We start from the raw sequence: 111580 nt of genomic DNA on the forward strand, positions 1-111580 counted from the left end.
GTATGAAAAAGGTCGTATTGGCAGCGTTTTTGGCATCTGCTGGTTTGATCCAGGCTGCCCATGGCGATGAAATGGCGGGCGCAGTCGTTGCCAAAGGGCATTCGCCGTTCAGTCGCGACGACGCTGGCGAACAGCGGCTGCAGCTTGCCGCAGGGTTCATTGGCGATATCGGGTCTGGATCATGCCCGTCCGGGACAGAGCGCACGCCGGCCGGAACCTGTCAGCCTCCCTTCGATTTTGATTGACCGCAGTTGCCGAACCTAGTGTCCTGTCTCGGAAATAAGCTGTTCACTTTTGGCGGCGTCTTGGGCGCCCGGCCGGCGTTGCCACTCCTCGCCATAGCCCTGCTATGACTCGTCGCGGCGCCTTGGCCGGACACCCAAGCCACTCGCCAAAAGAGAACGTATTCCCGAGACAGGACACTAGCGAGCCAGCGCCTGGTTCGGCTTGTAGAACAGAAAGTGCGTGGTCTCGGCGGTCTTGCGATAGGCCTTGGCCCAGTCCGGGTTCACATTGCGGTCGTGGAAGTACAGCGCGCCGCCGGTAGGGTCCTGCAACTGCTGGTTGAGGGCCTTGCGGGCGATTTCCTTGGCCACCGTGTAGCGTTCCTCTTCTTCCACCTGGTCGGGGCGTCCGTCGCACCACCAGGAAAACTGGCAGCTCTTGCTCTCCACCCCTTGCTTGACCACCCCGCAGATGCTGTCGGGGAAGCCCTCGTGGCCGAGGCGGTTGAGCACCACGCTGGCCACCGCGCTCATGTCCTTGGCGTCGGCACCCTTGGCTTCCCAGTAGATGGTGCGCGCCAGGCAGGTGATGCTGTCGTCCATCGGCGCCTGGCCCGCTGGGTCGACGGCCTGGACTTCACCGGGGGTAAGGGTTTCCTGCTTTTTCGGCGGTGGCGCATCCTCGAGCACTTTTTCTTCCAGCACCTGTGCCTTGTCTTCGGCAACCGCGGCCTTCTGGCTGTCGGCGGCGGGGAGGGGGCCTGCAAGCAGGCTCAGGGACAGGCCGAGCAGCATCCACGGTAGGCGCATGATCGAGTTTCCGCGAGGTTGGCTGTCCACAGTCTAGCCGTATCGCTTCAACTCAGCGTCAAGGTCAGCACCAGTGGCAGGGTCGCCGCGGCAACGACGGTCTGCAGGGCGATGATGGTGGCCATCAGCGGCGCGTTGCCGCCCATCTGCCGGGCCATCACATAGGATGACGAGGCGGTGGGCAGGGCCTGGAACAGCACTGCCACCACCGCTGCCTGGCCGCCCAGCCCGAGCAGGCGGCACAGCCCCCAGGTGGTCAGTGGCATGACCAGGAACTTGAACAGCGACGCGGCCACCAGCGGTTTGACCTGCTGGCCCAGGCGCGCGCCACCAAGCGCCGCGCCAACGCACAGCAGGCCCAAGGGCAACGCTGCCTGGCCCAGGGCCTTGACCGTGGGCTCCAGGCCGGCCGGCAGGCCCAGGCCGGATACCCGCAGCAGCAGTCCTGCGGCGCAGCCGATGATCAGCGGATTGGCGAAGATCGCCCTGAGCACGGTGGCCGGTGAACTGTGGCGAGCGCTGAAACGGGCGAAGACCAGCACGCAGAGCAGGTTGACCAGAGGTACGATGGCGGCGTTGGCCACCGCCGCCAGGGCGATGCCGGCCGTGCCGTAGATACCGGCGGCCAGAGTCGCGCCAATATAGTTGTTGAAGCGTACGCCACCCTGGAACACCGAGGTGAAGTCGGCGCCATCATGACTGGCCGCGCCCTGGTAGAGCACCAGCAGCAGGGCGCCGAGCAGCGTCGAGAGCATCAGCACGCCAACCATGCCCAGCACCGGCACGCCGTCGAGGTTGGCGGTGGCCAGGCCGTGGAGGAACAGCGACGGCAGCAGCACGTAGTAGCTCAGGCGCTCGGCGCCAGGCCAGAAGGTTTCGGCGAGAAAGCCACGCAACCGCAGCCAGGTGCCCAGGGCGATAAGCAGGATGATCGGAACGAGGGTGGTGAGCAGCAGATGGAGCATGGGCGTGGGTCCGTGGTCGGGTACGGCCACAGACTAGCGGAGTGCAGTGAGCAGAAAAAACGGTGTTTTCTTTAGTGACCGTTGAGAAAAACTGCATGATTAAAGAGTCCGCTCCCGCAGGGCTGAGTGATCTCAGGCCTCCAGCGCGGTCCTCAACACCGCGCTTAAATGCCGGCGCTGACTCTTCTCGTGCTCCAGCAGCACCATGCGCCGGGTCAGCTGTGGTTCACCGAAGGGCAGCACGGTAGCGGCAGGCAGCCGTTCAAGGTCATCGTCGCTCATGGGAATGACCGCCACACCCAAGCCCATGGCCGCCATCCGCGCCAGGGCCTCCTGGCTGTCCAGTTCCATCTGCTCGTTGACCTGCAAGCGCTGGCGGCGCAGTTCCTGCTCGATCTGCCGGCCGGCCCAGGCGCGCTTGTCGAAGCGCAGGAACGGCTGGCTGGCGAGCAGCGCCGGCAGGCTCTGGCCGGCCAGGTCCGGGCTGGCGATGGCCCAGAAGCGGTCTTCGAACAGCGGCGTGTACTGCAGGCTCTGCGGGTAGGGGCTGACCGGCTCGGTGGTGATCGCCGCGTCCAGCTCGCCATCCTCGACCCGCCGTGCGAGCTCTGCCGACATGCCCGAGACCACGCTGACATGCAGCTCGGGATGGTGGGCCTTGATCCACACCAGCGCCCTGGGCAGGCGCCGGGCGAGCACGGTGTGGATCGCGCCGATGCGCAAGCGCCCGCGCAGGCTCGGGCCACTGGCCAGGGTGTCGGCCAGTTCGTCGTAGGCGGCCAGGATGCTTTCGGCACGGGCCACAGCCAGCTGGCCGGCCTCGGTCAGCACGACCTGACGGCGGCTGCGGTCGAACAGGGCGACCTGCAGCTCGTCCTCCAGGGTCCTGATGTGCAGGCTCACCGCCGACGGGGTCAGGCTCAGCAGGTCGGCGGCGCGGGCGAAGGTGCCGTGGCGGGCGATGGTGACCAGGGTGCGCAGGGCTTTGAGGGACACGCGTGGCAGGCTCCGAATGCTGGCAGGGCGCGGGTACGATACGCGAATGTGGGCCTCAGCGCCCGGTGCGACCATAGGCCTGGCTGATGCGGTCGATGACCATCGCCAGGGCGACGATCGCCAGCCCCGCCTCGACGCCCTGGCCGACGTTCAGGGTCTGGATCCCGGCCAGCACGTCCTCGCCCAGCCCGCGGGCACCGATCATCGAGGCCACCACCACCATCGACAGGGCCATCATCACCGACTGGTTGAGCCCGGCCATGATGCTTGGCAGGGCCAGCGGCAGGGCGATGCGCCGCAGGCGCTGCCAGCGACTGGCGCCCAGTCCGTGGGCGGCCTGCAGCAGCGACGGGTCGATCTGCGCCAGGCCCAGGTCGGTCAGGCGCACCAGCGGCGGCAAGGCATAGATCAGGGTGGCGAACACCGCTGGCACCTTGCCCAGGCCGAACAGCATCAGTACCGGGATCAGGTAGACGAAGGCCGGCAGCGTCTGCATCACGTCGAGCACCGGCAACACCAGGCGCCGGGCCAGTGGCCGGGTGGCCAGCAGGATGCCCAGCGGCACGCCGACCAGTACGCACAGGCCGGTGCTCACCAGCACCAGGGCGAGGGTCTGCAGCAGCTTGTCCCACAGCCCGAGCATGCCGATCAGCGCCAGCAGCAGCGGTAACACCAATGCCCGCGCCAGGCTGCGGCTGGCGTGCCAGGCCAAAAGCCCGACCAGCAGCAACAGCAGCCACCAGGGCAGCAGCCGGAGCAGGTTTTCCAGGCCTACCAGCAGTTGCAGCAGCTGGTCGGAGATGCTGCGCAGGTGATCGCCATAATGCAGCACCAGCCAGTCGACCAGGCGGTTGACCCAAGCGGCGAAGGAGAATTGCAGGGCTTCGGGGAAACCACCACTCACAGGCCGGCCTCGACCTTGGCGGCGTTTTCGGCGGGTAGCCAGGCCTTCCACACAGTGGGGTTGTCGCGCAGGAAGGCAAGGGCGGCCTCGCGTGGTGGCTGGCGGGTCTCGCTCATGCGTGCCAGGGCCTTGTTCAGGGTGGCGATGGGCAGGTCGACCTTTTCGAACACCGCGACCAGCTCGGGGTGGGCGTCACGGAATGCCTTCGACACGCCGATCGAGAGCTTGGCCGGCAATGAGCGGCTGCCTTTCGGGGTGGGGTTGGCGGCATCGGTCAGGGTGGCCCAGGCGCTGGCATCAAACGGGGGTTCCTCCAGGCGCACCAGGTCGTAGCGGCCCATCAACGGCGTCGGGCTCCAGTAGTAGAACAGCACCGGCTGGCCACGGCGGATCGCCGAGCCGATCTCGGCGTCGAGGGCTGCGCCGGAGCCGCTGCGGAAGTTGTTGTATAGCCCATCCAGGCCGTAGGCCTTGAGCTTCTGGCTGTTGACGGTCTCGGAGGTCCAGCCGCTGGGGCTGTTGAGGAAGCGGCCCTTGCCGGGTACCTCGGGGTCCTTGAACACCTGGGGGTAGCGCTTGAGGTCGTCGACACTGCGCAGGTCCGGGGCCAGGGGTTTCAGGTTACGCGTGGGATCACCCTTGATCACGTAGGCCGGCACCCACCAGCCTTCCTCGGCGTTCTTCACCGTGTCGCCCAGGGCGAACACCTGGCCGGCCTGTTCGGCCTTGACCCAGGCGGGGCTGCGTCCGGCCCATTCCTCGGCGATTACTTGCAGGTCGTTGCGCGCCAGGGCCACTTCCATGCTGACGGTGCTGCCGGGGAGGGTGTCGGTGGGGTAGCCGTACCCGTGTTCGACGATCAGGCGCAGGATTTCGGTGGTCAGGGCACCGCTTTCCCAGCCGATGGCGCCGAAGTGGATGGGGGCGGGTTGGTCCGCAGCAGCGGCAGAATCGGTGCTGGCCAGGCCGAAGGCGAGGAGCAGGCTGGCCAGAAGGGTGGGGAGTTTCTTCATCGGGGCCTCGTCGGTTGCCGGTCCTTGGGTTCGGGCAGAAGTGTAGACGACGAGGTTGCCGGGGCCGCAAAGCGGCCCCGACGAGGAGGACTCAAACGCGGAACTGATCCATCAGCCCCTGCTGCTGGTTGGCCAGGCTGTTGAGCGACTGGCTGACCCGCGCCGATTCGTTGGCCTGGCCGCTCAGCGACTCGGTCACGTCACGGATGGTGGCGACGTTGCTGTTGATTTCCTCGGCCACCGCGCTTTGCTCCTCGGCGGCGCTGGCGATCTGCAGGTTCATGTCGGTGATCACGGTCACCGCCTGGCCGATGCGCTGCAGCGCGGTGACGGCCTGGCCGACCTGCTCGACGCCGCCCTGGGCCTGGCGGTGGCTGCTGTCCATGGCGCCGACCACTTCCTGGGTGCCGGCCTGCAGGGCCTCGATCACCTGGCGGGTTTCCTCCACCGACTCCTGGGTACGACGGGCCAGGTTGCGCACCTCGTCGGCGACCACGGCGAAGCCACGGCCGGCTTCACCGGCGCGGGCGGCTTCAATGGCGGCGTTGAGCGCCAGCAGGTTGGTCTGCTCGGCGATCGAGCGGATCACCTCGAGCACCGAGCCGATCTTCTCGCTGTTGCGCGCCAGCCCCTCGACCTGGGCCATGGCGCCGCTCATGTCGGCGGCCAGGGTGTCGATGCTGGTGGTGGTGCGGTCGATCACCGCCAGGCCTTCGCGGGTCGCCTGGTCGGCTTCGCGCGCGGCCTGGGCAGCCTGGGCCGCACTGCGGGCGACGTCCTGGGCGGTGGCGCTCATCTCGTGGGAGGCGGTGGCCACCTGGTCGACCTGGCGGTACTGCTGCTCCATGCCGGCGCTGGTCTCGGCGGCAATCGCCGCGGACTGGTCGGCGGTGCCGCGGGCGGCCTGCACCGAGCGTTTCACCTCGGCGATGGTCGGCTGCAGCTTGTCGAGGAAGCGGTTGAACCAGCCGGCCAGCTCGCCCAGCTCGTCCTGTTTGTCGTACTGCAGGCGGCGGGTCAGGTCACCTTCGCCGCTGGCGATGTCCTTGAGCATGGCGGCCACGCCGAGGATCGGTTTGGTCACGCCGCGGGCCATCAGCCACACCAGCAGCAGGCCGGCGATGGCGGCGGCCAGGCCCAGGCCCAGCTCGAGCAGGGTGCCGCTGGTGTTGAGGGCGTCGAGTTCAACCTTGAGGGCCTCGGCCGGGCCGGTCAGGGCGCTTTCCGGCACATCCAGCAGCACGCCCCAGGGCTTGCCGCCGGGGATCGGCTCGAAGGCGGCCAGCACCTTCAGGCGCTGCTGGTCGTGGAGGATCTGCAGCTTGCCGTCGGCGAGCTTGCGCACCAGCTCCGCGCCCTGGGTCCGGTCGACCTGGTCGAAGCGCTGGGCCAGCTTGCCGGCGTCGGCGCTGTAGCCGGCCAGCAGGCCCACGGGGCTGAGGATGCCCACGGTGGTCTGGCCTTCGTAGAGGCTGCGGCTGGCGGTCTGGCTCAGGGCCTGGAGGCTGTTGAGGTTGATGTCGATGGACAGGGTGGCGATGACCTTGTCACCGGCCTTGAGCGGGAACACGATGCTGGTCATCAGCACGCGCTGGCCGTCGATGTCATAGAAGTACGGCTCGACCACGCACACCGTGCCGGTGCTGCGCGGGCACACCCACCAGGTGTTGGCCGGCTGGCCGCTGGGGCCGATCTCGGTGTTGGCCATGTCGTGCTCGGGCAGGGCCATCGAGGTCAGCTGGCCGACCCGTGGCTGCGACCAGTACAGGGCAAAACGCCCAGTCTCGTTGCTGCCCAGCTCGCTCTGGCCGGCGAACAGCTTGTCCTTGCCGTCCAGCGCGCCCGGCTCGAACACCAGCGACAGGCCGAGCAGGTCGGGATTGGCCTGCAGCGCGGCGCGCACCTGGGCGGTCATGTCCTGGCGCAGGTCGTAGGCATCGAGGAAGCGTTTCTCGGCCTGTTCGCGCAGGAACAGCACCTGGCGGGCGAAACCGGCGCCGTACTGGTAGGCGTCCATGAACTGGCGGCGGATATTCAGGGCCTGGACCTCGCCCTGGGACTCGATGCGCGACTGGGCCGAGTCGGAGAGCATGCGCATGCTGCTGGCTTTCACCAGGTCCGAACTGTGGTCCATGCGGTACAGCGAAAGGCCGACGAGCAGGGTGACGATGGCCGCCAGGCACAGGCCCGCCAGCAGGGTGATCTTCCATTGGATGGAGAGTTGTCGCAGCAAAGGCATGGGGAAAATCCCTTGTAATAGGTTTGATGCTGCCGACTGTGTCGGCCTGCTCGGATTTTTCTTTATTCAAACGTTCAATTAAACCCTGCGACTTTCGTCTATTCCCTACGCGATGTTGCGGCGCAGACGCTTTTGACTTCTGCCGGCCTGTGCTTCAGAGTGTGCGCCCTTCATAACAACATCCCCTGGTCCGGCCACTGCCTGCGCGCAGTCTGTCGCCGGAATGCCCGCTTTTTGTCTGTCGTAACGAGGTTCGCACACCATGAATGCAGTGATTGCCGCGGTCGGGCTCATGCTGATCCTGAGCCTGTCCCGCGTGCATGTGGTCATCGCCCTGATCATCGGCGCCCTGGCCGGAGGCCTGGTCGGTGGCTTGGGTATCGAGGGTACGCTCAAGGCCTTCAATGGCGGCCTGGGTGGCGGGGCCACGGTGGCCCTGTCCTATGCCTTGCTCGGCGCCTTCGCGGTGGCCATCGCCAAGTCCGGGCTGGCCCATGCCCTGGCCGACCGGGCGCTGGCGATGATCGATCGCCAGGGCCATGCCGACGGTGGCAAGGTCAAGTGGCTGCTGGTCGGCCTGATGCTGGTGGTGGCGGTGTCGTCGCAGAACATCCTGCCGATCCACATCGCCTTCATTCCCTTGCTGGTGCCGCCGCTGCTGTACGTGCTGACCCGCCTGCGCATCGACCGCCGGCTGATCGCCTGCGTGATCACCTTCGGCCTGATCACCCCGTACATGTTCCTGCCGGTAGGTTTCGGCAACATCTTCCTCAACGAGATCCTGCTGGCCAACGTCAGTCGCGCCGGGGTGGACGTCAGTGGTGTCAACGTGACCCACGCCATGGCCATCCCGGCGGCGGGTATGCTCGCCGGCCTGCTGCTGGCGGTGTTCTTCAGCTACCGCAAGAAGCGTGACTACGACCTGGAACGCATCGAGCAGGTCGAGCAGGTCAGCGTGCAGTACAACCCGGTGACCCTGCTGGTGGCCGGGGTGGCGATCGGCGCCGCGTTCATCATCCAGCTGTGGCTGGATTCGATGATCATCGGTGCGATGGTCGGCTTCCTGATCTTCTCGCTGTCGGGCATCGTGCGCTGGAAGGACACCGACAGCCTGTTCACCGAAGGCATGAAGATGATGGCGATGATCGGCTTCATCATGATCGCCGCCTCCGGCTTTGCCGAAGTGATGAAGGCCACCGGCGAGGTGAAGAGCCTGGTGGAAGCCTCGGCCCAGTGGATCGACCACAGCAAGGGCATTGGCGCGCTGCTGATGCTGCTGGTGGGGCTGCTGGTGACCATGGGCATCGGCTCGTCGTTCTCCACCGTGCCGATTCTGGCGGCGATCTTCGTGCCGTTGTGCGTGCAGCTGGGCTTCGACCCGCTGGCCACCGTGTGCATCGTCGGTACCGCGGGCGCCTTGGGCGATGCCGGTTCGCCGGCGTCGGACTCGACCCTGGGGCCGACCTCGGGGCTGAACGTGGACGGGCAGCACCATCACATCTGGGATACCGTGGTGCCGACGTTCATCCACTACAACCTGCCGCTGCTGGCGTTTGGCTGGTTGGCGGCGATGACGCTCTGACCCGTTGTCACGCCGCACGCTGTCTTTGTAGGAGCGGCCTTGCGTCGCGAAAGGGTCGCAAGGCCGCTCCCACAGGGTGAGTAGTGGTGCGTGCAGTCAGCCGCGGGTCGGCGCGGGGACGATGCGGTTGAGGACGGTGCTGCCGTCCTTGCTGCGGGTCAGGTACACCGGCAGCACCTTGGGCAGGGTGTCGACCAGGCGTGCGACCTCGCTTGTGCTGTAGACGCCGCTGATGCGGATGCTGGCGGTGCTGTCGTCGGCCACCATGAGCGGTTTGTCCAGATAGCGGTTGATCACCGGCAGGGCCTGGCCGAGGCTGAGGTTGTCCAGCACCAGCTTGCCGCTGCGCCAGGCCAGGCTGTTGGCGTAATCGTCGCTCTGGTTCAACTCCGGTTCGAAATCACCCTTGTGGTAACTGGCCTGCATGCCCGGGCCAAGGCGGTAGCCGCCAGCGTTGCCGCCGGCGCTGACCAGCACCGAGCCTTCCACCAGCGTCACCTTTACCTGGTCCTGGTACTTCCACACGTTGAACTGGGTGCCGGTAACCCGGGTCTGGCCGTTGGCGGCGTGGACGATGAACGGGTGGTTGCTGTCGTGGGTGACCTTGAAGAACGCCTCGCCCTTGACCAGGGTGACCTTGCGCTCGTCCTTGTAGTTGAGGAAGCGCAGTTCGCTATGCAGGTTCAGCTCGACACTGCTGCCGTCGCTCAGGCGCACCTGACGCAGGTGGTCGGTGGCTTCGAAGTGCTGGTAGCCGTTGGGCAGCCAACCTTGCTCCCAGCCGACCCAGCCGGCCAGGGGCAGGGCGAGCAGGGCGATGGCCGCAGCCGAAGCGAACGGGCGCCAGTGACGGGTCGACGGCGCTTGCCGGGTGGGCAGCGGGATTACCTGGGCGCTGCGCGGCAACAGGTCGGCGGTGTCCCAGATTTCCAGCATCGCCTGGTACTCCTCGGCGTGCCGTGGGTCGCTCGCCAACCATTGGCCGAACGCCTCGCGCTCACCCGCCGTGCAATCGTCGGCGTGCAGGCGCATGCACCAATGCGCGGCGGCATCGGTAATGGCATCTTCTTCGCTTGGAATGTGGCGGTCCTGGTTCATTGCGGCTCCCGGTTTTGCGGCATTCTACCCCCGGGCGGGTGCTTCCGAGAACGAGTTAATGGCGAATGACTATCAATTGTGCAGTTTTTCGTCGTATCTGAGGTTGGGTTTCATCTGCGACAGGGTGATTTGCCGGTTTGCGTGGGACATCGCCCGGCGCATGGCACCGGCTGGGCCGGTGTTCGCGGGGCAAGCCCGCTCCTACAGGGGGGCTGCGTGGGAGCGGGCTTGCCCCGCGATGAGGCCCTTCAGACGGTACGCAGGCGCGCCTTTTCCACCTGCTGCATTTCCACGCCATCGAGCAACGCCTCGACCACCGCCTTGGCCGCGTCCAGTCCGTGATCGTTGCCCAGCAGCAGGTCGTGGCAGGTGCCGGTTGCCAGTTCCATGGCCTTGAGGTTGGTGGCGAATGCGCCTTTGAGCAAAGTGGACAGGTGCACCAGCGCATCCTCGAAGTCCACGCCTTCGCGCACGGCGAACAGGGAAGGGTGGCTGCATTCGCAGTTGCCAAAGCTGGAGTGCGCCGTGGTGGCGCGGGACGGAGGATCAGGTAAGCCTTTTGTCATTGTGTCGCTCCTTGATTCAATGGAGCCGCCACTCGACGTGACCAAACGAATGGGTGGCGACTGTACGCGGGTTGGTCAACCGGGAATCAAGGAAACCGGCGCGCACGGAGGCGCCCCACGCACAGCCGCCATAGAACGAGACAGCCGGGCACAAAAAAAGCGCCAACTGAATCGCAGAGCGGGCGCTTGTGCGCCTTGATGTTCGCGGGTGACCAAACCCGGCTGCTGGACTTACAGCAACGCGCCAAGGTTACCGGGCTCGGATAACCGTTTCAAGGCGCGTTCATGTACGGATACACTTCGCGCACTTCAACCCACACAAGGATGTGCATGATGCCCGAACCCTCCAACCTGCTCGCCTTCGCCCTGATCAGCCTGGGCATGGTGCTGACCCCCGGGCCCAACATGATCTACCTGATCTCCCGCTCCATCTGCCAGGGGCGCGGCGCCGGCTTGATCTCGTTGGGTGGCGTGGCGCTGGGCTTCGTCTTCTACATGCTCTGCGCCGCGCTGGGCATCACCGCGCTGGTCATGGCCGTGCCGTTCGCCTATGACGCCCTGCGCATCGGTGGCGCGTTGTACCTGCTGTACCTGGCCTGGCAGGCGCTGCGCCCGGGTGGGCGTTCGCCGTTCCAGGTCCGCGACCTGCCGGCCGACAGCCCGCGGCGGCTGTTCATGATGGGGTTTCTGACCAATCTGCTGAACCCGAAGATCGCGGTCATGTACCTGTCGCTGATGCCGCAGTTCATCGAGCCCGGCCACGGCAGCGTGCTGGCGCAGTCGCTGGTGCTGGGCAGCACGCAGATCGCGATCAGCGTCACGGTCAACGCGCTCATCGCGGTGATGGCCGGTTCCATCGCCGTGTTCCTGGCCGGCAGGCCGGTGTGGCAGCAGGTCCAGCGCTGGCTGATGGGCACGGTGTTGGCGGCGCTGGCGCTGCGCATGCTGGCCGAAGGGCGCCGCTGATCGTCGGCGCAAAACCGATGGAACGTTTTGCCACTGGGCGATTTCTTACCCTCAGAGGAAAGAAAACGTGCCCGGGAATACCGAGACATGAAAGCGCGCCAGGAGAGCAAGACGGTCAACCTGAAAACACTGCCGAGTTTCCTGGGCGGCGGTGGCGAAGTCAGCTGCCTGCTGCAGGCGATGGACTGGCGACAATCCCCGCTCGGCTCACCGGACGGCTGGTCGCCGGTGCTGCAGTCGGTGGTGGCCATGCTGCTGCCGGCACAGGCGCAGATCGTGTTGTTCTGGGGGCCGCAGTACATCGCGTTGTACAACGATGCCTACTGGCCGACCATCGGTAGCAAGCACCCCGGGGCGCTGGGCCGGCCTGGCCAGGAGCACTGGAGCGAACTGTGGGACGACCTCGAGCCGCTGCTGCGTGGGGTGCGTGAGACCGGGGTGACCTTCTCGGCCCGCGACCGGCCGTTCTACATCGAGCGGCATGGCCCGGGCGAAACCGCCTATTTCGATGTCTCCTATTCCGCCGTGCGCGAGGCCGACGGTGGCGTGGGCGGCGTGCTGTGCATCGTCACTGACACCACCGAGCGGGTGCGTTTCCAGCAACGCCAGGCGTTTCTCCAGGAGTTGCGCCAGGCCTTGCCGGGCCTGGGCGAGGCCGAGCGCATCGAGGCCCATGCGGTGCGCCGCCTGGGGGAGGAACTGGGCGCGGCGCGGGTCTGCTTCGGCGAGGATCTGGGCGATGGCCGGCGTTATCGGGTCGCTCAGGAGTGGGCCGCCGAAGTACCGTCAATGGTCGGCTTCAACCAGTACTCGGCCCTGGACCCGGCGCTGCGCGAGGCGCTGCTGGCCGGCCAGGCGGTACAGCGCAACTATGAGGCGAGCAAGGGCGCGCCGGCCCGGTTCAAGGGCCTGTGCGCCACGCTGCACGTTCCGGTGCTGCGCGCCGAACGCCTGGAGGCGATGCTCGCGGTGCATTTCCATACCCCCCATTCCTGGGCCGACAGCGAGTGCCTGCTGGTGGAGGAGGCTGCCCGGCAGGTCTGGGCGGCGGTTACCCACGCCCGTGCCGAGCGCGCCCTGCATGTGCTCAACGAAAACCTGGAAGAGCGGGTAGCCAACATGCTCGCCCAGCGCGAGGCTTCACTGGTGCAACTGCACGAAGCGCGCAAGATGGAGATGATCGGCCAGCTTACCGGCGGCATCGCCCATGACCTCAACAACATGCTGACGCCGATCATCGCTTCCCTGGAGCTGCTGCGCCGCCATCCCCAGCCGGAACGCGCCGAGCGCCTGATCGACGGCGGCCTGCAGGCGGCCGAGCGGGCGCGCAACCTGGTCGGCCGCCTGCTCAGCTTCGCCCGGCGCCAGACCCTCAAGCCCACCACGGTGTCGCTGGCGGTACTGGTGGGGGAGATGCGCGAACTGATCGTCCGCTCGCTGGGGCCAACCATTGCCATCGAGGTCAGTGTCGAGGCGGCGTTGCCTGGGGTGCTGGTGGATCCGCATCAGTTGGAACTGGCGTTGCTCAACCTGGTGGTCAATGCCCGCGATGCCATGGGCGAGGGCGGGAAACTGACCATTCGCGCAGGTCTCGACGGCGATGGCGCGCCCCGACCGCCTGGTTTGCAGGCAGTGCCGCAAGTGTGGCTGCGGGTTGCCGACAACGGCTGTGGCATGAACGAAGACGTGCTGGCGCATTGTATCGAGCCGTTCTACTCGACCAAGGGCGTGGGCCGCGGTACCGGGTTGGGCCTGCCGATGGTGCAGGGCCTGGCGTTGCAGTCCGGTGGCGGTTTCGGTATTCGCTCGCGGGTGGGCGAAGGCACCGAAGCGACCTTATGGCTGCCGGCCAGCGAACATGAGGTGGTTGCAGAAACGGTCGAACCGCTCGAGGTTCCTCGGGCGCAGCGCCAGACCCGCGTGCTCCTGGTGGACGATGAGCCACTGGTGCGCCAGGCCACGCTCCTGCAACTGCGCGCCCTGGGGTACGAGGTGACCGAGGCCGAAGGGCCGGCCCAGGCACTGGCGTTGCTGGACAAGGGCCTGCTGCCCGATGTGCTGATGACCGACCATGTCATGGCCGAGACCACCGGGGTGCGCTTCGCCCAGCAGGTGCGCGAGCGGCTGGCGCAACTGCCGGTACTGATCATCACCGGCTACGCCAACCTCACGCCCCGTGAGCTGCATGGCTTCGAAGTGCTGCGCAAGCCGTTTCGCCAGGACGAGCTGGGGCAGAGCCTGGCGCGGCTGCTCAAGTCCTAGCCAATACCACAGCGAGCATCTGGCACACCTGCTCGGCGGAATAGGGCTTGGCCAGGAAGGCGAAACCCTGGTGGCCCCCTTCGGCGATCGCTTCGCTGTAGCCGGAGGTGAGGATCACCGGCAGCTGCGGCTGGCTGCGACGCAGCTCCCTGGCCAGGGCCAGGCCGCCCATGCCTGGCATCACCACGTCGGAAAACACGGCGTCGAACCCGCCCCGTGCCGACGCTATCTGGACCAGGGCGTCCTCGGCCGAGGTCGCCCAACTGATCTGGTAACCATGGTCGCGCAGGATCTGCGCGGTGAAGCTGCCGACATCCGGATTGTCCTCCACCACCAGGATGTGCTTGCGCTGGCCATGGGGAACCAGCGGTACGGGGACCTCGGGCGTTTCACCGTCGGCCTGGGCCACCTGGGGCAGGTACAGGGTAAAGGTGGTGCCCTGGCCTTCGACGCTGACCACCTGCACATCGCCACCGGACTGCTTGACGAAGCCGAACACCTGCGACAGGCCAAGCCCGGTGCCCTGGCCGGAGGCCTTGGTGGTGAAGAACGGGTCGAAGATGCGTTCCAGCAAATGCGCGGCGATACCCACGCCGCTGTCGATGACCGAGATCGCCGCGAACGGCCCGTCCTGCGCTGCCTGGCCACGCAACGCCGGCAAATGCTGGTCGGCCTCCAGGCGCAGGCGCAGGGTGCCCGCGCCGGCCATGGCGTCGCGGCCATTGATCATCAGGTTGATCACCGCGGTTTCCAGCTGGCCGAGGTCGGCGTGCACATGGCAGGGCCTGTCGGGCAGCTCCAGGCTGACCTGGATGCGTGCGCCGGTGGCGGTGTCGAGCATGTCGGCCATGGCTTCGAGCCTGGGGCCGGCCTCGAACACCTGCGGGCTCAGGGCCTGGCGACGGGCGAAGGCGAGCAGTTGCCCGGTGAGCTTGGCGCCGCGGTCGACGGTATCGGACACGGTCTTGAAGTAGCGACTGCGGCGGCTATCGTCGAGGTCAGGGCGCTGCAGAAAGTGAATGGAGGAGCGGATGATGGTCAGCAGGTTGTTGAAGTCGTGGGCCACGCCGCCGGTCAGCTGGCCGATGGCCTCGAGCTTCTGGGTCTGGCGCAGCACGGCCTCGGTATGCAGGAGCTGGCCGGTGCGCTCCTCCACGCGCTGCTCGAGGGTGGCGTTGAGCGCTTCGAGGGCGGTCAGCGCCTCGCGCACCTCGGCGTTGGCCTGGACCCGCTGGATATGCGCCCAGCAGCGCCCGGTCACCTCGTTGAGCAGGGTCTGTTCATAGCGGGTCCAGGTCCTGGGCAGCTTGTCGTGGATGGCCATCAGCGCGGTCAGGCGGCCTTCCTTGATCAGCGGCATGCAGACGGTCGCGGTAATGCCGATGGCCTGGAAGGTCGCGGCTTCGCGGGCCGGTAACTGTGCAAGGTTGTCGTCGATCACCAACGCCAGCCCGGCGCGCAGGCGGCTGACGGCCAGCTCGCCGAAGTCGGCCAGGCGGTACTGGCCGAGCAGGCGCGGCGAGCCTGGCGCAACCCAGTCGCCGCAGATGGTGAAACCGTCCTCGTCGGGGTCCATCACGGCATAGGCGCAGCTCGACAGGTGCAGGTGTTCGCCCAGCAGGCGCGTGGTGGTGGCCATGATCCGCTCCGGGTCGGTGGCGTTGGCCGCCGCCCGGCTGAGGGTGTCGAGAAAGTTCAGGCGCTGGTTGGCCACCACGCTGGCGGTGGTCTCGGTAACCGTATCGATCATCCCCACCACCTGGCCGTCGTGGTCGCGGATGGGGCTGTAGCAGAAGGTGAAGTAGGCGCGTTCCGGGCTGCCGTGACGCTCGATCATCAGCGGAAAATCCTCGATGTACACGGCTTCGCCGTCGAGCGCGCGCTGGGCCAGGTGGCGGATATCGCTCCAGGCTTCCTGCCAGACCGCGCTGAAAGGGCGGCCCAGGGCCGAGGGTTTGTTGCCGAGGATTTCGCTGAAGGCGTCGTTGTGCAGGGTGATCAGTTCGTCGCCCCAGAGCACGGCCTGGGGAAAGCGCGAGGCCAGGCACAGGGCAACCGTGGTCTTGAGCACATCGGGCCAGTTGGCAAGGGGGCCCAGGGTGGTCGACGACCAGTCGTGGTTGCGGATGCGTTCGGCCATGTGGCCGCCGCCGTCGAGCCATTTCGCCATGAGCTGTGCGGATCCTTGTGCGTGAGAGCATCAGGGTGCACCGAGACGCGGCGCTTGGCGAGGGGTTTTGTGTCGTCTGTGGGGGACCCGTGATGGGCGCGCTGCGGTCAGCGGATGAAATGCACCTTGCCGGTATCGTCGTTGCCCATGTAGATCCCGTATACGCCGGCCTGGCGTTCGAGGATGTAGCGTTCGAGGATCTGCCGGATCGCCGGATAGTAGATTTCGTCCCAGGGAATCTCGTCCGGCGCGAAGAAGCGATAGGCCAGGGTTTCCGGCCCGAACTGCCCCGTCTCCTCGGTGGCGATGGCGCGAAAGACGATGTACACCTCGCTGATCCTGGGCACGCTGAAGATCGAGTAGGGCGAGACGATCTCGGCGCGCACGCCGCTCTCTTCCCAGACCTCGCGCAGGGCCGCCTGCTCGGTGGTCTCGCCGGCCTCCATGAACCCTGCCGGCAGGGTCCAGGTACCGGGGCGCGGCGGGATGGCGCGCTGGCACAGCAAGTATTTGCCGTCGCGCTCGATGATGCAGCCGGCGATGATCTTCGGGTTGACGTAGTGCACGTAGCCGCAGGCGCCGCAGTACAGGCGTTCGTGGCTGTCGCCGTTGGGGACGCCCCGGGCCAGTTCCGTGGTGCAGTGCGGGCAGTAGCGCGGGGCGGTGGGCATGGTCAGCGGCCTATGCGAGGATCCTTGAGGGGCAGGGGGGCGACGATATCGCGGACCTTGGCGTTGTCGTCCTGCTTCTGGCGCAGGTAGTCCAGGGCCACCTTGGCGGCGGCGCGCACGTGGTCGACCGAGGCCTGGTGGGCGGCCTGTGGGTCGCCGCTCTTGATCGCCTCGACGATCTTTTCCATTTCGCGGTTGCTGGCGCCCCGGCGATTCTCCTGGGACACCGAGGTGGCGCGCAGGTAGCTGATGCGTGCCTGCAACTGGCGCAGCTGCTGGGCGGCGACCTGGTTGCCAGAGCCTTCGAGCAGCACGTCGTAGAAGCCCTGCACCGAATCGAGCACCTGTTGCAGCTCGCCGTCTTCCAGCGCATCGCGGTTGACGTCCAGCGCGCGTTCCAGGGCGCGGATGTCCTTGGCCTTGGCGTTGAGGGTGAACAGCTGCACGATCAGCCCTTCGAGCACGCAGCGCAGCTCGTAGATGTCGCGGGCGTCCTCCAGGGTGATGATGGCCACCCGCGGACCCTTGGCATCGGCGAACTCGACCAGCCCTTCGGACTCCAGGTGGCGCAGCGCCTCGCGCACCGAGGTGCGGCTGACGCCCAGGCGTTCGCAGAGGTCGCGCTCGACCAGGCGGTCGCCGGGCAGCAGGTGGAAGTTCATGATTGCGCCGCGCAGCTTGTCGAGCACGATTTCACGAAGGGTGACGGGGTTGCGGTTGACCTTGAAGCTGTCGTCGAGGGGCTGGCGTTTCATCAGGGGCGCTCTTCTATGCGGCTGTTGCGCCAATATCGCGGAATGCCACGAACCCGGGCATTCCTTGCAGTGGTTCACACAGCCCGCTGTTAACGGGGGGGCTGCCCATCGGCTTCGGCGAACGCCTCGCGGGCCAGGCGGAAGCTGTCCACCGCCGCGGGCACGCCGCAGTAAATGCCGACTTGCAGCAGGATCTCGCGAATCTGTTCGCGGCTCAGGCCATTACGCAAGGCGCCGCGGATGTGCAGCTTGAGTTCGTGGGGCCGGTTGAGCGCGGAAATCATCGCCAAGTTTATCATGCTGCGCTCTTTGAGCGACAAGCCCTCGCGGCCCCAGACATGGCCCCAGCAGTACTCGGTGACCAGCGCCTGGAGGGGCTGGGTGAAATCGTCGGCCTGCTCGATCGAGCGCTTGACGTAGTCCTCGCCGAGCACCTGGGTGCGGATCTGCAGGCCTTTTTCGTACTTTTCGTTATTCATGGGCCAGGGTCCTGTGTGACTGAATGGAAAACGGGGCGGGGCTGCGGCGCAGCCCTTTCGCCGGCAAGCCGGCTCCCACAGGTACAGCGCAGGCTCGCGAGCGGCGCGATCCCTGTGGGAGCCGGCTTGCCGGCGAAAGGGTCGCAAGGCGGCCCCAGCGAATCTCAGCCCAGCGACGGCAGAGCGCCGAGCTTGCCCTTGTGGTACACCATCGGTGTCACCGCCTGTTCGGGTAGCACCAGGTTCTTCACCTGGCCGACGATGATCGCGTGATCGCCGCCGTCGTATTCGCGCCACAGTTCGCACTCGATGATCGCCGTGGCCTTGGTGAGCAACGGGTTGCCCAGTTCGCTCAGGTGCCAGTCGATGCCTTTGGCCTTGTCCTTGCCCTTGCCGGCAAAGGCGTAGGCCTCGGCGGTCTGCTCGGCGGACAGCAGGTGAATGGCGAACTGCCTGCTGTCGCGCAGCACCGGGTAGGTGTCGGAGGCGTAGTTGGGGCAGAACAGCACCAGCGCCGGCTCGATCGACAGCGCGCTGAACGCGCTGGCGGTGATGCCGACGATGCCGCCGTCGGCGTCCAGGGTGGTGACCACGGTGACGCCGGATGGGAACGAGCCCATCACGTCTTTGTAGATGCCGGGTTCGATCATGGCGCGGGTCTCCTAGCGCATCACAAAGGGGTCGGGCATGGGCGCGGTGGACAGGTTGATCCACACCGTCTTCAGCTCGGTATAGGCCAGCACCGAGTCGATGCCGCTCTCACGGCCGTAGCCGCTGTTCTTGAACCCGCCGATCGGGGCCATGGCCGACACCGCGCGGTAGGTATTGACCCAGATGATTCCCGAGCGCACGTCGCGGGCCAGGCGATGGGCGCGGCCCAGGTCGCGGGTCCAGATGCCGGCGGCCAGGCCGAACTGCGAGTCGTTGGCCATGGCCAGGGCCTGTTCCTCGGTCTTGAAACGGATCACCGCGGCGACCGGGCCGAACACCTCTTCCTGCATGATGGTCATCGAGTGGCTGTCGCATTCGAACAGGGTCGGCTCGTAGAACCAACCGTCGCCCGCGACTTCTGCGCGCTTGCCGCCCATGCGCAGGGTGGCGCCTTCGGCCTTGGCGGCGGCCACCAGGCCTTTGATCACGGCCAGTTGCTGGGCGGTGGCGATCGGGCCCATCTCGCTGTCTTCATCCTGCGGGTTGCCGATGCGGATGCTTCTGGCACGCGTGATCAGGCGCTCGACGAACTCATCGAAGATCTCGTCCTGCACCAGCAGGCGCGAGCCGGCCACGCAGCTCTGCCCGGAGGCGGCATAGATGCCGGCTACCGCGCCGTTGACGGCGCTGTCCAGGTCGGCGTCGGCGAAGATGATGTTAGGCGACTTGCCACCCAGCTCCAGCGACAGCTTGGCGAAGTTCTCGGCGCTGCTGCGCACCACATGGCGAGCAGTGGCGGCACCGCCGGTGAAGGCGATCTTGCGCACCAGCGGATGGCGGGTCAGCGCCGCGCCAGTGCTCGGGCCGAAGCCGGTGACGACATTGACCACGCCGGCCGGGAAGCCAGCTTCGAGTGCCAGGCGGGCCAGCTCGAGAATGGTCGCCGAGGCATGTTCGGACGGCTTGAGCACGAGGGTGTTGCCGGCGGCCAAGGCCGGGGCGAGCTTGATCGCGGTGAGGTACAGCGGGCTGTTCCAGGGGATGATCCCGGCCACCACGCCGATCGGCTCGTGCACGGTGTAGGCAAACAGGTCGGGCTTGTCCAGCGGCAGGGTGCCGCCTTCGAGCTTGTCGGCCAGGCCCGCGGTGTAATGGAAGAACTCCGGCAGGTAGCCGACCTGGCCGCGGGTCTCGCGGATCAGCTTGCCGTTGTCACGGCTTTCCAGCTGCGCCAGCTGCTCCTTGTTGTCGGCGATCAGGTCACCGAGGCGGCGCAGCAGCTTGCCCCGGGCGGTGGCGGTCAGACCGCGCCAGGCCTTGCTGTCGAAGGCGCGCTGGGCGGCCTGCACGGCCAGCTCGACGTCGGCTTCATCGGCGTCGGGCAACTGCGCCCAGGCCTTGGCGGTGGCCGGGTCGAGGCTGTCGAAGGTCTTGCCGCTCTGGGCATCGCGCCATTGGCCATCGATGCACATCTGGAAACGAACGAGGGTCATGCAACTATCCCCTTGGCGGATTCGGTGAGGGTGCGGGCCTGCCTGAGGAAGTCCAGCAGCATCCTGTTGACTTCGCGCGGTGCTTCCACCGGCATCATATGCCGTTGCTCGGCCAGCACCACGCAGTGGGCGCCGGGTATGCGCGCCGCGAGCTGGCGGGCCATGCTCGGGGTGGAGCCAGCATCGAGCTCGCCGGTGGCGATCAGCGTCGGCACCTGGAGGCTGCCCAGGTCTTCGGCGCGGTACATGTCCTGGGTGGCGAAAAGCGCGTAGGTGGTGTGGTAGCCCTGCGGATCGTTGCTCGCCAGCACCTGGCGAATGGCTGCGACCTGGGCCGGGTTGGCGGCCTTGTACTCGCGGCTGAACCAGCGCTCCAGCGCCGCGTCGACATTGGCATCCGGGCCCTGGGCCAAGGCCTGGGCGGCGCGGGCGATGACCCCGGCGCTCTGCTCGGGGCTGCGATTGAACACACTGTTGAGCACCACCAGCGCCGCCAGGCGTTGCGGGTGGTTGAGGGCGAACGCACGCGCCACCAGGCCGCCCATGCTGAAACCGATCACGCAGGCTTGCTGGACCTGCAGGTGGTCGAGCAGTTCGGCGAGCTGGTCGGCGTAACCTTCCAGCGCGGTGTCGGCGGCGGGCACGCGGCTGTGGCCGTGGCCGAGCATGTCGTAGGCGATGACGCGGTAGTCGTTGGCCAGGCCGACGAATTGCCCGCCCCACATTTCCTTGTTCAGGCCCACGCCGTGGATCAGTACCACGGGTTGGCCCTGGCCCTGGACCATGTAGCTGGTCCCGGCCGGTGTACGTTCAGCGACAGGCTGAATCATGGAGGGCGCTCCTTGAAGGACGGGCGCGGCGGGGAGTCGCCACGCCCAGGCCCGTCTTGGTCATTGTTGTTATCGAGCGTTGGCCTTTTCGGCGGCCAGTTCTTCCAGGTCGATGTAGCGGTTGCCGATGCGCGGATGCAGGCGGCCGCCGTCGGCGGCGCCAAGCACCACGACAATTTCGTCGGTGCGCGGGGCGTCCTCGATCTGCATCTCCAGGGTGATGTAGTGCGAGCGCAGGCCCTCGTCGTCCTTCTGCATCATCGGGATCTGGATCGAGGTGCCCGGGCCGCCGCGCTTGTTGGTGAAGCTCAGGTAGCTCTTGGCCTGCACGGCTTCACGGTAATGGTTGCCGAAGCGCAGGGTGTGGATCACCGCCGAGGCGTGCTCGATCTCACCGTCGGCGCCGACCACGGCGGCCTTGCCGTAGGCTTCGATCTTTTCAGCGCCGCCGATGGCGGCGGTCAGGCGCTCGACCATCAGTGCGCCGAGGTCGGAGCAGTTGGCGCGGATTTCAGGCTTGAGGTCCTCGACGAAACCGCGACCGGCCCACGGATTCTTGATCACCACGGCCAGGCCGACCATGGTCACCGGTTTGTCGGTGGCCTTGCCGCCTTCGATGCGGGTCTCTTCGGAGTAGGTGACGATCTTGCGGATTTCGAAACTCATGACGGGCTCCTGGGTAGGGTGATCAGTTCTTGTTGTCTGATGGTATACCATAATATTTGATGTGCAAGAGGGGGCTGGAAAAATCTCTGGGGAGGGGATGAAAGGTGGCGGATGGCCCGGGTTTTATGGTGTTTGGGAAATCGAGCGCCGCTGTGCGGCGCATCGCGGATGAATCCGCTCCTACAAAGGCAGGTGGGGGCAGCTGAGCTCTCGCGTCGTGCAAACAGGGCGAAAACAACCATGGCCTGTCAGGCATGGCCACGTTGCAATAAATGTAGGAGCGGATTTATCCGCGATGCGCCGCGCGGGCGGCGCTCGATCTCACAGGTGCCATAAGGGACCCGGCGAGCCCCTATGCAAAGGGAACTCAGGCAAACGCCGGCAGCACGTCCTTGATGAACAGCTCCAGCGATTTCTTCTTCTCGCTGTGGGGCAGACTGTTGTCGCACCAGAAGCTGAACTCGTCGACGCCCAGCTCTTGGTAGTAGCGAATGCGCGCGATGATCTCCTCAGGGGTACCGATCATGGTGTTCCTGCGGATGTTCTCCAGCTCGAATGCCGGCACCTCGGCGAACTTCGACGCCGGGCTCGGTTCAAGGAAGCCATTGACCGGGACGGTCTTGTTGCCGAACCAGGCATCGAAGGTGCGGTAGAAGCGCGAGATGGCCTGGGCGCCGACCTTCCAGCCGTCCGGCTCGGCCGGGCTGTGCACATGGGTGTGGCGCAGCACCATCAGTTGCGGGCGGGGCACGCCGGGGTTGTTGTCCAGGGCGGCCTGGAACTTGTTCCTCAAGTCCAGCACTTCTTCGTCGCCCTTCATCAGCGGGGTGACCATGACGTTGCAGCCGTTGGCCACGGCGAAGTTGTGCGAGTCCGGGTCGCGGGCGGCGATCCACATCGGCGGTGCGGCGTTGAACGGCTTCGGCACGCTGGTGGAGGTGGGGAACTTGTAGACCTCGCCGTCGTGGGCGTAGTCGCCCTCCCATAACTTGCGCACCACCGGGACCATCTCGCGCAGGGCCTTGCCGCCGTCGGTGGCCGGCATGCCATTGGCCATGCGATCGAACTCGAACTGGTAGGCGCCGCGGGCCAGGCCCACCTCCATGCGACCGTTGCTGATCACGTCGAGCAGGGCGCATTCGCCGGCCACGCGGATCGGGTTCCAGAACGGCGCGATAAGGGTGCCGGCGCCCAGGCGGATCTTCTCGGTGCGGGCGGCCAGGTAGGCCAGCAGCGGCATCGGGCTGGGCGAGATGGTGTATTCCATGGCGTGGTGTTCGCCGATCCACACGGTGCTGAAACCGCCGTCTTCGGCCATCAGGGTCAGTTCGGTGAGGTCTTCGAACAGCTGGCGGTGGCTGACCTGCTCATCCCAACGTTCCATGTGCACGAACAGCGAAAATTTCATGGGGCTTTCCTCGGAGCTTGTTGTTGTCTTGTTATCGCCTGCCGGGGCAGGTTTCAGTGTGGAAGTGGCCAATCGATCGACAGGCGTTCTATTAGGCGAAAGCGGGCAGGCTGGCCATCTTGCCGCGGCAGTAGACCATCGGGCGGGGCGCCTCCTCGGGCACGATCAGGTTGTGTACCTTGCCGACCATGATCGCGTGGTCGCCGCCTTCGTATTCGCGCCACAGTTCGCACTCGATCACGGCGGTGGCCCCGGCCAGGATCGGGTTGCCCAGGGCGCTCAAGGTCCAGTCGATGCCAGTGGCCTTGTCCTTGCCTTTTTTCGCGAAGGCGTAGGCCTCGGCCTGCTGCTCGCCGGAGAGCAGGTGAATGGCGAAACGCTTGTTCTTCATCAGTACAGGGTAGGAGTCGGAGCTGTAGTTGGGGCAGAACAGCACCAGCGGCGGGTCCATCGACAAGGACGAAAAGGCGCTGGCGGTGAGGCCGACGATCGAACCGTCGTCGTCCAGTGTGGTGATGACGGTGACGCCGGACGGGAAGGAGCCCAGGACGTGCTTGTAGACGGTTGCGTCGATCATGGTGTGATCCTCGAGGGGCTGCGGTGGTCCGCGGTTTTTATCGTTGATGTGTCTGATGGTATACCGTAATACCTTCTTTGCAAGCGGAATTTTCCAGGCCGCGCAGAACGCGATGAACGGCACAGTCCCCGGATTCATTGGCGTGGCCGCTGAAACCAGTGTGCGAAGAGGGGATAGAGAGCGGATCAGCTGTGCCGAAAAACCTCGGTGCAGTGTTGTCAAAAGCTTGGAATACCATAATATGGTGCGCAGCTGAGAGGCCGCCCCGAGCGGTTTCCTTACAACGATAAAAAACGACCTTTCGAGCTGAAATCCTATGTCCCAACCGTCGTCGCAACACCAGTTTGTCGAAAATCACACGGTCGATTACGTTCCACCTGCCGAGCGCCACGGGAAGGCGCGCGACCTGTTCACCCTCTGGTTCAGCACCAACATCGCGCCCCTGCCCATCGTCACCGGCGCCATGGTGATCCAGGTGTTCCACCTGAACCTGCTGTGGGGTCTGGTCGCCATCGTGCTGGGGCACCTGGCCGGCGGCGTGGTGATCGCCCTGGCCTCGGCGCAGGGGCCGCAGCTGGGCATTCCGCAGATGGTGCAGAGCCGGGGCCAGTTCGGCCGCTACGGTGCGCTGCTGATCGTGTTCTTTACCGCCCTGATTTATGTCGGCTTCTTCATTTCCAACATCGTCCTGGCGGGCAAGACCATCCACGGCATCACCCCGAGCGTGCCGATGCCGGGCGCGATCGTGATCGGTGCGTTGGGCGCGACGGCGATCGGTGTGATCGGTTACCGCTTCATCCATATCCTCAACCGCATCGGCACCTGGGTGATGGGTTCGGCACTGCTGGCCGGTTTCATCATGATGTTCGTCCAGGACCTGCCGGCTGATTTCTTCGGCCGTGGCGCCTTCAACCTGTCGGGCTTCATCGCCACCGTGTCGCTGGGCACCATCTGGCAGATCAGCTTCTCGCCGTACACCTCCGATTATTCGCGCTACCTGCCGCGTGAAGTGGGCATCGCCAGGCCGTTCTGGGCCACCTACTTCGGCGCTACCCTGGGCACCATCCTGTGCTTCAGTTTCGGGGCGGTGGCGGTGCTGTGCGTGCCCGAAGGCACCGATGCGATGGATGCGGTCAGGCAGGCCACCGGTTGGCTGGGGCCGATCCTGATGGTGCTGTTCCTGCTCAACATCATCAGCCACAACGCCCTCAACCTGTACGGCGCGGTGCTGTCGATCGTCACCGCGATCCAGACCTTCGCGGCGCAGTGGACGCCGAGCATCAAGGTGCGGGTGGTGTTGGCTGCGGTGATCCTGGCGGGTTGCGGGCTGGTGGCGCTGAATGCCTCGGCGGACTTCATCGGCCAGTTCATCGGGCTGATCCTGGCGCTGCTGCTGGTGCTGGTGCCGTGGGCGTCGATCAACCTGGTCGACTTCTATGTGATCAAGAGGGGGCAGTACGACATTGCCTCGATCTTCCGTGCCGACGGCGGGATCTATGGTCGCTTCAACCCCCACGCGATCATTGCCTACACCTGCGGCATCCTGGTGCAGTTGCCGTTTGCCAACACGTCGCTGTATGTCGGGCCTTACTCGAACATCGTCGAAGGAGCGGACCTGTCGTGGCTGTTCGGCCTGTTGGTGACGGTGCCCCTCTATTATTGCCTGGCGACGCGCAGCCAGCCGGCGAAGGCGGGGCAGGCAGTAGGCGCGAGTGACTGATCTTCGGGGTACAGGGCCGCATCGCGACCCCGCTTGTTCCAGTTCCAGACTCAGATCTTGAACTGCGCCACCAGGCCGTTGAGCTCCAACGCAAGGTGCGACAGGTCCTGGGCCGCCGCGCTGGTCTGGTTGGCGCCCGCCGAAGTCTGCAGCGACAGGTCGCGAATGTTCACCAGGTTGCGATCCACTTCCCGGGCCACCTGGGCCTGCTGCTCGGAGGCGGTGGCGATCACCAGGTTGCGCTGGTTGATCGCGGTGATCGCCTCGGCAATCCGTTCCAGGGCCTGGCCGGCCGACTGCGCCACTTCCAGGGTGCCGTTGGCCCGGCCCTGGCTGCTGTGCATGGCGCCGACCGCGCGCTCGGTGCCGTTCTGGATGCCGCCGATCATCTGCTCGATTTCCTCGGTGGACTGTTGGGTGCGATGGGCCAGGGCGCGGACCTCGTCGGCGACCACCGCGAAGCCACGGCCGGCCTCGCCGGCACGCGCAGCCTCGATGGCGGCGTTCAGGGCGAGCAGGTTGGTCTGGCCGGCGATCGAACCGATCACTTCGAGCACGCGGGTGATTTCGTTGGCGCTGCTGGCCAGTTGCTCGATTTCCTCGGCGGTGCCGGTCACGTCGTCCACCAGCAGCTGGATCGAGGCGAGTGCCTGGTTGACCTGGTCGCGCCCGTCGCGGGTGGTGCGGTCGGCGCCCTGGGAGGCGTCGGCGGTGCTGACGGCATTGCTGGCCACCTCCTCGACGGCGGCGGTCATCTGATTGACCGCCGTGGCGGCCTGGTCGATCTCGGCGCTTTGCTGGTGCAGGCCGCGACTGGTGTCATCGGTGACGCGGTGCAGCTCCTCGGAGGCCGAGGCCAGCTTTTCGGCGGAGGCGGTGATCCGGCACAAGGTGTCGCGCAGACTGCGCTGCATGTGATCCAGGGCATGCAGCAGCAACGCCGGTTCGTCACGGCCGGTGGCCGTGACCGGGCAGCTCAGGTCGCCGCTGGCGATGCGCTCGGCGACGGCGACGGCGTCGGCCAGCGGGGTGACGATGCTGCGGGTGAACAGCAGGGCGATCACGATCAGCGCCAGGACGATCAGTGCCACTGCGGCCATGATCATGGCCAGGGCCTGGTCGCCGACGGCGCTGCTGCGCTGCGAGGCCGCCTGGGCAGCCTGGTAGTTGAAGCCGACCAGGTTTGCCATGGCCTCCATCATGTGGTCGGCGCGCTGGACCAGCGGGCCGCTGATCAGGCGTCTGGCCTCGGCCATGTAGCCGGCGCCGATGGCGGCAAGCACCTGCTGTTGTTGCTCGGTGTACTGCTGGCGCGCTGTCAGCAAGGCATTGAACAGGCGACGGTCTTCACTGTCGTGGATGGTTCGCTCGTAGTCGCCGAGGTCTTCCTGCAGCGCCTTGTCGATGCTGTCGAGCAAGGCCAGGCTGGCGCTCTGGCTGGTGTCGCCCTCCAGGGCGACACGCAGTGTGGCGGCGCGCTGGCGGGCGAGCGTGCCGCTGATCTCGTTGAGGGCGATCACGGCGGGCAGCCAGTTGACGCGGATTTCATCCGTGGCCTCATCCATCTGCCTGGTAACGGACCAGGAGACGCATCCCAGGGCCAGGACCAGGGCCGCCAGCAGCGTGAACAGGCTGCTCGCCCGCTTGCCGATCTTCATGTTTCTCAACAGCATGGGTGTTCCTTGACGTATGAATGCAAACGCCAGGAGCATGGGCCGTGCAGCAGGCCGGGGATAGTCGCCAGGTCTCACGCAGTGCAGCGGTTTTTCCTATTCATCAGGGCCGCTATGCGATCGCGGAGCAAGCCTGTTCCTACAGCGATCTTGCAGTTGATCTGTAGGTGCGTACGTGCTCCGCGATGTCGGTACGGCGGGCTCAGACCTTGAACTGCGCCACCATCCCGTTCAGCTCCACCGCCAGGCGCGACAGGTCCTGGGCCGCCGCGCTGGTCTGGTTGGCGCCGGCCGAGGTCTGCATCGCTAGGTCGCGGATGTTCACCAGGTTGCGGTCCACCTCCCGGGCCACTTGGGCCTGCTGTTCGGAGGCTGTGGCGATCACCAGGTTGCGCTGGTTGATGGTGGCGATCGCCTCGGCGATCAGCTCCAGGGCCTGGCCGGCCGACTGCGCCACGGCCAGGGTGCCGTTGGCGCGGCCCTGGCTGCTGTGCATGGCGCTGACCGCACGCTCGGTGCCGGACTGGATGCCGCCGATCATCTGCTCGATTTCAGCGGTGGACTGTTGGGTGCGGTGGGCCAGGGCGCGCACCTCGTCGGCGACCACGGCGAAGCCGCGGCCAGCCTCACCGGCACGGGCGGCCTCGATGGCGGCGTTGAGCGCCAGCAGGTTGGTCTGCCCGGCGATCGAGCCGATCACGTCCAATACCTGGCTGATCTCGTTGGCGTGACTGGCCAGTTGCTCGATCTCCCCGGAGGTGCCGGTCACGTCATCGACCAGGTGCTGGATCGAGGCCAGTGCCTGGTTGACCTGGTCGCGACCGTCGCGGGTAGTGCGGTCGGCGCCCTGGGAGGCATCGGCGGTGCTCACGGCATTTGTGGCCACTTCTTCGACTGCGGCGGTCATCTGGTTGACCGCCGTGGCGGCCTGGTCGATCTCGGCGCTCTGCTGGTGCAGGCCGCGGCTGGTGTCCTCGGTGACGGTGTGCAGCTCCTCGGAGGCCGAGGCCAGTTGGTCGGAAGACGCGGCAATCCTGCGCAGGGTGTCGCGCAGGCTATGCTGCATGCGGCTCAGGGCGGCCAACAGCAAGGCCGGTTCGTCGCGGCCGAGCACGACGATCTCGCGGGTCAGGTCGCCGGTGGCGACCCGCTCGGCCACGGCAACGGCGTCGGCCAGGGGCACGACGATACTGCGAGTGAGGAGGGTGGCGATGCCGATCAGCGCCAGGGTTATCACGGCGATGGCGGCGATGATCAGGCTGAAGGCTTCGTCTGAGGCCGCGCTGCTGCGCAGCGAGGCCTGTTCGGCGCCCTTGGTGTTGTAGTCGATCAGCGTGGCCAGGGCTTTCATCATGCTGTCGGCATACTCCGCCAGCGGGCCGTTTACCAGGCGTCGGGCTTCGTCCAGCTGGTCATTGCCGGCGGCGGCGCGGATGGCTTGCTGCAATGCGTGATAGCGTTCGCTCAGGCCCATGAAGGTGTCGAACAGGGCGCGGTCATCCGCGGCGAAGATGGTGCGCTCGTAGGCCTTGAGGTCGTCTTCGAGCTGCTGGTTGACCTGGACGATCTTGTCCAGCGTGGAATGGCGGGCGCTGCTGCTGTCCTCCAGGACACTGCGCAGGGTCAGGGCGCGGGCCCGGCCCAGGTTGCTGCTGACCTCGCCCAGGGCGAGCACGGCGGGCATCCAGGTGAGACGGATTTCGTCGGTGGCGCTGTCCATCCGCCGGGTTTCGTAGAGGGCGACCAAGCCCAGGGCCAGGACCAGGGCCCCGAGCAGGGTGAACATTCCTGCTGCCCGAATACCGATCTTCATGTTCCGTAACTGCATGCGACGCTCCTTGACGGTGGCTGGCAGGCGTCAAGAGCGCGGACTGACCGGGCTCGGCTGGAAAGGCTCTCGATGCACTGCGAAGGGGGTTATATCCTCACGGTTCATGTTGTTTTTTCTGAATGATGACATAACGCCACTATTATTGACCAGTCGTTCAATGTAATGACACATACAAACAGGCCCGTCACTTCCGGGACGGGCCTGTTGTTTTCGTTCACTCGACGATCGGAATCAGCGGGTCGGCCGCTGCCAGGGCCTGGGCGCGGTCGGCGGCCGGCGGGTAGATCCAGACCGAGTTGATCTGGCGTTTGAGGTTCTTGCCTTCCTGGCCCTGCAGCTTCAGTTCGCGGGTCCAGCCTTCGCTGTACGCGGCGCCCCAGTCGCCCAGGTCCAGGCAGGTGACGTACTTGGGCTGGCGGTACGCTATTGGCGCCTGGCCCAGCAGGTCGGCCATGGCGTTGTTGCCGCTGTGGCGACCCATGGGGATGGCGTGCTGGCAGGTCATCAGGGCGTGGTTGCCCAGCTCGTCGACCGCGGCCCAGGCCACGTCGCCGGTGGCGTAGATGTGCGCCTGGCCGATCACCTTGAGGTGGTCGTCGACGCGCAGGCGACCGAAGCCGTCACGCTCGCCAGCGACCTGCGCGGTCAACGGACTGGCCTTGACGCCGGCGGTCCAGATCACGGTCTTGCTGGCGATGTACTCGCCGTTGTCCAGGGTCACGCCACCGGCATCTGCCGACACCACCGAGGTGCCGGTCAGCCATTCGACGCCAGCCTGCTCGCTGGCGGCGACGATGGCCGGGGTGATCCCGGCGCCGAGGGCGGCACCGACGCTGGCGCCACGATCGATCAGCACCACGCGGGCATGGCCTTCACCGAGGATGGCGCGCAGGCGCAGCGGCATCTCGGTGGCGGTCTCGATGCCAGTGAAGCCGCCGCCGCAGACCACCACGGTGTTGCGTGCCGGCGAGGCGGGCAGGCTGGCCAGGCCGTGCAGGTGCTGTTCCAGGCGCACGGCCGATTCCATCTGGTCGACATCGAAGCTGTGTTCGGCCAGGCCCGGCACGGCAGGGCGGGCCACTTGGCTGCCGGCGGCGAGGATCAGGCGGTCATAGGCGAGCTGTTGCGGCAGGCCATCGGCATCGCGGTAGCCGACCTGGCGGGCGGCGCTGTCGATGCTGTCGGCGGTGCCAGGGATGAATTCCACGCCCACCACGTCGAATAGGGCCTCCAGCGGTGCCTGCAGCGTGTGGACGTCGGCTTCGTAGAAGCGTGGGCGGATGCGCAGTTGCGGCTGCGGGGCCAGCACGCTGATGCGCACGTCGCCGCGCTGGGCCTGGTCGAGCAGGCGAGCGGCGCTCAGGGCGCTCCAGACACCGGCAAAGCCGGCACCGATGATCAGGATACGAGAGGTCATGTGGGTGCTCCGCAAGGATAGGAAAAAAGTCTTCGATGAGGCGTTCACTGCCTTTCGAGCAACTACGACTGTATTGGTCGTAGTTAAGTTCGGCAAGTATTTTTTTTCGGGGCGTGCGTTCGCAAACGCTGGTGAATCGGCTGTAGCCAGCGTGTTTATTGGCTTCTGTGGAGGTGTTGATGTGCCTGTGCAGCGACGGACGGCGACGACCGGCTTTGCCTGTCACCGATGAAGGGCGTACTATTTGCGACAGATCTAGTCGGAGATTGATATGTCCCTTTACAGCGCCGGTGTCGAATACGGCATCCACTGCCTGCTGTTCCTGGTGGACGAGCGCGGCGACAGCCGCGAGTCCAGCGTGCGCGACCTGGCCGAGTTGCAGGGCGTGCCCCAGGAATACCTGGCCAAGGTCTTCACCAAGCTGGCCCGCGCCGGGCTGGTGGCGGCGACCGAAGGCGTGCGCGGCGGGTTCCGCCTGGCGCGGCCTTCCGATGAGATCACCGTGCTGGATATCGTCACGGCCATCGACGGGCCGAAGAAGCTCTTCGATTGCCGCGAGATCCGCGAGCGTTGCGCGGTGTTCGAGGGCGCCGCGCCGGCCTGGGCCACCGAAGGCACCTGCGCAATCCATGCGGTGATGCTGGGGGCACAGAAGCGCATGGAGGAGGCGCTGGCCCAGCAGACCATCCTCGACCTGGCGCGGCGCTTCGGGCGCAAGGCGCCGGCCGAGTTCGGGCAGAAGGTCAATGACTGGATGAGCGAGCGCCGCGACGGCAAGGGCGCGGGAGGGGATATTCCGCTGCAGGCCGTCTGACGACCAGGGGCGGTTGGGCGGCGCAACGGAAAATTGTGCTCAACCCCAAGGTAAATCCTTGTCTGCGCGGCCAGCCCACACGTGCCAAGCCGAGGTAAGCTGACAGAAAAATTCCGTGCGCTGCCCCCGGCGCCAGAGAGGTCAGCGTGGCTTCCTACACCTTGCGCCAACTCAAGTACTTCGTCACCACCGTGGAGGCCGGCAGCGTCGCTGAGGCCTCGCGTCAGCTGTATATCGCCCAGCCGTCGATTTCCACCGCGATCAAGAGCCTGGAAGAGAGCTTCGGCGTGCAGCTGTTCATCCGCCATCACGCCCAGGGCGTGTCGCTGACGCCCAGCGGCAAGCGCTTCTACGCCAAGACCCGGGCCTTGCTGCAGATGGCCCATGAGTTCGAGCAGAACGCCCTGGCCGACAACGACACGGTGGCCGGGCAGATCGACATCGGCTGTTTCGAGACCGTGGCGCCTTTGTACCTGCCGCGGCTGATCGCCGGTTTTCGCCAGCGTTACCCGGGGGTGGACATCCGCCTGCGCGACGGCGAACAGCAGGACCTGATCCAGGGCCTGACGGCGGGCACCTTCGACCTGGCGTTCCTTTACGATCATGACCTGGACGGCACCATCGAGACCGAGCCGTTGATGCCGGCGCAGAAGCCCTATGTGCTGCTGCCGGAAAAGCACCGTTTCGCCGGCCAGACCCAGGTGTCGCTGCGCGACCTGTGCCCGGAACCGATGATCCTGCTCGATGTGGCGCCGAGCCGCACCTACTTCGTCAGCCTGTTCAACGAGCTGGGGCTGACGCCGAACATCGTCTTCAGTTCGCCGTCGATCGAGATGGTCCGGGGCATGGTGGGGCAGGGCTTCGGTTTCTCGCTGCTGGTGACCCGGCCGCACTCCGAGTTCACCTACGACGGACAGCGCCTGGTGACCCTCGACATCACCGAGCCGGTGGCGCTGTCGGGCCTGGCGGCGGCGCACCTCAAGCGTGTGCAACTGACCAAACCGGCGCAATTGTTCGTGGAGTTCTGTCGCGAGGAGCTTGCACGGTTTTAAACACCGACCACCCGTCGCCAAGATGGTCGCATCGATCGAACAATCCCATGCCGGTGGTTTCTTCCACTAAGGTGCTAGAGGCACTTCGACGTTGTCATTGCCTGGGCGAATGGACCTGCACCCGGGCATGGGCAATATCAATTGGCAGCCTGCCAGTCGAGGGCGTACCACACCCAACAGGCCATCCAGTACAGAGAGGGTCGTACCATGTCGTTGATTGGCGTTTCGATGCTTGAGATGCGGCAAATGATCGAACAGGCCTGCCTGCCTGACCGCTGCGAGGTGAGTTGCCCGGACGGCGAACACCTGACCATTCGCCTGGGACAGGGACAGAGCCTGGACGACTGCCTGACCGTGACCGGCGTGCCGATCGCCGAGCTCAACAGCTGCCATGACCTACTGGGACTGGTGGCACGGGTCAAAGCGCAGCGCATTGCCCCGACCACCGTGCGCAAGGTCAGCGCCTGAGGTCATAAGAGCTCGAGCAGCAGGTTGATGCCACCGTCACCGCATTTGACATGCTCGCGGACCACCCCGCGGTAGTTGCGTCCTTCCCAGGCGAAGGCGACGCTGTGGGCTTTCTCGACCTTGCCCGGCAGCGGCGGCTCGATATGCAGGCGCAGTGCCGGGCGGCCTTGCAGGCTGAGGGCCGCCAGTTGTACCTGACACTCGGCGCGCTGGGCCACCCGGCCGAACAGGGTGTCGCGGACAAAGTCCAGTTCCAGCAGGACGCAGGGGGCGCGGCAGGGCATCTTCATGGTGGCGTTCCGGCGAAAGAGGCATACCTCGAACGTTGGAAGCTTAAAAGTGCAAGACGTTCAAATTATTTCAGAAGGTGTGCGACGTTAGAGCTGTAGCGCCTATCAGGCCGAGCGCCGCCCGCGCGGCGCATCGCGGATGAATCCGCTCCTACATTTGTTGCAACGTGGCCATGCCTGATAGGCCATGGTGGTAAGCCTTGTGCGCTCGACGCGGTTTTCGGTGGGCATTGCTGGCGCCCCACCTGTCTCAAGACCGGCACCAAGGCTGGCAACCATGGCCTGACAGGTTCGGTACGTTGCAACAAATGTAGGAGCGGATTCATCCGCGATGCGCCGCGCGGGCGGCGCTCGATCTCATAGGCGCTGCAAGGTATGTGGTGGACGCCTGGAGGCCCCATCCGATCATCAGACACGGGGTTCGAGCCAGGCGTGGACGATCCGCTATGGCGCACCGAGAATCTCCAGCACCTTATCGCGCAGTTGATCGATGCTGAACGGCTTGCCGATCAGGTGCATGCCCTCGGGCACAGTGAAGCTCTCGGCATAGCCGCTGGCGAACAGCACCGGCAGCAATGGCCGGACTTCGCGGGCCTTGGCGGCCAGTTCCTCGCCGCGCAGGTCGGGCAGGCCGACGTCGGTCATCAACAGCGCCAGCGGCTGGTCGGGATCCTCGATGATCTTCAGGGCCGCGCCGGCACTGTCGGCCTCGATGGCGGTATAGCCCAGTTCGCCGAGCACTTCGACTATCAGCATGCGTACGATGTCGTCGTCTTCGACTACCAGAAGGTGCATGGTGCGGATCCTGTTTCGATGGATTGTCTCTACTCTGTGCGCAGGGCCATGGCAGAAGTTCCCAAGCTTAACGGCACGGGCAAATAGATGGAACGATTGCCATAGACAGGCTTCAAATACTGGCTAAATGCCCTGCCAGATCCGCCAAAGCTGGTTAGACTCGCTGTATTCCCCCGGTCGGTCTGGCACAGGTAGCACTTACAAGACGTAGCCGTCGGACTGTTCAATGGACTTTTTTCACTCGGGCACTTTCAGATGATTCAAGCAGCCTCGATGGACCAACGCAGCTTTCGCAAACTGCTGAGCCGCAACGTCGGCCTGCCCCTGGGCGTAGGGCTCCTGGGCGCCGTGGCGTTTGTCGCGGTGATCAACTACCTGCTCTCGGCCATGCAGTGGGTCGAGCACACCGACCGGGTGATCGGCAATGCCAACGAGACGATCAAGCTGTCGATCGATATGGAAACCGGCATGCGCGGCTACCTGCTGACCGGCGAGGAGCGTTTCCTCGATCCGTACGAGGTGGCCAAGCCGCGCATCTTCGGCAGCCTGGACAGCCTGAAGGAAATGGTCGCCGACAACCCCCAGCAGGTCGACCGCATCGACCGCATCGCGGCCTTGCAGCGTGAATGGAACACCTTTGGCAACGAGATGATCAGCCAGCGCCGCAGCCAGGGCGATGTGCAAGCGTCGATCGGTCGTGGCCGCGGCAAGCGCCTGACCGACGAGATCCGCAAGGAGTTCGATACCTTCATCAACACCGAACAGCAGCTGCGCACGACGCGCAACGAGACGGTCAGCAGGGTCACGGTCACCGCGATCTCGGCTTTCGTGCTGTTCATCGTCGCCCTGAGCGCCTTGCTCGCCTACCTGGGGCGTCGTGACTTGCTGGCATTGTCGTCCAGCTACGTGTCGAACCTGGAGGCCCAGCAACGCGCCGCCGAGCGCCTGGAGCACCAGGCCTGGCTGCGCGCCGGGCAGACCCAGCTGGCCGAGCAGGTGCTGGGCCAACTGACCCTGCCCATGCTCGGCGACAATATCCTGCGCTTCTTCGCCGGCTACCTGGGCAGCGTGGTCGGCGCGCTGTACGTGCGCGATGAGCATGGCCAGCTGGTGCGGGTCGCCACCTATGGCCTGGATGCCGAACAGCAGGGGAGCGAGCCGCGTCTGGGTGATCATGCCGGCCTGCTGGGCGAGGCGGTGGTCCAAGGGCGCCTGCTGCGTCTGGACGCGCTGCCGGAGGACTACTATCGCTTGAGTTCGGGCCTTGGCAGCGGCCTGCCGCGCAGCGGCGTGCTGGTGCCGTCCCAGGACGACGGGCGGGTCAACGGCGTGCTGGAGCTGGGTTTCCTGCGCGCGCTGCAGGAGCGCGACGTGGAGCTGCTGGAGCGGATCACCGAGAACCTGGGCATCTCCATCGAGAGCGCGCGCTACCGCCAGCGCCTGCAGGAGGTGCTGGCCGAGACCCAGCAGCTCAACGAGGAGCTGCAGGTGCAGCAGGAGGAGCTCAAGACCGCCAACGAGGAGCTCGAGGAGCAGTCGCGGGTACTCAAGGAGTCCCAGGCTCACCTTGAGACCCAGCAGGCGGAACTTGAGCAGACCAACGAGCAACTGGCCGAGCGCACCGAAGCCCTGGACCGCAAGAACGGCGAGCTCAACCAGGCCCAGGTCGAACTGCAGGCCCGCGCCGACGATCTGCAGCGCTCGAGCAAGTACAAGTCCGAGTTCCTTGCCAACATGTCCCACGAGCTGCGCACGCCGCTCAACAGCTCGCTGATCCTGGCCAAGCTCTTGTCCGAGAACGCCGAGGGCAACCTCAGCGAGGAGCAGGTCAAGTTCGCCGAGTCGATCTACTCGGCCGGCAACGATCTGCTGAACCTGATCAACGATATCCTCGACATCGCCAAGGTCGAGGCCGGCAAGCTCGAGGTGCGCGCCGAGAGCACGCCGCTGGAGCGCCTGGTCGATGGCCTGCGGGGTATGTTCCAGCCGCTCGCCCAGGACAAGGGCCTGGCTTTCGAGGTCAAGCTCGAGCAGCCGTTGCCGGCGAGCCTGTTCACCGACCGCCAGCGCCTGGAGCAGATCCTCAAGAACCTGCTGTCCAACGCCATCAAGTTCACCGAGCGCGGCCAGGTCAGCCTGGGCATCAGCCACCAGGCCGGCCTGGGTATCGTCTTCGCCGTGCGCGACACCGGCATCGGTATCGCCGCCGACCAGCAGCAGGCGATCTTCGGCGCCTTCCACCAGGTCGACGGCACCAGCAACCGCCGCTATGGCGGCACCGGGCTGGGCCTGTCGATCTCCCGCGACCTGGCGCACCTGCTGGGCGGGCAGATCAACGTCGACAGCAGCCCGGGGCAGGGCAGCGTGTTCAGTCTGATCCTGCCGGAACACTTCGAGCCGTCGGCGCAACAGGTCGAGGTGCACAGTCTGCGCCCGGCAGTCGACGAACTGCCACCAGCGCCGCCGGTACCGGCGCCGGTGCGCACCGAGCGCCCGGCCCCGGCCTTCGCCGACGACCGCGCCCAGGCGCCGTTCGCCAACCGCTGCATCCTGGTGATCGAGGACGAGCCGAACTTCGCCCGCATCCTCTTCGACCTGGCCCACGAACTGGGCTACAGCTGCCTGGTCGCCCATGCCGCCGACGAAGGCTTCGAGCTGGCCGCGCAGTACCTGCCCGACGCCATCCTGCTGGACATGCGCCTGCCCGACCATTCCGGGCTCACCGTGCTGCAGCGCCTGAAAGAGCAGGCCGGCACCCGGCATATCCCGGTGCACATCATCTCGGTGGAGGACCGCGTCGAGGCGGCCATGCACATGGGCGCGGTGGGCTACGCGGTCAAACCCACCAGCCGCGAGGAGCTCAAGGCGGTGTTCGGCCGCCTGGAGGCCAAGCTCACGCAGAAGCTCAAGCACATCCTGCTGGTGGAGGACGATGACCTGCAGCGCGAAAGCATCGCCCGCCTGATCGGCGACGACGATATCCAGATCACCGCCGTGGCCATGGCCCAGGACGCCCTGGCACTGCTGCGCGAGAACATCTACGACTGCATGATCATCGACCTCAAGCTGCCCGACATGCTCGGCAACGAGCTGCTCAAGCGCATGACCGCCGAGGACATCCGCAGCTTCCCGCCGGTGATCGTCTACACCGGGCGCAACCTCACCCGCGAGGAGGAGGCCGACCTGCTCAAGTATTCGCGCTCGATCATCATCAAGGGCGCGCGTTCGCCCGAGCGTCTGCTCGACGAAGTCACGCTGTTCCTGCACAAGGTCGAGTCGCAGCTGTCCAACGAACGCCAGCGCATGCTCAAGACCGCGCGCAGCCGCGACAAGGTGTTCGAGGGGCGCAAGGTCCTGCTGGTGGACGACGACGTGCGCAATATCTTCGCCCTGACCAGCGCCCTGGAGCACAAGGGCGCCATCGTCGAGATCGGCCGCAACGGGCGCGAGGCCATCGAGTGCCTGGAGGCCAACGACGACATCGACCTGGTGCTGATGGACGTGATGATGCCGGAGATGGACGGCTACGAGGCCACCCGGCTGATTCGCCAGCAGCCGCGCTGGCGCAAGCTGCCGATCATCGCCGTGACCGCCAAGGCGATGAAGGACGACCAGCAGCGCTGCCTGCAGGCTGGCGCCAACGACTACCTGGCCAAACCGATCGACCTGGACCGCCTGTTCTCGCTGATCCGGGTCTGGCTGCCGCAATTGGAGCGAATCTGAAATCTTGACCAGTGAACGCAACACCGATATCGAGATCCGGCTGCTGATCGAGGCGATCTACCTCAAGTACAGCTACGATTTTCGCGATTACTCCGGCGCCTCGATCAAGCGCCGGATCCTCCACGCCGTGCGTCAGTTCGACTGCCGCACGGTGTCGGCGCTGCAGGAGCGGGTGCTGCACGACCCGGGCATGTTCCTTGAGCTGCTGCAGTACCTGACGATCCCGGTCAGCGAGATGTTCCGCGACCCCGGGCATTTCCTCGCGCTGCGCAACGAAGTGGTGCCGCTGCTGCGCACCTGGCCGTCGCTGAAGCTGTGGATCGCCGGCTGCAGCACCGGCGAGGAGGTGTACTCCATGGCCATCCTGCTGCGCGAGGAAGGCCTGCTGGAGCGCACCATCCTCTATGCCACCGACATCAATCCGCACTCGCTGGAGCGCGCCAAGCAGGGCATCTACTCGATGCAGAGCATGCGCGAGTACGAGGAGAACTACCGCAAGGCCGGTGGCCGGCGGGATTTCTCCGAGTACTATACCGCCGCCTACGGCAACGCCATCATGGACTCAAGCCTGCGCGACAACGTGACCTTCGCCGACCACAGCCTGGCCACCGACAGCGTGTTTTCCGAGACCCAGCTGGTGTCATGCCGCAACGTGCTGATCTACTTCAACAAGGATCTGCAGGACCGCGCCCTGGGCCTGTTCCACGAGTCGCTGTGCCACCGTGGTTTCCTGGTGCTGGGCAGCAAGGAGTCGGTGGATTTCTCGGCCTACAGTGAAGGCTTCGAGCCGCTGGTGCGGCCCGAGCGGATCTACCGCAAGACATGAACGGCGTGAGCGCGATCGTCATCGGTGCCTCGGCGGGCGGCGTCACGGCGCTGTTCAGCGTGCTTGGCGCATTGCCGGCCGATTTCGCCATCCCGGTACTGTGCCTGCTGCACCTGCCGGACGACCGCCACAGCCAGCTCGCCGAAGTGTTGCAGCGGCGCCTGCGCCGGCCGGTGCGCGAGGCCCTGGACAAGGCGCGGATCGAGCCGGGGCTGATCTACGTGGCGGGGCCGGGTTATCACTTGTCGGTCGAGCGCGACTTCAGCTTCTCGCTCAGCCAGGAAGCGCCGGTGCATTTCTCGCGCCCGGCGATCGATTTTCTCTTCGAGTCGGCCGCCGATGCCTATGGCCCGGGCCTGCTCGGCGTGCTGCTCACCGGGGCCAACGAAGACGGCGCCCGCGGGCTTTTGCGCATCAGACAAAGCGGTGGCCGGACGGTTGTCCAGGACCCCCGCGACGCACAGGTGGCGTTGATGCCGGAGGCCGCCCTGGCCCTGCACGACCCTGACCATATTCTTTCCCTTGGCGGTATCGGGCAGTTGCTCGCTACCCTGGAACCCAGCGCATGCTAAGCCACATCACCGCGAAACTGCTGATCGTCGACGACCTGCCGGAGAACCTGCTGGCCCTCGACGCCCTGATCCAGGGCGAGGACCGCGAGGTGCACCAGGCGCAGTCCGCCGAGCAGGCCTTGTCGCTGCTGCTCGAGCACGAGTTCGCCCTGGCCATTCTCGATGTGCAGATGCCGGGCATGAACGGCTTCGAGCTGGCCGAGCTGATGCGCGGCACGGAAAAGACCCGCAACATTCCCATCGTCTTCGTCAGCGCCGCCGGGCGCGAGATGAACTACGCCTTCAAGGGCTACGAGAGCGGCGCCGTGGATTTCCTGCACAAGCCGCTGGAAACCCTGGCGGTGAAGAGCAAGGTGTCGGTGTTCGTCGACCTGTTCCGCCAGCGCAAGGCCCTGGATCGTCAGTTGCAGGCCCTGGAGCAGAGCCGCCAGGAGCAGGAGCTGCTGCTGGCCCAGCTGCAGGTGGCGCGGGGCGAGCTGGAGCACGCGGTACGCATGCGCGACGACTTCATGTCGATCGTCTCCCACGAGGTGCGCACGCCGCTCAACGGGCTGATCCTGGAGACCCAGCTGCGCCGCCTGCACCTGTCCCGCGGCAACCTGGCGGCGTTCAGCGAGGACAAGCTCAAGGCCATGGTCGAGCGCGACGAGCGCCAGATCAACAGCCTGATCCGCCTGGTCGAGGACATGCTCGATGTGTCGCGGATCCGTACCGGCAAGCTGTCGATCCGCCCCCGGACCTTCGACCTCGGTCAGCTTGTACGGGGCCTGGTGGAGAACTTCGCCGCCCAGGCCGGCGCCGTGGACACGCCGCTCGAACTGCAGCGCTGCGACCCCTTGCAGGGCGAGTGGGACGAGTTCCGGATTGAACAAGTGGTGGCCAACCTGTTGTCCAATGCCTTGCGCTACGGTGACCGCAAACCGGTGCAGGTACGGGTGTTCGAGGAGGACGACATGGCCTGCGTGCAGGTGCAGGACCATGGCATCGGCATCGATGCCCAGCATCTGCAGCGGATCTTCCAGCAGTTCGAGCGCGTCGCCGCGCAGCAGGCCACGGGCGGCCTGGGCCTGGGTCTGTACATCTCCGAGCAGATCGTCCTGGCCCACGGCGGGCGGATCCAGGTCGACAGCCAGGCCGGCGTCGGCTCGACCTTCACCGTGCGCCTGCCGCTGTCGGCGCAGTCGCAACATTGTGACCCGGCCCGCGCAACCTCTGCGTAGTGCTGGGGTCTGATGGCCAACCTGTTGAATGCGAAGGCGTTGTCATGAGTGAAGATGCACAAGACGTGGTACTGGTGGTCGAGGACGAGCCGGCGATCCGCATGATCCTGCGCGACTACCTGGCCGGCGAGGGCTACCACGTGCTGGTGGCCGAAGATGGCGAGCAGGCGTTCGCGATCCTGGCGAGCAAGCCGCACCTGGACCTGATGGTCACTGATTTCCGCCTGCCAGGGGGGATTTCCGGAGTGGAGATCGCCGAGCCTGCGGTGAAGCTGCGCCCGGACCTGAAGGTGATCTTCATCAGTGGCTACCCGGCGGAGATTGTCGAGTCGGGCAGCCCGATCGCGCGCAAGGCGCCGATCCTGGCCAAGCCGTTCGACCTCGACACGCTCCACGAGCAGATCCAGGCGCTGTTGCGTTAGGCGCATGCGAACCGGCCGGTTGTCCAGGACGGTGGTGGCTTTATCGCCGTTCGCGTGCTCTCAATGAGGTCACCGATTCGCCACCGACGCCCCAGTTGTCGGTGGGGACTTCCTCGATCACCACGAAGGTGCTCGCCGGCGGCTTGTTGAGTACCTGCTCAAGCAGGTGGGTCGTGCCCTCGATCAGCTGGCGCTTGTGTTCGGCCGTGACGCCTTCATCGGTCACGCGGATATGGACATAAGGCATGTGCGTCGCTCCAGTTTCAGTGCCAGGTGCCGGCGGTGCTGCCACCGTCGACGGGGAGGATGACGCCGCTGACGAAGCGGGCATCGGTCAGGTACAGCACGGCGTCCACCACATCCTCGGGCCTGCCGGTGCGCCCGCTCGGAGACAGCGCGCCGAGCCCTTCGGTGTGGCCGCTGTGCAGCGGCGTGTCGATGATGCCCGGGGCCACGGCGTTGACCTGCACGCCGCTCGCTGCCAGCTCCAGGGCCAGGCCCTTGACCGCTTGGTTCAGCCCGCCCTTGACCAGCACCGGCAGCAGCGCCGGGACGCGGGTGTCCGGTTGCAGGGCCACCGAGGCGGTGATGGCGACGATATGCCCGTGGCCCTGGGCCTTCATGATTTTCGCCGCGGCCTGGGCGGGGTAGAAGAAACCCTTGAGGTTGGTGCCGACCAACGCGTCGACGTCGGCCTCGGTGTAGTCGGTCATCGGTTTGGGAATGAAGATCCCGGCGTTGTTGACCAGGATATCGACCCGGCCGAAGGCTTCCAGGGCGGCGGCGAACAGCCGTTCGGCGGTGGTTTTCTCGGCGATGTCGCCGGCCACGCCGATGAATCCGGCCGGGTTGCCCAGGCGGGCGGCGGCCTCGTCGAGGCGCGCCTGGGTACGGGCGTTGCCGACCACATTGTCGCCACGCTCGAGGTAGGCCTGGGCCAGGGCGAAGCCCAGGCCGCTGGAGGCGCCGGTGATGATGACGGTTCTTGCCTTGCTCATGGGAGGATCTCCGGTGGTGCGAGCCGTTGCTCGGGTGTGGAGCCACTCTAAGTTGCAACGTCAGCTTGAAAAATGAGGCGTATGGCATTTCAATCGATACATCATGTAATTAATAGAGCCCACCATGACCCGCCATTTCGATGACCTGCAACTGGGCAGCCTGGAGTTGTTCTGCCTTGCCGCCGATGCCGGCAGCTTTACCGAGGCGGCCACCCTGGCCGGGGTCACGCCCGCAGCGGTGAGCCGCTCGGTGGCGCGCCTGGAGGAGCGCCTGGGCGTGCGCCTGTTCGTGCGCACCACCCGGCAGATGCGCCTGAGCGAGGCCGGCCAGGCCTATTACCAGCACTGTCGCCAGGCGCTGGGCCAACTGGTCGAGGCCGAGCGCCAGGTCACCGGTGGCCAGCTCGAGCCCGCGGGTCGCCTGCGTATCAGCGCGCCAACGCCCTACGCCCATCACCGCCTGTTGCCGCTGCTGCCGCGTTTTCGCCAGCGCTATCCAGGGGTGCAGGTGGATGTGCATGTCAGCAACCGCAACGTCGATTTCGCCGAGGAGCACTTCGACCTGGCGATCCGTGGCCGCGCGCCCGCCGATTCGCGGTTGGTGGCCCGGCGCCTGGAGGACGCCGAGCTGGTGGTGGTCGCCACCCCCGGCTATCTGGCCCGGGCTGGTACGCCACAGACCCTGGAGGACCTGGCCGGGCATGAGTGCATCCAGTTCGAGCTGCCCAGCAGCGGCAGGCGACCGCCCTGGAGCTTTCGCCGTGACGGGCTGTTGGTCGAGCTCGAGACCCAGGGTGCGTTCACTTGCCTGGGCGATTTCCTTGCCACCACCACGCTGGTGCGCCATGGCGGCGGCCTGATGCAGGCGTACCGCTTCACCGTGCAGGCTGCGCTGGACAGTGGCGAACTGGTCGAGGTGCTGGCCGGGCATGGCGGGACGTCGCGGCCGTTCATGCTGGTGTATCCGCAGGCCCGGCACATGCCGTTGAAGGTGCGGGTATTCATCGACTTCCTGGTCGGCGAGGTTGCACGACCGTTGGGCTGAAGGCCCGTCGGGCATGCACGGGCGGACTAAGCTCTGTTCTGCGTCGATTTCCCAGGAGAACACGCCATGAAATCCATGACACTGCTAGCGATCACCTGTGTACTGAGTTTCGCCGCCCACGCCGAGGATAGTGCGGCGACCAATTGCGATGCCAAGATCAATGATCTGGAGAGCATCAGCAAGACCGATGGCCAGGCGTTGCACGGCGGCATGGCCCATGACTATCACGAGCTGCTCAAGCAGGCCAAGGACGCCAGGGACAAAGGCGACATGGCCAAATGCCAAACCTCGGCCGACCGCGCCAAGACCATCTACAACAAGGCGCGGGGCAAGTAACGCTCGGTACAGCTTTGCAGGAGCGGGCTTGCCCGCTCCCTGAGGTATTACCCAGCGCTCTGGTGTAAGCTCTGGCGGATCTTTCCACGAGACCGCCGCATGACCTCGCCCAGCCCGCGCCTCGACAGCCTGCTCACCGGCTGTGCCCGGCCATTCACCCGCCCGGGTTCGCACAGCGCCATCGACAAGCAACCTCGCCAAGGCCCGCTGGCAGTGACCTTCCTTGGCATCGCCGGCGATGAACAGGGCGATCTGCGCGTACACGGTGGCGTCGAGAAGGCCATTCACCATTATCCCCGCGAGCATTATCCGGAATGGACCGCCGAGCTGGGCGAGCACCCTCTGCTGACTCAGCCCGGCGCCTTCGGCGAAAATTTCAGCAGCACCGGTTGGCGCGAGGCCGATGTCTGCCTGGGCGACCGGATCCGCGTCGGCACGGCGTTGCTGGAAATCTCCCAGGGGCGCATGCCGTGCTGGAAGCTCAACGACCGCTTCGACGTGGCGCAGATGGCGTTGCGGGTGCAGCAGAGCGGGCGTACTGGCTGGTACTACCGGGTGCTGGAGGAGGGCGTGGTCGAGGCGGGTGATGCCCTGCAACTGGTCGAGCGCCCGCACGGTGAATGGTCGGTGGCGCGGCTTTCGGCGGTGCTGTTCGACAAGCGGCTGGAGCCCGACCTGTTGCGTGAGTGCCTGGCGCTGCCGCTGGTACCGAACTGGCGCCGGACCCTGGAGAAGCGCCTGGAGCAACACCAGGTCGAGGACTGGACCTCGCGCCTGCAGGGCCGCAGCGAAGGCTGAGCGGCGTCGCGTACAACGTTATCAATACAAGGAAAGCCCCATGGCCTTCGAACTGGATGATCGGCTGGTCATCGGTGTCGCCTCCAGCGCGGTGTTCGACCTCAGCGAGTCGGACGCGGTGTTCCGTCGAGAGGGCGAGGCGCAGTACCGCAAATACCAGGAGCAGCACCTGGACGTGCCGTTGGGAAAAGGCATTGCCTATCCCTTCATCAAGCGCCTGCTGGCCCTCAACGATCTGCGTGGCGATCCCGAGGACCCGCTGGTGGAGGTGGTGCTGTTGTCGCAGAACGACCCGGACACCGGCATGCGGGTGATGAAGACCATCGGCCATTACGACCTGAACATGACCCGGGCGATCTTCACCCAGGGCCGCTCGCCGTACGAGTATATCCCGGCGTTGAACATCGCCCTGTTCCTCTCCGCTGACAAGCAGCACGTCGATGCGGCAATCAAGGCCGGCTATCCGGCAGGGCAGGTGCTGGATTCGAAGTTCGATGACGACGAGAGCGACGACAACCTGCGCATCGCCTTCGACTTCGACGGCGTGCTGGCCGGGGACGAGTCGGAGGCGGTGATGCAGTCAGGTGGGCTGGACAGCTTTCACGCCCACGAGGTGATCAACGTCACCCAGCCGCACAACCCCGGCCCGCTCAAAGAGTTTTTCGTGCGCATCGCCCGTATCCAGGCGGCCGAGGAGCAGCACAAGCTGGCCCATCCCGGCTACGAGAACCGTCTGCGGGTATCGATCGTCACGGCGCGCAACGCGCCCTCCCATGAACGAGCGCTCAACACCCTGAAAAGCTGGGGGGTGATGGCCAACGATGCATTCTTCCTCGGGGGCATCGAGAAACGGCGGGTGCTGCAGGTGCTCAAGCCGCACATCTTCTTCGACGACCAGTCGGGGCATCTGAAGAGCACCAGCACCGTGGCGCCGTCGGTGCACATCCCTTTCGGGGTGACCAACCGGGCGCGCTGAACAGGCAGGGGCCGCATGGCGGCCCCGGGTTTCTTGCGCTCAGTGATCCGCCAACCCGTCATCCTGCGACAGTAGCGCCCGGGCCAGTTCCTCGTCACTGGCCTGCAGCCCGGGATTGGCCTGGCGTACATGGGCCAGCGCCGACTCCAGGTAAGCCCCGCGAATGGCACCACCACTGGCGACGAAGGCCGACAGTTCGTCACGGGCCGGAATGATCCGTTTGTCGTCCTTGAAGGTCGAGTACAGCGATGCGGAGATCCCCGCCGAGGTGGCGACATCCCCGGCATCGACGCGGGCCAGGGCGAAACCTGCGGGGAGCAGGAGCAGCAGTGAGGGAACGAGCAGTAAATGGCGCATGGCGAGTCCTCCGGAAAGGTAATGCCCAAGGGAGTTACTGCATGATGTTAAGAGCGCAAAGGGTCGCCGGGAGTTCCACTGTGAAGGCAAGGCAAACGGCTGTAGCGTTCACAGCCGTTGCAGGATTAGGATCTGGTCATTCTGCTGACCTGCATTGATCAAGGGAACCTGATACCCATGGCCGAATACACGCTCCACTGCTTTGCCGAATCCGGCAACGCCTACAAGGTCGCACTGATGCTGGAACTCACCGGTCAGGACTGGGCGCCGGTGTTCGTCGATTTCTTCCACGGCCAGACCCGTGGCCAGGACTGGCGTGATGCGGTCAATGAACAGGGCGAGGTGCCCGTGCTGGAGCATGCCGGCGAGAAGCTAACCCAGTCGGCGTTGATCCTCGACTACCTGGCCGAGCGCACCGGCCGCTTTGGCCCGCGCAACGACCATGAGAAGCGCGAGATCTGGCGCTGGATGCTGTTCGACAACCACAAGTTCACCAGCTATTACGCGGCCTTGCGTTTCATCTACTGCCTGAAGAACATGGGCGAGTCGGATGTCACCCGCTTCTTGCGCGAGCGGGCCAGGGCGGCCTACCAGATCGTCGATGCGCACCTGGCAGACACGCCATTCATGGTGGGCGGGCGCCTGACCATCGCCGACCTGTCCCTGGCGGGATATGTGTACATGCCCGAAGACACGGGGTTGGCGCTGGACGAGTTCCGCCATATCGAAGCCTGGAAGGCACGGATACAGGCGGTTGCGGGCTGGAGACACCCCTACGACCTGATGCCGCGAGCTGCCGGCTGAGGCAGCCCGGCACGTTCAGGAACAGGCGTGACGACGTACCGCAGCACGGATCACGACAGTGCACGTGGCGATCGGTCATTTCTCGTGCACACTGTGTAAGGCCACGTTGTCAGTGGCGTAATCCATAGCGCGAGGAACGCAATGAGCGGACGTTGTCTGGGCCTGTCTGTGATGTTGTCGTTCGCCCTGGCGATGGTGCCCAAGATCACCGTCGCCGCTGACGCCTGTCAGCACCTCACCGCCACCGGCAATCCGGAGTATCCCCCTTACCTCTGGCGCGACCCGCAGGACCCCGAGCGCCTGATCGGCGCCAATGCCGACCTGCTCAAGCAGGTGGCCAAGGAACTCGGCCTGGTGGTGGACGTGGTGTATGTCGGACCTTGGTCCAGGGCCCAGGAAGAGGTGAGCAGCGGGCGCGTCGACATGCTCGCCGGGTATTTCCGTACCCAGGCGCGAGAGCTGCTGGTGGACTTCGTCAGCCCGCCGTTCCTGTTCAACTCCAGTGTGGTCTGGGTGCGCAAGGGGGAGGGGTTCGCCTACAGCGACTGGTCCGACCTCAAGGGGCGACGTGGCGGAACGCTGGTCAACAACAGCCACGGCCAGGCCTTCGACGACTACGCCCGGGCGCAGCTCAACCTCGAGGCCGTGCCCAGCGTCACCCAGGCTTTTCAGAAGCTGCTGCTCAAGCGCAGCGATTATGTGATCTTCGAACACTATCCCGGGCTGGCCCTTGCTCGCACGCTGGGTAAGGAGCAGGCGCTGGAGGTGCTTGAACCACCAATCTCCAGCGAAGGGTTGTACCTGGCGTTGTCACACAAGTCCGGCTGCAACAAGCCGGCGCTGCGCGAGCAGCTGGCGCGCAAGATGAAGGCGCTGGTTGCAGGCCCGCTGCCCGAGCAACTGGTGGTCGAGAACCTGCAACGCTGGCAACGCCAGCAGGCGGGCCAATAGGCTTTTGCGTCATTTGCGCAGGTGCCGTCCAATGCCTTTGATCTAAGGCGCGGTAATCGGTGGCCTATGCTGTTGCGGCGAATCACATCCCTGTTTCCCTAGCGAAGGTGTTCATCCATGAGCAAGCCTACAGTCGTATTGGTACATGGTTTCTGGGGCGGTGCCGCCCATTGGGGCAAGGTGATCGTCGAGCTGGCGCGCAAGGGCATAAAGGATGTCCGCGCCGTGGAGCTGCCGCTGACCTCCCTGGCGGACGACGCCGAGCGCACGCGCAAGATGGTGGCGCAGGTTGGCGGGCCGGTGCTGCTGGTCGGGCATTCCTATGGCGGGGCGGTGATCACCCAGGCGGGCAATCAGGCCAATGTAACGGGGTTGGTCTACATCGCGGCCTTCGCACCCGATGCGGGCGAGAGCCCAGGCGCACTGACCCAGCAGCATCCGCCCGTGGCAGCGCCGAACCTGGCGCCGGACAGCGACGGCTACCTGTGGATCAAGGCCGACAAGTTCCACGAGAGCTTCTGCCAGGACCTGTCGGCGGATGAGGCGCTGGTCATGGCGGTGACGCAGAAGGCGCCGCTGGCGAGCACCTTTGGCGATACCATCGTTGATCCTGCGTGGAAGCACAAACCGTCGTGGTATCAGGTCTCCAGCCAGGATCACATGATCGCGCCGGCCAACCAGCAGATGATGTCGGCGCGGTTGAAGGCGCGCAAGGTCATCACCCTGGATGCCAGCCACGCGTCGCTGGCCTCGCGGGCCAAGGAGGTCGCCGCGTTGATCGAGGAGGCGCTGGGCTAGCTCAGCCTTTGCACTTGGCCACGACGACCTGGCAGGTATGCGGCGTGCCGCCCGACCTGCCGGCGTAGCGCACGCAGCTGGCCAGTGACTTCTTGCTGGCCATGGCGAGGGTGGGGCCGAAGGCCAGGCCGCCCTCGCCACTGCTGGGCAGGGCCTTGGCGTAGCAGTTGGAGCCTTGGGCCGCGTAGCGGGTGGTGGCGTGTTTGTTCGAACAGCCAGTAGTCAGCGACAGTGCGAGGACGAGCAGGGAGAGTAACGCTGCCCGATGGGGTGCTGTGGCCATTGCGAGCTCCTGGGGCAGCGTGATTGCAGGGTGTCAGCCTGTTGAGAATAGCTGGAGTCGCTTGGCTTGGGTTTTGTCGTGACGCTATCGCGGGGCAAGCCCGCTCCCACGTTGATACAAGGCTGACTGAGCTGGGTGATGGCGTGGGAGCGGGCTTGCCCCGCGATGAGGCCCGAGACGACAAGTGGCAATATGCCTTCAATTGCTGGGCGATGCGCTCTAGCCCAGTCCCTGCGGCGTCTCTCGCTGTTCATTGGATCCATTCAGCCTCGCGAAAACCCCGTGCGTTTCGCCAAAGCTTGAGTACAATTATCGGCTTTTCCCGGGCCGTCCCTCGGCCTGTTCCTGGAAGTGCGAATGCTGATCGGTAGTTACTCCTCCTCGCTGGTGTTGATCTCGCTGTGCGTGGCCATCCTTGCCTCCTATACGGCCCTGGACCTTACCGGGCGCATCGCCACGGCCAAGGGGCGGGCGGTGTACCTGTGGATGGGCGGCGGGGCGTTCGCCATGGGCATCGGCATCTGGTCGATGCACTTCATCGGCATGCTGGCATTCAGCCTGCCGATCGAGCTGGGCTATGACACCGCCCTGACGGCCTTTTCGCTGCTGATCGCGGTGGCCTCCTCGGGCTTCGCCCTGTGGCTGGTGAGCCAGCCGAAGCTGCCGTGGCTGCAGCTGGCGTTCGGTGCCGTGATCATGGGCACCGGCATCGCCTGCATGCACTACATGGGCATGGCCGCGCTGCGCATGCAGCCGGGCATCGACTACGACCCGACGCTGTTCGGCGCGTCGCTGGCCATCGCCGTAGGCGCGTCGGCGGCGGCGCTGTGGATTGCCTTCCGCCTGCGCCAGCACACGCCCTATGTGCGTCAGTTCCGTGGCCTCGCGGCAGTGGTGATGGGCATCGCCATCGTCGGCATGCACTACACCGGCATGGCCGCGGCCAACTTCCCGGCGGGCAGCTTCTGTGGCGCGCTGGCCACGGGCCTTGCCGGCGACGGCCTGGACTACCTGGTGCTGATCACCACCCTGGCGGTGCTAGCGGTGGCCCTGCTCACCTCGGTGCTGGACGCGCGTCTGGAAGCGCGCACGGCGGAGCTGGCGCGTTCGCTGACCCTGGCCAACCAGGAACTGACCCAGCTGGCCTTGCACGACACCCTGACCGGGCTGCCCAACCGCACGCTGCTGGCCGACCGGATCGACCAGGCCATGGGCCGGGTGGCGGAGCAGGGCGGCTGCTTCGCCCTGATGTTCATCGACCTGGACGGCTTCAAGCCGGTCAACGACGCCTTCGGCCACCATGTCGGCGACCTGTTGCTCAAGGCCGTGGCGGCCCGCCTGCGCGGCCATCTGCACAGCCAGGACACCCTGGCGCGGATCGGCGGCGACGAGTTCGTGCTGCTGGTGGAGCTGGACGAGCCGGACGACGCCATGAACGTCGCGGTCAAGCAGGTCAACCTGATGGCCAGGCCGTTCCGCGTGGCCGAGCACGACCTGCAACTGTCGGCAAGCCTGGGTATCGTGCTGTACCCGGGCAACGGCCTCGACCAGCACGAGCTGCTGCGCAACGCCGACGCGGCCATGTATCACGCCAAGAGCGCCGGCAAGAACGGCTACAGCTTCTTCGACGCCTCGATGAACAGCAACGCGCGCCAGCAATTGCAGTTGCTGCAGGATTTGCGCACGGCCCTGGAGCACAACCAGTTCCGCCTGTACTACCAGCCCAAGTTCGACGCCGTGCAGCGCCAGCCCATCGGCGCCGAGGCCCTGCTGCGCTGGGAGCACCCGCTACATGGCCTGATGCTGCCGGACCGCTTCATCGGCCTGGCCGAGAAGACCGGCCTGATCATTCCGATCGGCGAGTGGGTACTGGGCGAAGCCTGCCGGCAGATGCGCCAGTGGCTCGATCAGGGCAACGACGACTGGCGGATCGCGGTCAACCTGTCGGCCATCCAGTTCTGCCATGCCGGGCTGGTCGACAGTGTGGCCCAGGCGCTGAACGAGAACGGCCTGCCGGCCAACCGCCTGACCCTGGAAATCACCGAGACCACCGCCATGCGCGATGCCGACGCCAGCCTGCATGTGCTGCAGCGCCTGTCGGACATGGGCGTGGATTTGTCCATCGACGATTTCGGCACCGGCTATTCCAGCCTGATGTACCTCAAGCGCCTGCCGGCCAACGAGCTGAAGATCGACCGCGGCTTTGTGCGCGATCTGGAACAGGACAGCGACGATGCGGCGATCGTCTCGGCCATCGTCGCCCTGGGCCAGGCGCTGGGCTTGCGGATTGTCGCCGAAGGGGTGGAAACCGACCGCCAGCAGGATTTCCTGACCCGCCTGGGTTGCGACTCGCTGCAGGGCTACCTGCTTGGCCAGCCGGTGCCGCCCGAGCAGTTCATGAAGGGCTTGCAGGCATTGAAGGCACGCCAGGAACAGGCAATCTAGACGGCGCTGCGCATGGGCCCGGCGAGCAGGTCGAAGGTTTCCATCTCGGCCTCCACCGCCTCGATGATCCGCTCGACATCGGCGGCGGGCATGATGGTGGCGCAGGGAATGCCGGCGATCGCCAGCAGGGTTTCGCCAGTGGCCCGGTCGAACAGCCGGGCGACCATGCTGCGCGGGGCATCCATGCTGGCCTCGAAGCCCAGCGGATGGAAATGCCAGCGCATCACCTGGCAGGCGTTGGGGAACGTCATCTTGTTCATGCCAGCCTCCTTGTTCGTGTCCTGAACGCGGTGATTCCGTAGCAGTAGCACTGTGGCCGTCCTGGCCTGTCGGGACTGTAACCATAGCACCTGCCATGGCAGCAATCGCCGGAAAATATGGCAGATGTACTAATGCATGACGGCGGTCACAGTCCTGTCACGATGAACGGTGGGTGTATATCGGCCGGGGCAAACGTTTTCCCCGTGGGCGGGCGGCTGGCAGCGATGGTTGCTCTGCTATGTTTATCGGCAGCGCTTTTCGGACCAACGGTGCCGGCCGGCAGACAGGGAGACAGTCATGCGTTATTCCACGCTCACCCAACGTATTGCCGGCCATGCAGTCGCCGCCTGGGACATTCACTACCAGGCCCTGGAGCAACGCCGCCAGGGGCGCGAAATCTTCCTGCTGTCGGTGGGCGACCCCGACTTCGATACCCCGGGCCCGGTGGTCGAGGCCGCCGTGGCCAGCCTGCGGCGCGGCGACACCCATTACAGCGACGTGCGCGGCAGTCTCGCCTTGCGTGAGGCTGTGGTGCGCCACAGCGGGCAGCCCATCGATCCCGCGCAGGTGGTGGTGACCGCAGGGGCGCAGTGTGGTCTGTTCGCGACCTTTCAGTGCCTGTTCGAGGCCGGCGATGAGGTGATCGTCGCCGAGCCCATGTACGTGACCTATCACGGCGTGTTCGGTGCCTGCGGTGTGCGGGCCGTGCAGGTCGCGGTGCGGCCGGAGCAGGGATTCCGCATGGATCCGGGTGCGGTGGCCAGGGCGATCACCCCGCGCACCCGGGGCCTGCTGCTCAACAGTCCGCACAATCCGACGGGCGCGGTGATCGCCCAGGCCGACCTGGAGCGCCTGGCGCAGTTATGTCGGGAGCATGACCTGTGGCTGGTCTGCGACGATGTCTACCAGTCGCTGCTGTACGAAGGTGAGGCGCCCAGTCCGTTGAGCCTGCCGGGCATGGCCGAGCGCTGCGTGTCCATCGGCAGTCTGTCCAAGTCCCATGCCATGAGCGGCTGGCGGGTCGGCTGGGTGATCGGCCCGCCGCTGTTTGCCAGGCACCTCGGTACCCTGGTCATGAGCATGCTGTTCGGCCTGCCGGAGTTCGTCATGCACGCGGCTTGCGTGGCCCTGGACCAGGCGTGGGATGACGTGCGGCGGATGCGCGAGGTCTACCGGCAGCGGCGTGACCGGGTTTGCGCGGTGCTGGAGGGTTGCCCGGGCATTCATGCCCATCGGCCGGCCGGGGGCATGTTCGTGATGCTCGATATCCGTGGCACCGGGCTCGGCGCCCAGGTGTTCGCCCAGCGCCTGCTGGACGAGGAGGGCGTGGCCCTGCTGCCGGGGGATGGTTTCGGACCGAGTGCGGCGGGGCACCTGCGCCTGGGGCTGGTGCTGGAGGCCGATGTGCTGGAGCAGGTGTGCCGGCGGATCGCCGCCTGCGCGCAGCGGGTGCTAGCCGAGCAGTCCGGCGGCGATGTTGATGGTAAAGCCGAGGATCGCCGTGTTGAACACGAAACCTACCAGTGAGTGAGCCAGCACCACCCGGCGCATGGCCCGGCCGGCGACGCCGATGTCCGAGGTCTGCACGGCGACATTGATGGTGAACGAGAAGTAGTGAAAGTCCCAGTAGTCCGGGTTGCGTTCGCCGTCGGCAAAGCGCAGGGGCGGCTCATGGCGGTCGCCGGTGTAGAACAGCCGGGCATAATGCAGGCTGAAAATGCAGCCGATCAGCAGCCATGAACCGGCCACGGTCAGCCCGGTGTACAGGTAGTGCAGGGCCAGGGCGCCGCCCTCCAGGCCACGGCTGGACACCAGTTGCAGGGTGACGGCGGCCAGGCTGGCGATGGCCGAGACGCAGACGGTGATCAGCACCAGGCCGGCGTTTTCATCCTCGATACGGGCGACCTTGCGCACCCGCTCGGCATTGGCCCGCAGGCTCAGCCACAGGACCATGGCCAAGTACAGCCAGACGCCGAGGTTCCAGCCGGCGAGGATATGCTGCACAGTGTCGCCAGCGGGGATCAGCCAGCCGCCGAGCAGGCCGGCCAGGGTGGCGATGCTGAGGCGGGGATGGGTGCGGGTGAGGTGGTGGAAGGCCATGCGGTCCCTTGGCGGATGGGCGTGGGTTGAACTGTAGACTATCGCGGGGCAGGCCCGCTCCCACGCAATGCGCGACAGCCGAGGCGGGGCGTTCAGCCCGGCATGCCATCCACCCGTGCCCGCAGCAGGATCGGCAGGTAGTGCCAAAGGAACAGCAGCAGCGCGGCGCTGCCGAACAGCACCGACAACCCCAGCCCCAGCGGCGTGAACGGCACCACCACGACCCGGGCCAGCGCCGCGAGCTGGATCAGCGCGAACGCCCAGCCAATGCTGCGCGGCACCGTCAGGGGCCGCCCGGTATGCCCCAGGCTGACCCGGGCCATCATCGCCACGATCAGCCCGGTCATGGCGCCGACCGTCAGGGCGTGGGCGGCCAGGCTCGGATTGATCGCCAACCCGGCATGCCACAGCGCCAGGCCCAGGCAGGCCGGGATCAGCCAGGCGTAGGCCAGATGCAGTGACCACAGCAGCGGCACCCGCCACAGGCCACGGTCATGCCACAGCGCCAGGCGCGCGCCGTGCAGCACCGCCAGGGCGGCGAACAGCGCGGCCATCAGTGGCTGCGGCGCATCGTTGAAGCCCAGTACATAGGTGAGCGGCAGCGTCACGCTGCCCAGCAGGCAGGCACGATCCAGCCAGGGCCGGGCCGGCGCCGGGCTCATGTTGCCCAGGCCGCGACGGGTGAAGAACGGGATCACCCGCCCGCCGATCACGCTCATCATCGCCGCCACCAGCCACAGCCCGGCCAGTACGCCGCGCCGTTGCCACACCTCGTTGCCCTGTAGCCCGCCGGCCAGGGTCAGCCACTGGCAAGCGGCGATCAGCAGCACCAGGACCACGATGGGGTAGTTGTTGCGCAGCCGCCGCTGGATGATCGGCCGGGCCAGGGCCAGCGCCACCAGGGGCAGGAAGGTACCCTCGATCAGGACCAGCAGCCAGGTCGGCAAGGGCAGGAACCAACTGACCCTGCCCAGCAGCCAGAGCAGGAACAGCCCCTGCAGTGGTCGGCCGCTCAGGCCCGGGATGCCGCTCCAGTTCTGTACGGCGGTGAGCAGAAAACCGGCGACGATGGCCACCGCGAAGCCGAACAGCATTTCATGGCGGTGCCAGGCGAGCATGCCGCCCGCCGGGTCGAGCTGGAACGCGCCGGCCAGCACGCCGGCCCACAGCAGCAGGGCGAGCAGGGCGAACAGGCTACCGCCGAGGAAGAACGGACGGAAACCCAGGGCCCAGAGGGCCTGGCGTGGGCGAGCGGTGATCGGCTGGACGAGCATGGCGGGGACCTTGGTTCGATCGGAGCGGTTGAATGGGGTACCATCACGAACCATGCCAGCGTTCAAAGGCCTTGAATATCAAGGTGATGGCACTGCATGAAGTCATTATGACTCTTTTTGTTTATAGTCCTTTTGACCTTGATCAGGGTTTAAATGACTCGTTTTGCGCCGTCTTGCGCCCGCCGCGCATTCGGCTTTGCTACAGGATCCCCGCTGTGACCGACCTCCTGCGCAATCCGCTGCTGCAGTACCTTGCCCGCCTGGCCCCGTCCAGCCAGCTGACCATGCGCTACATCCTGCAGGATGCCGCCGACCGCCTGGGTTTCGCCGATGGCGATATCGCCGAGGTGCCCTGGCACCGACTCGAACCCGGCCATGTGATCGCCCTGGTCGCGGCGCTGCGCGCCGATGGTTACGCGCCCAATACCTCCTCGCTGTACGTCAATGCCGTGCGCGGGGTGATGAACGAGGCCTGGCGCCAGGGGCTGATCGACCACGAGCAGTTGCTGATGATCCGCGAGGTCAAGCCGGCCGGCGGCAGCCGCCTGCCTCCGGGGCGCAACCTGCGGCGCAACCTGATCCGTGAACTGATGGATGTATGCGCCGCCGACCCGCGCCCCCAGGGCGTGCGCGACGCGGCGATCCTGGCGCTGCTCTACGGCACCGGCATGCGCAAGTCGGAATCGGTGGACGTCGACCTGGACCAGGTGGACTTCCAGGAGCGCAGCGTGCAGGTGCTGGCCAAGGGCAACCGCCAGTTGCTCAAGTACGCCCCGGCCTGGGCCTTCGACAAGCTACAGGCCTGGCTCGACCTGCGTCGCGAGCACCTGCCCGCCGGCGAGCGCGACGACAGCTTCCTGTTCAACCGCATCCGCCGCGGCAGCCATATCACCCGTGCGCGCATCACCAAGCACGCGATCTACTACATCGCCCGCCAGCGCGGAGCGCAGGTGGGGGCCAAGATCATGCCCCATGATTTTCGCCGGGCGTTCATCACCCGGGTGATCGAGGAGCACGACCTGTCGATCGCGCAGAAGCTCGCGCACCATGCCAACATCCAGACCACGGCGAGCTATGACCGGCGCGATGACAACGAGCGGCGGCGGGCGGTGGAGCACTTCGACTACTGAGAGGGATCGAGGCCGTCAGGACACCTCGGCATAGCGCAACACCCGGCCACGTCCCTGTTGCTTGGCCGCATACAGCGCCCGGTCGCCCATCGACAGCAGCCGCGACAGCTCACCTTGCGCGGCCGGCTGGCTGACGATGCCGATGCTCACGCCCAGCAGCCCCGGCTCCAGCAGCGCCAGCCCGGAAAACCCGGCGCAGATCCGCTGTGCCACCTGTTCGGCCTCGGCTTCGCTTGCGCCACGCAGCAGGCAGGCGAACTCCTCGCCACCGATGCGCGCAAACAGGTCGTCCCGGCGCAGGTGACGAGCGGTTTCCCGGGCGAACGCCAGCAGCACCTCGTCCCCGACGGGGTGGCCGAAGCGGTCGTTGATGCGCTTGAAGTGGTCCAGGTCGCACAGCAGCAACGCCACCGGTGCCTGGCCTGCCGCGCAGTCATGCAGCAAGCCTGCGCCGCGCTCCATGAACGCCCGGCGGTTGTCGATGCCGGTCAGCGGGTCGCTGTAGGCCGCGGCGCGCAATAGGATCTCGGCGCGCTCGCGGACCATCGCCAGGGTCACATAGGAGATGCCGATGGCGAACAGCATCGACTCGAACAGAATGAAGGCGAAGAAACCCGGGCTGGCGCCGCCGCTATTGATCGCCTGGTCGAGGGCGACACCGTCCTCGAGCAGCGTGCGCATCAGGTAGAGCGTTGCATGCAGGGTGGTCAGGATCAACGTCGGGGTGTAGGACACCTGCAGGCGCACCCGTGGGCGCAGCAACTCGCCGATGCTCAGGCCGGTATAGCCCAGGGTCAGCAGCGAATACACCTTCACCCGCAGGCCGAGATCGCCGTAAAAGCCCGGCCACAGGCTGAACAGCCCCCAGAACACGGCGCCGGCCAGCAGCAGCGGCCAGTGCGGTTTGCGTCCGCCGAGCACGCGCATGGCCGTCCAGCCCAGGCCGGTGCCGACCAGCAGGACGATGTTGCCCAGCACCAGGGCCAGGTAGTCCACGCCAATCCCACGCAGGGCGTTCAGGCAGACCCCCAGGCCCGAGATCAACAGCATCGCGCCCAGGTAGCCCAGGCTCGGGTCGCTGGCGCAGCGCCGCCAGGCGTGCAGGGTCAGGATGCCCATCAGGGCCAGGATGAAAACGGCGACCAGGATCAGGGTCGGCAGGCTAAGCGGCACGATACAAGGGCTCAAAGGGCAAACTGGCGATGCTAAGCCATGCGCATGGCCATTTGCTACCTCGCTCAGTGAATGCTCGACGCCAGCTCGAAGATCGGCATGTACATCAGGATCACGATCAGTCCGATCAGCAGGCCGATGAAGGTCATCAGCAAGGGCTCGAACAGTTTGACGAACCATTCGACCCAGCGGCCGATCTCCTGGTCGTGGAAGTCCGCGCAGCGCTCGAGCATTTCGCCCAGGTTGCCCGACTGCTCACCGGCGCGCAGCAGCCGTAGCGAAACCGGCGTGACCAGTTGCCCGGCCTGCAGCGCATCGGACAACGGGAGGCCCTCGGCGACCCGCCGGCTGGCCTGCTCCAGGCCTTCGGCCGCGCTGCTGCCCAGCAGCCCGCGGGCCATGCCCAGGGCGGTGAGGATGGGAATGCCGCCTTGCAGGAGGATCCCCAGCGAGCGGTAGAAGCGCGCCAGCTGGTACATCACCAGGCGCTGGTGCAGGGCCGGTACCCGCCGCAGCAGACGGCCGGCGCCGCGGCGCAGCGCCGGGTGGCGACGCAGGGCGACCAGCGCGCCGATGCCGGCGAGCGTGCCCAGCCCCAGGGGCAGTTGCTGGGCATGCAGGAACAGTCCGATCTGCATCAGCACCCGCGACAGCCAGGGCAGCTCGGTGCCCATGCCCTCGAACACCAGGCTGAAGCGCGGCACCACATAGCCCAGCAGGAACAGCACCACGCCGCCGCCCACCAGCAACAGCAGCAGTGGATAGACCGAAGCGCCGACCAGCTTCTGGCGCACCAGGTCCAGTCGCTGGCGATAGCCGATGTAGCGGTTCAGGGCGTCGCCCAGGGCGCCGGTGCGCTCGCTCGACTGCACCAGGGCCACGTACAGGGCGGGGAACACCCGTGGCTGCTGGGCCAGGGCCTGGGACAGCGAGCGCCCCTCATACAGCTGGCGCACCAGCTGCTCCAGGGTCTTGCGCGTGGCGCCGCCCGGGGCTTTCTCGGCCAGGCTCTCGAGGGCGTCGATCAGCGGCAGGCCGGCGCCGAGCAGGGTGGCCAGCTCCTGGCTGAACAGCATCAGGTCGAACGCCGTCGGGCGGCGGCGCAGGGCGAGGCCCTGGCTGCGCACGCTGAGCACGCGCAAGCCCTGGTCTTCGGCCTGGCGCCGGGCCTGTTCGCTGTCCTCGGCCTCGACCTGCAATTGCACCACGCCCTGGCTGCCCAGGGCCTTGAGCTGATAGCGCATGGCCGGGCTCCTCACTGCCAGCTGGTGATTTCGGCGTTTTCCCCGTCACCGCCGGGCTGGCCGTCCTTGCCCATCGACAGCAGGTCGTACTCGCCGCCGTTCTCGCCGGGCTGCTTGTAGATATAGGGGCGTCCCCAAGGGTCCTGGGGCACCGCTTTCTGCAGGTACGGCCCCGACCAGCGCGCCTCGCCGCCGGGGGCGACCACCAGGGCCTGAAGGCCCTGTTCGCTGCTGGGGTAGTGGCCCACTTCCAGGCGATAGAGGTCCAGGGCCTTGCCCAGGCCTTCGATCTGCGCCCGTGCCACCTTGGCCTCGGAACGGCCCAGCTGGCTGAAGTACTTGGGCGCGACGATGCCGGCCAGCAGGCCCAGCACCACCAGCACCACCAACAGTTCGAGCAGGGTGAAGCCGCGTTGGCCGTGGATGTTGCGCTGCATGGTGAAACCCTCCAGTGCGTTTGCCTCTGTCATGCAACAGCCGTGCACGTCTGCGCCGGGCCCTTGCGCCATGCACGCTGGCGACCGGCACGGCGCTTGCGTCATAACCGAAAAGCCCGGATCGACGGGGCATTTCCCCCACATCGGGGGCCACTCTTGATCTTCTGCGGCGGGAGGCGACCGACATGCGTGGACTGATCCTGGGACTGGCGGCAGGGCTGATGGCGTTCGGCGCCCAGGCCGATATCTACATCGCCAGCGATGGCAAGGGCGGCTTCGTGCTGTCCAATGTGCATCGGCCAGGACGGCACTATGAACGGGTGATCAAGGAGCGCGGGGTGACGGGTGGGCCGGTCAACGCCCAGTTGGTCACCGGGCGGCCCTATGCCGACCTGGTGGCGGCCGCGGCCCTGGCCAACGATGTGTCGCCGGCGCTGCTGCATGCGCTGATCAAGGCCGAGTCCGGCTACAACCCCAAGGCCCGTTCGGCCAAGGGCGCGGCGGGATTGATGCAGCTGATGCCGGACACGGCGAAGGAGATGGGCGTCGCGGATGTGCTGGACCCGGCGTCCAACGTGCAGGGCGGGGCGCGCTATCTCAAGCGCATGCTCAAGCTGTTCGACAACGACATCACCCTGGCGGTGGCGGCCTACAATGCCGGGCCCGACGCGGTGCTCAGCCGGGGGCGGGTGGTGCCGCCGTTTGCCGAGACGCGGCGATATGTGCCGGCGGTGTTGCGTGAGTATCGGTTGCTGCGGGGGTTGGCCGAGGATGCGCCGCTTTGAGGGGGGGGATTTTCGAGGTGTTCGCCGTAGGTTCTGCAGCGCCAATCACCTCATGACCTTCACAAGCCCCATGCTTCCCCCAACTCTGGGCTATAACCTCTAGAGGTGCCCAGCCGCGGAGCCCGCCATGGACCTCGCCCCCCGTCCCGACACACTGCTGCCCGCCGACGCCGGCCCGGCGCGCAAGCCGTTCAACCTGCTGCGCTGGTACGCCTGGGTGAGCCTGGCCATCATCCTCTCGGTGGGGGTCGGGCTGGGCCTGATCTCCAGCCGCTTCATCATCGACGAGAGCGTCGAGCGCGACGCCTTGCTCACCGCGCAGTTCATCACCTCCATCGCCGACGCCGAAGTGCGCCATGTATCGATCCCCAACGTGCGGACCATGGGCGAATTGCTCGACCCGCGTACCGACCACGCCCTGTCGGACGTCGACCCCGAGGCCCGGCGCCGGGCCCGGGGCGAGTTCCTCGACCATATCGCCCACCTGCCGGACATGCTCCTGGCCAACATCTACGCCCCCGACCGTACGGTGATCTGGTCGAGCAACCCGGCGCTGATCGGCAAGCTGATCGAGTCGGACGACGACCTCGACCGAGCCTTCGAGTACAAGATGCGGGTGTCGGCCAGCTACCACGACTTCGAGCAGGCGCGCAGCGAACAGAAGTTCGTCACCCCGCCCGAACAGCTGTTCATCGAGAACTACATCCCTCTGTTCGATGCCGACGGCGAGAACGTCACGGCCATGGTCGAGATCTACAAGGAGCCCCACGACCTGATCGTGCGCATCGAGCACGGCCTGCTGCTGATCTGGCTGGCCATCGCCGTGGGCGTCGGCCTGGTCTATGTCGGCCTGTACGGCATCATGCGCCGCGCCGCCCGGTTGATGGCGGTGCAGCAGAAGCGGCTGATCGGCAACGAAACCTTCGTCGCCCTGGGCGAGGTGTCGTCGGCGGTGGCGCACAGCCTGCGCAACCCGCTGGCGAGCATCCGCTCCAGCGCCGAGCTGGCCCAGGCGTTCGATGAAGGCCCGGCGCAGAAGAACATCAGCGACATCATCAGCCAGGTCGACCGTATGTCGCAGTGGGTGCGCGAGCTGCTGCAGTCGCTGCGCCCGCTCGGCGACGAGGCTGTGCCGGTGGATGTGGCCCAGGCCCTGCGCGACAGCCTCCAGGCCCATGGCCAGGCGCTGCAACAGGGTGGCGTGCGGTTGGTACTGGCCGACCTGCCGACGGTCCGGGTGCTGGGCCAACCGGCCTTGCTCGGGCAGATCTTCAGCAGCCTGATCGCCAACGCCCTGGAGTCGATGGAGGCGGGTGGCGAGCTACGCGTGGAGGTGATGCGTCACGACCGGCGCACCCTCAGCCTGCGCCTCTCGGACACCGGCAAGGGTATGAGCGAGCAGCAGCAGCGCATGGCTTTCCGGCCATTTTTCACCACCAAGCAGGGTGGCGTGGGGGTAGGACTGATGCTGGTCAAACGGATCATGGAGTGCTTTGGCGGCTCGGTGCGGTTGAGCAGTCGCGAGGGGATGGGAACACGGGTGCTGTTGAATTTTCGCGTCGCAGCAACGTGATGTTTAACTGTAAATAAATTTCTTAACGTATTGTTTTAAAAGCATTTTATGAAATATGGGGTGCGACTCCCCAGAAGTGGGGAATTTTTCAATACTCAGCATTAAGAAATAAATTTAAGTCTATGATTTATAACATAAAACAAAATATTGAATGCGCTGGCTGACTTTTTGCTAGACCTGACACAGGCCTGAGGTGGCACCGTCTGCCCGGCCTCAATGGAGTCACTTTGCTATCACCGGTAGCAAGGGCATGCCGATAGCCCTCATCGGCCCCAGGCGGGAGCGACGCGATGCAGACGCTCGAAAACGATGCCCCCGACAAGCCCGGCGCTTCCGCCACCGGGCTGGCCGCGCCGCTGCGCGAGTTCAACCTGCTGCGCTGGTTCTCGCTGGTCAGCCTGCTGATCATCGCCTCGGTCGCCGGCGGGCTGGGATACGTCTCGACGCGTTTCGTGGTGCGTGACAGCGTCGAGCGCGACGCCATGCTCACCGCCCAGTTCATCCAGGCCATGGCCCAGGCCGAAGTGCGCCATTCGCAACTGCCGCCGGGCATCACCATGGGCGAGCTGCTTGACCCGCGCCTGGACCAGCAACACCTGCAGTTCACCCCGCAGCTGGCCGAGTCGACCCGGGTCGAGTTCCTCGACCATGTCGAACACCTGCCCGACACCCTGCTGGCCAATGTCTATGCCCGCGACCGCCTGGTGGTCTGGTCGACCAACCCCAACTTGATCGGCAAGCGCATCGACGAGGACGACGACCTGGAGCATGCCTTCCATTCGCGCCAGTCGGTATCGGCCAGCTACCACAAGGCCGATGAGGATCGCGAGGAGCAGAAGTTCCAGCGCGAGCCCCGGCACCTGTTCATCGAGAACTACATCCCGCTGTTCGACAGCCAGGGCGAGCAGGTACTGGCGATGGTCGAGATCTATAAGGAACCCCAGGACCTGGTCCGGCGCATCCAGCGCGGCTATGTGCTGATCTGGGCCTCGACCCTGGTCGGCGGGGCGCTGATCTACTTCGGCCTGTTCTGGATCGTGCGCCGCGCCGCCAGCCTGCTGCGCCACCAGCAGGACCGCCTGGTGGCCAGCGAGACCTATGTGGCCCTGGGCGAGATGTCCTCGGCGGTGGCCCACAGCCTGCGCAACCCGTTGGCCAACATCCGCTCCAGCGCGGAGCTGGCGCAGGACATCGCCAGCCCGACGGCGCAGAAGAACATCGGCGATATCATCACCCAGGTCGACCGCATGTCGCGCTGGGTCCGCGACCTGCTGGTATCGCTGCGCCCGGCCAGCGACGAGCCCGAGTCGGTGGACCTGGTGGCGGCCATCGAAGATGCGCGCCAGACCTTCGCCCCGCAGATCGAGCGCAACGGCGTGCGTTTCGCCTTCGACGGGCCACCGGTGCAATGGGTGGCCAGCCAGCCGCTACAGCTGACGCAGATCCTCAACAGCCTGTTCGCCAACGCCCTGGAGGCCATGCCCCAAGGCGGCGAGCTGCGCGCCGAGGTGCGCCAGCTGGAGGGCCAGCAAGCCCAGCTGCAGCTCAGCGACACCGGCAAGGGCATGAGCGAGCAGCAGCGGCGCATGGTGTTCAAGCCGTTCTTCACCACCAAGCAGGGCGGGCTGGGTGTCGGCCTGGCCCTGGTCAAACGGATCATGGAACGCTTTGGCGGCGCGGTCGAACTGACCAGCCGCGAAGAGGAAGGAACCCGCGTCAGCCTGACTTTCAACATTGCAGCGGGAGGGGACCATGGAGCACAGCATCCTGGTGGTCGAGGATGATGAAATCCTTGCCGATAACATTCGCACCTACCTGAGCCTGAAAGGCTTCGAGGTCACGGTGTGCCACAGCGCGGAGCTGGCGTTGGAGCAGATCAAGCGCGCCCAGCCGGACGCCGTGCTGACCGACAACTCGCTGCCCGGCATGAGCGGCCACGACCTGCTGCGCACGCTGGTGGCGCAGGCGCCGGAGCTCAAGGTGATCATGATGACCGGTTACGGTAACGTCGAGGACGCCGTGCTGGCCATGAAGGAGGGGGCGTTCCACTACCTGACCAAGCCGGTGGTGCTGGCCGAGCTCAAGCTGATGCTGGACAAGGCCCTGGCCGCCGAGCGCATGGAACGCACGCTGTCGTTCTACCAGGAGCGCGAGGCGCAGAAGTCCGGGCTGCAGGCGCTGATCGGCGAGTCGCCGGCCATGCTCGAACTCAAGCACACCCTGCGCCAGCTGCTCGACGCCGAGCAGCGCATGGCCAGCGGCGACCTGCCGCCGGTGCTGGTCGAGGGCGAGACCGGCACCGGCAAGGAACTGGTGGCCCGCGCCCTGCATTTCGACGGCAGCCGGGCCAAGGGGCCGTTCATCGAGTTCAACTGCGCCTCGATTCCTGCCAACCTGCTGGAGGCCGAGCTGTTCGGCCATGAAAAGGGCGCCTTCACCGACGCCAAGGAGCGCCGTGTGGGCCTGGTCGAGGCGGCCGACGGCGGCACCTTGTTCCTCGACGAGATCGGCGAGATGGACCTGGTGCTGCAGGCCAAGCTGCTCAAGCTGCTGGAGGATCGCACCATCCGCCGCATCGGCGCGGTCAAGGAGCGCAAGGTCGACCTGCGGGTGATCAGCGCCACCAACTGCAACCTCGAGCAGATGGTCCAGCAGGGCAAGTTCCGCCGCGACCTGTTCTTCCGCCTGCGCATCATCGCCCTCAAGGTGCCGCGCCTGTACGCGCGCGGGCAGGATATCCTGCGCCTGGCCCGGCATTTCCTGGCCCACCACGGGCGGCGCTACGGCAAGCCCAACCTGCGTTTCTCGGCCGAGGCCGAGGCGCTGATGCTGGGCTACGGCTGGCCGGGCAACGTGCGCGAACTGCGCAACATGCTCGAACAGACAGTGCTGCTGGCGCCCAGCGAGGTGATCGGTGCCCATCAGCTGAACCTGTGCCTGACCCTGGTCGACGAGCCACAGGCGCAACCGGCGCAGGTGCTGGCGTTCGAAGCGCCGCGTCATGAGCCACAGGGCGCCGCCAGCCTGCCGGACATGGAGCGCGACATGGTCTGCCGCACGCTTGATCGCACCGACTGGAACGTCACCAAGTCGGCACGTCTGCTGGGGCTGTCGCGGGATATGCTGCGCTACAAGATCGAGAAACTCGGCCTGACCCGCCCGGACAAGCGCCAGTGGTGACCAGCCCTGCGCAATCCCTGTAGGAGCGGCCTTGTGCCGCGAAAGGGCTGCAAGGCAGCCCCAGGATGTCAGCTTCGCAACATAAATCGCAGGGGCCGCTGTGCGGCCCTTTCGCGACACAAGGCCGCTCCTACAGGGACCTAGTAGCGTCATGGGCTCAAGGTTTCCCGCTAGTCCCTGACCCACCACCGTCACGCCCCATCCCCTCCGACCCACTACCACCCATCCCCGGCAGATCACGATCATCGTTCTGCTCGGCTGGCGGGCTTTCCGGGTCGTTGCCCTTGATCCTCGGGTCTGTATCCCGTGGCATGGGCTTCTCGATCGGGTTGAGGGTACTGTCGACCCCCGGCTGTGGCGCCGGATTGTGCGGATCGTCAGGGTAGGTGGCGCCGGTACCGGCGGCCAAGGCCAGGGGCGAGGCGAGCAGGGCGGCGAGAAGGAAGGCGTGTTTCATGGGGCAGGCTCCTTTGCGACGGAGAAAGCGGCCCTGCCTGCGCAGGGCCTCTGTCTCACTTGGGCCTGTGGCCCGTCAGCAAGGTGCCATGACGGCGACCAACGGTCACACCACCATCGACAGCAGCATGATGAAGATGATGCCGACCACCGAGAGGATGGTTTCCATCATGCTCCAGGTCTTGAAGGTCTCGGCCACGGTCATGTTGAAGTACTGCTTGACCAGCCAGAACCCGGCGTCGTTGACGTGGGACAGGATCAGGGAACCGGCGCCAGTGGCCAGCACCAGCAGCTCACGGTTGACCCCCGGCACCAGGTCGATCACCGGGGCGACGATGCCGGCGCCGGTGATGGTCGCCACGGTGGCGGAGCCGGTGGCGATGCGGATCACCGCCGCCACCAGCCAGGCCAGAAGGATCGGCGAGATCTCGGCCTGCACCGCCATCTGCCCGATCACATTGCCGACGCCGGTGTCCACCAGCATCTGCTTGAAGCCGCCGCCAGCACCGACGATCAGCACGATGGCGGCGGTGGGCGCCAGGCTCTGGTCGAGCATCTTCATGATCTGCTGGCGGTTGAAGCCGCGGGCCGAACCGAAGGTGTAGAAGGCCAGCAACAGGGCGGCGAGCAGGGCGGTGATCGGGTGGCCGATCAGGTCCATCCACTGGCGCACGATGTGCTCGGCCGGCAATACCACGTCGGCGAAGGTTTTCAGCAGCATCAGCACCACCGGCAGCAGCACGGTGATCAGGGTCACGCTGAAGCTCGGCAGGTTCTGCTGGTTCGACTCGCGAGCGATCTGGTCCATCAGCTCCTGGGACGGGTTGCCCGGGATGTAGCGCGAGATGAAGTTACCGAACAGCGGGCCGGCGATCACTGCGGTCGGCAGGGCCACCAGCAGGCCGTAGAAGATGGTCTTGCCAATGTCGGCGTGGAAGATGCCGATCGCCAGCAGCGGCCCCGGGTGCGGCGGCACCAGGCCGTGCACCACCGAAAGGCCGGCCAGCAGCGGGATGCCGATCTTCACCAGCGACACGCCGGAGCGGCGGGCGACGATGAACACCAGCGGGATCAGCAGCACGAAGCCGATCTCGAAGAACAGCGGGATGCCCACCAGGAAGGCGGCGAACATCATCGCCCAGTGCACCTTCTGCTTGCCGAAGGCGCGGATCAGGGTCTGGGCGATCTGGTCGGCGCCGCCGGAGTCGGCCATCAGCTTGCCGAGCATGGTGCCCAGCGCCAGGACGATGCCGACGAAGCCGAGCACGCCGCCGAAGCCGTCCTGGAACGATTTCATCACCTTGGCCACCGGCATGCCGGAGGTCAGGCCGAGAAAGCCTGCGGCCAGGGTCAGGGCGACGAAGGGGTGAACTTTGAAATGGGTGATCAGCAGGATGAGCCCGACGATGGTGACCATCGCGTCGAGCAACAGGAAGGTATCGGTAGCCAGTCCGAACATGGTTCGTGAACCTCGGTCTTTTCGTTGTTGTTTTGGTGTCGCGTGTCTTGCGTCATTGCGTCTTGAGAAGCATGGAGACAGCGCTGTCTTTGGTGAGCCGGAAAAACCGCCGGATCAGGCAGTCCGCGCCAGCGCCTGCTCACCGCAAGGCTTTAGCCATTGGTGCACGTCCTCGGCCAGCGTGATCAGCGGGCGGGTAGCATCCAGGGCCAGGGTCAGGGGCTCGGCGTGCGGCGGCTCCAGTGCGGCGAACTGGCTGTCGATCAGGCTGGCCGGCATGAAGTGGCCGGGGCGGGCCAGCACGCGCTTTTCCGCTTCCTGCGGGGTCAGTTCGAGGAACACGAAGCACAGTTCGGGCACGGCCTGGCGCAGGGTGTCGCGGTAGCGGCGCTTGAGGGCCGAACAGGTCAGGATCGGGCGCTCGCCGGCGGCCAGGGTGTCTTGCAGTTCCTGGCCCAGGCGCACCAGCCAGCCGGCGCGGTCGTCGTCGTCCAGGGGAATGCCGGCACTCATCTTGGCGATGTTCGCGGCGGGGTGGAAGGCATCGCCTTCGATCAGGCGGCCGCCGCTGCGGGTGGCGATGGCGGCGCCGACGCTGCTTTTACCACAGCCGGCTACGCCCATGACCACGATCGCGGACAGGGAAGGGTTCATCTGTACCTCCTGCTGGGTGAGATAGCGCTGTCTTGGCCGGGACGAGCCGAAGGTCATGCGCCACCCTCCCGGGTGTTATTGATCTTGTCTTTGGCAGTATGGACGCTGAACGCATGCCTGCTACCAAGATTGCATTGCCTGCATTCAGAGACAGCGCTACCTTAGTGACCGTTCCCCATTCCTGCAAGCGGTAAAATTACAACACTCATGTCCCGCACTGGCTCGCGCACTACCGGTCGTCCCACTCTGGCGGAAGTCGCCAGGCTTTCCGGGGTTTCCCCCATCACCGCCTCCCGCGCCCTGCGCGGCGTCAGCACGGTCGCGCCGGAACTGGCGCAGAAGGTCATGGCCGCGGCTAGCAGCCTCGGCTACGTCGCCAACCCGGCGGCGCGCGCCCTGGCCTCGGCGCGCAGCCAGTCGGTGGTGGTGTTGATCCCGTCACTGTCCAACCAATTGTTCATCGACACCCTCGAGGCCATTCACGAGGTGATGCGTCCCCGTGGCCTGGAAGTGCTGATCGGCAACTATCACTACGATATCGCCGAGGAAGAGAACCTGATCCGCAACTACCTGGCCTACCAGCCGTGCGGCATGCTGCTCACCGGCTTCGAACGCAGCGACGCCTCGCGGCAGATGCTCGCCGCCAGCCGGGTGCCGTGCGTGCACATGATGGAGCTGGGCGGCGAGGCCGATGCCCTGTCGGTGGGCTTCTCCCAGCACGAGGCCGGGCGCGCCGCGGCCCGCCACCTGATCGAACGTGGCCGTCGGCGCCTGGGGTTCATTGCCGCGCAGCTCGACCCGCGGGTGATGCAGCGCGCCGAGGGCTTCCGCCAGGCCCTGGCCGAGGCCGGCCTGCAGGCGCCCGAGTTGGAAATGCTCGATCCGCAGCCGTCGTCCATCGGCCTGGGCGGCACGCTGTTCAGCCGCTTGCTGGCCAAGGCGCCGGATGTCGACGGCATCTTCTTCTGCAACGACGACCTGGCCCAGGGCGCGGTGCTGCAGGCGCTGCGCGAGGGCGTCGAGGTGCCGCGACGGGTGGCGATGGTCGGCTTCAACGACCTGCCGGCCTCGGCGCACATGGTCCCGCGCCTGACCTCGATCCGCACTCCGCGCGCGGCGGTTGGCCGCGGCGCGGCCCAGGCGCTGCTGGCGCTGCTCGACGGCAAGCGAGTGGCCACCGGACAGCAGGACCTGGGGTTCGAGTTGATGGTGCGGGAAAGTACCTAGCTCGGTAGGCGTTGGCCGCTTGCAGTAACCGTTGTGAAAGCGGGCTTGCCCCGCGATCACTCGCAAGGCGGGTGCCATCGGTGGTGCAACTGACGCTGAAGCCCTCAACCAAGTGACAGGAAACCTTGGGCGTAAGCGTGACCTGTTACTTTTGCTAGTTGCGAGCGACCTCGTGATGAGTAAACCTGCCATCCAAAAGCAGGGAGATGAACCGTGACTAATACAACTCGTCTATTGCAAGTGGATATCATGGGCACAGTCATGGGCTCGCGTAATGAGCTTGACAATACGGACCTGGCATACACTGCATATGGTCATGAAACAGCAACCCTCGGGCCCACACCTTTCTTACGATTCAATGGCCAGTTTCGTGAGTCGGTCAATGGTGCTTATCTACTAGGCAACGGCTATCGTGGCTTCAATCCGGTACTGATGAGGTTCAGTTCCCCTGATAGCTATAGTCCGTTTGGTGATGGCGACGTGAATGCCTACGCATATTGTGGTGGGAATCCTGTTTTTCGAAGCGATCCATCAGGGCATATTTGGCGTGGTTTAGTCAAAATATTTGGCTCGCGCAGTAATCAAGCCCCAGCAAGGGCACGTTCTAATATGGAAACTTCTTTTTTTGAAAATGGTGTGGCTGGGCTTGCTTCGGGCTTGTACGTCGGGTCAGGGGCTCTGACAAAAGACGGGGCGGTGCGTCTAAATAAGGTAAGTATGGAAGATAAACTTACGAGGTGGGTTGATAATATTTTTGTTGCTGAAGTTTCTAATCGTTTTGGAGGGGAGGCGGGGCTTCGTACGCGTGAAATATTAAACTACGCGCGTCTTATGCAGTCTAGAGGGGTTGATATATACATGAAATCTATAGGTCAACAGGCTGCAACTCAACCTGGACCTCAGGTGTCGTTGCCAGGAAGGAGGTCCTATCTTTACCCTGATGGAGAAACAGTGCGCCGCACCGAGACGGACTCTCCTGAATGAACACTAGAGCTGCTCGTACTAACCGTTTGGTTAATTTTCCCTTCGCCGAGCTGCCTTGAAACTACCTAGTCCCTGGGACATGGCGAAACCTGAGGTTGGATGGGCAATGAAATGGGACCAAAGCCGTATTTTTTGAAGTTAGTAGCATGGCTACCACAACCACGGTACTCTCGGTTGACACCAACGACTCGATACTTGGCTGCGCAATACACCAGTTAAGCATCAGAGCGGCATACACACCCTACGGTTTCGATGTCACCCCGTGCCCTCTGCCACATATGCGGTTCAATGGGCAGTTACGAGAAGCAATGCTTGCAAGCTACCTGCTGGGAAACGGCTACCGCGCCTACAACCCAGCACTGATGCGTTTCAACTCGCCTGATAACCAGAGTCCTTTTGGTGAGGGTGGCCTGAATGCCTATGCCTATTGTGCCGGTGACCCGGTCAACAGCGTCGATCCTTCGGGGCATATGCTCGCCAGGACGGGTGTTTCAAAACCAGCTGCCGTTGGCAGGTGGAAAAGACTGGCGAAATCCGTCAGAAGAAAAGTGGCCATCGTGAAAGATGCGACCACCTTTGCCAAATTTTTCGTGGAGTTGCTCAGGAACCCGACCTTATCGAACCGGTGGGCGGTCATCAAGCAGACCGGCAAGATGGCAATCAAATACGGACTTCTTGCTCCCGCCAATTGGGTATATACCAAGCTGCGCCCAGCGCCGACGGTACCCGATCCAGTGGTGGCTGATTCTGCTCATCCTACTGTCGCCTTTGGCCATGCTTCTGCCTCTAAAGCTGATGTACAGCCGCCCGCCGCCAGTCGCGACGGGGTCCGTAGCGACACTGCATAAAACGGATAGCACTCTGCACAATCCGGATATCCCCGTCCCACCCAGCGACCTAACCTGACCCGGCCTGAACAATAACAACGGAGGCCCTGGCCATGTCCCTGGGATTCGACTATCTCAATGCCTTGCTCGAGGATGACCGGGAGAAGGGCGTCTACCGCTGCAAGCGGGAGATGTTCACAGACCCGCGCCTGTTCGACCTGGAGATGAAGCACATCTTCGAGGGCAACTGGATCTACCTGGCCCATGAAAGCCAGATCCTCGCCAACAACGACTTCCTCACCCTGACCATGGGGCGCCAGCCGATCTTCATCGCGCGCAACAAGGACGGGGAACTCAATGCCTTCCTCAACGCCTGCAGTCACCGCGGCGCCATGCTCTGCCGACACAAGCGCGGCAACCGGTCCAGCTACACCTGCCCGTTCCACGGCTGGACCTTCAACAACAGCGGCAAGCTGCTCAAGGTCAAGGACCCGGGCAACGCCGGCTACCCCGACAGCTTCAACTGCGAAGGCTCCCACGACCTGACCAAGGTCGCCCGTTTCGAGTCGTACCGGGGCTTTCTGTTCGGCAGCCTGAATGCCGAGGTCAAGCCGCTGGTCGAGCACCTGGGCGAGTCGGCGAAGATCATCGACATGATTGTCGACCAGTCCCCCGAGGGCCTGGAAGTGCTGCGCGGTGCCAGCTCCTACATCTACGAAGGCAACTGGAAGCTCACCGCCGAGAACGGCGCCGACGGCTACCACGTCAGCTCGGTGCACTGGAACTACGCCGCCACCCAGAACCAGCGCAAGCAGCGTGAAGCGGGCGACGAGATCAAGACCATGAGCGCCGGCGCCTGGGCCAAGCAAGGCGGCGGCTTCTACTCCTTCGAGCACGGCCACCTGCTGCTCTGGACCCGTTGGGCCAACCCCGAGGATCGCCCGGCCTATGAGCGACGCGAGCAACTGGCCGCTGACTTCGGCCAGGCCCGCGCCGACTGGATGATCGAGAATTCGCGCAACCTGTGCCTGTACCCCAACGTCTACCTGATGGACCAGTTCAGTTCGCAGATCCGCGTGGCCCGGCCGATCTCGGTGAACAAGACCGAGATCACCATCTACTGCATCGCGCCCAAGGGTGAAAGCGCCGAGGCCCGCGCCCGGCGCATCCGCCAGTACGAGGACTTCTTCAACGTCAGCGGCATGGCCACTCCGGACGACCTGGAAGAGTTCCGCTCCTGCCAGACCGGCTACGGCGCAGGTGCCGGCTGGAACGACATGTCCCGGGGGGCCAAGCACTGGATCGAAGGCGCCGACGCGGCGGCCAGCGAGATCGCGCTCAAGCCGCTGCTGTCGGGCGTGCGCACCGAGGATGAAGGCCTGTTCGTGCTGCAGCACAAGTACTGGCAGGACACCATGGTCCAGGCCCTGAAGGACGAACAACAGCTGATCCCCGTGGAGGCCGTGCAATGAGCCTGCATGACACCGTGCGCGATTTCCTCTACCGCGAGGCGCGCTACCTGGACGATGCCCAGTGGGACCAATGGCTGGAACTGTACGCCTGTGACGCGACCTTCTGGATGCCGTCCTGGGATGACGACGACACCCTGACCGAGGACCCGCAAAGCGAGATCTCGCTGATCTGGTACGGCAACCGTGGCGGCCTCGAGGACCGGGTGTTCCGCATCAAGACCGAGCGCTCCAGCGCCACGGTCCCGGATACCCGCACCTCGCACAACCTCAGCAACATCGAGATCGTCGCGGCGGACGAGGGCAGCTGCCAGGTGCGTTTCAACTGGCACACCCTGAGCTTTCGCTACAAGACCACCGACAGTTACTTCGGCACCAGCTTCTACACCCTCGACCTGCGCGGCGAACAGCCGCTGATCAAGGCCAAGAAGGTGGTCCTGAAGAACGACTACGTGCGCCAGGTCATCGACATCTACCACATCTGATTCACCGCCGAGCCTGTCGGTGTGCCTGAGGGCGCGCCGCGCCCAGGCTCGCCCGCGAGGTGCACCATGAGCTACCAGATCGCACTGAATTTCGAGGACGGGGTCACCCGTTTCATCGAGGCCACCGGCCACGAGACCGTGGCCGATGCCGCCTACCGCCAGGGCATCAACATCCCGCTGGACTGCCGCGACGGCGCCTGCGGCACCTGCAAGTGCAAGGCCGAGTCCGGGCAGTACGAGTTGGGCGACAACTTCATCGAGGACGCCCTGAGCGAGGAGGAAATCGCCCAAGGTTATGTGCTGACCTGCCAGATGCGCGCCGCCAGCGACTGCATGGTGCGCATCCCGGCTTCGTCGCAGCTGTGCAAGACCGAGCAGGCCAGCTTTGAAGCGGCCATCAGCGATGTGCGCCAGCTGTCGGCCAGCACCATCGCCCTGTCGATCAAGGGCGAGGCGCTCAGCCGCCTGGCGTTCTTGCCGGGGCAGTACGTCAACCTCAAGGTGCCGGGCAGCGAGCAGAGCCGCGCCTACTCGTTCAGTTCGCTGCCCAAGGACGGTGAAGTCAGCTTCCTGATCCGCAATGTGCCGGGCGGGCTGATGAGCAGCTTCCTCACCCAACTGGCCAAGGCTGGCGACAGCATGAGCCTGGCAGGCCCGTTGGGCAGTTTCTACCTGCGGCCGATCCAGCGCCCCTTGCTGCTGCTGGCCGGCGGCACGGGCCTCGCGCCATTCACCGCAATGCTGGAGAAGATCGCCGAGCAGGGCAGCGCGCATCCGTTGCACCTTGTGTACGGGGTGACCAACGACTTCGACCTGGTCGAACTGGACCGCCTGCAAGCCCTGGCCACGCGTATTCCCAACTTTACCTTCAGCGCCTGCGTGGCCAACCCCGATAGCCAGTACCCGCAGAAGGGCTACGTCACCCAGCACATCGAGCCGCGCCACCTCAATGACGGCGATGTCGATGTGTACCTGTGCGGCCCGCCGCCGATGGTCGAGGCGGTCAGCCAGTACATCCGCGAGCAGGGCATCACCCCGGCCAACTTCTACTACGAGAAGTTCGCCGCGGCGGCCTGAAGCTTTCATGGGGCTGCCCGCATCGTGCGGGTGAGGGTGGCCTCTTTTTATCCGGTGCGTGATTTCGCCTTCGTGGGAGCGGGCTTGCCCCGCGATCGCAATCGCGGGGCAAGCCCGCTCCCACGCCGGTGAATTGGAGAAGTCAGCATGAATGCAAGATTCCACAACAAAGTCGCCCTGGTCACCGGCGCCGCCCAGGGCATCGGCCGCGCCGTGTGCTGGCGGCTCAAGGCCGAGGGCGCGCAGGTGGTGGCGGTGGACCGCTCCGAACTGGTCCACGAACTGGCGGGCGAGGGCGTGCTGACCCTCACCGCCGACCTCGAACGGCATGCCGACTGCGCCCAGGTCATGGCCCGCGCCGTCGAGACCTTCGGCCGCCTCGACATCCTGGTCAACAACGTCGGCGGCACCATCTGGGCCAAGCCCTTCGAGCACTACCAGGTCGAGCAGATCGAGGCCGAGGTTCGCCGCTCGCTGTTCCCCACCCTGTGGTGCTGCCACGCGGCGCTGCCGTACATGCTCGAACGCGGCAGCGGCGCCATCGTCAACGTCTCGTCCATCGCCACCCGCGGCGTCAACCGCGTGCCCTACGGTGCGGCCAAGGGCGGCGTCAACGCGCTTACCGCGTGCCTGGCCTTCGAGACCGCCGGGCGCGGCATCCGGGTCAACGCCACAGCCCCCGGCGGCACCGAGGCGCCAGCGCGACGCATCCCGCGCAACGAGGCCGAGCAGAGCGCCCAGGAGCGGGCCTGGTACCAGCAGATCGTCGACCAGACCCTGTCCAGCAGCCTGATGAAACGCTATGGCAGCCTCGACGAGCAGGTCGGCGCGATCCTCTTCCTGGCTTCTGACGAGGCCTCGTACATCACCGGCGTGACCCTGCCGGTGGGCGGTGGCGACCTCGGCTGAAGGCCGCCCCGGCAAGGTTTCTCTGCACACAACAAGAACAACGGAGACAGATGCCATGCGAACACTCGACGTCCACGCGATCATCGACAATGCCCGCTTCACTCCCTTCCACTGGATGGTCATGGCCTGGTGCGGCCTGCTGCTGATCTTCGATGGCTACGACCTGTTCATCTACGGCGTGGTGCTGCCGGTGATCATGCACGAATGGGCGCTGACCCCGCTGCAGGCCGGCGCCCTGGGCAGCTACGCGCTGTTCGGCATGATGTTCGGCGCCCTGGCGTTCGGCAGCCTGGCCGACCGCATCGGGCGCAAGAAGGGCATCGCCCTGTGCTTCGCGCTGTTCTCGGGAGCGACCATCCTCAACGGCTTCGCCAGCAGCCCCAGCGAATTCGGCCTCTATCGTTTCTTTGCCGGTCTGGGTTGTGGCGGACTGATGCCCAACGCCGTGGCGCTGATGAACGAGTACGCACCCAAGCGCCTGCGCAGCACCCTGGTGGCGATCATGTTCAGCGGCTACTCGCTGGGCGGCATGCTCTCGGCGGGTATCGGCATTTTCCTGCTGCCGCGTTTCGGCTGGGAATCGATGTTCTTCGCCGCTGCCGTGCCGCTGTTGTTCCTGCCGGTGATCCTGTTCTACCTGCCGGAGTCCATCGGCTTCCTGGTGCGCAAGGGCCGTACCGAAGAGGCTCGCAGTCTGCTCAAGCGCCTCGACCCGACCTGCGATGTCACCGAGCGCGACACACTGGTTGTGGGAGCGGGCTTGCCCCGCGATGCCGGCAAAGCCTCATCTGTGCTTGAACTGTTCCGCAACGGCCTGGCCATCCGCACCCTGGCCCTGTGGCTGGCGTTCTTCTGCTGCCTGCTGATGGTCTACGCCCTCAGTTCCTGGCTGCCCAAGCTGATGGCCAGCGCTGGCTACAGCCTCGGCTCGAGCCTGTCGTTCCTGCTGGCGCTGAACTTCGGCGGCATGGCCGGGGCGATTCTCGGCGGCTGGCTGGGCGACCGCTACAACCTGGTCAAGGTCAAGGTGGCGTTCTTCCTCGCCGCCGCGCTGTCGATCAGCCTGCTGGGGGTAAACAGCCCGATGCCGGTGCTGTACCTGCTGATCTTCATCGCCGGTGCCACCACCATCGGCACGCAGATCCTGCTGTATGCCGGGGCCGCCCAGCTGTATGGCCTCTCGGTGCGCGCCACGGGCCTGGGCTGGGCCTCCGGCATCGGCCGCAACGGCGCCATCGTCGGGCCGCTGCTGGGCGGCGCGCTGATGGGCATCAACCTGCCGCTGCAACTGAATTTCATCGCCTTCGCCATCCCCGGCGCCGTTGCCGCGCTGGCCATGGCCGTGCACCTGGCCAGCGGCCGGCGCCACGCCCTGGCCGCGGCGGCCTGAACCCCACCCTGACTGAACTGGAGCCTGCATGACACGCCCAACCATCGACCGGCTGGAGACGCTCATCGTCGACCTGCCGACCATTCGCCCGCACAAGCTGGCCATGCACACGATGCAACGCCAGACCCTGGTGATCCTGCGCCTGCGTTGCAGCGACGGCGTGGAAGGCATCGGCGAGGCCACCACCATCGGCGGCCTGGCCTACGGTTACGAAAGCCCCGAGGGCATCAAGGCCAATATCGACGCGCACCTGGCGCCGGCACTGATCGGCCTGCCCGCAGGCAACATCAACGCCGCCATGCTCAGGCTGGACACGCTCGCCAAGGGCAACACCTTCGCCAAGTCGGCGATCGAGACTGCCTTGCTCGATGCCCAGGGCAAGCGCCTGGGGCTGCCGGTCAGCGAACTGCTCGGCGGGCGGGTACGCGACAGCCTGGAGGTGGCCTGGACCTTGGCCAGCGGCGACACCGCCCGGGATATCGCCGAGGCCGAGCACCTGCTGGAGATCCGCCGTCACCGGCTGTTCAAGCTGAAGATCGGCGCCAATCCGCTGGAGCAGGATCTCAGGCACGTGCTGGCGATCAAGCGCGAACTGGGCGAGCGCGCCAGTGTACGGGTCGACGTCAACCAGTACTGGGACGAGTCCCAGGCGATCCGCGCCTGCCAGGTGCTGGGCGACAACGGCATCGACCTGGTCGAGCAGCCGATCGCGCGCATCAACCGGGGCGGCCAGGTTCGCCTGAACCAGCGCAGCCCGGCGCCGATCATGGCCGACGAGTCCATCGAGAGCGTGGAGGACGCCTTCAGCCTGGCCGCCGCGGGCGCGGCGAGTGTCTTCGCCCTGAAGATCGCCAAGAACGGCGGCCCCCGCGCCGTGCTGCGCACCGCGCAGATCGCCGAGGCCGCAGGCATCGCGCTGTACGGCGGGACCATGCTCGAAGGGGCGGTGGGCACCCTGGCCTCGGCCCATGCCTTTCTCACCCTGCGCCAGCTGACCTGGGGCACCGAGCTGTTCGGCCCGTTGCTGCTGACCGAGGACATCGTCCGCGAAGCGCCGGTCTACCGCGATTTCCACCTGCACGTACCGGCCACTCCCGGCCTGGGCCTGACCCTGGATGAGGCGCAGCTGTCGCGCTTCGCCCGCCGCTGAGACAAGGAGAGACACCATGCTGTTCCACGTGAAGATGATCGTGAAGCTGCCAGCCGACATGGACCCGGCCAAGGCCGTGCAACTGAAGGCCGATGAAAAGGAACTGGCCCAACGCCTGCAGCGCGAGGGCACCTGGCGCCACCTGTGGCGCATCGCCGGCCACTACGCCAACTACAGCGTGTTCGACGTGCCCAGCGTCGAGGCGCTGCACGACACCCTGCTGCAACTGCCGCTGTTCCCCTACATGGACATCGAGGTCGCCGGCCTGTGCCGTCACCCCTCGTCGATCCATGCCGACGACCGCTGAATCCGACAAGACAAGAACAACCAGAGGTACCTGATCATGACCGTGAAGATTTCCCATACCCCTGAAGTGCAGCAGTTCTTCGAAGAGGCTGCGGGCTTGCACAACGACAACGGTAGTCCGCGCCTCAAGCGAATCGTCCAGCGGGTGCTGCAGGACGCCGCGCGCCTGATCGAAGACCTGGAGATCAGCGAGGACGAGTTCTGGCACGCCGTCGATTACCTCAACCGCCTCGGCGGGCGCGGCGAGGCCGGTTTGCTGGTGGCCGGGTTGGGTCTGGAGCACTTCCTCGACCTGCTGCAGGATGCCAAGGATGCCCGGGCCGGCCTGGGCGGCGGCACCCCGCGTACCATCGAAGGCCCGTTGTATGTGGCGGGCGCGCCGATCTCTCAGGGCGAGGCGCGCATGGACGATGGCAGCGAGGAGGGCGTGGCCACGGTGATGTTCCTCGAGGGGCAGGTATTCGGTCCCCAGGGCCAGCCGCTGGCCGGCGCCACGGTCGACCTGTGGCACGCCAACACCCGGGGCACCTACTCGTTCTTCGACCAGAGCCAGTCCGCCTACAACCTGCGTCGGCGCATCATCACCGACGCCGATGGCCGCTACCGCGCCCGCTCGATCGTGCCGTCGGGCTACGGCTGCGACCCGCAGGGGCCGACCCAGGAATGCCTGGACCAGCTCGGTCGCCACGGCCAGCGCCCGGCGCACATTCACTTCTTCATCTCGGCACCGGGGCATCGCCACCTGACCACCCAGATCAACCTCGCCGGCGACCGCTACCTGTGGGACGACTTCGCCTATGCCACCCGTGAAGGGCTGGTGGGCGAGGTGGTGTTGCGCGACGGCGGGCAGGGGCGGGTTGCCGAACTGACCTTCGACTTCCAGTTGCAGCAGGCGCAGGACAGCGAGGCTGAGCAGCGCAGCGGACGGCCGCGGGCCTTGCAGCAGGCCTGAGGGCCTTATCCGCTCCCACAGATCAAACCGTGGCTCTTTGATTTGCCAAGGACCGCGTGGGAGCGGGCTTGCCCCGCGATCGAAGGCGCAGCCTTCGCCATGCCCAGGAGGAGGGCATACCAGCGTTTCACCCCCGTTCCAGCGCTTCATCACATAACAACAAGATCAGAGAGCTTCGGAATGAACCACACCCCTTGCGTCGTCCTGGGCCTGACCCTGCTCAGTCCCTCCCTGCTGGCCGCCGAAGGCGGCTTCCTCGAAGACGCCAAAGCCAGCCTCGGCGCCCGCAACTACTATTTCAGCCGCGACTACGGCGACATCGTCGGCGCCAACCGCCAGTCCCGGGCCGAGGAGTGGGCCCAGGGCTTCATCCTCGACTTCAAGTCCGGCTATACCCCCGGCACCGTCGGTTTCGGCGTGGACGCCCTGGGCCTGCTGGGCATCCGCCTGGACAGCAGCCCCGATCGGGTCAACACCGGGCTGCTGCCGGTGCACGGCGATGGCCGTGCCGCAGCCGAGTACAGCCGCCTGGCGCCGACCTTCAAGGCACGCTGGTCAAAGAGCGAGCTGCGCCTGGGCGAGCTGCAACCCAACCTGCCGGTCCTCACCTTCAGCGATATCCGCCTGCTGCCGCCGACCTACCAGGGCATCAGCCTCAGTTCCGCCGAGCTGGAGGGCCTGACCGTGCAGGCCGGCCACCTGGGCAGCACGCACCTGCGCAACGAGGGCGGCGACGACAGGATGAGCGCCATGCTTGGTCATGTGCCGATGCGCCAGGCACAGAGCGACGCCTTCGACTATGCGGGCGGCGACTATGGGTTCAATGCCGGCCAGAGCAGTGTCAGCCTGTGGTATGGGCAACTGCAGGATATCTACCGGCAGGGCTTTGTGGGCCTCAAGCACAGCAAGCCGGTGGGCGACTGGGTGCTCAGCGCCAACCTCGGCTATTTCAGCGCCCGCGAGGCAGGCGACGCGCTGCTGGGGCGGATCGCCAACCAGGCGTTCTTCTCGCTGCTGACTGCCCGGCGCGGCGGGCACGGCTTTCATGTCGGCTACCAGGGTATCTACGGCGACAGCCCGTTTCCCCGGGTGTTCGCCAACATCTCGCCGCTGGGCAACGAAGTACCGACCTACGAGTTCGCCTACACCGACGAGCGCTCCTGGCAGCTGCGCTACGACTATAACTTCGCCGCCATGGGCATCCCCGGGTTGACCGCGACGGTGCGCTACATCACTGGCGACAACGTCGACACCGGGCAGGGCTTCGAAGGCCGGGATCGCGAGCGCGATATCGACCTCGGCTACGCGGTGCAGAGCGGGGTGTTCAAGGGGCTGGGGATCCGGGTGCGCAACGCGATGGCACGTTCGAACTATCGCAGCGACATCGACGAGAACCGCTTGATCCTGGTGTACACCTGGCAGCTGTTCTGACTGCCACGATGGCTATTTGCATATTCACTGGCGAAGCAGGTAGCTTGCGCAGGTCTCGCTCAGGAACCGTTCCCTTTGGACTCCCTCACCCAAGCCGTACTCGGCGCCGCCCTGCAGGGCACTGTGCTGGGCCGTCTCCAGGGGCGCCGTGCGCTGCTCTACGGCGCCGCCCTGGGCACCGTGCCCGATCTGGATGTGGTGATCCGCTACGCCGATCCGGTGTCGCAGATGACCTTCCACCGTGGCTTTTCCCATTCGATCTTCGTCCTGACCGGCCTGGCCTTGCTGCTGGCCTGGCTGGTCGCCTGGCGCTGGCCGGACAAGGGCTACACCCGGCCCCGGCTGTTCCTGGCCTTCTGGCTGGCGCTGGTCACCCACCCGATTCTCGACGCGTTCACCGTCTACGGTACCCAGCTGTTCTGGCCCTTGCACCTGACGCCGGAAAGCTGGGCCGCGGTGTTCATCATCGACCCGGTATACACCGTGCCGTTGTTGCTGGCGGTCGGCTATGCGGCGGTCAAGGGCCTGAAGGGCAGGGCGACCGTGCTGCTGTCCCTGGCGCTGGCGTTCAGCACTGCATACCTGGGCTTCGGCCTGGCTGGGCGGATGGCTGCCGAGCAACGTTTCGCCATGGCCCTGCAGGCGCAAGGCGTCACCAACAGCGAGGTCCGCGCGGTGCCCATCGCCTTCAACAGCCTGATCTGGCGAGTGCTGGCGAAAACCCCTGAGGGCGACTACTACGAGGGCGTGAGCAGCTGGTTCGACCGCGAGCCGCCCGAGATGCTGCGTCAGTCGCGCAACCTGGAGATGGCCGGGGTACTGGCGGGAGCCGCGTTACACGAGCGGCTGCGCTGGTTCACCGATGACTGGTTGCGCTACGACATCATCGGCGACTCGCTGGTGGTCACCGACCTGCGCATGGGCATGCCGGGTAGCTACAGTTTCCGCTTCGAGATGGCCCGGCGTGACGCTGTCGGACAATGGGCGGTCTCCCAGCCCCGCGGCTGGATCGGCGGCGGAGCCGCGTCCCTGTTCGATGGCGGCAGGCTGGCCTTGATCTGGCGCCGCATCCTCGACCAGCAACCGCCGCTGCCCTTGGCGGCGTGGGCGACGCCGGGCTCCGGGCACTTGTGAGGCAAAAAAAAGCCCGCCATGGCGGCGGGCAACAAGAGGCGTAGGGAGCAACGCACAACAAATTCGGGGTCAGGCGGCGAACGTGTCGCCGAGCAGGCGGTCGGCCAGGGTCTCGGCCGAGCGGCGGCTGGTCAACGGGCCGCTGATGGTTTCACCGTTGCGCAACAGGTACCAGCAGGCCAGCAGGCCTTGTTGGCGCAGGCTGCTGGGTACCGCGCTGCCGACAACGGACATGATCTGGATCGGGGCCATGGTGTATCTCCTCTCGAACATGGCTCCACCTTACGCAGATGCCCTCAGGGTTTGAAATCAATGTCCTCGATAGTGGTCATTGCTTTTATCAACTATGCCCCTCACCAGCGCGGCGGACCGTAGTACACCGGTGGCGGGCCGTAGTAGCGACGGTACACCGGTGGCGGCGGGGCGGGGACATAGCGCTCGACCACGTAGGGCTGGTAGTAGACCGGCGGCGGTGGCGCCTGCACGTAGACCGGTGGCGGCGGGTAGTAGGCCGGCTGGCGCTCGACATAGACGGTACGATCGTGGCCGCCCGATACCGCCGCCCCGACCACCGCGCCCACTACCGCCGCGCCGATCACTGGCCCCGGGCCATACCAGCCGCCACCATGGGCCGATGCCTGCCCGCTGATGGCCAGCGCACCGACCAGCAGGGCGATTCCGGGGATGAAACGCTTCATGGCGAACACCTCGCAAGACAACCCCACGCACGGGGCCTGATAACTATGACCGCAGCCACGGTAAAGTGCGCGCTGGCAAAGGGTAAAGGTTGTGTAAGGGGCGACCGGCGGCAGGGTCTGGTACGCTGGCGCAATCGATTCAGCCATGACAGAGGAACCGCGATGAGCCATTCACCGAGCCGGGACACGGTGCTGTGCATCTCCCTGGCAGGGCGCCCCGGGACGTTTGGCGTGCGCTTTCACAACCATCTATACCGCCAGCTCGGGCTGGATTACTACTACAAGGCCATGACCACCCAGGACCTGCCCGCCGCCGTGGCCGGCATCCGCGCTTTGGGCATCCGCGGCTGCGGCGTGTCGATGCCGTACAAGGAGGCGTGCCTGGCGCTGGTGGACGAGGTCGATCCGTCCGCCGCGGCCATCGCCTCGGTGAACACCCTGGTCAACACCGATGGCCATCTCAAGGCCTACAACACCGATTACCTGGCCGTGCGCCAACTGTTGGCCCGGCATGAGGTCGATCCGAGCACCGCGTTCGCCCTGCGCGGCAGCGGCGGCATGGCCAAGGCGGTGGCCAGTGCGCTGCGTGACGCAGGATTCCGTGAGGGCACCATCGTCGCCCGCAACGAGCAGGCCGGGCGGCAGTTGGCGGACATCTGCGGATATCGCTGGCTGCCGGACCTGGGCGACCGGTGTCCGCCGATGCTGGTCAATGTCACGCCGATCGGCATGGCCGGAGGGCCTGAAGCCGAGCAGTTGGCGTTCAGCGAAACCGCCATTGCGGCGGCGCAGCAGGTATTCGACGTGGTGGCCATGCCCGCGCGCACGCCCTTGATCCGCGCCGCCGAGGCGCTGGGCAAGCCGGTGATCACCGGGCTCGATGTCATCGCATTGCAGGCGCTGGAGCAGTTCGTGCTGTATACCGGGGTGCGGCCAACGGCTGAGCAGGTGGCGGCGGCAGTGGCACATGCCCGGGAGGTCTGACCTGAAACCTTGCCCCGAACATCAGACTTAACCGCTTCCTTCTGACCTTGGTTGGGGTAAGGGAGAGCGAACCACGCATGGTCTGGCCCGCTCACTATCTCAGTGCCCTGGCCAAGGCATTGATGGACGATACCGAATTGGGCAAGGTGCATTAAGCCTCACTTGGCTTGTAATCGCCGGGGTCGCTTTGCGACCCTTTCGCGACACAAGGCCGCTCCTACAGGGGCACGCGGTCTCCTGTAGGAGCGGCCTTGTGTCGCGAAAGGGCTGCAAAGCAGCCCCGGCAATCTTGAATTGGAGCGGCAATAGTCCAAAAAACGCAAAAACCTTGAAAAGGGGCGCTAAGCGCCCCCGTCTTTGGGGCAGCCTCCCCAGTTTTCTCTGCTTGTTTCTCCAATGCATTGATTTAAAACACTTTTATTGCTGGCATAACGCTTGCTTCCACCCTCCACAGAAGCCTTGAACCCCGTGGAGGTGCAGCATGGTCATCCCGCTCGAAGGCGCTGCCCCGTGCGCGCCCATCCCCGTCAGCGGAGCGCGGGCATGAACCGCAAGCTGCGCCCAGCCTACCTGGGCCTGCTGCTGGGCACCGCGCTGATCGGCCTCGGCGTGGCCTACGAAAAGCTCTGGTGCGACCCCCGCGAACTGCTGCAGGAGGCCGCCGATCCCCAGGCCTTGCACACGCTCAGCCGCGACGGCGTCACCGTGGAGTTCGAGGCGCGCCCCCTCAGCGGCGGTGAACTGCGTGAAGGCGATTTTGCCAGTATCCGCTTCAAGGTCAGCGACCAGTCAAGCGGCCAGCCGCTGTCGGGCATGGCCCCCGGCGCCTGGCTCGACCCCGCGCAGTCGGCGCCGGTCGGCGACCGCGACAGCAGCTGCAAGGCACGGGTGGCGTTGTTCCTCAAGAGCAGCATCGGCGCTCGACCTTTGCTCGATCTGAACAGCTACTTCCTGCTGGTGCTGAACAAGGACGCGAGCCTCACCGTGATCGACCCGACCGTGTCGGTGGGCGGGGTCACCAGCACCCTGGCGCGCATCGACCTGCCGGGTCGGCCCATGGACTGGGTGGCCACCGGTGACGATAAGCAGGTGTTCGTGTCCATCCCCGAACGCAACCAGGTGGCGCTGATCGACACCGAGACCTTCACCCGCGTGGCCACCCTGGAGGCCGGCGAGCAGCCGCTGCGAGTGGCGCTGCAACCCGACCAGCGCCTGCTGTGGGTGGGCAACAACAGCCAGGACCCGGCCAAGGGCGGGGTGACGGTGATCGACGTGCCCAGCCGGACCATGCTCAAGTCGTTCGTCACCGGCTCTGGTCACCACGAGATCGCCTTCAGCGCCGACTCGCGCTTCGCCTTCGTCAGCAACCGCGACGGCGGCACCCTGAGCGTCATCGACACCGCCCAGATGCGCCTGGTGAAGACCCTTGAAGTCGGCTCGCATCCGCTGTCGGTGGCCTACTCGCCCTTGTCGCAGGCGGTGTACGTGGTCGATGGCCAGGAGGGCACGGTGCGGGTGATCGACGCCCGCAGCCATAGCCTGCGCCACATGGTCAAGGCCGAGCAGGGCCTGGGGCCGATGCGCTTCAGCCACGATGGCCGCTACGGCGTGGTGCTCAACACCCTGGAGAACCAGGCGCTGGTGATCGATGCCAGTACCGACCAGCTGATCCACCGCATCCCGGTGGCCGCCGAGCCCTACCAGCTGACCTTTACCAAGGCCTACGCCTATGTGCGCGGCCTGGCTTCGCCGAAGGTCAGCATGATCAACCTGGCGAGCCTCGGGCAGGGGCGCACGCCGATCGTCCAGGGCTTCGAGGCCGGTCCGGCGGCGCCGCGCCAGGCCGGTGACCTGCCGCTGGCCCAGGGGGTGAGCATTTCCCGCGACGACAACTCGGTGTTCGTGGTCAACCCGGTGGACAACACCACCTACTTCTACGCCGAGGGCATGAACGCGCCGATGTCGGGCTACAACAACCGCGGCCACCAGGCGCGCGCCGCGCTGGTCATCGACCGTAGCCTGCGCGAGGTGGCGCCGGGGGTGTATGGCTCGACGGTCAAGCTGCCAGCGGCCGGCACCTTCGACGTGGCGTTCCTGCTCAACCAGCCGCAGATCATCCACTGCTTCAGCACCGAGGTCGCGGCGCTGCCGCAGTCGAGCCTGCGCAAGCGGGCCCATGCCGAATTCATCGGCACCGCCCGGCCGTTGCAGCAGCACGCGCCCTACATGGCCCAGGTACGCATCCTCGGCGAGGACGGCAAGCCGCGCCACGGGCTTGAAGACCTGAGCCTGCGCTATTTCCTGGCCCCTTCGTCGCTACCGCGCAACGTGGCGCTGGTCGAGGTGGGCGACGGGCTCTACCAGGCACCGCTGGAGCTGGCCGAGGCCGGCGCCTGGTACCTGCACGTGCAGTCGCCCAGCCTCGGGCGCGCCTTCACCGAAGACAACTACACCAGCCTGCGCGTCCTGCCGAGCGCAGCAAAGCCCAGCGCTTCCCAAGGGGAAGCCAGGAGTGTGCGATGACGCGTCTACATGGCGGAAAACTGCTGGGCCTGAGCCTGCTGCTGGCCAGCAACCTGGCCCTGGCCCACGCCGGCCACGATCACGGCGGCCAGCCCGAGCCACCACCGGCCGCACGCCAGGAGAAGGCCAGCGTGCGCTTCGCCGATGTGGCGCTGCTGGACCAGGACGGCATGCCGGTGCGCCTGGAGCAGGACCTGGTGGGGGATCACCTGGTGGTCATGGGCTTCATCTACACCAGCTGCACCACGGTGTGCCCGGTGGTCTCGTCGATCATGAGCAAGGTCCAGCAGCAGCTGGGCGGGCGGGTGGGCGAGGAGATTCGCCTGGTGTCGATCAGTGTCGACCCGCAGCGCGACGACTCGAAACGCCTGGCCGGCTATGCCCGGGCGTTCCAGCACGGGCCGGGGTGGAGCTGGCTGACCGGCTCGCCCTATGCCATAAGCGAGACGCTCAAGGGGCTGGGCAGCTTCAGCGCCAACCTCAGCGAGCACCCGCCGCTGATCCTGGTCGGTGACGGGCGCAGCGGGCACTGGACGCGCTACTACGGCTTCACCGACCCCAACGTGCTGATCGGCGAGATCAACCGCCTGAGTGCGCGCCGGGTGCACGCCAAGAGCACGGCCATCGCCGGCCAGGAGGTGCGGCCATGAACACGCAGACTTCCCGCCATGCCGGCATGCGCAGTCTCGACTGGCTGGTGCTCGGCGGCTGCCTGTGGATCCTCGCCTCGGTCGCGTTCGCCCACGAGGGCCACGCACCGGCGCCGCAACCCGCGCCGCAGCCCATGGTCAGCGGCGGCGGTACCCGCGATGCGCAGACCTGGTTCACCGACACCGTGCTCAAGGACCAGGATGGCCGCGAGTTGCGCTTCTACAGCGATGTGCTCAAGGACAAGGTGGTGATGCTCAACGTGATCTTCACCCACTGCAACGATGCCTGCCCGCTGATCACCCGCAAGTTGCGCGAGGTGCGCGAGGCCATGGGTGCCGAGCTTGCGGCGCAGGTGACCTTCGTCTCGGTGAGCAGCGATCCGCTGAACGATACGCCCGAGGTGCTCAAGGCGTTTGCCCGCAAGCAAGGGGTGGACGGGCCGAACTGGCTGTTCCTGACCGGCGACAAGGCCAGCGTCGACCTGGTGCTCGGGCGCCTGGGGCAGTTCCTGCCCAGCCCCGAGCAGCATTCGACGCAGTTGATCGCCGGCGACGTGGCAGGCAAGCGCTGGAGCAAGATCCGTCCCGACGCACCGCCTGCCGCCATCGCCCAGCGCATGCAGTTGCTGACCCAACCGCTGGCGGGGCGGTGACTACCATGTACTTGCCGACCCCTGTAGGAGCGGCCTTGTGCCGCGATCGGGCGCGAAGCGGCCGTAAATCAGGCGACGCCGATATGCCTGATATACCCCATCGCCTGTCATGGCGGCCGCTGCGCGCCCGATCGCGGCACAAGGCCGCTGCTACAGGGGCACTGTGGCTGGTACTGTGGCTGCTATGCACCCCAGCCCTGGCTCTGGACCTCACCGACCACGAACAAGCCGGCAAACGCCTCTACCGCGAAGGCCTCTCCAGCAGCGACGCCCAGTTGCTGGCCCGGGTCGGCCCCGCTGACATGAGCGTGCCGGCCAGCGTGCTGCCCTGCGCCAGTTGCCACGGCAACGACGGGCGCGGCCGCAGCGAAGGCGGGGTACGCCCGCCGAGGCTGGACTGGCAGCGCCTGGCCCTCGGCCCGGGCGATCGCGAGGTCAACAACCGACGCTATCCGGCCTATACCGAAGCCAGCCTGGCGCGGGTCGTGCGCAGCGGCGTCGACCCCGCTGGCAACCGGCTGGACCCGGCCATGCCGCGCTTCGAGCTGAGCCTGGCCGACCAGCGCAACCTGGCGGCCTACCTCAAGCGCCTGGGCGAGGACCGCGACCCGGGCGTGGAGGAGGGCACCCTGCGCCTCGGTACCTTGCTACCTGAACAGGGCCCGCTGGCCGAGGCCGGACGGACGGTGAGGGCGGTGCTGGAGGATGGTGTCGCCCAGCTGAACCAGGCGGGGGGCATCCATGGCCGTCGCTTGCAGTTGATGGTGATGGACCCGGGGCCGGATCCGGCCAGTACCGCACAGGCGCTGGACCAGCTGATCCAGCGCGAGCGGGTTTTCGCCCTGATTGCGCCCGTGGCACCGCTGCTCGACAGTCGCCAGCTGGAACAGGCGGGCCTGCCGCTGATCGGCGCCACGCCACGCAGTGGCGGCAGCGCCCAGGTGTTCGACCCTTTGCCGAACGTGCCCGAGCAATTGCTCAGCGTGGCCTTGCATGCCCGCGACAGCCTTGGCCTGGCACCCGATGCCGTGCAGGTGATCTATGCCGGCGACGACCAGGCCGCGGCGGCGCAGGTTGTACAGCAGCGCTTGCGCCAGTTGGGCTTTACCGGCGTCTCCGCGCAAGCGTTCACCGGCCAGGCGCTGGCAGGCGAGGGCATCGTCTTCCTGGGGCGCGCCCAGGCGTTTGCCGAGCTGGCCGCCAGCCTGCAGGCCGCCGGCCGCAACCCCTACCTGCTGGCCGCGTCGAACCAGGTGGCCGGTGCCGTACCGGGGCTGGCACCGGCCTGGTCGCGGCGGGTGCTGCTGGCCTATCCGTTCGTGCCCGGCGACTGGACCGCACGGGGCCGGGCGGCCCTGGTTGGCGTGCAGCAGCGCCAGGGGCTGGAACCGCGCCAGGCGTCGTTGCAGGTGAGCACGCTGTGCGCCTGGCAGTTGCTGGTCGAAGCCTTGAAACAGGTGGGGCGCGACGCCAGCCGTGAACAGTTGCTCGGCGCCCTGGAACAGCTGCATGACGTCGACACTGGCCTGACGCCGCTGCTGGGCTTCGGCCCCGGACGTCGCCAGGGCATGGCCGGCGCGCATGTGGTGGCGGTGAGCCTGCCGGGGCCGGGCTATGTCGAGGTGGCGCCGTATCGTCCGGTACCGGACTCACCATGACCCCTTCAGGAGTGGATGACCATGCGTGTACTGATTGCCTGCCTGCTGTCGCTGCTTACGCTGGCAAGCCACGCCGACACACCGGTGGCGCGGGTCAATGGCGTGGACATCGGCGCGCTGCGCCTGGAGCGATACTTCAGCGAATACCTCCAGGCCCAGGGGCGGGCGGTGGCGAGCATCCGCAACCCCAACCTGTACCAGCGCCTGCGCGAGCAGGCCCTGGACGAGCTGATCGACAAGGAGCTGCTATGGCAGGAGGCCAAGCGCCAGGGCGTCGAGATCAGCGAGGCGCAGCTGACGGCGCGGGTGAGCGAGGTGGAGGCGGCCTTCGGCAGCCCCGCGGTGTTCGAGCGCCGCCTTGAGGAGGCGGGCTTCGATCGGCGCAGCTTCGCTGACTACACTCGTCAGGAGATGGCCGCCCAGCAGGTCTACGCCCGGCTGACGGCGGTGGTCGAGCCCGGCGAAGCCGAGGTCGCGGCCTTCCATCAGGCCAATCGGCAAAGACTGCAAGGGATGCAGAACCAAAGTGATAATACTTCTGTCTTACCTGAACACGGCCTGCGCCTGGCCAGGGCTGCGCTCGTCGCGCAATTGCAGGCCCAGGCGCGGCAAGCGGTGCGCCAACGTTTGCGTGATTCCGCTACAGTGGAGCGCGCCGATTGAAGCGGCGCCAGGGCGTTCCCCCACTGTTGGGGAATGCCCCAAAGGCAAAGTGCCATCAGCTTCCCCGGTTGTGGGGGACGGCCTGCCGGCACGGCCTGAAGTGGATTGAAAGCGACAACGATATCAATGACTTGAAAGCGGTGCGCAATGACTTTTCATGCCTGGCACGAAGCCTGCTCAAGCCTCTACAAGGCCGCACTTCGCAGACCGGGAAACCGGGCAGTTCATGGGAGTGGACCTTGGTGAACAGAGTATTGGTAGTCGATGACGAACAGACCCTTGCGCAGAACCTGCAAGCGTATCTGCAGGCGCAAGGCCTGGAGGTCCATCTCGCCCATGACGGTGCCAGCGGCATCGATCAGGCCGAGAGCCTGGCACCGGACGTGATCGTGCTGGATTACCGCTTGCCCGACATGGAGGGGTTTCAGGTCCTGGAGACCGTGCGCAGGAACAGGTCGTGTCATTTCGTGCTGATCACCGCCCACCCGACCGCCGAGGTCCGTGAGCGCGCCGCCGAGTTGGGTGTGACCCATGTCCTGTTCAAGCCGTTCCCGCTGATGGAACTGGCCCGCGCCGTCTTCGACCTGATGGGCATCGAGCGCCAGCGCAGGAGCACCGACCAGCCGGCCGCGGGGTTCGTCGAACGACGCCAGAACAGGAACGAGTCGTTCCCCTTGCAGTTGTACGATGGCAGCTGGGTCCTGGCCGACCGCCGACGCAACGGCGCCAAGCCAGGCGAACCTGACGACGAACAACTGCTCACCGGGGAATAGCGGCGCCCAAGGTCCCCCAGCCTGCGGCGCCGCCCCTGAGCGGAGTCGCAGGCCATGTCCCAGGCATTCGATACAGATCCACTGGACCCATCGCGGGGCAAGCCAGCTCCCACGGAATCGGCTGCGTGGGAGCGGGCTTGCCCCGCGATTGCCGGCTACCCCCGCGACCTCCTGGCCCAGGCCCGCCAGCAAGCTGGCGAAGAGCGCCTGCTGGCCTGCCTGGAACGCCTCTCCAGCGACACCCCCGCCACCTTCACCCAGCGCCTGGCCGTCACCCTTCACTACCCTATGCTCGCCACCCAGGCACTGTTCGCCTGCACGCCGGCCTTCGACCAGGTCAGCCTGGCGCAATGCCTGAAGCGTGAATTCGCCTTGGTCGAGCACGATGGCGAGCGGGTCGGCGTGTTCGCCGACCCCTTCGACAGTGCCCGCCTGGCCTGGATCGACGACTGCCTACAGGGCGCGCCGCTGTACCTGGTCCATGCCGCCGACCTGGCCGCGTTCCTGGCCCGCCACGAAGAGAGCTTCCACGCCGTCGACGCCCTCGGCCACGACAGTGAGACCGGCGGCGAGGCCGACCCGCTGCAGCGCCTGTCGCTGACCAGTATCAGCGAAGACCAGAGCCGGGTGGTCAAACTGGTCAACTCGACCCTGTACGACGCCCTTAAGCTGCACGCCAGCGACATTCACCTGGGCATGACCGGCCAGGGCCTGACCATCAAGTACCGCATCGACGGCGTGCTCAACGGCGCCGGCAAGGCCAGCGGCAGCGCCTTCGCCGAGCAGGTGATCTCGCGCATCAAGGTCATGGCCGAACTGGACATCGGCGAGAAGCGCGTGCCCCAGGACGGGCGCTTCAAGGTGGCCATCGGCGAGCGGCAGATCGACTTTCGCGTCTCGATCATGCCGAGCATCTTCGGTGAGGACGCGGTGCTGCGGGTGCTGGACAAGCAGGACCTGTCCGACCAGGTCAGCGGCGTGCAGCTGCAGGCCCTGGGTTTCGAGGAGCACACCCTGCGCGCCCTGCGCCGCCTGGCCAGCGAGCCCTACGGCATGATCCTGGTCACCGGGCCCACCGGCAGCGGCAAGACCACCACGCTGTACGCCATGCTCAGCGAGATCAACCACGGCGTCGACAAGATCATCACCATCGAGGACCCGGTCGAGTACCAGCTGCCCGGCGTGCTGCAGATCCCGGTCAACGAGAAGAAGGGCCTGACCTTCGCCCGCGGCCTGCGTTCGATCCTGCGCCACGACCCGGACAAGATCCTGGTCGGCGAGATCCGCGACCCGGACACCGCGCAGATCGCCGTGCAGTCGGCGCTCACCGGGCACCTGGTGTTCACCACCATCCACGCCAACAACGTGTTCGACGTGATCGGCCGCTTCAGCCAGATGCAGGTCGACCCCTACAGCTTCGTCTCGGCGCTCAACGCCGTGCTGGCCCAGCGCCTGGTGCGCCTGGCCTGCCCGCATTGCGCGGCGCCCTGCGAGCCCGACGACGAACTGCTGGCCGCCTCGGGCCTGGCCCGTGACGCGGTGGCCGGCTGGCGCTTCGTGCGCGCCCAGGGTTGCGGCCAGTGCCGTGGCAGTGGCTACCGCGGGCGCAACGCCATTGCCGAGCTGCTGCACCTGGACGACGACCTGCGGCAGATGATCGTCGAACGCCGCCCGCTCGCGCAGATCAAGCAGCTGGCCTGCCAACGCGGCCTGCGCCTGCTGCGCGCCTCGGCCCTGGACCTGGTTCGCGACGGCCGCACCACACTCGAGGAGATCAACCGTGTCACATTTATCGCCTGATCGGTATTGCGCCGTGCTCGGCGCCGAGGGTGTCGGCCTGGGTCGCTGGCACGGTCATCAACACCAGTGGCTGGGCAGCCGTGCCTTCAGCTGCGACGCCGCCCAACCCGCCTGGGCCCCGGCCCTGGAGGCCCTGGCCGGCCTGCTCGGCGAGCACCCGGCACGCGGCGCGCAGCTGCGGGTGCTGCTCTCGGCCCGCTACAGCCGCTTCTGCCTGGTGCCCTGGAGCGACGCCATCGGCACCCCGGGCGAGCTGGACAGCTACGCCCGGGCCTGCTTCGAGCATCTCTACGGGCAGACCCTGGATGACTGGCGCATCGTGCTGTCGCCGGAGCCGGCGGGGGCCGCGCGCATCGCCACCGCGCTGCCCGAGGCGCTGCTCCAGGGCCTGCAGGCCCTGGGCCGCGAAAGCCGCCTGAGCCTGCGTTCGGTGCAGCCGTACCTGATGGCCGCCTACAACCGCTGCTCGGCGCAACTGGCCCAGGGCGACTTCCTCTTCGTGCTCGCCGAGCCGCGCCGCAGCGTGCTGCTGCTGGCCGCCGGTGGCGCCTGGCAACAGGTGCTGGCCCAGGGCTGCGCCGACAGCGACCAGGCCCTGCAGGCCCTGATCGAGCGCACCTGCGAGTTGTACGGCGAGCAGCTGCCGCGGGTGTACCTGCACGCGCCGGGCCGCACGGCGGCCTCGCAGCTGGCGGCGGTGCAGCTGTGCGCGGCGAGCGCCGAGGCCGATCCGCTGTGCGCCATGTGGCGGGCGGTGGCCTGACATGCGCCGCCTCGACCTGGAATTCCAGCCCCGTCACAGCAGCCCCCTGGCCTGGTCGCTGTTGGCCCTGGGCGGTGCCGTGCTGGCGGTGCTGGTACTGGCCCAGCAGCAACTGGTGAGCGAGCAGGTGGACCTCGAAGGCCGCGTGCATCAGCTCGAACTCAAGCTCGGCCGGCGCCCGGCCACCGCCGCCGTGCAGAGCAGCGCGGTGATCCGCGAGCAGGCCGAGCGCCTGGCGCAGATGCGCAGCGTCTCGCAGCAGCTGCAGCGACCCTGGCAGCAACTGTTCGCCATGCTCGAGGCGATGCCCCAGGAAGACGTGGCGCTGCTCAGCCTCACCCCGGACGCGCGCAAGGGCCAGGTCCGCATCAGCGCCGAGGCGCGCAACCTCGAGGCGATGCTGCAGTACCACCAGCGCCTGGAACGCAGCAGCGAGCTGTCCGACGTATCGCTGCTCAACCATGAGGTGCTGGCCGGACAGGCCGAGCATCCGGTGCGTTTCAACCTCACCGCCACCTGGGAGACCGGCCATGCGCGTCCCTAGCCTGATCGTCCACGAAGCGCTGCGGCGCCTGGGCCGGGCAGGGCTGGCCGCAGTGCTGGTCGGCGCCCTGGCGCTGGCCGTCGCCCTGGCCGGAGTGCTGCCGCAATGGCAGGCGGTGCGCGAACTGCGTGCCAGCGAGGCCGACGCCAGTGCCCAGGTGCAGCGCCTGGCGCGTGGCGAGCTGAAGGTCCAGGCCCGGCCCGAGCAGCAGGCCCTGGACGAGCTGCGCCAGCAGCTGCCCGGCCAGCCTCAGGCCAGTGAGTTGATCGAGCGCCTGTACCACCTGGCCAGCGCCGAGCGCATCAGCCTGTCACGCGGTGAATACGCCCTGGGGGTGGACCCCAAGACCCAGCTGGCGCGCTACCAGATCGTCCTGCCGGTGCGTGGCAGCTACCCGCAGATCCGCGGCTTCCTCAAGGCCCTGCTCGGCCAGTTGCCGACCCTGGTGCTGGAAGACCTGGAGCTGCAGCGCAAGCGGATCGGTGACCGGGAACTGACCGGTCGTGTGCGCATGACCCTTTACCTGTCGAGGTCGTGATGAACACTCAGCGTGCGGTGACGTGGGCCGGGTTCCTGGGGTTGAGCGCCGCGCTGGCGTGGGCGCCGGGGCACTGGTTCGGCCTGAAAGAGGAGGTGGCCGACCCGATCGCGGGGCAAGCCCGCTCCCACGCAGCATCCACGGTCCCAGTGGGAGCGGGCTTGCCCCGCGATGAGGCCGCCAGCCCTTCACGCGACCTGTTCCCCAGCCAGCAATGGACCCCACCCCAAGCCCTGGCCACCGTCACCGAACAACCCGTGATCAACACCCCGGTGGCCGCCGCGCCCACCGCCCCGACGCTGCCGTTTCGCTTCATCGGTCGCATGGGCGAGCGCGACGACCTGCAGATCTTCCTGCAGAGCGGCGACAAGCTCTACGTCGTGCGCCAGGGCGACGTGATCGATGACACCTACCGTCTGGACCATGTCTCGGCCACCGAGCTGAGCCTGGTCTACCTGCCACTGCACCAGCCACAGACCCTGTCTGTCGGGAGCGCACCATGAAATCGTCGAAGTTGTGCAAGCCTGCGCCGTTCATGCTCCTGGCCCTGTGCGTGGCCATCGGCGGATGCGGCTCGAGCGCCGCGCGCAAGGATAGCCAGGAACTGATCAAGGAAGGCCAGTACGAGGCCGGGATCGCCCGCCTGGAAGAGGCCCTGCGCGAGGACCCGCGCGACACCGAACTGAACATCGCCCTGGCCCACGGCCGCCAGGCCGCGGTCGAGGCGCTGCTGACCCAGGCCGACAGCGACCGCGTGCGCCACGACTTCGCCGGCGCGCGCATGGGCTACGGCCGGGTGCTGACCCTCGAGGCGAACAACCGCCGCGCCCAGGAAGGCATCCGCCAGCTGGAACTGATCCGCACCCTCGATGATCGCGTCGCCCTCGGCCAGGCGGCGTTGCGCCAGGGCGACCTGTTCGGCGCCGAGCGCTACATGCGCGAGGTGTTGCGCCTGGATCCGCAGAACCAGAAAGGCCAGACCCTGCGCAGTGACATCGAGAACGTCCAGGCGCGCACCGCCACGCCGTACCCGCAGTTACGCAGCAAGCTGGAGCGGCCGGTGACCCTGGAGTTTCGCGATGCTGACCTCAAGACCATCTTCGAGGTGCTGGCCCAGGTCGCCGGGATCAACTTCATCTTCGACAAGGACCTGCGCCCGGACATGAAGGCCACCATCTTCGTGCGCGAGGTGCGTATCGAGGACGCCGTGGCCCTGCTGCTGGAGCAGAACCAGCTGCGCCAGAAGATCGTCAACGACAACACCCTGCTGATCTACCCGGACTCGCCGCAGAAGACCAAGGACTACCAGGAACTGGTCATGCGCACCTTCTACCTGACCAGCATCGACGCCAACACCGCGCTGAACATGGTCAAGACCATGCTCAAGACCCGTGACGTGTTCGTCGACGAGCGCCTCAACACCCTGACCATGCGCGACACCCCCGACGCCGTGCGCATGGCCGAGAAGCTGCTGCAGTCCCAGGACCAGTCCAACCCCGAGGTGGTGCTGGAGGTGGAGGTGATGGAGGTGGCCACCTCGCGCATCCTCGACCTCGGCCTGCAATGGCCCAACACCTTCGGCGTGCTGACCAGCGACGGCAAGTCGGTGAGCGTGCTCGACCAGTTGCGCGGCATCGACTCCAGCCGCATCAGCATCTCGCCGGCGCCACAGGCCAAGATCAACGCCCAGGACAAGGACATCAACACCCTGGCAAGCCCCGTGATCCGGGTCAGCAACCGCGAGCAGGCGCGCATCCACATCGGCCAGCGGGTGCCGATCATCAGCGCGACCTCGGTGCCCTCGACCCAGGGCCCGGTGATCACCGAGAGCGTCACCTACCTGGATGTCGGCCTCAAGCTCGAGGTGCAGCCCACCGTGCACCTGAACAACGAGGTGGCGATCAAGGTGGCCCTGGAAGTGAGCAACGCCACGCCCCTGGAGGCGACCCGCCAGGGCACCATTCCGGTCCAGGTCGACACCCGCAACGCCCAGACCAGCCTGCGCCTGCACGACGGCGAGACCCAGGTGCTGGCCGGGCTGGTGCGCAACGACCACAACGCCAGCGGCAACAAGATCCCGGGGCTGGGCGACATCCCCGGCCTGGGCCGGCTGTTCGGCAGCAACAAGGACGACATGAGCAAGTCCGAGCTGGTGCTGGCGATCACCCCACGCATCGTGCGCAACCTGCCGTACCAGAGCCCGTCGGACATGGAGTTCGCCACCGGCACCGAGTCGGCCCTGCAGGTGCGCCAGCTGGCCCAGCCGGTGCCGGCCAGCGCCGTGCCCACCGAGGTGCCGGGCAGCGAGTCGCAGGAGGCGCCGCTGGTGGAAGGGCAGATGGCGGTGGTGCCGGCCAGCCCGAGGCCGCGGCCATGACACGCCGCCAGCAGGGCTTCAGCCTGATCGAGGTGGTGCTGACCCTGGCGCTGCTCGGGCTGCTCGCCAGCATGGCCGCGCCACTGACCGAGACCGTGGTGCGCCGGGGCAAGGAGCAGCAGCTGCGCGAGGCCCTGTACCAGATCCGCGACGCCATCGATGCCTACAAGCGCGCCTTCGACGCCGGCTACATCGAGAAGCGCCTGAACGGTAGCGGCTATCCGCCGAACCTGCAGGTGCTGGTGGACGGCGTGCGCGATGTACGCAGCGCCAAGGGCGCGAAGTTCTACTTCCTGCGGCGCATCCCCCACGATCCGCTGCGCGCCGCCAAGGCCGACGACCAGGGCGGCTGGGGCCTGCGCGCCTACGACAGCGCGGCCGACAGCCCGCGCGAGGGCGAGGACGTGTTCGACGTCTACTCCAAGGCCGCCGGCAAGGGCCTCAACAACGTCCCCTACGGGCAATGGTGACGGCGATGAAACCGAGCAGAGGCTTCACCCTCATCGAACTGCTGGTAGTGATGGCAATCATCGCCACCCTGATGACCATCGCCATGCCGCGCTACTTCAACAGCCTGGAGGCCTCCCGCGAGGCCACCCTGCGCCAGAGCCTGGCGGTGCTGCGCGAGGCCCTGGACCACTACTACGGCGACACCGGGCACTACCCCGATTCCCTCGACCAGCTGGTCGAGCAGCGCTACCTGCGCAACACCCCGGTCGACCCGATCACCGAGCGCCGCGATGCCTGGCAGCTGGTGCCACCGCCCGAGGGCGTGGCCGGCGGTGTGGCCGACATCAAGAGTGGAGCCAGCGGGAGGGCGCGTGATGGCAGCCTCTATGCCGAATGGTGAAACCGGCTTCACCTACCTGGGCGTGCTGCTGCTGATCGCCGTCAGCAGCGTGGCCCTGGCGGCCACCGGCACCCTGTGGGCCACCAGCGTGCAGCGCGAGCGTGAGCGCCAGCTGCTGTGGGTGGGCGGCCAGTACGCCCAGGCCCTGCGCAGCTACTACCGCGCCTCGCCGGGTCTGGCCCAGTACCCGCAGGACCTGGGTGAACTGGTGGAGGACAACCGTTTCCCGGCGCCGCAGCGCCACCTGCGCAGGCTTTACCCGGACCCGGTCGGCGGTGGCGAAGCGTGGGGCCTGCTGCGCGCGGTCGATGGCCGCATCACCGGGGTGTACAGCCGCTCCGAGGCCACGCCGCTCAAGCGCAGTGGCTTCGACGCCCAGTGGAGTGCATTCGAAGGGCTGGAGCACTACAGCGACTGGCAGTTCGTCGCCGAGCAGGCCTTTGCCGAAAGCGCCGGTGGCGCCCGCCAGCACGCAGGCCCGGGAGAAGCGCCATGAAACGCCTGGCCGCGCTGCTGTGCCTGTGCCTGGCGCTGCTGCAGGGCCAGGCCCGGGCGGCTGCCGAGGACGAGATGATGGGTTTCATCGTCGACAACACCATCTCGCACATCGGCCACGACTTCTATCACGCCTTCAGCGACCGGCTGCGCGCCACCAGCCGGCTCGACTTCAACCTGGTGGTGCGCGAGCGCCCGGATGCCCGCTGGGGCAGCCTGGTGACGGTGGAATACGAGCGCGAGGTGCTGTACCGGCGTTTCCTGCCGCCCAACACCACGCAACTCAACGACGAGGCCATCGCGGCCGCCGACCTGGTCAGGCAGCAGATCGTCCAGCGCAAGCTGCAACGACTGCTGCAGGACACAACTGATCTTGAGAGGGACGAGCTATGAGCACCCACCTTGCACGACGCATCGCCGCCTGCCTGCTGGCCGCCGGCCTCGGTGGCCAGGCCCTGGCCACGGAGCTGGTGTACACCCCGGTCAACCCGTCCTTCGGCGGCAACCCGATCAATGGCACCTGGCTGCTGAACAACGCCCAGGCGCAGAACGACTACGACGATCCCGACCTCAAGGACCGCAGCTCGGCATTCGCCGGCACCTCGGCCCTGGAGCGCTTCAGCAATCAGCTCGAGTCGCGCCTGCTCGGGCAGCTGCTGGACAACATCAGCAACGGCAACACCGGCAGCATGTCCACCGACGCCTTCCTGATCGACGTCATCGACGACTCGGGGGCGCTGAGCATCAAGGTCACCGACCGGGCCACCGGGGAAGTCTCGATCATCGAGGTCAGCGGCCTGAACCCCTGAGAGGGACGGGTCTTTACTGGGGAGAGAACGCCATGAAACGCCTGCTGAGCACACTGCTGGTCCTCGCCGCCCTGGGTAGCCTGCCAGGCTGCGGCCTGCGCGAGCCGATGCCCGCCGAACAGGACCCCGAGACCCCGACGCTGACGCCGCGGGCCTCGACCTACTACGACCTGGTCAACATGCCCCGGCCTCGCGGCCGGTTGATGGCGGTGGTGTACGGCTTCCGCGACCAGACCGGGCAGTACAAGCCGACCCCGGCCAGTTCGTTTTCCACCAGCGTCACCCAGGGGGCGGCGAGCATGCTGATGGACGCGCTCAACGCCAGCGGCTGGTTCGTGGTGCTGGAGCGCGAGGGCCTGCAGAACCTGCTGACCGAGCGCAAGATCATCCGCGCCTCGCAGAAGAAGCCCGATGTCGCGGAAAACATCCAGGGCGAATTGCCGCCGCTGCAGGCGGCCAACCTGATGCTCGAGGGCGGCATCATCGCCTATGACACCAACGTGCGCAGCGGCGGCGAAGGTGCCCGCTACCTGGGCATCGGCCTGTCCCGCGAGTACCGGGTCGACCAGGTCACGGTCAACCTGCGGGCGGTGGACGTGCGCACCGGCCAGGTGCTGGCCAACGTGATGACCAGCAAGACCATCTACTCGGTCGGGCAGAACGCCGGGGTATTCAAGTTCATCGAGTTCAAGAAGCTGCTCGAGGCCGAGGTGGGCTACACCACCAACGAGCCGGCGCAGCTGTGCGTGCTGTCGGCTATCGAAGCCGCGGTGGGCCACTTGCTGGCCCAGGGGATCGAGCGGCGGTTGTGGCAGGTGGCGGGGGATGGGGCGGGGGACAAGGCGGTGCTGGACAAGTACCTGAGTCAGTATCAGCAGCCGTGAGAGGGCCGCTATGTGGGGGCGGTATCGGCGATTATCCGCATCAGGCACTTCACCGATGTTTCATGCTCCACGCACCGGAGGGTTCGGCAGGATGGCTTCGTAGAGCCCCTCTGGCATGGCCTCCGGGTTGTACTTGCAGACAGCGATCAGAAAGCGTTCCAGCAGCTCTTCTTTATCAAGCCGGGTGCCCGGCGGGCAGGTGAGCGCCGCATAGGGGGTTGTCATCAATGGGTGATCGATGAAGGGATTAGCCAGCTTCAGTGATCGTCGCAGGTTCAGGATGGCGAGAATCTCTGCAGGGTAGACGGCCTCGAAGGGAGAGCCGAATTCGAAGTTACCTGAATCAAGTTCGCGGGAGTTGAGGGCGATGCGCTCGACATGGGTGTCGCAGGCTGCCATCAGGATGGGCAGCAGTCTCTCTGGATCGGGCTCGCGCCAGTGGGCGACCAGTTGACCCCAGGCTGGGTCACGGGGCAGGGCATGCTTGTCGAGGTCCAACGGCTTGCCGAGCCAGTTGCCAATGATCGTGAGCCCGAAGGCAGCGTAGCGCAGAGTGGTTCCTAGAGGTAAGTTATGTCCGTCGTCAACTCCGTAGCCATTATCAATAGCGGAGAGTATCGCTCGATACATTGGTTCGATAGTGTTGAACTGCCCTGTGGATAAGGCACAGAGCATCACATGAGTGACTCCATCCAGATCCTGTGTGGATTTTTTCGAGGTTCCTTTAAGGCTAGAAATTCTTATGGAGGTTGCTACTAGCATTTTCATGGTTGCTGATCCTAGACTTAAAGCCGCATTGCGAGGTGCTGCTGTCAAAGCCAAGTGCATGCTCTTGCCTACCTCATTCATGCCTATTCTAAAAAGTTCGTTGCAGACTGTTGGGAAATTATCTCCCGTCTCGTAATAGGATTTTAGAATGTGTTCTCTGACTATCAGGTCGTCGGAAGCCCATTCGGTGATATTTGCTTTGCTGGCATTTAAGCGATTTTTCTGCTTGGTTTTCATTTTTGGTTCCAGGTTTTTAGTTGAATGCCATTGTTTTTTGGTTGGCATGCTTAGATTGCCGCTTATGTCGAAAACCTGTGTGTGGATGTAACTTATTTTTCTGTTTCATGATTATCCATCACGGCTTCTAGTTTGTTGGAGAAGATAGAACCCATTGCCCGAGGGATGGGGGCTCATGCCGAGGATGTTCTCCGGCTTGACCTTCCAGTGGCTGACCAGCGCTCTGTGGACGCATGGGACGATTGCTGGGCTCAACCTAATGGCGGCTTCTGCAGTACTGCTTCGTAGAGCCCCTCTGGCATGGCCTCCGGGTTGTACTTGCAGACAGCGATCAGAAAGCGCTCCAGCAACTCATCCCTTTCAAGTCGGGTGCCCGGCGGGCAGGTAAGCGCCGCATAGGGGGTTGTCATCAATGGGTGATCGATGAAGGGATTAGGCAGCTTCAGTGATCTCCGCAGATTCAGGATGGCGAGAATCTCGGCAGGGTAGACGGCTTCGAAGGGAGAGCCGAATTCGAAGTTACCTGAATCAAGCTCGCGGGAGTTGAGTGCAATGCGCTCGATATGGGTATCGCAGGCTGCCATCAGAATAGGCAGCAGTTTCTCTGGATCGGGCTCGCGCCAATGGGCAACCAGTTGGCCCCAGGCTGGATCACGGGGTAGGGCATGCTTGTCGAGATCCAGTGGTTTACCCAGCCAGTCGCCAATGATGGTCAGGCCAAAGGCTGCATAACGTAGAGTAGTACCAATAGGAGGAGTATGACCGTCTCGAACACCATAACCATTTTCCAATCCGGAAAGTACGGTGCTGTGGAATGGGGCAATCAAACTGATCTCGCCAGTAGCTAGCACGCCAAACATGACTTGTACAATACCATCCAGGGTCTCAAAGGAGACATTCTGGGTATGCTTAAGTCGTTTGATCAGTATGGAGTCAGCTATTAATAGATTTGTGAATCCCAGTGCAAGTCTTCTGGATGCTGCTGACTGTGGAGGGTTGGATGGTGTTCTGAAAATTCTACCTATTTCGGTCATTCCATGTTTGAAAATCTCGTTTGCAGCCCTTCCAATGGAGCCTGTTCCATTTAGATATGATTCAATATTCTCATGGTTTAGTGGGAGTTCGCTCAAAGCCCAGGAGGGTAATGTGGCTAAGCTTTTTCTTAGACGGTTCATGAAGTTACCAGTTGTTTATCTGAATGCCAGTGGGGTTGCCAACCAAGGTGTTTGGTTGACCATTGGGGTTGAAAAATACCTGTGCGTGCAGGAAGGAAAGTTTCTCGTCAAGTAGGCCATTCTCAACAGCCTGCAGTTTGGAAGCGACTTCAGGGTCTGCTTTCCTTAGGTTGTCAATTGTCCAACCCTGATGTTGCCTTGTGATTAGCCCTTGGATACGCCGTAAATTTTCCGATCCTCCGACTGCCTGCGTCTTTAGAAACCCCGGCGTCTTGGTTTTCCCCAACGTCGTCTTCACCTCGATCACCAACAACGTCCCCTCGGCAAACTGCAACTCTTCCATCGGCGCCACCCCCTTGATCCCGTCGATGTGATGCCGCATCTGCTGGTTCGTCGGGTTGCGCACGCTCATCGATGGCGGTGGCGGCACGTAGACCAGCATGTCGATGCCCTGGTCGCTCTTGTTCTTCAAACCGAACTGGCTGGCTCGCGAGGGATGGGGGCTCATGCCGAGGATGTTCTCCGGCTTGACCTTCCAGTGGCTGACCAGCGCCGCGGCCAGTGCCTCTTCGCCTGCATCGGCCACCACCCGGGTCAGGCCGCCGCCCATGCGCACCGGCCCGACGGCGTGGCTGATCAGCGCCACCAGGCGGTCGCGCATCGTCGTGGCCATGTAGGCGTAGTCGGCACGCCCGCCGACCACCTCCAGCGCTATCCGGCTGGCGTTGCGGTCGATGGCGTGCAGCTCGCTGGCGCGCACCGCCAGCCCGCCGTCGCGGGCCGGGCGGTCGATGCGGGTCTCGAGCACGCTGACCTCGCCGGCCTCACGCCGGCCCAGGCGGCGTACCTGCTCCTCGGTCAGCGCGGCGTTGTCCAGGCGTACCGTGGTGACGCTGCCGGGCCGCAGCTTGTGCATCAACCAGCGCGCGCCGCCCAGGGCGTTGGGCAGCAGCAGGGCCAGGTTGATGGCCATGAACACCTGCTTGCCCCGGGCCTCGGCGGTGGTGGGGTTGGCCAGGCTGGCCAGCTCGGTGAAGAACGCCTCGCCGATGCTCAGGCCTTCGCCGGTGATCATGCGGCTGCTGCCGTCGACCATGGCGTCGGCGGCCAGGGCGCCCTCCAGGGCGAGGAAGGCGTAGCGCCCGGCGCTGACGCCGCCGCGAATGCCGCGCACCACCGGTACCGTGGCCAGCAGGCCGAGGGCGAGCTCGGCGGCGCCCTTGACGCCCTCCCAGGTGCGCGACCTGGCCTTGGCCTCGGCGAAGTGGGCGGCCAGTTGCGTGCAGGCCTGGTCGACGGGGTAGAGGCCGCTGGGCGAATGCCAGGTGTAGGGCGGGCTGATGTGCCGTTCGCCCTGGTCGTCCAGGTACTCCTCGCGAGGGGCTTCGGACCAGCGGGCGTGGGTGAAGGTGGCGAAGTAGATGCTGTGATCGGCGAAGAAGAAATTGCTGTGCAGTTCGAAGCCCATGCCCTGGTGGGTGCGCACGCCCATGTGGTCGAGCACGGGCGGCGCCAGGTCGTCCAGGCGCATCTGCTCGTCGATGCAGACCAGCTGCAGTTTTTCGCGCGCGGCGAAGGCATGGAACTCGGCGAGCCAGGCATCGCCGTAGGTGCTGCCGGCCTGCTCCAGGACCTGCTGCAAAAAGGTGTCGCGATGGTTGCGGGCCGTGTCGCGGATCCATGGGTTGTCGCGGAACCAGGCGGGGCCGACGCCCTGGCGTGGAATGCCCAGCAGGAAGTCGCAGCCCTCGTCGCCCTCGAGGGAGAACATCGCGCCGGGGAGGGTGCAGGGGATGCACAGCTCGACGGGCTTGGGCAGGTTGCCGTCGAGGACGTCCTGGTAGATCTTGTCCTGGGATGAAAGGGCTGTTTCAGGCATGCGGAACTGCTTCCTTGAGTACGCGTACGGGAAGCGGCCGAGGGGCGTGGCCGCTTTGGTGCTTGTCGGGAGTGACAGCTTGGAGGGACACCCCCAGTGGTAAGCACGATAGAAAAGAGGCAAGGGGACGTCTTGCCATACGCGTCCTAATGCTGTGTAGGAAGTTTCTCTAGAAACGATGACTGCGGCAGGTAGCGGGTCAGAATGAGGTGGGCTTGTACCGGGGCGGCCTTCAGTCCAGTCGATCGTCATAGTGGCGACGAGCCTGAACAATCGCCGGCATGTTCGACTCCGCCCAATGCGCCAGTTGTTCCACCGTACCACCCAGTGTCGCGCCCAGCTCGGTCAGGGCGTACTCGACGGTGGGCGGCACGGTCGGGTGTACCTGGCGTTCCACCAGGCCGTCGCGCTCGAGCTTCTTCAGGGTCTGCGACAGCACCTTCTGCGAGACGCCAGCGATATCCCGGCGCAGCTGGTTGAAGCGTACCCGTTCGCCGGCGCTGAGGCGGTCGATGAGCAGCAGCACCCATTTGTCGGCCAGGCGATCGAGCACCAGGCGTGCCGGGCAGTTCGGGGCGAAGACGTCGTAGGCCGGGCATTCGCGGTAGTGGGCCATGGGTTACTCCAAGGTAATCAGGTGAGTGAAAAGTGCCTTCTTGAGCGCTTGGTCGGGGCTGGTTAGGCTGTTGTCCATGGTTTGCGGCCGCGCCATGCCCCCTTGTAAACGCACTGAAGGAAATCAGGATGAACACCGAAACCAAGGCTTCGGCGCTGCGTGCCGCCCGCTGGATCTCCACGCTGCTGCTGACTGCGGCGGCCAATCTGGGCAACGCCAGCGAACTGGTGACGCCGGTCACGCTGGTGGTCGACCAGAGCCTGCCCGCGGCCCAGGCGCAGCAGCAGATCCTCGCCGCCCGCCGTTACGACACCTTCTGGAACACCGGCGACGAGGCCATGGCCCGCGCCGCGCTGGCCGCCGACTTTCGCGACAACACCCTGCCGCCGGGGCGGGCGCAGGGCGTCGAAGGGCCGCTGAAGGCTTCCCGGGCATTCCGCGCGGCGGTGCCGGACCTGCGCTGCGAGGTGCTGCAGATGATCGTCGCCGGCGATCGGGTCACCGCGGCGCTGCGCTTCACCGGCCATTTCACCGGCATGCTGGGCGAGCACCAGGGTCAGGGCCAGGCCATCGACTTCATCGCCATGGACATCTATCGCATCGCCGATGGCCGGATCGCCGAGGACTGGCATCTGGAGGACAACCTGGCGTTCATGCGCCAGGCGGGCCTGGCGGGGCTGTAGGAGCGGCTTGGCCGGCCTGCAATCAGCCGAACACCCGCGGCGGATTGACCGGCGCATCGCCCTGGGCCAGGGTCCAGCGGGCGATGTCGTCCTTGCGCATGAACGCCACCCCGGCATGGCTGCGGGCATAGCTGAAGAACTGGTCCAGCGCCCGCACCACGGTGGGTGTGCCGCCGATGCGGTCATGGGCCGACAGCGACATCAGTCGACGGCGCTGGCGGCCTTCGGCGTACAGTACGTCGAACTCGTCCTTGAGCTCCTGCAGCAAGGCCGCGCCAGTCATCGCCGTGGACCCGGCGATGCGGCCGATGTCGTTGTTGCGCAGGGTGTAGGGCACCACGGCGAACGGCTTGCCGCGCACCGGGGTGATCGAGGGCTCGTCACGGGCCAGGTCGTCGATGTGGTAGAGGAAGCCCAGGTCCTGGAGGATATTCAGGGTCTCGCGGGAGTGGCGCATCCAGAACGCGTTGAAACCCAGCGGACGTTGCCCGGTGATGCGCTCGATGATGGCGCTGGCCTGCTGGTACTGGCGGCGCTCCTCGGCGGGCGTCAGGCTGTACTGGGGCGCCCAGTGCAGGCCGTGCCCGGCGGCCTCGTGACCGCGCCGGACCACCTCGGCCGCCAGCTCCGGGTAGGCTTGCACGGCCTTGCCGACCATGTGCGAAGTAACCTTGATGCCGTGCCGGTCGAACAGCGCGAGCAGGCGCGGCACGCCTTCCAGCGGGCCATAGCGGTACCAGCTGGGGGCGATGGTGTCGGGGTAGCGTGGGTCCAGGGGCGGGAAGGGGCTTTCGGCATGCTCCGGCTGCCCGCCCGATTCGAACTGCAACGACACCGAGATCACCAGTTGCGCGCCGTTGGGCCAGAACGCCTTGCCACCGCCGCTGCCTGGCGTCGCCCCGTTGCTGCTGCCGGGTTCGCTTGCCAGTGCCGCGCCCGCCGCCACGGCGATGCCGCCGGCGAGGGTGCCTTTCATGAAGTCTCTTCTGCTGGTCATCGGTTTGCTCCTGAGTGCATGGGTTTCGATGCCGGGCAGTGTAATTAGCGAAAAAATCGCTAATAATCAGCCGAAAGCAAAAATCATATTTCGGAAAAGTCGAAAGCTATGCTGGATCAACTGGCGTTGTTCCTCACCATCATCGAAAAGGGCAGCCTGTCGGCGGCGGGCCGTGAGCGCGGACTGTCACCAGCCACGGTGTCCGAGCGCCTGTCGGCGCTGGAGGCGCATTACGGGGTGGCGCTGCTGACCCGCAGCACCCGCTCGCTCAGCCTGACCGATGCCGGTCGCCTGCTGGCCGACGGCGCCCGGCGCCTGCTGGCCGAGGCCGACGAGCTGGAGAGCCAGCTGCGCCACGGCCAGCAGAAGATCTCCGGCCTGGTGCGCCTGAGCGCCCCGGTGGACCTCGGCCAGCACTGCATCGCGCCACTGCTCGGCCGCTTCCTTGAGGCGCATCCCGATGTATCGATCGACCTGGACCTGACCGATGGTTACGTCGACCTCGTAGGGCAGGGCATCGACTTCGCCATCCGCTACGGCACCCTGGCCGACAGCACCCTGCGCGCCCGGCCCCTGGGCGACAACCGCCGGGTGGTGTGCGCCGCGCCCGCTTACCTGCGTCGGCACGGTACACCGTTGCACCCGGACGACCTGGCGCGGCACGACTGTATCGTCATGCGCTTCGGCATCCATACCGAGCGGGTCTGGCCGTTCCGCCTGGACTCGGTGGCGCATTCGGTCAGCGTGCGCGGCCGGCGGGTTGCCAACAACGGCGAGCAGGTGCGGCGCTGGGCTGTGGACGGGCATGGCCTGTGCCTGAAGTCGCTGCGCGATGTGCGCGATGACCTGGACAGTGGCCGGCTGGTGGAGGTGCTGGGCGACTTCAGCGCCGGACCGGTGGCGCTGCAGATCGTCTATCCGCCGACCCGGGTGCAGCCGAGGCGAGTGCGGGCGTTGATGGAGATGATCGTGGCGGAGCTAGGGGCATAGAGTTGAACGGGGCCCTGTGGGAGCGGCCTTGTGCCCATGCATCTGCTGTGAACACCCAGAAGTAGCGCTGGACTATAGTGATGAGCGGCCAGTGCGTGACGACAAGGGACTTTGATGGCAGCAGCCAGGAAACAGACTGATGACGGCGTCTTCGCGGTGACCGGCGAGGGCCGCGCCGTGTCGTTGTTCCGCCTGGTGCTGGGTTTCATGGCGGTGGTGATGCTGGCATTCGTGCTGATCGAGGGCTGGCGGATCTGGCGCGAGTACCGGCAGGCGTTCGGCGATGCCGAGAATGCGGTCACCAACCTGGCCCGGGCCACGGCCCAGCACGCCGAGGACGCCATCCGCCAGGTGGACGCGATCACCGCGGTCTTGGCCGAGCGCCTGGAAGGCGATGGCTTTGTCCATGTCGATCGACCGCGGATGCACGCCCTGTTAAAGCAACAGGTGCAGATCATGCCGCAGTTGCACGGCCTGTTCGTCTATGGCGCCGATGGCAGTTGGATCGTCACCGACAAGGATGCCGTGCCGCCGGGCGCCAATAACGCCGACCGCGACTATTTCATCTACCACCAGACCCACGCCGATCGCCAGGTGCGTATCGGCTCGGTGGTGCGCAGCCGTTCCACGGGCGACCTGATCATCCCCATCTCGCGGCGCCTGGACCTCCCCGATGGGCGCTTCGCCGGGGTGCTGCTGGGCACCATCAAGGTCGACTGGTTCGTGCGTTACTACGGTGATTTCAAGATCGATGAACGTGGCGCCCTGGTGCTGGCCAAGCGCGACGGCACCATCCTCGTGCGCCGGCCGTTCGTCGAGCAGGTCATTGGTCGCAGCCTGGCCGGCAGCGAGATCTTCCGACTTTACCTGCCCTACGCCAGCGAAGGGGTGGCCGAGGCGGTGGCGGTGGTTGATGGCACCACTCGGCTGTATGCGTTCCGCGCGCTGTCCAGCTATCCGCTGGTGGTGCAGGCGGGCTTGTCCCGCGAGTCGATCGTCGCGCCCTGGCGGCATGACATGATCAAGTCACTGGCCGTGCTGGTCCTGCTGCTGGTCGGCCTGGCCGGCTTCGGTTGGATCGTCCTGCGCCAATTGCGCGAGCGCATCGCCATCGAGCGCGCGCTGCACCAGGCCCACCAGACCCTCAAGGCGCTGGCCCTGAGTGACAGCCTGACCGGGCTGGGCAACCGCCGGCGGCTGGATGCGGTGTTCGAACCGGAGATCCGTCGGGCGCGGCGCCAGGGCCGGCCGCTGGCACTGGTGATGCTCGACCTGGACTACTTCAAGGCCTACAACGACCGCTATGGCCACCCGGCGGGCGACCAGTGCCTGCGGCGTTTCGCCGAGCTGTTGCGACAGGCGCTGAAGCGCCCAGGGGATCTGGCGGTGCGTTATGGTGGCGAGGAGTTCACCCTGTTGTTGCCCGATACCGATGTCCAGGGTGCCAGCCAGATCGTCCAGGAGATCCTGCAGCTGTTGCGTCGGCTGAGCATCGAGCATGCCGGCAGCCCGTTGGGGCATGTCACGGCCAGTGCCGGTATCGCGGTGGGCGCACCGACGCTGGAGACGGTGACCCCGGAGAACCTGATGGCGGCGGCGGATGCGGCGCTTTATGAAGCCAAGCGCCAGGGGCGGGATCGCTACTGCCTGGCGGCCAGCGTGGAGCAGCATCCGGCGCATTGACGCGGCAGGAGATCGCCCAGGAATCGGTAGCATTGTGCGGTCTTTCGTGGGAGCGGGCTTGCCCCGCGATAGCGTCCGATCAGGCAATGAGGGTGCCCGGTCAGGCCTCATCGCGGGGCAAGCCCGCTCCCACGAAAGGTCTCTGTCCGGGGCGTTACTCCACCTCGACCAACACCCCATCACGGCCAAGCCGATAACGCTGCAGGTCCCGGGCCAGGGTCAGGTGCCCGTTGTAATGAGCCTGCGCTTCTTCACGCACCTCCTCGATGGAGCCGCCACGCCCACCGCCCGACTGGTAGCGAGCACTGAAATGCGTCAGCACCAGGTTCCTCACGCCAGCCGTTTCGGCAAAGCGCGCCACCGCTGCAGCGGTGCTGTGGCCGAAGGTGGCCTGGGCACGCTCGACCACCGGCTGGGTGAAGGTCGCCTCGTGGACCAGCACATCCACGTTAGCCGCCAGCGTGCTCAACAGCTCCGGGCGGTCGTTGTCGCCGCAGACGATGATCCGCTGCGCCGGGCGCGTCGGTTGCAGGTAGGCCTGCGGGTCGAGCTGGCGTCCCTCGTGCTCGACAGTTCTGCCACGGGCCAGTTGCCCCCACAACGGCCCGGCGGGGATGCCGTCGGCCTGCAGGCGCTGGGTGTCCAGCCGTGGCTCTGGGTCACGCTCCTCGAACACGAAACCGTAGGATGGCACCCGATGCGACAGCTCGACCACACCGATCTGCACATTGCCATGTTCCAGCCCGGTGAAGGTCTCGACCGGCTGCATCTGCAGCTCGAAGGGCAGGTAGGTATCGCTGACCGCCAGGCTCTGGCGCACCCAGGCCTGCAGCTCGGCCGGCAGCACCAGCTGCAAGGGTTCCTTGCGCCCCGACATGCCGGCGCTGGCCAGCAGCCCCGGCAAGCCGAAGCAGTGGTCGCCGTGCACATGGGTGATGAGGATGGCGCGCAGGTCGCGCACCGACAGCGGGCTGTGCAGCAACTGGTGCTGGGTGCCTTCGCCGCAATCGACCAGGTACCAGCCGGTGCCGGAGGATTCGATGACCGCGGTCGCACTGACGTTGCGGGCCTTGGTGGGCACACCGGAAGAGGTGCCCAGAAACTGCAGGTCCATTGCCTGACTCCTTGATTCGACGTTGTTGCGGCCCCGCAGTGCGGGGCGCGCGGAGGCTAGCATGGTGCTGCCGGAGGGGCCAGTGCTGCTTCCTGCTGTCACCGGACCGCTCCCAACATCGAGCTTACGCGCTACCAGGCCGGACTAGTAGACACCGCCCTGGGCGCTGGTAGCGGCCCCTTCCTTGAACTTGCCCGCCAACCCCTGCAAGCCGCGCATCAGCACCGTGGTGTCCACTCCCACGGCGACGAACGCCGCGCCCAGCTCGATATACCGGCGCGCCAGCGCTTCGTCGGCGCTGAGGATCCCCGCCGCCTTGCCGGCACGGCCGATGCGCACGATGGCGTCGTCGATGGCCGCCTGCACTTCTGGATGCCCCGGGTTGCCCCGGTGGCCCATGGCGGCGCTGAGGTCGGCGGGGCCGATGAACACGCCATCGACGCCTTCGACAGCGCAGATCGCATCGAGGTTGGCCAGGCCTTCGCGGTTCTCCACCTGCACCAGCAGGCACATCTGTTCGTCGGCCTGGTCCAGGTAGTCGGGCAGGCTGTTCCAGCGCGACGCTCGTGCCAACGCGCTGCCGACACCGCGCATGCCGTGGGGCGGGTAGCGCATCGCCCGCACCAGCTGGCGTGCCTGCTCGGCGCTTTCGACCATGGGCACCAGCAGGGTCTGCGCGCCGATATCCAGCAACTGCTTGATCAGCGCGGTATCGCCGATCACCGGGCGCACGATGGGTTGGGCCGGGTAGGGCGCCAGCGCCTGCAACTGGCCGAGCAGGCTGCGCAGGTCGTTGGGCGCGTGCTCGCCGTCGAGCAGCAGCCAGTCGAAACCGGCATTGGCCGCCAGCTCCGCGCAGTACGGGTCGGCCAGGCCGAGCCACAGGCCGATCTGCGCCTGGCCAGCGCGCAGGCGTTGCTTGAAGGTGTTGATGGGCATGTCCATGGCGGGTCCTCAGATGAATCGGCAGGCGATCGAACCGAGTTGATCGTAGTCGACGTGGAAGGTATCGCCGGGGCGGGCGGCCACTGGGCGGGTGAACGAGCCGCCGAGAATGATCTGGCCGGCTTCGAGGCCCACGTCGTATGGCGCCAGCTTGTTGGCCAGCCAGGCCACGCCCTTGGCCGGATGGTTGAGCACCGCCGCCGACACGCCGGACTCCTCGATCACGCCATTGCGGTACAGCACCGCCGGTACCTTGCGCAGGTCGACGTCGCCCGGGCGTACCGCGCGACCGCCCATGACCACGCCGGCGTTGGCGGCGTTGTCGGAGATGGTGTCGAACACCTTGCGGGTGGCGCCGCTGAGCGGGTCGACCTGCTGGATGCGCGCGTCGATGATCTCCAGGGCCGGAATCACCCACTCGGTGGCCTCGAGCACGTCGAACAGGCTCACGTTCGGCCCCTTGAGCGGCTTGCCGAGAATGAACGCCAGCTCCACCTCGACCCGGGGCACGATGAAGCGCTCGAAGGGAATGTCGCTGCCTTCGTCGAACAGCATGTCGTCGAGCAGCGCGCCGTAGTCCGGCTCGGTGATGTTCGAGGAGACCTGCATGGCCCGGGAGGTGAGGCCGATCTTGTGGCCGACCAGCTTGCGGCCGTCCTTGATCTTCTGTGCCACCCAGGCACGCTGGATGGCGTAGGCGTCCTCGATGCTGATCGAGGGGTGTTCCAGGGAGAACTGGCCGACCTGTTCGCGGGTGCGCTCGGCCTGGTCGAGGCGGGCGGCGGCTTGCTGGATAATGCGGGCGTCGAGCATGGAGACCTCAGGGCTGACGGGTGAACAGGGGATGCAGGCTGCTGTGCTTGGCGTCGTACACCTGCGCCTGGCTTTCATCGATCTGCAGGGTCACGCCGACCGGGCGACGTTCCAGCAGCGCGTCCAGCTGCCGACGCAGCACCGCCAGCAGCGCATCGCCGACCTGCCGGTGCACCGCGGTGCTACGACCGCTGCCCATGCGCAGGTTGGCGTAGACGAAGCCGTAGTCGCCGCGGCCATCGGCGATCGCCGCGTGGGCGGCCGGGTAGGCCAGCACGCGGGTGCCGCCGGTGGGGAACACCTGTCGATCATCTTCATCGCGCTGGGCGAGCATGCAGTCGGCCAGGGCGCGGCACAGGCCGGGCATATCGGCGTCGACTTCGATGTCCGGGCTGTAGAGCAGGACCAGATGGGGCATGACGGTGCTCCTTACAGGCGGCTGGTGGAGGTGACGCCGGCCGGGTTCGAGGCCTGGGCGGCGGGGATCGCGCGGCCGTCCTGCGGGGTGACCGGGAAGATCGCGTTGATCTGGCCGGTGCCGGAGGAGCCGAAGTACGGCGTCACCACCTCGGCCTTGCCGTCGTACTGCGACCAGCCCAGGGCGCCGAGCAGCATGGCGGTGTCGTGCATGAAGCCTTCGCCGTGGCCCTTGACCGCGTACTCGGGCAGCATTGCGCAGAAGTCGGCCCAGTCGCCGTCCTGCCACATGCGCACCACGCGGTGGTCGAGGGTCTCCAGGAACGGGCTCCATACCTTGGTGGCAAAGTCCGGGGCCTGGCCGTTCTGGGCGAAACGGTGCGACAGCGAGCCACTGGCGAGGAAGGCCACGGTGCCGTCGTAGTGGTCCTCGACCGCCTTGCGCATGGCCCAGCCCAGGCGCGCGCTGTCGTTGAGGTAGTGCGAGGTGCACAGGGCCGAGACCGAGATCACCTTGAAGTGACGGTCGGCGTTCATGTAGCGCATCGGCACCAGGGTGCCGTATTCCGGGGCCAGGGTGGTGGCGTCGTGGGCCATGGTCTCCACGCCCAGGCGGTTGCACTCCTCGGCGAGGATCCGCCCCAGTTCGGGGTTGCCGGGGAAGCCGTAGTCCATGTTGGCGATGAAGTGCGGCAGTTCGTTGCTGGTGTACAGGCCTTCGAAATGCGCGGCGCAGTTGATGTGGTAGTTGGCGTTGACCAGCCAGTGGGTGTCGAACACGACGATGGTGTCCACGCCCAGTTCGCGGCAGCGCCGGCCGATCTCGTGGTGGCCGTCGATGGCCGCCTGGCGAAAGCCCTGGCGCGGGCCGGGCAGTTCGGACAGGTACATCGAGGGCACATGGGTGATCTTGGCGGCGAGAGCGAGTTTGCCCATGGGAATCTCCTGTGATTGTTGTTGTGGCCGCATCGCGGGGCAAGCCCGCTCCCACGAACCGATGCCTTTGTGGGAGCGGACTTGTCCCGCGATGACGTCAGATGCCCCAGCGCGGAATGTGATGGCTACCCATGGATATACACACGTTCTTGATCTCGGCGAAGACCTCGAAGCTGTATTGCCCACCTTCGCGCCCGGTACCCGAGCCTTTCACACCACCGAACGGTTGGCGCAGGTCGCGCACGTTCTGGCTGTTGATGAACACCATGCCCGCCTCGATGCCACGGGCCAGGCGGTGGGCCTTGCCGATGTCCTGGGTCCAGATGTACGAGGCCAGGCCGTATTCGGTGTCGTTGGCCAGCCGCAGCGCCTCGGCCTCGTCCTTGAACGGGATCAGGCAGACCACCGGGCCGAAGATCTCTTCCTGGGCGATGCGCATCGAGTTGTTCACGTCGGCGAACACCGTCGGCTGGATGAACTGCCCCTTGGCCAGGTGCGCCGGCAGCCCGGCCGGACGCTCCAGGCCGCCGGCCACCAGGCGTGCGCCTTCCTCGAGGCCGATGCGGATGTAGCCGGTGACCTTGTCGTAGTGCTGCTGGGTGATCATCGAGCCGACCTGGGTCTTCGGATCGGTCGGGTCACCGACGACCAGGCGCTTGGCGCGGGCGGCGAACTCGGCGACGAACTGCGGGTACACGCTCTCCTGGATGAAGATTCGGCTGCCGGCGGTGCAGCGCTCGCCGTTGAGCGAGAAGATGGTGAACAGCGCGGCATCCAGGGCACGGTCCAGGTCGGCGTCTTCGAAGACCAGCACCGGCGACTTGCCGCCCAGTTCCATGGAGTACTTCTTCAGGCCCGCCGTCTGCATGATCTTGCGGCCGGTGGCTGTGCCGCCGGTGAACGAGATGGCGCGCACGTCCGGGTGGCGCACCAGGGCATCGCCGGCGGTGGCGCCGTAGCCCTGGATGACGTTGAGCACGCCATTGGGGATGCCAGCCTCGACCGCCAGGCGTCCCAGCTCATTGGCGGTCAGCGGCGACAGTTCGCTCATCTTCAGCACCGCAGTGTTGCCCAGGGCCAGGCACGGCGCGGTCTTCCAGGTGGCGGTCATGAACGGCACGTTCCACGGCGACACCAGCCCGCACACGCCCACCGGCTGGTACAGGGTGTAGTTGAGCATCTGGTCGTCCACCGGGTAGGTGTGGCCGTCCATGCGCGTGCACACCTCGGCGAAGAAGTCGAAGTTGTGCGAGGCCCGGGGGATCAGCACGTTGCGCGTCTGATGGATCGGCAGGCCGGTGTCCAGGGTTTCCAGTTCGGCCAGCTGCGGTACGTTCTGTTCGATCAGCTCGCCCAGGCGGCGCATCAGCCGGGCGCGCTCCTTGGCCGGGGTGTTGGCCCATTTCGGGAAGGCTTGCTTGGCCGCGGCCACGGCCTGGGCGACTTCCTCGGCGCCGCCGCTGGCGACTTCGCCGATGGCTTCGCCGGTGGCCGGGTTGTAGTTGATGAAGGTGTCGCGGCTCTCGACTTCGCGGCCGTTGATCCAGTGCTTGATCATGCTGTTGCCTCGTGTGCTTTGCGGGCGAAGAACTCGGCTTCGCTGACGATTCGGTTGACCAGGCGGCCGACGCCTTGCACTTCCACCACCACCTCGTCGCC

Annotated in this window: 111 protein-coding genes and 3 pseudogenes (1 of these 114 running past the window's edge); 63 read left to right on the top strand and 51 right to left on the bottom strand. The window is 66.1% G+C overall.

Going from position 1 to position 111580, the window contains the following annotated elements; genetic code table 11:
• Nucleotides 1-2: 2 nt before the first annotated feature.
• Nucleotides 3-245 carry a hypothetical protein gene (locus HU751_RS06070; RefSeq protein WP_186733240.1) on the top strand — a complete coding sequence of 81 codons (243 nt, stop codon included), beginning with the start codon at nucleotides 3-5 and terminating at the stop codon, nucleotides 243-245.
• A 177-nt stretch (nucleotides 246-422) separates the two neighbouring features.
• Here HU751_RS06070 and HU751_RS06075 read toward each other — a convergent pair whose 3' ends face one another.
• The 7 genes and pseudogenes from HU751_RS06075 to HU751_RS27210 all read right to left on the bottom strand — a co-directional run.
• Entirely contained in the window at nucleotides 423-1034 is a 612-nt protein-coding gene (locus HU751_RS06075) for a cell wall hydrolase (protein WP_186733239.1), read from the bottom strand.
• Nucleotides 1035-1081: 47 nt separating this feature from the next.
• Nucleotides 1082-1999, bottom strand: a complete 918-nt coding sequence (locus tag HU751_RS06080; protein ID WP_186733238.1) for an AEC family transporter — start codon at nucleotides 1997-1999, stop codon at nucleotides 1082-1084.
• Between the two features lie 132 nt (nucleotides 2000-2131).
• Nucleotides 2132-2995: a LysR family transcriptional regulator gene (locus HU751_RS06085; RefSeq protein ID WP_186733237.1), complete on the bottom strand. Its 864-nt coding sequence runs from the start codon at nucleotides 2993-2995 to the stop codon at nucleotides 2132-2134.
• Nucleotides 2996-3050: 55 nt separating this feature from the next.
• Nucleotides 3051-3899 carry an ABC transporter permease gene (locus tag HU751_RS06090; protein WP_186733236.1) on the bottom strand — a complete coding sequence of 283 codons (849 nt, stop codon included), beginning with the start codon at nucleotides 3897-3899 and terminating at the stop codon, nucleotides 3051-3053.
• Nucleotides 3896-4912: an ABC transporter substrate-binding protein gene (locus tag HU751_RS06095; protein WP_186733235.1), complete on the bottom strand. Its 1017-nt coding sequence runs from the start codon at nucleotides 4910-4912 to the stop codon at nucleotides 3896-3898. Before HU751_RS06095 ends, HU751_RS06090 begins: the two co-directional genes overlap by 4 nt.
• Before the next feature lie 91 nt (nucleotides 4913-5003).
• Nucleotides 5004-5759, bottom strand: a complete 756-nt coding sequence (locus HU751_RS27205) for a methyl-accepting chemotaxis protein (RefSeq protein ID WP_371041468.1) — start codon at nucleotides 5757-5759, stop codon at nucleotides 5004-5006.
• A 102-nt stretch (nucleotides 5760-5861) separates the two neighbouring features.
• Nucleotides 5862-7151 (bottom strand): annotated as a pseudogene (locus HU751_RS27210) (methyl-accepting chemotaxis protein); the annotation flags it as partial.
• Between the two features lie 262 nt (nucleotides 7152-7413).
• On the opposite strand from HU751_RS27210, the gene HU751_RS06105 reads away from it, so the two are divergent.
• Nucleotides 7414-8733, top strand: a complete 1320-nt coding sequence (locus tag HU751_RS06105) for a Na+/H+ antiporter family protein (RefSeq protein ID WP_186733234.1) — start codon at nucleotides 7414-7416, stop codon at nucleotides 8731-8733.
• A gap of 96 nt (nucleotides 8734-8829) precedes the next feature.
• On the opposite strand, the gene HU751_RS06110 is transcribed toward HU751_RS06105, so the two are convergent.
• Entirely contained in the window at nucleotides 8830-9831 is a 1002-nt protein-coding gene (locus tag HU751_RS06110; protein ID WP_186733233.1) for a FecR family protein, read from the bottom strand.
• Between the two features lie 248 nt (nucleotides 9832-10079).
• Nucleotides 10080-10313, bottom strand: coding sequence for a hypothetical protein (locus HU751_RS06115; RefSeq protein WP_028689390.1), 234 nt, complete (start codon nucleotides 10311-10313; stop codon nucleotides 10080-10082).
• 417 nt (nucleotides 10314-10730) lie between these two features.
• Here HU751_RS06115 and HU751_RS06120 point away from each other — a divergent pair, with 417 nt between their 5' ends.
• On the top strand, nucleotides 10731-11363 hold the full coding sequence (locus HU751_RS06120; RefSeq protein WP_186714404.1) for a LysE family translocator: 633 nt from the start codon (nucleotides 10731-10733) through the stop codon (nucleotides 11361-11363).
• 87 nt (nucleotides 11364-11450) lie between these two features.
• Nucleotides 11451-13625, top strand: coding sequence for an ATP-binding protein (locus HU751_RS06125; protein ID WP_186733232.1), 2175 nt, complete (start codon nucleotides 11451-11453; stop codon nucleotides 13623-13625).
• Here HU751_RS06125 and HU751_RS06130 read toward each other — a convergent pair.
• The 10 genes from HU751_RS06130 to HU751_RS06175 form a co-directional block, all read right to left on the bottom strand.
• Nucleotides 13615-15795, bottom strand: coding sequence for an ATP-binding protein (locus HU751_RS06130; RefSeq protein WP_186733231.1), 2181 nt, complete (start codon nucleotides 15793-15795; stop codon nucleotides 13615-13617). The genes HU751_RS06125 and HU751_RS06130 overlap by 11 nt on opposite strands.
• A gap of 107 nt (nucleotides 15796-15902) precedes the next feature.
• A complete protein-coding gene (locus HU751_RS06135) occupies nucleotides 15903-16466 on the bottom strand; it encodes an NUDIX hydrolase (RefSeq protein WP_186733230.1) in 564 nt (187 codons plus the stop codon).
• 2 nt (nucleotides 16467-16468) lie between these two features.
• Complete coding sequence (locus HU751_RS06140) at nucleotides 16469-17221, bottom strand: GntR family transcriptional regulator (protein WP_050705996.1); 753 nt, start codon at nucleotides 17219-17221, stop codon at nucleotides 16469-16471.
• An 89-nt stretch (nucleotides 17222-17310) separates the two neighbouring features.
• Entirely contained in the window at nucleotides 17311-17700 is a 390-nt protein-coding gene (locus HU751_RS06145) for a carboxymuconolactone decarboxylase family protein (RefSeq protein WP_050705995.1), read from the bottom strand.
• Nucleotides 17701-17864: 164 nt separating this feature from the next.
• Nucleotides 17865-18350, bottom strand: coding sequence for a flavin reductase family protein (locus tag HU751_RS06150; protein WP_186733229.1), 486 nt, complete (start codon nucleotides 18348-18350; stop codon nucleotides 17865-17867).
• Nucleotides 18351-18362: 12 nt separating this feature from the next.
• Complete coding sequence (locus HU751_RS06155) at nucleotides 18363-19844, bottom strand: aldehyde dehydrogenase (protein WP_186733228.1); 1482 nt, start codon at nucleotides 19842-19844, stop codon at nucleotides 18363-18365.
• The gene (locus HU751_RS06160) at nucleotides 19841-20674 is read right to left on the bottom strand and encodes an alpha/beta fold hydrolase (RefSeq protein WP_186733227.1); all 834 of its coding nucleotides are present in this window, start codon (nucleotides 20672-20674) and stop codon (nucleotides 19841-19843) included. Before HU751_RS06160 ends, HU751_RS06155 begins: the two co-directional genes overlap by 4 nt.
• A 69-nt stretch (nucleotides 20675-20743) precedes the next feature.
• Nucleotides 20744-21340: an amino acid synthesis family protein gene (locus HU751_RS06165; RefSeq protein ID WP_186733226.1), complete on the bottom strand. Its 597-nt coding sequence runs from the start codon at nucleotides 21338-21340 to the stop codon at nucleotides 20744-20746.
• A 367-nt stretch (nucleotides 21341-21707) separates the two neighbouring features.
• Nucleotides 21708-22748 (bottom strand): LLM class flavin-dependent oxidoreductase, encoded by a 1041-nt coding sequence (locus tag HU751_RS06170; RefSeq protein ID WP_186733225.1) that lies wholly within the window; start codon nucleotides 22746-22748, stop codon nucleotides 21708-21710.
• 91 nt (nucleotides 22749-22839) lie between these two features.
• Nucleotides 22840-23325 (bottom strand): flavin reductase family protein, encoded by a 486-nt coding sequence (locus HU751_RS06175; RefSeq protein ID WP_186733224.1) that lies wholly within the window; start codon nucleotides 23323-23325, stop codon nucleotides 22840-22842.
• A gap of 316 nt (nucleotides 23326-23641) precedes the next feature.
• On the opposite strand from HU751_RS06175, the gene HU751_RS06180 reads away from it, so the two are divergent.
• A complete protein-coding gene (locus HU751_RS06180) occupies nucleotides 23642-25045 on the top strand; it encodes a purine-cytosine permease family protein (RefSeq protein WP_186733223.1) in 1404 nt (467 codons plus the stop codon).
• Between the two features lie 50 nt (nucleotides 25046-25095).
• On the opposite strand, the gene HU751_RS06185 is transcribed toward HU751_RS06180, so the two are convergent.
• The 3 genes from HU751_RS06185 to HU751_RS06195 all read right to left on the bottom strand — a co-directional run bounded on the left by HU751_RS06185 (nucleotide 25096) and on the right by HU751_RS06195 (nucleotide 29966).
• Complete coding sequence (locus tag HU751_RS06185) at nucleotides 25096-26718, bottom strand: methyl-accepting chemotaxis protein (RefSeq protein ID WP_186733222.1); 1623 nt, start codon at nucleotides 26716-26718, stop codon at nucleotides 25096-25098.
• A 202-nt stretch (nucleotides 26719-26920) separates the two neighbouring features.
• Entirely contained in the window at nucleotides 26921-28546 is a 1626-nt protein-coding gene (locus HU751_RS06190) for a methyl-accepting chemotaxis protein (protein ID WP_186733221.1), read from the bottom strand.
• A gap of 217 nt (nucleotides 28547-28763) precedes the next feature.
• Complete coding sequence (locus HU751_RS06195) at nucleotides 28764-29966, bottom strand: NAD(P)/FAD-dependent oxidoreductase (protein ID WP_186733220.1); 1203 nt, start codon at nucleotides 29964-29966, stop codon at nucleotides 28764-28766.
• A gap of 271 nt (nucleotides 29967-30237) precedes the next feature.
• On the opposite strand from HU751_RS06195, the gene HU751_RS06200 reads away from it, so the two are divergent.
• The 3 genes from HU751_RS06200 (at nucleotide 30238) to HU751_RS06210 (ending at nucleotide 32300) form a co-directional block, all read left to right on the top strand.
• Complete coding sequence (locus HU751_RS06200) at nucleotides 30238-30780, top strand: RrF2 family transcriptional regulator (RefSeq protein ID WP_186714388.1); 543 nt, start codon at nucleotides 30238-30240, stop codon at nucleotides 30778-30780.
• A gap of 146 nt (nucleotides 30781-30926) precedes the next feature.
• The gene (locus HU751_RS06205) at nucleotides 30927-31832 is read left to right on the top strand and encodes a LysR family transcriptional regulator (RefSeq protein WP_186714387.1); all 906 of its coding nucleotides are present in this window, start codon (nucleotides 30927-30929) and stop codon (nucleotides 31830-31832) included.
• A 207-nt stretch (nucleotides 31833-32039) separates the two neighbouring features.
• The gene (locus HU751_RS06210) at nucleotides 32040-32300 is read left to right on the top strand and encodes a DUF1652 domain-containing protein (RefSeq protein ID WP_186733219.1); all 261 of its coding nucleotides are present in this window, start codon (nucleotides 32040-32042) and stop codon (nucleotides 32298-32300) included.
• 2 nt (nucleotides 32301-32302) lie between these two features.
• Here the strand turns inward: HU751_RS06210 and HU751_RS06215 are convergent, their stop codons facing one another.
• Together HU751_RS06215 and HU751_RS06220 are read right to left on the bottom strand one after the other, a co-directional pair.
• Nucleotides 32303-32590 (bottom strand): hypothetical protein, encoded by a 288-nt coding sequence (locus HU751_RS06215; protein WP_186714385.1) that lies wholly within the window; start codon nucleotides 32588-32590, stop codon nucleotides 32303-32305.
• 444 nt (nucleotides 32591-33034) lie between these two features.
• Entirely contained in the window at nucleotides 33035-33385 is a 351-nt protein-coding gene (locus HU751_RS06220) for a response regulator (protein WP_186735215.1), read from the bottom strand.
• A 255-nt stretch (nucleotides 33386-33640) separates the two neighbouring features.
• On the opposite strand from HU751_RS06220, the gene HU751_RS06225 reads away from it, so the two are divergent.
• The 5 genes from HU751_RS06225 to HU751_RS06245 are packed head-to-tail and all read left to right on the top strand — an operon-like array spanning nucleotide 33641 to nucleotide 40148.
• Nucleotides 33641-37108, top strand: coding sequence for a response regulator (locus HU751_RS06225; protein ID WP_186735213.1), 3468 nt, complete (start codon nucleotides 33641-33643; stop codon nucleotides 37106-37108).
• Between the two features lie 4 nt (nucleotides 37109-37112).
• Entirely contained in the window at nucleotides 37113-37934 is an 822-nt protein-coding gene (locus HU751_RS06230) for a CheR family methyltransferase (protein WP_050705979.1), read from the top strand.
• On the top strand, nucleotides 37931-38506 hold the full coding sequence (locus tag HU751_RS06235) for a chemotaxis protein CheB (RefSeq protein ID WP_186735211.1): 576 nt from the start codon (nucleotides 37931-37933) through the stop codon (nucleotides 38504-38506). Before HU751_RS06230 ends, HU751_RS06235 begins: the two co-directional genes overlap by 4 nt.
• Nucleotides 38500-39726, top strand: a complete 1227-nt coding sequence (locus HU751_RS06240; protein WP_186735209.1) for a hybrid sensor histidine kinase/response regulator — start codon at nucleotides 38500-38502, stop codon at nucleotides 39724-39726. Before HU751_RS06235 ends, HU751_RS06240 begins: the two co-directional genes overlap by 7 nt.
• Before the next feature lie 44 nt (nucleotides 39727-39770).
• Nucleotides 39771-40148: a response regulator gene (locus HU751_RS06245; RefSeq protein ID WP_186714380.1), complete on the top strand. Its 378-nt coding sequence runs from the start codon at nucleotides 39771-39773 to the stop codon at nucleotides 40146-40148.
• 40 nt (nucleotides 40149-40188) lie between these two features.
• Here the strand turns inward: HU751_RS06245 and HU751_RS06250 are convergent, their stop codons facing one another.
• Nucleotides 40189-40395, bottom strand: a complete 207-nt coding sequence (locus HU751_RS06250) for a tautomerase family protein (RefSeq protein ID WP_186735207.1) — start codon at nucleotides 40393-40395, stop codon at nucleotides 40189-40191.
• Between the two features lie 16 nt (nucleotides 40396-40411).
• On the bottom strand, nucleotides 40412-41146 hold the full coding sequence (locus HU751_RS06255; RefSeq protein WP_186735205.1) for an SDR family NAD(P)-dependent oxidoreductase: 735 nt from the start codon (nucleotides 41144-41146) through the stop codon (nucleotides 40412-40414).
• A 124-nt stretch (nucleotides 41147-41270) separates the two neighbouring features.
• Here HU751_RS06255 and HU751_RS06260 point away from each other — a divergent pair, with 124 nt between their 5' ends.
• From HU751_RS06260 to HU751_RS06275, 4 genes are all read left to right on the top strand, one after another.
• Nucleotides 41271-42191 (top strand): LysR family transcriptional regulator, encoded by a 921-nt coding sequence (locus HU751_RS06260; RefSeq protein WP_186735203.1) that lies wholly within the window; start codon nucleotides 41271-41273, stop codon nucleotides 42189-42191.
• Nucleotides 42192-42257: 66 nt separating this feature from the next.
• Nucleotides 42258-42527: a PA2433 domain-containing protein gene (locus HU751_RS06265; protein WP_186735201.1), complete on the top strand. Its 270-nt coding sequence runs from the start codon at nucleotides 42258-42260 to the stop codon at nucleotides 42525-42527.
• Between the two features lie 99 nt (nucleotides 42528-42626).
• Nucleotides 42627-43325 carry an MOSC domain-containing protein gene (locus HU751_RS06270; RefSeq protein WP_186735199.1) on the top strand — a complete coding sequence of 233 codons (699 nt, stop codon included), beginning with the start codon at nucleotides 42627-42629 and terminating at the stop codon, nucleotides 43323-43325.
• 40 nt (nucleotides 43326-43365) lie between these two features.
• The gene (locus HU751_RS06275; protein ID WP_186735197.1) at nucleotides 43366-44301 is read left to right on the top strand and encodes a 5'-nucleotidase; all 936 of its coding nucleotides are present in this window, start codon (nucleotides 43366-43368) and stop codon (nucleotides 44299-44301) included.
• 39 nt (nucleotides 44302-44340) lie between these two features.
• On the opposite strand, the gene HU751_RS06280 is transcribed toward HU751_RS06275, so the two are convergent.
• Nucleotides 44341-44658 (bottom strand): DUF2388 domain-containing protein, encoded by a 318-nt coding sequence (locus HU751_RS06280; RefSeq protein ID WP_186735195.1) that lies wholly within the window; start codon nucleotides 44656-44658, stop codon nucleotides 44341-44343.
• 177 nt (nucleotides 44659-44835) lie between these two features.
• Between HU751_RS06280 and HU751_RS06285 the strand changes: the two genes are divergently transcribed.
• The 3 genes from HU751_RS06285 to HU751_RS06295 all read left to right on the top strand — a co-directional run bounded on the left by HU751_RS06285 (nucleotide 44836) and on the right by HU751_RS06295 (nucleotide 47211).
• Nucleotides 44836-45462 carry a glutathione S-transferase family protein gene (locus HU751_RS06285; RefSeq protein WP_186735193.1) on the top strand — a complete coding sequence of 209 codons (627 nt, stop codon included), beginning with the start codon at nucleotides 44836-44838 and terminating at the stop codon, nucleotides 45460-45462.
• Between the two features lie 141 nt (nucleotides 45463-45603).
• Nucleotides 45604-46413: a substrate-binding periplasmic protein gene (locus HU751_RS06290; protein WP_186735191.1), complete on the top strand. Its 810-nt coding sequence runs from the start codon at nucleotides 45604-45606 to the stop codon at nucleotides 46411-46413.
• 117 nt (nucleotides 46414-46530) lie between these two features.
• Entirely contained in the window at nucleotides 46531-47211 is a 681-nt protein-coding gene (locus tag HU751_RS06295) for an alpha/beta hydrolase (RefSeq protein WP_186735189.1), read from the top strand.
• Between the two features lies 1 nt (nucleotide 47212).
• On the opposite strand, the gene HU751_RS06300 is transcribed toward HU751_RS06295, so the two are convergent.
• A complete protein-coding gene (locus tag HU751_RS06300) occupies nucleotides 47213-47494 on the bottom strand; it encodes a hypothetical protein (protein ID WP_186735187.1) in 282 nt (93 codons plus the stop codon).
• Nucleotides 47495-47851: 357 nt separating this feature from the next.
• Between HU751_RS06300 and HU751_RS06305 the strand changes: the two genes are divergently transcribed.
• The gene (locus HU751_RS06305; RefSeq protein ID WP_186735185.1) at nucleotides 47852-49939 is read left to right on the top strand and encodes a putative bifunctional diguanylate cyclase/phosphodiesterase; all 2088 of its coding nucleotides are present in this window, start codon (nucleotides 47852-47854) and stop codon (nucleotides 49937-49939) included.
• Here the strand turns inward: HU751_RS06305 and HU751_RS06310 are convergent.
• The gene (locus tag HU751_RS06310) at nucleotides 49936-50199 is read right to left on the bottom strand and encodes a DUF1652 domain-containing protein (RefSeq protein WP_186714368.1); all 264 of its coding nucleotides are present in this window, start codon (nucleotides 50197-50199) and stop codon (nucleotides 49936-49938) included. The two genes, HU751_RS06305 and HU751_RS06310, sit on opposite strands and share 4 nt — an antisense overlap.
• Before the next feature lie 298 nt (nucleotides 50200-50497).
• Between HU751_RS06310 and HU751_RS06315 the strand changes: the two genes are divergently transcribed.
• Nucleotides 50498-51727, top strand: a complete 1230-nt coding sequence (locus HU751_RS06315) for a pyridoxal phosphate-dependent aminotransferase (RefSeq protein ID WP_186735183.1) — start codon at nucleotides 50498-50500, stop codon at nucleotides 51725-51727.
• Here HU751_RS06315 and HU751_RS06320 read toward each other — a convergent pair.
• Complete coding sequence (locus tag HU751_RS06320) at nucleotides 51653-52300, bottom strand: DUF1345 domain-containing protein (protein ID WP_062574194.1); 648 nt, start codon at nucleotides 52298-52300, stop codon at nucleotides 51653-51655. The two genes, HU751_RS06315 and HU751_RS06320, sit on opposite strands and share 75 nt — an antisense overlap.
• A gap of 92 nt (nucleotides 52301-52392) precedes the next feature.
• Nucleotides 52393-53574, bottom strand: a complete 1182-nt coding sequence (locus HU751_RS06325) for an NnrS family protein (RefSeq protein WP_186735181.1) — start codon at nucleotides 53572-53574, stop codon at nucleotides 52393-52395.
• A 215-nt stretch (nucleotides 53575-53789) separates the two neighbouring features.
• Between HU751_RS06325 and HU751_RS06330 the strand changes: the two genes are divergently transcribed.
• On the top strand, nucleotides 53790-54704 hold the full coding sequence (locus HU751_RS06330; protein ID WP_186735179.1) for a site-specific integrase: 915 nt from the start codon (nucleotides 53790-53792) through the stop codon (nucleotides 54702-54704).
• A 15-nt stretch (nucleotides 54705-54719) separates the two neighbouring features.
• Here the strand turns inward: HU751_RS06330 and HU751_RS06335 are convergent, their stop codons facing one another.
• The 3 genes from HU751_RS06335 to gspG form a co-directional block, all read right to left on the bottom strand.
• The gene (locus HU751_RS06335) at nucleotides 54720-55877 is read right to left on the bottom strand and encodes a GGDEF domain-containing protein (protein ID WP_186735176.1); all 1158 of its coding nucleotides are present in this window, start codon (nucleotides 55875-55877) and stop codon (nucleotides 54720-54722) included.
• A gap of 65 nt (nucleotides 55878-55942) precedes the next feature.
• A complete protein-coding gene (locus HU751_RS06340) occupies nucleotides 55943-57121 on the bottom strand; it encodes a type II secretion system F family protein (protein WP_186735174.1) in 1179 nt (392 codons plus the stop codon).
• Between the two features lie 11 nt (nucleotides 57122-57132).
• Nucleotides 57133-57558, bottom strand: a complete 426-nt coding sequence (gene gspG, locus HU751_RS06345) for a type II secretion system major pseudopilin GspG (RefSeq protein WP_050705945.1) — start codon at nucleotides 57556-57558, stop codon at nucleotides 57133-57135.
• A 185-nt stretch (nucleotides 57559-57743) separates the two neighbouring features.
• Between gspG and HU751_RS06350 the strand changes: the two genes are divergently transcribed.
• From HU751_RS06350 to HU751_RS06365, 4 genes are all read left to right on the top strand, one after another.
• Nucleotides 57744-58343 carry a lytic transglycosylase domain-containing protein gene (locus HU751_RS06350; protein WP_186735172.1) on the top strand — a complete coding sequence of 200 codons (600 nt, stop codon included), beginning with the start codon at nucleotides 57744-57746 and terminating at the stop codon, nucleotides 58341-58343.
• Between the two features lie 127 nt (nucleotides 58344-58470).
• Complete coding sequence (locus HU751_RS06355) at nucleotides 58471-59916, top strand: sensor histidine kinase (RefSeq protein ID WP_186735170.1); 1446 nt, start codon at nucleotides 58471-58473, stop codon at nucleotides 59914-59916.
• A gap of 290 nt (nucleotides 59917-60206) precedes the next feature.
• The gene (locus HU751_RS06360; protein WP_186735167.1) at nucleotides 60207-61700 is read left to right on the top strand and encodes a sensor histidine kinase; all 1494 of its coding nucleotides are present in this window, start codon (nucleotides 60207-60209) and stop codon (nucleotides 61698-61700) included.
• The gene (locus HU751_RS06365) at nucleotides 61669-63096 is read left to right on the top strand and encodes a sigma-54-dependent transcriptional regulator (protein WP_186735165.1); all 1428 of its coding nucleotides are present in this window, start codon (nucleotides 61669-61671) and stop codon (nucleotides 63094-63096) included. The genes HU751_RS06360 and HU751_RS06365 overlap by 32 nt, the downstream gene beginning before the upstream one ends.
• A 157-nt stretch (nucleotides 63097-63253) precedes the next feature.
• On the opposite strand, the gene HU751_RS06370 is transcribed toward HU751_RS06365, so the two are convergent.
• From HU751_RS06370 to HU751_RS06380, 3 genes are all read right to left on the bottom strand, one after another.
• Nucleotides 63254-63553 carry a hypothetical protein gene (locus HU751_RS06370; RefSeq protein ID WP_186735163.1) on the bottom strand — a complete coding sequence of 100 codons (300 nt, stop codon included), beginning with the start codon at nucleotides 63551-63553 and terminating at the stop codon, nucleotides 63254-63256.
• Nucleotides 63554-63658: 105 nt separating this feature from the next.
• Nucleotides 63659-65011, bottom strand: coding sequence for a GntP family permease (locus HU751_RS06375; protein WP_050705103.1), 1353 nt, complete (start codon nucleotides 65009-65011; stop codon nucleotides 63659-63661).
• Nucleotides 65012-65125: 114 nt separating this feature from the next.
• Entirely contained in the window at nucleotides 65126-65665 is a 540-nt protein-coding gene (locus tag HU751_RS06380) for a gluconokinase (RefSeq protein ID WP_186735161.1), read from the bottom strand.
• Between the two features lie 207 nt (nucleotides 65666-65872).
• Between HU751_RS06380 and gnuR the strand changes: the two genes are divergently transcribed.
• The 13 genes and pseudogenes from gnuR to HU751_RS06445 all read left to right on the top strand — a co-directional run bounded on the left by gnuR (nucleotide 65873) and on the right by HU751_RS06445 (nucleotide 79006).
• The gene (gene gnuR, locus HU751_RS06385) at nucleotides 65873-66892 is read left to right on the top strand and encodes a transcriptional regulator GnuR (protein ID WP_186735159.1); all 1020 of its coding nucleotides are present in this window, start codon (nucleotides 65873-65875) and stop codon (nucleotides 66890-66892) included.
• Nucleotides 66893-67105: 213 nt separating this feature from the next.
• A complete protein-coding gene (locus tag HU751_RS27215) occupies nucleotides 67106-67876 on the top strand; it encodes an RHS repeat-associated core domain-containing protein (RefSeq protein WP_437181037.1) in 771 nt (256 codons plus the stop codon).
• A gap of 278 nt (nucleotides 67877-68154) precedes the next feature.
• Nucleotides 68155-68352: pseudogene (locus HU751_RS06395) on the top strand (RHS repeat-associated core domain-containing protein); the annotation flags it as partial.
• Between the two features lie 464 nt (nucleotides 68353-68816).
• Nucleotides 68817-70175 (top strand): benzoate 1,2-dioxygenase large subunit, encoded by a 1359-nt coding sequence (gene benA / locus HU751_RS06400; RefSeq protein WP_186735157.1) that lies wholly within the window; start codon nucleotides 68817-68819, stop codon nucleotides 70173-70175.
• Nucleotides 70172-70657, top strand: coding sequence for a benzoate 1,2-dioxygenase small subunit (gene benB, locus HU751_RS06405; protein ID WP_186714351.1), 486 nt, complete (start codon nucleotides 70172-70174; stop codon nucleotides 70655-70657). The genes benA and benB overlap by 4 nt, the downstream gene beginning before the upstream one ends.
• Before the next feature lie 66 nt (nucleotides 70658-70723).
• Nucleotides 70724-71734 (top strand): benzoate 1,2-dioxygenase electron transfer component BenC, encoded by a 1011-nt coding sequence (gene benC, locus HU751_RS06410; RefSeq protein WP_186735156.1) that lies wholly within the window; start codon nucleotides 70724-70726, stop codon nucleotides 71732-71734.
• Between the two features lie 147 nt (nucleotides 71735-71881).
• A complete protein-coding gene (locus HU751_RS06415) occupies nucleotides 71882-72643 on the top strand; it encodes a 1,6-dihydroxycyclohexa-2,4-diene-1-carboxylate dehydrogenase (RefSeq protein ID WP_186735590.1) in 762 nt (253 codons plus the stop codon).
• Nucleotides 72644-72698: 55 nt separating this feature from the next.
• The gene (locus HU751_RS06420; RefSeq protein WP_186735588.1) at nucleotides 72699-74033 is read left to right on the top strand and encodes an MFS transporter; all 1335 of its coding nucleotides are present in this window, start codon (nucleotides 72699-72701) and stop codon (nucleotides 74031-74033) included.
• A gap of 28 nt (nucleotides 74034-74061) precedes the next feature.
• Nucleotides 74062-75183 (top strand): muconate cycloisomerase family protein, encoded by a 1122-nt coding sequence (locus HU751_RS06425; RefSeq protein ID WP_186735586.1) that lies wholly within the window; start codon nucleotides 74062-74064, stop codon nucleotides 75181-75183.
• Between the two features lie 16 nt (nucleotides 75184-75199).
• Nucleotides 75200-75490: a muconolactone Delta-isomerase gene (gene catC / locus HU751_RS06430; RefSeq protein WP_186735584.1), complete on the top strand. Its 291-nt coding sequence runs from the start codon at nucleotides 75200-75202 to the stop codon at nucleotides 75488-75490.
• Between the two features lie 36 nt (nucleotides 75491-75526).
• Entirely contained in the window at nucleotides 75527-76441 is a 915-nt protein-coding gene (gene catA, locus HU751_RS06435; RefSeq protein ID WP_186735582.1) for a catechol 1,2-dioxygenase, read from the top strand.
• 180 nt (nucleotides 76442-76621) lie between these two features.
• Nucleotides 76622-77872, top strand: coding sequence for an OprD family porin (locus HU751_RS06440; protein WP_186735580.1), 1251 nt, complete (start codon nucleotides 76622-76624; stop codon nucleotides 77870-77872).
• Between the two features lie 75 nt (nucleotides 77873-77947).
• Nucleotides 77948-79006, top strand: a complete 1059-nt coding sequence (locus HU751_RS06445; protein ID WP_186735578.1) for a metal-dependent hydrolase — start codon at nucleotides 77948-77950, stop codon at nucleotides 79004-79006.
• 69 nt (nucleotides 79007-79075) lie between these two features.
• Here HU751_RS06445 and HU751_RS06450 read toward each other — a convergent pair whose 3' ends face one another.
• The gene (locus HU751_RS06450; RefSeq protein ID WP_186735576.1) at nucleotides 79076-79258 is read right to left on the bottom strand and encodes a hypothetical protein; all 183 of its coding nucleotides are present in this window, start codon (nucleotides 79256-79258) and stop codon (nucleotides 79076-79078) included.
• Nucleotides 79259-79359: 101 nt separating this feature from the next.
• Entirely contained in the window at nucleotides 79360-79704 is a 345-nt protein-coding gene (locus HU751_RS06455) for a hypothetical protein (RefSeq protein WP_186735574.1), read from the bottom strand.
• Nucleotides 79705-79866: 162 nt separating this feature from the next.
• On the opposite strand from HU751_RS06455, the gene HU751_RS06460 reads away from it, so the two are divergent.
• From HU751_RS06460 to HU751_RS06555, 20 genes and pseudogenes are all read left to right on the top strand, one after another.
• Nucleotides 79867-80688, top strand: coding sequence for a shikimate 5-dehydrogenase (locus HU751_RS06460; protein ID WP_186735572.1), 822 nt, complete (start codon nucleotides 79867-79869; stop codon nucleotides 80686-80688).
• 68 nt (nucleotides 80689-80756) lie between these two features.
• Nucleotides 80757-80843: pseudogene (locus HU751_RS06465) on the top strand (DUF3077 domain-containing protein); the annotation flags it as partial.
• Between the two features lie 388 nt (nucleotides 80844-81231).
• The gene (locus tag HU751_RS06470; protein WP_186735570.1) at nucleotides 81232-83211 is read left to right on the top strand and encodes a cytochrome D1 domain-containing protein; all 1980 of its coding nucleotides are present in this window, start codon (nucleotides 81232-81234) and stop codon (nucleotides 83209-83211) included.
• Complete coding sequence (locus tag HU751_RS06475; protein ID WP_186714338.1) at nucleotides 83208-83861, top strand: SCO family protein; 654 nt, start codon at nucleotides 83208-83210, stop codon at nucleotides 83859-83861. The genes HU751_RS06470 and HU751_RS06475 overlap by 4 nt, the downstream gene beginning before the upstream one ends.
• Nucleotides 83858-84514: an SCO family protein gene (locus HU751_RS06480; RefSeq protein ID WP_186735568.1), complete on the top strand. Its 657-nt coding sequence runs from the start codon at nucleotides 83858-83860 to the stop codon at nucleotides 84512-84514. The genes HU751_RS06475 and HU751_RS06480 overlap by 4 nt, the downstream gene beginning before the upstream one ends.
• Nucleotides 84515-84597: 83 nt before the next feature.
• Nucleotides 84598-86172, top strand: a complete 1575-nt coding sequence (locus HU751_RS06485; protein ID WP_186735566.1) for a cytochrome c/ABC transporter substrate-binding protein — start codon at nucleotides 84598-84600, stop codon at nucleotides 86170-86172.
• 21 nt (nucleotides 86173-86193) lie between these two features.
• Nucleotides 86194-86835 carry a SurA N-terminal domain-containing protein gene (locus tag HU751_RS06490; RefSeq protein WP_186735564.1) on the top strand — a complete coding sequence of 214 codons (642 nt, stop codon included), beginning with the start codon at nucleotides 86194-86196 and terminating at the stop codon, nucleotides 86833-86835.
• Nucleotides 86836-87074: 239 nt separating this feature from the next.
• A complete protein-coding gene (locus tag HU751_RS06495; RefSeq protein ID WP_186714335.1) occupies nucleotides 87075-87608 on the top strand; it encodes a response regulator in 534 nt (177 codons plus the stop codon).
• 54 nt (nucleotides 87609-87662) lie between these two features.
• Nucleotides 87663-89408, top strand: coding sequence for a GspE/PulE family protein (locus HU751_RS06500; protein WP_225933230.1), 1746 nt, complete (start codon nucleotides 87663-87665; stop codon nucleotides 89406-89408).
• Entirely contained in the window at nucleotides 89389-90171 is a 783-nt protein-coding gene (locus HU751_RS06505) for a hypothetical protein (RefSeq protein ID WP_186735562.1), read from the top strand. Before HU751_RS06500 ends, HU751_RS06505 begins: the two co-directional genes overlap by 20 nt.
• Nucleotide 90172: 1 nt before the next feature.
• The gene (locus HU751_RS06510; protein WP_050705925.1) at nucleotides 90173-90715 is read left to right on the top strand and encodes a PilN domain-containing protein; all 543 of its coding nucleotides are present in this window, start codon (nucleotides 90173-90175) and stop codon (nucleotides 90713-90715) included.
• Nucleotides 90702-91253 carry a GspMb/PilO family protein gene (locus HU751_RS06515; protein WP_186735560.1) on the top strand — a complete coding sequence of 184 codons (552 nt, stop codon included), beginning with the start codon at nucleotides 90702-90704 and terminating at the stop codon, nucleotides 91251-91253. The genes HU751_RS06510 and HU751_RS06515 overlap by 14 nt, the downstream gene beginning before the upstream one ends.
• Nucleotides 91253-91756 (top strand): hypothetical protein, encoded by a 504-nt coding sequence (locus tag HU751_RS06520; RefSeq protein ID WP_186735558.1) that lies wholly within the window; start codon nucleotides 91253-91255, stop codon nucleotides 91754-91756. Before HU751_RS06515 ends, HU751_RS06520 begins: the two co-directional genes overlap by 1 nt.
• Nucleotides 91753-93630, top strand: a complete 1878-nt coding sequence (locus HU751_RS06525) for a secretin GspD/PilQ domain-containing protein (RefSeq protein WP_186735556.1) — start codon at nucleotides 91753-91755, stop codon at nucleotides 93628-93630. The genes HU751_RS06520 and HU751_RS06525 overlap by 4 nt, the downstream gene beginning before the upstream one ends.
• Nucleotides 93627-94100: a type II secretion system protein gene (locus HU751_RS06530; RefSeq protein WP_186735554.1), complete on the top strand. Its 474-nt coding sequence runs from the start codon at nucleotides 93627-93629 to the stop codon at nucleotides 94098-94100. The genes HU751_RS06525 and HU751_RS06530 overlap by 4 nt, the downstream gene beginning before the upstream one ends.
• Nucleotides 94101-94105: 5 nt before the next feature.
• The gene (locus HU751_RS06535) at nucleotides 94106-94480 is read left to right on the top strand and encodes a type II secretion system protein (RefSeq protein ID WP_186735552.1); all 375 of its coding nucleotides are present in this window, start codon (nucleotides 94106-94108) and stop codon (nucleotides 94478-94480) included.
• Nucleotides 94455-94976 (top strand): type II secretion system protein, encoded by a 522-nt coding sequence (locus tag HU751_RS06540; protein WP_186735550.1) that lies wholly within the window; start codon nucleotides 94455-94457, stop codon nucleotides 94974-94976. The genes HU751_RS06535 and HU751_RS06540 overlap by 26 nt, the downstream gene beginning before the upstream one ends.
• A complete protein-coding gene (csgE, locus tag HU751_RS06545) occupies nucleotides 94973-95368 on the top strand; it encodes a curli production assembly/transport protein CsgE (protein ID WP_186735548.1) in 396 nt (131 codons plus the stop codon). The genes HU751_RS06540 and csgE overlap by 4 nt, the downstream gene beginning before the upstream one ends.
• Nucleotides 95365-95784: a curli assembly protein CsgF gene (locus tag HU751_RS06550; protein ID WP_050705917.1), complete on the top strand. Its 420-nt coding sequence runs from the start codon at nucleotides 95365-95367 to the stop codon at nucleotides 95782-95784. Before csgE ends, HU751_RS06550 begins: the two co-directional genes overlap by 4 nt.
• A 32-nt stretch (nucleotides 95785-95816) precedes the next feature.
• Nucleotides 95817-96668, top strand: a complete 852-nt coding sequence (locus HU751_RS06555) for a CsgG/HfaB family protein (RefSeq protein ID WP_186735546.1) — start codon at nucleotides 95817-95819, stop codon at nucleotides 96666-96668.
• 60 nt (nucleotides 96669-96728) lie between these two features.
• Here HU751_RS06555 and HU751_RS06560 read toward each other — a convergent pair whose 3' ends face one another.
• The 4 genes from HU751_RS06560 to HU751_RS06575 all read right to left on the bottom strand — a co-directional run bounded on the left by HU751_RS06560 (nucleotide 96729) and on the right by HU751_RS06575 (nucleotide 101343).
• Nucleotides 96729-97673 carry a hypothetical protein gene (locus HU751_RS06560; RefSeq protein WP_225933231.1) on the bottom strand — a complete coding sequence of 315 codons (945 nt, stop codon included), beginning with the start codon at nucleotides 97671-97673 and terminating at the stop codon, nucleotides 96729-96731.
• Between the two features lie 251 nt (nucleotides 97674-97924).
• Nucleotides 97925-98848: a hypothetical protein gene (locus HU751_RS06565; protein ID WP_225933232.1), complete on the bottom strand. Its 924-nt coding sequence runs from the start codon at nucleotides 98846-98848 to the stop codon at nucleotides 97925-97927.
• A 4-nt stretch (nucleotides 98849-98852) separates the two neighbouring features.
• Nucleotides 98853-100727, bottom strand: coding sequence for a hypothetical protein (locus tag HU751_RS26790; protein ID WP_225933233.1), 1875 nt, complete (start codon nucleotides 100725-100727; stop codon nucleotides 98853-98855).
• Nucleotides 100728-100959: 232 nt separating this feature from the next.
• Nucleotides 100960-101343 (bottom strand): winged helix-turn-helix transcriptional regulator, encoded by a 384-nt coding sequence (locus HU751_RS06575; protein WP_084942673.1) that lies wholly within the window; start codon nucleotides 101341-101343, stop codon nucleotides 100960-100962.
• 128 nt (nucleotides 101344-101471) lie between these two features.
• Between HU751_RS06575 and HU751_RS06580 the strand changes: the two genes are divergently transcribed.
• Nucleotides 101472-102026 carry an ester cyclase gene (locus tag HU751_RS06580; protein WP_186732770.1) on the top strand — a complete coding sequence of 185 codons (555 nt, stop codon included), beginning with the start codon at nucleotides 101472-101474 and terminating at the stop codon, nucleotides 102024-102026.
• Nucleotides 102027-102048: 22 nt separating this feature from the next.
• Here HU751_RS06580 and HU751_RS06585 read toward each other — a convergent pair whose 3' ends face one another.
• Nucleotides 102049-103023, bottom strand: coding sequence for a polysaccharide deacetylase family protein (locus tag HU751_RS06585; protein ID WP_186732771.1), 975 nt, complete (start codon nucleotides 103021-103023; stop codon nucleotides 102049-102051).
• 108 nt (nucleotides 103024-103131) lie between these two features.
• On the opposite strand from HU751_RS06585, the gene HU751_RS06590 reads away from it, so the two are divergent.
• Together HU751_RS06590 and HU751_RS06595 are read left to right on the top strand one after the other, a co-directional pair.
• Nucleotides 103132-104013, top strand: coding sequence for a LysR family transcriptional regulator (locus HU751_RS06590; RefSeq protein ID WP_186732772.1), 882 nt, complete (start codon nucleotides 103132-103134; stop codon nucleotides 104011-104013).
• 114 nt (nucleotides 104014-104127) lie between these two features.
• Nucleotides 104128-105696: a sensor domain-containing diguanylate cyclase gene (locus tag HU751_RS06595; RefSeq protein ID WP_186732773.1), complete on the top strand. Its 1569-nt coding sequence runs from the start codon at nucleotides 104128-104130 to the stop codon at nucleotides 105694-105696.
• Between the two features lie 154 nt (nucleotides 105697-105850).
• On the opposite strand, the gene HU751_RS06600 is transcribed toward HU751_RS06595, so the two are convergent.
• The 7 genes from HU751_RS06600 to HU751_RS06630 all read right to left on the bottom strand — a co-directional run.
• Nucleotides 105851-106810 carry a ribonuclease Z gene (locus tag HU751_RS06600; RefSeq protein WP_186732774.1) on the bottom strand — a complete coding sequence of 320 codons (960 nt, stop codon included), beginning with the start codon at nucleotides 106808-106810 and terminating at the stop codon, nucleotides 105851-105853.
• A gap of 144 nt (nucleotides 106811-106954) precedes the next feature.
• Nucleotides 106955-107755, bottom strand: coding sequence for a 4-hydroxy-2-oxoheptanedioate aldolase (gene hpaI / locus HU751_RS06605; RefSeq protein WP_186732775.1), 801 nt, complete (start codon nucleotides 107753-107755; stop codon nucleotides 106955-106957).
• Between the two features lie 9 nt (nucleotides 107756-107764).
• Entirely contained in the window at nucleotides 107765-108568 is an 804-nt protein-coding gene (hpaH, locus tag HU751_RS06610) for a 2-oxo-hept-4-ene-1,7-dioate hydratase (RefSeq protein ID WP_186732776.1), read from the bottom strand.
• Nucleotides 108569-108575: 7 nt separating this feature from the next.
• A complete protein-coding gene (locus tag HU751_RS06615) occupies nucleotides 108576-108986 on the bottom strand; it encodes a 5-carboxymethyl-2-hydroxymuconate isomerase (RefSeq protein WP_186732777.1) in 411 nt (136 codons plus the stop codon).
• Nucleotides 108987-108997: 11 nt separating this feature from the next.
• Nucleotides 108998-109921: a 3,4-dihydroxyphenylacetate 2,3-dioxygenase gene (hpaD, locus tag HU751_RS06620; protein WP_186732778.1), complete on the bottom strand. Its 924-nt coding sequence runs from the start codon at nucleotides 109919-109921 to the stop codon at nucleotides 108998-109000.
• Between the two features lie 97 nt (nucleotides 109922-110018).
• Nucleotides 110019-111479, bottom strand: coding sequence for a 5-carboxymethyl-2-hydroxymuconate semialdehyde dehydrogenase (hpaE, locus tag HU751_RS06625; protein WP_186732779.1), 1461 nt, complete (start codon nucleotides 111477-111479; stop codon nucleotides 110019-110021).
• Nucleotides 111476-111580: the 3' end of a fumarylacetoacetate hydrolase family protein gene (locus HU751_RS06630; protein ID WP_186732780.1), read on the bottom strand. Its footprint extends 675 nt past the window's final position; only the last 105 of its 780 coding nucleotides appear in the window; the start codon falls outside the window, past its right edge — the gene reads right to left on this strand; the stop codon is at nucleotides 111476-111478. The genes hpaE and HU751_RS06630 overlap by 4 nt, the downstream gene beginning before the upstream one ends.

Origin of the sequence: Pseudomonas peradeniyensis (assembly GCF_014268935.2) — a bacterium.
GTDB classification, from domain to species: domain Bacteria; phylum Pseudomonadota; class Gammaproteobacteria; order Pseudomonadales; family Pseudomonadaceae; genus Aquipseudomonas; species Aquipseudomonas peradeniyensis.

Coding starts and splice junctions, on each gene's coding strand:
- HU751_RS06525 (WP_186735556.1), top strand. CDS start 91,753: ATGAAATCGTCGAAGTTGTGCAAGCCTGCGCCGTTCATGCTCCTGGCC.
- HU751_RS06365 (WP_186735165.1), top strand. CDS start 61,669: ATGGAGCACAGCATCCTGGTGGTCGAGGATGATGAAATCCTTGCCGAT.
- HU751_RS06225 (WP_186735213.1), top strand. CDS start 33,641: ATGATTCAAGCAGCCTCGATGGACCAACGCAGCTTTCGCAAACTGCTG.
- HU751_RS06070 (WP_186733240.1), top strand. CDS start 3: ATGAAAAAGGTCGTATTGGCAGCGTTTTTGGCATCTGCTGGTTTGATC.
- HU751_RS06460 (WP_186735572.1), top strand. CDS start 79,867: ATGAGCCATTCACCGAGCCGGGACACGGTGCTGTGCATCTCCCTGGCA.
- hpaI (WP_186732775.1), bottom strand. CDS start 107,755: ATGGACATGCCCATCAACACCTTCAAGCAACGCCTGCGCGCTGGCCAG.
- HU751_RS06310 (WP_186714368.1), bottom strand. CDS start 50,199: ATGAACAAGATGACGTTCCCCAACGCCTGCCAGGTGATGCGCTGGCAT.
- HU751_RS06145 (WP_050705995.1), bottom strand. CDS start 17,700: ATGAATAACGAAAAGTACGAAAAAGGCCTGCAGATCCGCACCCAGGTG.
- HU751_RS06360 (WP_186735167.1), top strand. CDS start 60,207: ATGCAGACGCTCGAAAACGATGCCCCCGACAAGCCCGGCGCTTCCGCC.
- HU751_RS06210 (WP_186733219.1), top strand. CDS start 32,040: ATGTCGTTGATTGGCGTTTCGATGCTTGAGATGCGGCAAATGATCGAA.
- benB (WP_186714351.1), top strand. CDS start 70,172: ATGAGCCTGCATGACACCGTGCGCGATTTCCTCTACCGCGAGGCGCGC.
- HU751_RS06315 (WP_186735183.1), top strand. CDS start 50,498: ATGCGTTATTCCACGCTCACCCAACGTATTGCCGGCCATGCAGTCGCC.
- HU751_RS06615 (WP_186732777.1), bottom strand. CDS start 108,986: ATGCCCCATCTGGTCCTGCTCTACAGCCCGGACATCGAAGTCGACGCC.
- HU751_RS06595 (WP_186732773.1), top strand. CDS start 104,128: ATGGCAGCAGCCAGGAAACAGACTGATGACGGCGTCTTCGCGGTGACC.
- benA (WP_186735157.1), top strand. CDS start 68,817: ATGTCCCTGGGATTCGACTATCTCAATGCCTTGCTCGAGGATGACCGG.
- HU751_RS06415 (WP_186735590.1), top strand. CDS start 71,882: ATGAATGCAAGATTCCACAACAAAGTCGCCCTGGTCACCGGCGCCGCC.
- HU751_RS06425 (WP_186735586.1), top strand. CDS start 74,062: ATGACACGCCCAACCATCGACCGGCTGGAGACGCTCATCGTCGACCTG.
- HU751_RS06485 (WP_186735566.1), top strand. CDS start 84,598: ATGCCTGATATACCCCATCGCCTGTCATGGCGGCCGCTGCGCGCCCGA.
- HU751_RS06285 (WP_186735193.1), top strand. CDS start 44,836: ATGGCCGAATACACGCTCCACTGCTTTGCCGAATCCGGCAACGCCTAC.
- HU751_RS06180 (WP_186733223.1), top strand. CDS start 23,642: ATGTCCCAACCGTCGTCGCAACACCAGTTTGTCGAAAATCACACGGTC.
- HU751_RS06155 (WP_186733228.1), bottom strand. CDS start 19,844: ATGACCCTCGTTCGTTTCCAGATGTGCATCGATGGCCAATGGCGCGAT.
- HU751_RS06320 (WP_062574194.1), bottom strand. CDS start 52,300: ATGGCCTTCCACCACCTCACCCGCACCCATCCCCGCCTCAGCATCGCC.
- HU751_RS06530 (WP_186735554.1), top strand. CDS start 93,627: ATGACACGCCGCCAGCAGGGCTTCAGCCTGATCGAGGTGGTGCTGACC.
- HU751_RS06560 (WP_225933231.1), bottom strand. CDS start 97,673: ATGAAAACCAAGCAGAAAAATCGCTTAAATGCCAGCAAAGCAAATATC.
- HU751_RS06535 (WP_186735552.1), top strand. CDS start 94,106: ATGAAACCGAGCAGAGGCTTCACCCTCATCGAACTGCTGGTAGTGATG.
- HU751_RS06520 (WP_186735558.1), top strand. CDS start 91,253: ATGAACACTCAGCGTGCGGTGACGTGGGCCGGGTTCCTGGGGTTGAGC.
- HU751_RS06215 (WP_186714385.1), bottom strand. CDS start 32,590: ATGAAGATGCCCTGCCGCGCCCCCTGCGTCCTGCTGGAACTGGACTTT.
- HU751_RS06370 (WP_186735163.1), bottom strand. CDS start 63,553: ATGAAACACGCCTTCCTTCTCGCCGCCCTGCTCGCCTCGCCCCTGGCC.
- HU751_RS06175 (WP_186733224.1), bottom strand. CDS start 23,325: ATGATCGACGCAACCGTCTACAAGCACGTCCTGGGCTCCTTCCCGTCC.
- HU751_RS06120 (WP_186714404.1), top strand. CDS start 10,731: ATGCCCGAACCCTCCAACCTGCTCGCCTTCGCCCTGATCAGCCTGGGC.
- catA (WP_186735582.1), top strand. CDS start 75,527: ATGACCGTGAAGATTTCCCATACCCCTGAAGTGCAGCAGTTCTTCGAA.
- HU751_RS06200 (WP_186714388.1), top strand. CDS start 30,238: ATGTCCCTTTACAGCGCCGGTGTCGAATACGGCATCCACTGCCTGCTG.
- HU751_RS06290 (WP_186735191.1), top strand. CDS start 45,604: ATGAGCGGACGTTGTCTGGGCCTGTCTGTGATGTTGTCGTTCGCCCTG.
- HU751_RS06130 (WP_186733231.1), bottom strand. CDS start 15,795: ATGGCGAAATGGCTCGACGGCGGCGGCCACATGGCCGAACGCATCCGC.
- HU751_RS06515 (WP_186735560.1), top strand. CDS start 90,702: ATGCGCGTCCCTAGCCTGATCGTCCACGAAGCGCTGCGGCGCCTGGGC.
- HU751_RS06240 (WP_186735209.1), top strand. CDS start 38,500: ATGCTAAGCCACATCACCGCGAAACTGCTGATCGTCGACGACCTGCCG.
- HU751_RS06500 (WP_225933230.1), top strand. CDS start 87,663: ATGTCCCAGGCATTCGATACAGATCCACTGGACCCATCGCGGGGCAAG.
- HU751_RS06265 (WP_186735201.1), top strand. CDS start 42,258: ATGAAATCCATGACACTGCTAGCGATCACCTGTGTACTGAGTTTCGCC.
- HU751_RS06440 (WP_186735580.1), top strand. CDS start 76,622: ATGAACCACACCCCTTGCGTCGTCCTGGGCCTGACCCTGCTCAGTCCC.
- gnuR (WP_186735159.1), top strand. CDS start 65,873: ATGTCCCGCACTGGCTCGCGCACTACCGGTCGTCCCACTCTGGCGGAA.
- HU751_RS06190 (WP_186733221.1), bottom strand. CDS start 28,546: ATGCAGTTACGGAACATGAAGATCGGTATTCGGGCAGCAGGAATGTTC.
- HU751_RS06470 (WP_186735570.1), top strand. CDS start 81,232: ATGAACCGCAAGCTGCGCCCAGCCTACCTGGGCCTGCTGCTGGGCACC.
- HU751_RS06245 (WP_186714380.1), top strand. CDS start 39,771: ATGAGTGAAGATGCACAAGACGTGGTACTGGTGGTCGAGGACGAGCCG.
- HU751_RS06340 (WP_186735174.1), bottom strand. CDS start 57,121: ATGCGCTATCAGCTCAAGGCCCTGGGCAGCCAGGGCGTGGTGCAATTG.
- HU751_RS06355 (WP_186735170.1), top strand. CDS start 58,471: ATGGACCTCGCCCCCCGTCCCGACACACTGCTGCCCGCCGACGCCGGC.
- HU751_RS06220 (WP_186735215.1), bottom strand. CDS start 33,385: ATGCACCTTCTGGTAGTCGAAGACGACGACATCGTACGCATGCTGATA.
- HU751_RS06255 (WP_186735205.1), bottom strand. CDS start 41,146: ATGAGCAAGGCAAGAACCGTCATCATCACCGGCGCCTCCAGCGGCCTG.
- benC (WP_186735156.1), top strand. CDS start 70,724: ATGAGCTACCAGATCGCACTGAATTTCGAGGACGGGGTCACCCGTTTC.
- HU751_RS06475 (WP_186714338.1), top strand. CDS start 83,208: ATGACGCGTCTACATGGCGGAAAACTGCTGGGCCTGAGCCTGCTGCTG.
- HU751_RS06490 (WP_186735564.1), top strand. CDS start 86,194: ATGCGTGTACTGATTGCCTGCCTGCTGTCGCTGCTTACGCTGGCAAGC.
- HU751_RS06235 (WP_186735211.1), top strand. CDS start 37,931: ATGAACGGCGTGAGCGCGATCGTCATCGGTGCCTCGGCGGGCGGCGTC.
- HU751_RS06150 (WP_186733229.1), bottom strand. CDS start 18,350: ATGATCGAACCCGGCATCTACAAAGACGTGATGGGCTCGTTCCCATCC.
- HU751_RS06080 (WP_186733238.1), bottom strand. CDS start 1,999: ATGCTCCATCTGCTGCTCACCACCCTCGTTCCGATCATCCTGCTTATC.
- HU751_RS06105 (WP_186733234.1), top strand. CDS start 7,414: ATGAATGCAGTGATTGCCGCGGTCGGGCTCATGCTGATCCTGAGCCTG.
- HU751_RS26790 (WP_225933233.1), bottom strand. CDS start 100,727: ATGCCTGAAACAGCCCTTTCATCCCAGGACAAGATCTACCAGGACGTC.
- HU751_RS06185 (WP_186733222.1), bottom strand. CDS start 26,718: ATGCTGTTGAGAAACATGAAGATCGGCAAGCGGGCGAGCAGCCTGTTC.
- HU751_RS06280 (WP_186735195.1), bottom strand. CDS start 44,658: ATGCGCCATTTACTGCTCGTTCCCTCACTGCTGCTCCTGCTCCCCGCA.
- HU751_RS06170 (WP_186733225.1), bottom strand. CDS start 22,748: ATGAAATTTTCGCTGTTCGTGCACATGGAACGTTGGGATGAGCAGGTC.
- HU751_RS06195 (WP_186733220.1), bottom strand. CDS start 29,966: ATGACCTCTCGTATCCTGATCATCGGTGCCGGCTTTGCCGGTGTCTGG.
- HU751_RS06555 (WP_186735546.1), top strand. CDS start 95,817: ATGAAACGCCTGCTGAGCACACTGCTGGTCCTCGCCGCCCTGGGTAGC.
- HU751_RS06095 (WP_186733235.1), bottom strand. CDS start 4,912: ATGAAGAAACTCCCCACCCTTCTGGCCAGCCTGCTCCTCGCCTTCGGC.
- HU751_RS06540 (WP_186735550.1), top strand. CDS start 94,455: ATGGCAGCCTCTATGCCGAATGGTGAAACCGGCTTCACCTACCTGGGC.
- HU751_RS06575 (WP_084942673.1), bottom strand. CDS start 101,343: ATGGCCCACTACCGCGAATGCCCGGCCTACGACGTCTTCGCCCCGAAC.
- HU751_RS06250 (WP_186735207.1), bottom strand. CDS start 40,395: ATGCCTTATGTCCATATCCGCGTGACCGATGAAGGCGTCACGGCCGAA.
- HU751_RS06375 (WP_050705103.1), bottom strand. CDS start 65,011: ATGTTCGGACTGGCTACCGATACCTTCCTGTTGCTCGACGCGATGGTC.
- HU751_RS06600 (WP_186732774.1), bottom strand. CDS start 106,810: ATGGACCTGCAGTTTCTGGGCACCTCTTCCGGTGTGCCCACCAAGGCC.
- HU751_RS06125 (WP_186733232.1), top strand. CDS start 11,451: ATGAAAGCGCGCCAGGAGAGCAAGACGGTCAACCTGAAAACACTGCCG.
- hpaH (WP_186732776.1), bottom strand. CDS start 108,568: ATGCTCGACGCCCGCATTATCCAGCAAGCCGCCGCCCGCCTCGACCAG.
- HU751_RS06270 (WP_186735199.1), top strand. CDS start 42,627: ATGACCTCGCCCAGCCCGCGCCTCGACAGCCTGCTCACCGGCTGTGCC.
- HU751_RS27205 (WP_371041468.1), bottom strand. CDS start 5,759: ATGGAGCAGCAGTACCGCCAGGTCGACCAGGTGGCCACCGCCTCCCAC.
- HU751_RS06510 (WP_050705925.1), top strand. CDS start 90,173: ATGCGCCGCCTCGACCTGGAATTCCAGCCCCGTCACAGCAGCCCCCTG.
- HU751_RS06565 (WP_225933232.1), bottom strand. CDS start 98,848: ATGAACCGTCTAAGAAAAAGCTTAGCCACATTACCCTCCTGGGCTTTG.
- hpaD (WP_186732778.1), bottom strand. CDS start 109,921: ATGGGCAAACTCGCTCTCGCCGCCAAGATCACCCATGTGCCCTCGATG.
- HU751_RS06295 (WP_186735189.1), top strand. CDS start 46,531: ATGAGCAAGCCTACAGTCGTATTGGTACATGGTTTCTGGGGCGGTGCC.
- HU751_RS06300 (WP_186735187.1), bottom strand. CDS start 47,494: ATGGCCACAGCACCCCATCGGGCAGCGTTACTCTCCCTGCTCGTCCTC.
- HU751_RS06350 (WP_186735172.1), top strand. CDS start 57,744: ATGCGTGGACTGATCCTGGGACTGGCGGCAGGGCTGATGGCGTTCGGC.
- HU751_RS06165 (WP_186733226.1), bottom strand. CDS start 21,340: ATGAGTTTCGAAATCCGCAAGATCGTCACCTACTCCGAAGAGACCCGC.
- HU751_RS06580 (WP_186732770.1), top strand. CDS start 101,472: ATGAACACCGAAACCAAGGCTTCGGCGCTGCGTGCCGCCCGCTGGATC.
- hpaE (WP_186732779.1), bottom strand. CDS start 111,479: ATGATCAAGCACTGGATCAACGGCCGCGAAGTCGAGAGCCGCGACACC.
- HU751_RS06450 (WP_186735576.1), bottom strand. CDS start 79,258: ATGGCCCCGATCCAGATCATGTCCGTTGTCGGCAGCGCGGTACCCAGC.
- HU751_RS06590 (WP_186732772.1), top strand. CDS start 103,132: ATGCTGGATCAACTGGCGTTGTTCCTCACCATCATCGAAAAGGGCAGC.
- HU751_RS06160 (WP_186733227.1), bottom strand. CDS start 20,674: ATGATTCAGCCTGTCGCTGAACGTACACCGGCCGGGACCAGCTACATG.
- HU751_RS06275 (WP_186735197.1), top strand. CDS start 43,366: ATGGCCTTCGAACTGGATGATCGGCTGGTCATCGGTGTCGCCTCCAGC.
- HU751_RS06140 (WP_050705996.1), bottom strand. CDS start 17,221: ATGAAACGCCAGCCCCTCGACGACAGCTTCAAGGTCAACCGCAACCCC.
- HU751_RS06260 (WP_186735203.1), top strand. CDS start 41,271: ATGACCCGCCATTTCGATGACCTGCAACTGGGCAGCCTGGAGTTGTTC.
- catC (WP_186735584.1), top strand. CDS start 75,200: ATGCTGTTCCACGTGAAGATGATCGTGAAGCTGCCAGCCGACATGGAC.
- gspG (WP_050705945.1), bottom strand. CDS start 57,558: ATGCAGCGCAACATCCACGGCCAACGCGGCTTCACCCTGCTCGAACTG.
- HU751_RS06380 (WP_186735161.1), bottom strand. CDS start 65,665: ATGAACCCTTCCCTGTCCGCGATCGTGGTCATGGGCGTAGCCGGCTGT.
- HU751_RS06305 (WP_186735185.1), top strand. CDS start 47,852: ATGCTGATCGGTAGTTACTCCTCCTCGCTGGTGTTGATCTCGCTGTGC.
- HU751_RS06455 (WP_186735574.1), bottom strand. CDS start 79,704: ATGAAGCGTTTCATCCCCGGAATCGCCCTGCTGGTCGGTGCGCTGGCC.
- HU751_RS06325 (WP_186735181.1), bottom strand. CDS start 53,574: ATGCTCGTCCAGCCGATCACCGCTCGCCCACGCCAGGCCCTCTGGGCC.
- HU751_RS06420 (WP_186735588.1), top strand. CDS start 72,699: ATGCGAACACTCGACGTCCACGCGATCATCGACAATGCCCGCTTCACT.
- csgE (WP_186735548.1), top strand. CDS start 94,973: ATGAAACGCCTGGCCGCGCTGCTGTGCCTGTGCCTGGCGCTGCTGCAG.
- HU751_RS06585 (WP_186732771.1), bottom strand. CDS start 103,023: ATGACCAGCAGAAGAGACTTCATGAAAGGCACCCTCGCCGGCGGCATC.
- HU751_RS06135 (WP_186733230.1), bottom strand. CDS start 16,466: ATGCCCACCGCCCCGCGCTACTGCCCGCACTGCACCACGGAACTGGCC.
- HU751_RS06110 (WP_186733233.1), bottom strand. CDS start 9,831: ATGAACCAGGACCGCCACATTCCAAGCGAAGAAGATGCCATTACCGAT.
- HU751_RS06075 (WP_186733239.1), bottom strand. CDS start 1,034: ATGCGCCTACCGTGGATGCTGCTCGGCCTGTCCCTGAGCCTGCTTGCA.
- HU751_RS06550 (WP_050705917.1), top strand. CDS start 95,365: ATGAGCACCCACCTTGCACGACGCATCGCCGCCTGCCTGCTGGCCGCC.
- HU751_RS06480 (WP_186735568.1), top strand. CDS start 83,858: ATGAACACGCAGACTTCCCGCCATGCCGGCATGCGCAGTCTCGACTGG.